112 protein-coding genes and 2 pseudogenes (1 of these 114 only partly in view) are annotated in these 110,955 nt (G+C 69.2%); 59 read left to right on the forward strand and 55 right to left on the reverse strand.

Going from position 1 to position 110,955, the window contains the following annotated elements; genetic code table 11:
- The coding region (locus AC1DG4_RS12285; RefSeq protein ID WP_477380985.1) for a DUF222 domain-containing protein at positions 1 to 608 on the reverse strand (608 nt) is incomplete at its 3' end.
- A 130-nt stretch (positions 609 to 738) separates the two neighbouring features.
- The gene (locus AC1DG4_RS12290; RefSeq protein WP_477421260.1) at positions 739 to 1,971 is read right to left on the reverse strand and encodes an AI-2E family transporter; all 1,233 of its coding nucleotides are present in this window, start codon (positions 1,969 to 1,971) and stop codon (positions 739 to 741) included.
- A gap of 146 nt (positions 1,972 to 2,117) precedes the next feature.
- On the opposite strand from AC1DG4_RS12290, the gene AC1DG4_RS12295 reads away from it, so the two are divergent.
- Positions 2,118 to 2,414 (forward strand): chorismate mutase, encoded by a 297-nt coding sequence (locus AC1DG4_RS12295; RefSeq protein ID WP_045271589.1) that lies wholly within the window; start codon positions 2,118 to 2,120, stop codon positions 2,412 to 2,414.
- 20 nt (positions 2,415 to 2,434) lie between these two features.
- Here the strand turns inward: AC1DG4_RS12295 and AC1DG4_RS12300 are convergent, their stop codons facing one another.
- Positions 2,435 to 3,196: a histidine phosphatase family protein gene (locus AC1DG4_RS12300; protein ID WP_477380989.1), complete on the reverse strand. Its 762-nt coding sequence runs from the start codon at positions 3,194 to 3,196 to the stop codon at positions 2,435 to 2,437.
- Between the two features lie 188 nt (positions 3,197 to 3,384).
- Between AC1DG4_RS12300 and AC1DG4_RS12305 the strand changes: the two genes are divergently transcribed.
- The 12 genes from AC1DG4_RS12305 (at position 3,385) to AC1DG4_RS12360 (ending at position 11,800) form a co-directional block, all read left to right on the forward strand.
- On the forward strand, positions 3,385 to 4,299 hold the full coding sequence (locus tag AC1DG4_RS12305) for an SIS domain-containing protein (protein WP_477380991.1): 915 nt from the start codon (positions 3,385 to 3,387) through the stop codon (positions 4,297 to 4,299).
- A gap of 9 nt (positions 4,300 to 4,308) precedes the next feature.
- Entirely contained in the window at positions 4,309 to 5,361 is a 1,053-nt protein-coding gene (locus tag AC1DG4_RS12310) for an ROK family protein (RefSeq protein ID WP_477380993.1), read from the forward strand.
- The gene (locus AC1DG4_RS12315; RefSeq protein WP_477380995.1) at positions 5,361 to 6,338 is read left to right on the forward strand and encodes a 1-phosphofructokinase family hexose kinase; all 978 of its coding nucleotides are present in this window, start codon (positions 5,361 to 5,363) and stop codon (positions 6,336 to 6,338) included. Before AC1DG4_RS12310 ends, AC1DG4_RS12315 begins: the two co-directional genes overlap by 1 nt.
- A complete protein-coding gene (locus AC1DG4_RS12320) occupies positions 6,335 to 7,207 on the forward strand; it encodes a class II fructose-bisphosphate aldolase (protein WP_477380997.1) in 873 nt (290 codons plus the stop codon). The genes AC1DG4_RS12315 and AC1DG4_RS12320 overlap by 4 nt, the downstream gene beginning before the upstream one ends.
- Positions 7,204 to 7,980: a DeoR/GlpR family DNA-binding transcription regulator gene (locus AC1DG4_RS12325; RefSeq protein WP_477380999.1), complete on the forward strand. Its 777-nt coding sequence runs from the start codon at positions 7,204 to 7,206 to the stop codon at positions 7,978 to 7,980. The genes AC1DG4_RS12320 and AC1DG4_RS12325 overlap by 4 nt, the downstream gene beginning before the upstream one ends.
- 425 nt (positions 7,981 to 8,405) lie before the next feature.
- Positions 8,406 to 8,786 (forward strand): DUF6984 family protein, encoded by a 381-nt coding sequence (locus tag AC1DG4_RS12330; protein ID WP_477381001.1) that lies wholly within the window; start codon positions 8,406 to 8,408, stop codon positions 8,784 to 8,786.
- 141 nt (positions 8,787 to 8,927) lie between these two features.
- Positions 8,928 to 9,368 (forward strand): hypothetical protein, encoded by a 441-nt coding sequence (locus AC1DG4_RS12335; protein WP_477381003.1) that lies wholly within the window; start codon positions 8,928 to 8,930, stop codon positions 9,366 to 9,368.
- Positions 9,369 to 9,537: 169 nt separating this feature from the next.
- The gene (locus AC1DG4_RS12340; RefSeq protein ID WP_477381005.1) at positions 9,538 to 9,966 is read left to right on the forward strand and encodes a hypothetical protein; all 429 of its coding nucleotides are present in this window, start codon (positions 9,538 to 9,540) and stop codon (positions 9,964 to 9,966) included.
- Between the two features lie 187 nt (positions 9,967 to 10,153).
- Entirely contained in the window at positions 10,154 to 10,513 is a 360-nt protein-coding gene (locus AC1DG4_RS12345; RefSeq protein WP_477381007.1) for a hypothetical protein, read from the forward strand.
- Positions 10,514 to 10,618: 105 nt separating this feature from the next.
- Complete coding sequence (locus AC1DG4_RS12350) at positions 10,619 to 11,134, forward strand: hypothetical protein (RefSeq protein ID WP_477381009.1); 516 nt, start codon at positions 10,619 to 10,621, stop codon at positions 11,132 to 11,134.
- Between the two features lie 105 nt (positions 11,135 to 11,239).
- Positions 11,240 to 11,476, forward strand: coding sequence for a hypothetical protein (locus AC1DG4_RS12355; RefSeq protein WP_477381011.1), 237 nt, complete (start codon positions 11,240 to 11,242; stop codon positions 11,474 to 11,476).
- A gap of 69 nt (positions 11,477 to 11,545) precedes the next feature.
- On the forward strand, positions 11,546 to 11,800 hold the full coding sequence (locus tag AC1DG4_RS12360) for a hypothetical protein (RefSeq protein WP_477381013.1): 255 nt from the start codon (positions 11,546 to 11,548) through the stop codon (positions 11,798 to 11,800).
- A gap of 106 nt (positions 11,801 to 11,906) precedes the next feature.
- Here AC1DG4_RS12360 and AC1DG4_RS12365 read toward each other — a convergent pair whose 3' ends face one another.
- Positions 11,907 to 12,938 carry a nuclease-related domain-containing protein gene (locus AC1DG4_RS12365; protein WP_477381015.1) on the reverse strand — a complete coding sequence of 344 codons (1,032 nt, stop codon included), beginning with the start codon at positions 12,936 to 12,938 and terminating at the stop codon, positions 11,907 to 11,909.
- Between the two features lie 648 nt (positions 12,939 to 13,586).
- Here AC1DG4_RS12365 and AC1DG4_RS12370 point away from each other — a divergent pair.
- On the forward strand, positions 13,587 to 13,811 hold the full coding sequence (locus tag AC1DG4_RS12370; protein ID WP_477381017.1) for a hypothetical protein: 225 nt from the start codon (positions 13,587 to 13,589) through the stop codon (positions 13,809 to 13,811).
- Positions 13,812 to 13,854: 43 nt separating this feature from the next.
- Here the strand turns inward: AC1DG4_RS12370 and AC1DG4_RS12375 are convergent, their stop codons facing one another.
- Positions 13,855 to 14,616, reverse strand: coding sequence for an SDR family oxidoreductase (locus tag AC1DG4_RS12375; RefSeq protein ID WP_477381019.1), 762 nt, complete (start codon positions 14,614 to 14,616; stop codon positions 13,855 to 13,857).
- A 101-nt stretch (positions 14,617 to 14,717) separates the two neighbouring features.
- Between AC1DG4_RS12375 and AC1DG4_RS12380 the strand changes: the two genes are divergently transcribed.
- Positions 14,718 to 15,572 carry a helix-turn-helix transcriptional regulator gene (locus tag AC1DG4_RS12380; protein WP_477381021.1) on the forward strand — a complete coding sequence of 285 codons (855 nt, stop codon included), beginning with the start codon at positions 14,718 to 14,720 and terminating at the stop codon, positions 15,570 to 15,572.
- A 29-nt stretch (positions 15,573 to 15,601) separates the two neighbouring features.
- Here AC1DG4_RS12380 and AC1DG4_RS12385 read toward each other — a convergent pair whose 3' ends face one another.
- Both AC1DG4_RS12385 and AC1DG4_RS12390 read right to left on the reverse strand, forming a co-directional pair.
- Entirely contained in the window at positions 15,602 to 16,753 is a 1,152-nt protein-coding gene (locus tag AC1DG4_RS12385) for a sensor histidine kinase (RefSeq protein WP_477381023.1), read from the reverse strand.
- Positions 16,754 to 16,868: 115 nt separating this feature from the next.
- Positions 16,869 to 17,531: pseudogene (locus AC1DG4_RS12390) on the reverse strand (response regulator transcription factor); the annotation flags it as partial.
- A gap of 86 nt (positions 17,532 to 17,617) precedes the next feature.
- Between AC1DG4_RS12390 and AC1DG4_RS12395 the strand changes: the two are divergent.
- The gene (locus AC1DG4_RS12395) at positions 17,618 to 18,403 is read left to right on the forward strand and encodes a M15 family metallopeptidase (protein WP_477421261.1); all 786 of its coding nucleotides are present in this window, start codon (positions 17,618 to 17,620) and stop codon (positions 18,401 to 18,403) included.
- 11 nt (positions 18,404 to 18,414) lie between these two features.
- Here AC1DG4_RS12395 and AC1DG4_RS12400 read toward each other — a convergent pair whose 3' ends face one another.
- Positions 18,415 to 18,909: an SRPBCC domain-containing protein gene (locus AC1DG4_RS12400; protein ID WP_477381027.1), complete on the reverse strand. Its 495-nt coding sequence runs from the start codon at positions 18,907 to 18,909 to the stop codon at positions 18,415 to 18,417.
- 16 nt (positions 18,910 to 18,925) lie between these two features.
- Here AC1DG4_RS12400 and AC1DG4_RS12405 point away from each other — a divergent pair, with 16 nt between their 5' ends.
- Positions 18,926 to 19,249 (forward strand): ArsR/SmtB family transcription factor, encoded by a 324-nt coding sequence (locus AC1DG4_RS12405; RefSeq protein WP_477381029.1) that lies wholly within the window; start codon positions 18,926 to 18,928, stop codon positions 19,247 to 19,249.
- 235 nt (positions 19,250 to 19,484) lie between these two features.
- Here AC1DG4_RS12405 and AC1DG4_RS12410 read toward each other — a convergent pair whose 3' ends face one another.
- Together AC1DG4_RS12410 and AC1DG4_RS12415 are read right to left on the reverse strand one after the other, a co-directional pair.
- Positions 19,485 to 21,497, reverse strand: a complete 2,013-nt coding sequence (locus AC1DG4_RS12410) for a DUF5107 domain-containing protein (protein WP_477381031.1) — start codon at positions 21,495 to 21,497, stop codon at positions 19,485 to 19,487.
- Between the two features lie 310 nt (positions 21,498 to 21,807).
- A complete protein-coding gene (locus AC1DG4_RS12415; protein ID WP_477381033.1) occupies positions 21,808 to 22,605 on the reverse strand; it encodes a MerR family transcriptional regulator in 798 nt (265 codons plus the stop codon).
- 218 nt (positions 22,606 to 22,823) lie between these two features.
- On the opposite strand from AC1DG4_RS12415, the gene AC1DG4_RS12420 reads away from it, so the two are divergent.
- From AC1DG4_RS12420 to AC1DG4_RS12470, 11 genes and pseudogenes are all read left to right on the forward strand, one after another.
- On the forward strand, positions 22,824 to 23,975 hold the full coding sequence (locus AC1DG4_RS12420; RefSeq protein WP_477381035.1) for a class I SAM-dependent methyltransferase: 1,152 nt from the start codon (positions 22,824 to 22,826) through the stop codon (positions 23,973 to 23,975).
- Positions 23,976 to 24,320: 345 nt separating this feature from the next.
- Entirely contained in the window at positions 24,321 to 25,634 is a 1,314-nt protein-coding gene (locus AC1DG4_RS12425) for a quaternary amine ABC transporter ATP-binding protein (protein WP_477381037.1), read from the forward strand.
- A complete protein-coding gene (locus AC1DG4_RS12430) occupies positions 25,631 to 26,578 on the forward strand; it encodes an ABC transporter permease (protein WP_477381039.1) in 948 nt (315 codons plus the stop codon). Before AC1DG4_RS12425 ends, AC1DG4_RS12430 begins: the two co-directional genes overlap by 4 nt.
- Positions 26,571 to 27,500, forward strand: a complete 930-nt coding sequence (locus AC1DG4_RS12435; RefSeq protein WP_477381041.1) for a glycine betaine ABC transporter substrate-binding protein — start codon at positions 26,571 to 26,573, stop codon at positions 27,498 to 27,500. The genes AC1DG4_RS12430 and AC1DG4_RS12435 overlap by 8 nt, the downstream gene beginning before the upstream one ends.
- A gap of 188 nt (positions 27,501 to 27,688) precedes the next feature.
- Positions 27,689 to 28,201 carry a hypothetical protein gene (locus tag AC1DG4_RS12440; protein WP_477381042.1) on the forward strand — a complete coding sequence of 171 codons (513 nt, stop codon included), beginning with the start codon at positions 27,689 to 27,691 and terminating at the stop codon, positions 28,199 to 28,201.
- Between the two features lie 113 nt (positions 28,202 to 28,314).
- Entirely contained in the window at positions 28,315 to 28,923 is a 609-nt protein-coding gene (locus AC1DG4_RS12445) for a DUF305 domain-containing protein (protein ID WP_477381044.1), read from the forward strand.
- Positions 28,924 to 29,354: 431 nt separating this feature from the next.
- Positions 29,355 to 30,869 (forward strand): lipase maturation factor family protein, encoded by a 1,515-nt coding sequence (locus AC1DG4_RS12450; RefSeq protein ID WP_477381045.1) that lies wholly within the window; start codon positions 29,355 to 29,357, stop codon positions 30,867 to 30,869.
- A gap of 157 nt (positions 30,870 to 31,026) precedes the next feature.
- The gene (gene alr / locus AC1DG4_RS12455; RefSeq protein WP_477381047.1) at positions 31,027 to 32,286 is read left to right on the forward strand and encodes an alanine racemase; all 1,260 of its coding nucleotides are present in this window, start codon (positions 31,027 to 31,029) and stop codon (positions 32,284 to 32,286) included.
- A complete protein-coding gene (locus AC1DG4_RS12460) occupies positions 32,175 to 33,176 on the forward strand; it encodes a D-alanine--D-alanine ligase family protein (protein WP_477381049.1) in 1,002 nt (333 codons plus the stop codon). The genes alr and AC1DG4_RS12460 overlap by 112 nt, the downstream gene beginning before the upstream one ends.
- A pseudogene (locus AC1DG4_RS12465) lies at positions 33,173 to 34,141 on the forward strand (acyltransferase family protein); the annotation flags it as partial. The gene AC1DG4_RS12460 and the pseudogene AC1DG4_RS12465, both read left to right, overlap by 4 nt.
- Before the next feature lie 6 nt (positions 34,142 to 34,147).
- Entirely contained in the window at positions 34,148 to 35,311 is a 1,164-nt protein-coding gene (locus AC1DG4_RS12470; RefSeq protein WP_477421271.1) for a CapA family protein, read from the forward strand.
- A gap of 15 nt (positions 35,312 to 35,326) precedes the next feature.
- Here AC1DG4_RS12470 and AC1DG4_RS12475 read toward each other — a convergent pair whose 3' ends face one another.
- Together AC1DG4_RS12475 and AC1DG4_RS12480 are read right to left on the reverse strand one after the other, a co-directional pair.
- Positions 35,327 to 36,304 (reverse strand): Gfo/Idh/MocA family protein, encoded by a 978-nt coding sequence (locus AC1DG4_RS12475; RefSeq protein ID WP_477381051.1) that lies wholly within the window; start codon positions 36,302 to 36,304, stop codon positions 35,327 to 35,329.
- 2 nt (positions 36,305 to 36,306) lie between these two features.
- Positions 36,307 to 37,569 (reverse strand): ROK family transcriptional regulator, encoded by a 1,263-nt coding sequence (locus AC1DG4_RS12480; RefSeq protein ID WP_477381053.1) that lies wholly within the window; start codon positions 37,567 to 37,569, stop codon positions 36,307 to 36,309.
- Between the two features lie 168 nt (positions 37,570 to 37,737).
- On the opposite strand from AC1DG4_RS12480, the gene AC1DG4_RS12485 reads away from it, so the two are divergent.
- The 5 genes from AC1DG4_RS12485 to AC1DG4_RS12505 all read left to right on the forward strand — a co-directional run bounded on the left by AC1DG4_RS12485 (position 37,738) and on the right by AC1DG4_RS12505 (position 47,727).
- On the forward strand, positions 37,738 to 41,049 hold the full coding sequence (locus AC1DG4_RS12485; RefSeq protein ID WP_477421262.1) for a hypothetical protein: 3,312 nt from the start codon (positions 37,738 to 37,740) through the stop codon (positions 41,047 to 41,049).
- A 175-nt stretch (positions 41,050 to 41,224) separates the two neighbouring features.
- Positions 41,225 to 44,299 (forward strand): alpha-mannosidase, encoded by a 3,075-nt coding sequence (locus tag AC1DG4_RS12490; RefSeq protein WP_477381056.1) that lies wholly within the window; start codon positions 41,225 to 41,227, stop codon positions 44,297 to 44,299.
- 72 nt (positions 44,300 to 44,371) lie between these two features.
- Entirely contained in the window at positions 44,372 to 45,745 is a 1,374-nt protein-coding gene (locus AC1DG4_RS12495) for an ABC transporter substrate-binding protein (RefSeq protein ID WP_477381058.1), read from the forward strand.
- 66 nt (positions 45,746 to 45,811) lie between these two features.
- On the forward strand, positions 45,812 to 46,744 hold the full coding sequence (locus tag AC1DG4_RS12500) for a carbohydrate ABC transporter permease (protein WP_477381060.1): 933 nt from the start codon (positions 45,812 to 45,814) through the stop codon (positions 46,742 to 46,744).
- On the forward strand, positions 46,741 to 47,727 hold the full coding sequence (locus tag AC1DG4_RS12505; RefSeq protein WP_477381062.1) for a carbohydrate ABC transporter permease: 987 nt from the start codon (positions 46,741 to 46,743) through the stop codon (positions 47,725 to 47,727). Before AC1DG4_RS12500 ends, AC1DG4_RS12505 begins: the two co-directional genes overlap by 4 nt.
- Before the next feature lie 39 nt (positions 47,728 to 47,766).
- Here the strand turns inward: AC1DG4_RS12505 and AC1DG4_RS12510 are convergent, their stop codons facing one another.
- From AC1DG4_RS12510 to AC1DG4_RS12540, 7 genes are read right to left on the reverse strand one after another with little or no spacing between them, the layout of a single operon-like run.
- A complete protein-coding gene (locus AC1DG4_RS12510; protein ID WP_477381064.1) occupies positions 47,767 to 48,465 on the reverse strand; it encodes a cupin domain-containing protein in 699 nt (232 codons plus the stop codon).
- Positions 48,462 to 49,334 carry a DUF6807 domain-containing protein gene (locus AC1DG4_RS12515; RefSeq protein ID WP_477381066.1) on the reverse strand — a complete coding sequence of 291 codons (873 nt, stop codon included), beginning with the start codon at positions 49,332 to 49,334 and terminating at the stop codon, positions 48,462 to 48,464. Before AC1DG4_RS12515 ends, AC1DG4_RS12510 begins: the two co-directional genes overlap by 4 nt.
- Positions 49,331 to 50,428 (reverse strand): Gfo/Idh/MocA family protein, encoded by a 1,098-nt coding sequence (locus AC1DG4_RS12520; RefSeq protein WP_477381068.1) that lies wholly within the window; start codon positions 50,426 to 50,428, stop codon positions 49,331 to 49,333. The genes AC1DG4_RS12515 and AC1DG4_RS12520 overlap by 4 nt, the downstream gene beginning before the upstream one ends.
- A gap of 1 nt (position 50,429) precedes the next feature.
- Positions 50,430 to 52,502, reverse strand: coding sequence for an alpha-galactosidase (locus AC1DG4_RS12525; RefSeq protein WP_477381070.1), 2,073 nt, complete (start codon positions 52,500 to 52,502; stop codon positions 50,430 to 50,432).
- A 7-nt stretch (positions 52,503 to 52,509) separates the two neighbouring features.
- The gene (locus AC1DG4_RS12530; protein WP_477381071.1) at positions 52,510 to 53,472 is read right to left on the reverse strand and encodes an acetylxylan esterase; all 963 of its coding nucleotides are present in this window, start codon (positions 53,470 to 53,472) and stop codon (positions 52,510 to 52,512) included.
- Positions 53,473 to 53,510: 38 nt separating this feature from the next.
- The gene (locus AC1DG4_RS12535) at positions 53,511 to 55,376 is read right to left on the reverse strand and encodes a hypothetical protein (protein ID WP_477381073.1); all 1,866 of its coding nucleotides are present in this window, start codon (positions 55,374 to 55,376) and stop codon (positions 53,511 to 53,513) included.
- A complete protein-coding gene (locus AC1DG4_RS12540) occupies positions 55,373 to 56,080 on the reverse strand; it encodes a polysaccharide deacetylase family protein (RefSeq protein WP_477381075.1) in 708 nt (235 codons plus the stop codon). Before AC1DG4_RS12540 ends, AC1DG4_RS12535 begins: the two co-directional genes overlap by 4 nt.
- Positions 56,081 to 56,230: 150 nt before the next feature.
- Between AC1DG4_RS12540 and AC1DG4_RS12545 the strand changes: the two genes are divergently transcribed.
- Positions 56,231 to 57,853 (forward strand): FAD-dependent oxidoreductase, encoded by a 1,623-nt coding sequence (locus AC1DG4_RS12545; protein WP_477381076.1) that lies wholly within the window; start codon positions 56,231 to 56,233, stop codon positions 57,851 to 57,853.
- A gap of 45 nt (positions 57,854 to 57,898) precedes the next feature.
- Complete coding sequence (locus AC1DG4_RS12550; protein ID WP_477381078.1) at positions 57,899 to 59,005, forward strand: TolB-like translocation protein; 1,107 nt, start codon at positions 57,899 to 57,901, stop codon at positions 59,003 to 59,005.
- Positions 59,006 to 59,035: 30 nt separating this feature from the next.
- Here the strand turns inward: AC1DG4_RS12550 and AC1DG4_RS12555 are convergent, their stop codons facing one another.
- On the reverse strand, positions 59,036 to 59,725 hold the full coding sequence (locus tag AC1DG4_RS12555) for a FadR/GntR family transcriptional regulator (RefSeq protein ID WP_477421263.1): 690 nt from the start codon (positions 59,723 to 59,725) through the stop codon (positions 59,036 to 59,038).
- The gene (locus AC1DG4_RS12560) at positions 59,722 to 60,663 is read right to left on the reverse strand and encodes a dihydrodipicolinate synthase family protein (protein ID WP_477381082.1); all 942 of its coding nucleotides are present in this window, start codon (positions 60,661 to 60,663) and stop codon (positions 59,722 to 59,724) included. The genes AC1DG4_RS12555 and AC1DG4_RS12560 overlap by 4 nt, the downstream gene beginning before the upstream one ends.
- A gap of 149 nt (positions 60,664 to 60,812) precedes the next feature.
- Here AC1DG4_RS12560 and AC1DG4_RS12565 point away from each other — a divergent pair, with 149 nt between their 5' ends.
- Together AC1DG4_RS12565 and AC1DG4_RS12570 are read left to right on the forward strand one after the other, a co-directional pair.
- Positions 60,813 to 61,763 carry a D-2-hydroxyacid dehydrogenase gene (locus AC1DG4_RS12565; protein ID WP_477381084.1) on the forward strand — a complete coding sequence of 317 codons (951 nt, stop codon included), beginning with the start codon at positions 60,813 to 60,815 and terminating at the stop codon, positions 61,761 to 61,763.
- A gap of 51 nt (positions 61,764 to 61,814) precedes the next feature.
- Positions 61,815 to 63,011: a mandelate racemase/muconate lactonizing enzyme family protein gene (locus AC1DG4_RS12570; protein WP_477381086.1), complete on the forward strand. Its 1,197-nt coding sequence runs from the start codon at positions 61,815 to 61,817 to the stop codon at positions 63,009 to 63,011.
- A gap of 11 nt (positions 63,012 to 63,022) precedes the next feature.
- Here the strand turns inward: AC1DG4_RS12570 and AC1DG4_RS12575 are convergent, their stop codons facing one another.
- The 5 genes from AC1DG4_RS12575 to AC1DG4_RS12595 form a co-directional block, all read right to left on the reverse strand.
- Entirely contained in the window at positions 63,023 to 63,913 is an 891-nt protein-coding gene (locus AC1DG4_RS12575; RefSeq protein ID WP_477381088.1) for a hypothetical protein, read from the reverse strand.
- A gap of 67 nt (positions 63,914 to 63,980) precedes the next feature.
- Positions 63,981 to 64,676, reverse strand: a complete 696-nt coding sequence (locus tag AC1DG4_RS12580) for an SGNH/GDSL hydrolase family protein (RefSeq protein ID WP_477381089.1) — start codon at positions 64,674 to 64,676, stop codon at positions 63,981 to 63,983.
- Between the two features lie 347 nt (positions 64,677 to 65,023).
- Entirely contained in the window at positions 65,024 to 66,289 is a 1,266-nt protein-coding gene (locus AC1DG4_RS12585; RefSeq protein WP_477381091.1) for a hypothetical protein, read from the reverse strand.
- A 195-nt stretch (positions 66,290 to 66,484) separates the two neighbouring features.
- On the reverse strand, positions 66,485 to 67,729 hold the full coding sequence (locus tag AC1DG4_RS12590; protein WP_477381093.1) for a hypothetical protein: 1,245 nt from the start codon (positions 67,727 to 67,729) through the stop codon (positions 66,485 to 66,487).
- Positions 67,730 to 68,153: 424 nt separating this feature from the next.
- Complete coding sequence (locus tag AC1DG4_RS12595) at positions 68,154 to 69,422, reverse strand: hypothetical protein (RefSeq protein WP_477381095.1); 1,269 nt, start codon at positions 69,420 to 69,422, stop codon at positions 68,154 to 68,156.
- A 123-nt stretch (positions 69,423 to 69,545) separates the two neighbouring features.
- Between AC1DG4_RS12595 and AC1DG4_RS12600 the strand changes: the two genes are divergently transcribed.
- Positions 69,546 to 71,186, forward strand: coding sequence for a LuxR C-terminal-related transcriptional regulator (locus tag AC1DG4_RS12600; protein ID WP_477381096.1), 1,641 nt, complete (start codon positions 69,546 to 69,548; stop codon positions 71,184 to 71,186).
- A gap of 36 nt (positions 71,187 to 71,222) precedes the next feature.
- Here the strand turns inward: AC1DG4_RS12600 and AC1DG4_RS12605 are convergent, their stop codons facing one another.
- The 17 genes from AC1DG4_RS12605 to purL form a co-directional block, all read right to left on the reverse strand.
- Complete coding sequence (locus tag AC1DG4_RS12605) at positions 71,223 to 71,558, reverse strand: hypothetical protein (RefSeq protein WP_477381098.1); 336 nt, start codon at positions 71,556 to 71,558, stop codon at positions 71,223 to 71,225.
- Entirely contained in the window at positions 71,558 to 72,175 is a 618-nt protein-coding gene (locus AC1DG4_RS12610; RefSeq protein ID WP_477381100.1) for an Asp23/Gls24 family envelope stress response protein, read from the reverse strand. Before AC1DG4_RS12610 ends, AC1DG4_RS12605 begins: the two co-directional genes overlap by 1 nt.
- Positions 72,172 to 72,300: an RNA polymerase sigma factor gene (locus AC1DG4_RS12615; RefSeq protein ID WP_477421272.1), complete on the reverse strand. Its 129-nt coding sequence runs from the start codon at positions 72,298 to 72,300 to the stop codon at positions 72,172 to 72,174. The genes AC1DG4_RS12610 and AC1DG4_RS12615 overlap by 4 nt, the downstream gene beginning before the upstream one ends.
- Complete coding sequence (locus AC1DG4_RS12620) at positions 72,240 to 72,746, reverse strand: RNA polymerase sigma factor (protein WP_477420420.1); 507 nt, start codon at positions 72,744 to 72,746, stop codon at positions 72,240 to 72,242. Before AC1DG4_RS12620 ends, AC1DG4_RS12615 begins: the two co-directional genes overlap by 61 nt.
- Positions 72,747 to 72,857: 111 nt before the next feature.
- Positions 72,858 to 73,124 carry a GlsB/YeaQ/YmgE family stress response membrane protein gene (locus tag AC1DG4_RS12625; protein ID WP_477381104.1) on the reverse strand — a complete coding sequence of 89 codons (267 nt, stop codon included), beginning with the start codon at positions 73,122 to 73,124 and terminating at the stop codon, positions 72,858 to 72,860.
- 43 nt (positions 73,125 to 73,167) lie between these two features.
- Positions 73,168 to 73,407 (reverse strand): hypothetical protein, encoded by a 240-nt coding sequence (locus AC1DG4_RS12630; protein WP_477381105.1) that lies wholly within the window; start codon positions 73,405 to 73,407, stop codon positions 73,168 to 73,170.
- Between the two features lie 73 nt (positions 73,408 to 73,480).
- Complete coding sequence (locus tag AC1DG4_RS12635; RefSeq protein WP_477381107.1) at positions 73,481 to 74,086, reverse strand: hypothetical protein; 606 nt, start codon at positions 74,084 to 74,086, stop codon at positions 73,481 to 73,483.
- Positions 74,083 to 74,649, reverse strand: coding sequence for a hypothetical protein (locus AC1DG4_RS12640; RefSeq protein ID WP_477381109.1), 567 nt, complete (start codon positions 74,647 to 74,649; stop codon positions 74,083 to 74,085). The genes AC1DG4_RS12635 and AC1DG4_RS12640 overlap by 4 nt, the downstream gene beginning before the upstream one ends.
- Positions 74,646 to 74,990 (reverse strand): hypothetical protein, encoded by a 345-nt coding sequence (locus AC1DG4_RS12645; protein WP_477381111.1) that lies wholly within the window; start codon positions 74,988 to 74,990, stop codon positions 74,646 to 74,648. Before AC1DG4_RS12645 ends, AC1DG4_RS12640 begins: the two co-directional genes overlap by 4 nt.
- A complete protein-coding gene (locus AC1DG4_RS12650; RefSeq protein WP_477381112.1) occupies positions 74,987 to 75,178 on the reverse strand; it encodes a hypothetical protein in 192 nt (63 codons plus the stop codon). Before AC1DG4_RS12650 ends, AC1DG4_RS12645 begins: the two co-directional genes overlap by 4 nt.
- Entirely contained in the window at positions 75,175 to 75,603 is a 429-nt protein-coding gene (locus AC1DG4_RS12655; RefSeq protein ID WP_477381114.1) for an Asp23/Gls24 family envelope stress response protein, read from the reverse strand. The genes AC1DG4_RS12650 and AC1DG4_RS12655 overlap by 4 nt, the downstream gene beginning before the upstream one ends.
- Positions 75,604 to 75,745: 142 nt before the next feature.
- Entirely contained in the window at positions 75,746 to 76,096 is a 351-nt protein-coding gene (locus AC1DG4_RS12660; protein ID WP_477381116.1) for a TraR/DksA family transcriptional regulator, read from the reverse strand.
- Between the two features lie 32 nt (positions 76,097 to 76,128).
- Positions 76,129 to 77,730: an amidohydrolase gene (locus AC1DG4_RS12665; protein ID WP_477421264.1), complete on the reverse strand. Its 1,602-nt coding sequence runs from the start codon at positions 77,728 to 77,730 to the stop codon at positions 76,129 to 76,131.
- 2 nt (positions 77,731 to 77,732) lie between these two features.
- Positions 77,733 to 79,106 (reverse strand): APC family permease, encoded by a 1,374-nt coding sequence (locus AC1DG4_RS12670; RefSeq protein ID WP_477381120.1) that lies wholly within the window; start codon positions 79,104 to 79,106, stop codon positions 77,733 to 77,735.
- Positions 79,107 to 79,237: 131 nt separating this feature from the next.
- Entirely contained in the window at positions 79,238 to 80,257 is a 1,020-nt protein-coding gene (locus AC1DG4_RS12675) for a LacI family DNA-binding transcriptional regulator (protein WP_477381122.1), read from the reverse strand.
- 69 nt (positions 80,258 to 80,326) lie between these two features.
- Positions 80,327 to 80,491, reverse strand: a complete 165-nt coding sequence (locus tag AC1DG4_RS12680) for a hypothetical protein (protein WP_477381124.1) — start codon at positions 80,489 to 80,491, stop codon at positions 80,327 to 80,329.
- Between the two features lie 16 nt (positions 80,492 to 80,507).
- Complete coding sequence (gene purL, locus AC1DG4_RS12685; protein ID WP_477381126.1) at positions 80,508 to 82,850, reverse strand: phosphoribosylformylglycinamidine synthase subunit PurL; 2,343 nt, start codon at positions 82,848 to 82,850, stop codon at positions 80,508 to 80,510.
- Positions 82,851 to 83,085: 235 nt separating this feature from the next.
- On the opposite strand from purL, the gene AC1DG4_RS12690 reads away from it, so the two are divergent.
- From AC1DG4_RS12690 to AC1DG4_RS12705, 4 genes are read left to right on the forward strand one after another with little or no spacing between them, the layout of a single operon-like run.
- Positions 83,086 to 83,265 carry a hypothetical protein gene (locus AC1DG4_RS12690; RefSeq protein ID WP_477381127.1) on the forward strand — a complete coding sequence of 60 codons (180 nt, stop codon included), beginning with the start codon at positions 83,086 to 83,088 and terminating at the stop codon, positions 83,263 to 83,265.
- A gap of 40 nt (positions 83,266 to 83,305) precedes the next feature.
- The gene (locus AC1DG4_RS12695) at positions 83,306 to 84,364 is read left to right on the forward strand and encodes an iron-containing redox enzyme family protein (RefSeq protein WP_477381129.1); all 1,059 of its coding nucleotides are present in this window, start codon (positions 83,306 to 83,308) and stop codon (positions 84,362 to 84,364) included.
- Positions 84,361 to 84,558, forward strand: coding sequence for a CDGSH iron-sulfur domain-containing protein (locus AC1DG4_RS12700; RefSeq protein WP_477381131.1), 198 nt, complete (start codon positions 84,361 to 84,363; stop codon positions 84,556 to 84,558). Before AC1DG4_RS12695 ends, AC1DG4_RS12700 begins: the two co-directional genes overlap by 4 nt.
- 16 nt (positions 84,559 to 84,574) lie before the next feature.
- Positions 84,575 to 85,636 (forward strand): carboxylate-amine ligase, encoded by a 1,062-nt coding sequence (locus tag AC1DG4_RS12705; RefSeq protein ID WP_477381133.1) that lies wholly within the window; start codon positions 84,575 to 84,577, stop codon positions 85,634 to 85,636.
- Positions 85,637 to 85,687: 51 nt separating this feature from the next.
- Here the strand turns inward: AC1DG4_RS12705 and AC1DG4_RS12710 are convergent, their stop codons facing one another.
- Together AC1DG4_RS12710 and AC1DG4_RS12715 are read right to left on the reverse strand one after the other, a co-directional pair.
- On the reverse strand, positions 85,688 to 85,996 hold the full coding sequence (locus AC1DG4_RS12710) for a DUF7882 family protein (RefSeq protein WP_477381135.1): 309 nt from the start codon (positions 85,994 to 85,996) through the stop codon (positions 85,688 to 85,690).
- A 681-nt stretch (positions 85,997 to 86,677) separates the two neighbouring features.
- Positions 86,678 to 87,673, reverse strand: a complete 996-nt coding sequence (locus AC1DG4_RS12715; protein WP_477381137.1) for an SDR family NAD(P)-dependent oxidoreductase — start codon at positions 87,671 to 87,673, stop codon at positions 86,678 to 86,680.
- 106 nt (positions 87,674 to 87,779) lie between these two features.
- Here AC1DG4_RS12715 and AC1DG4_RS12720 point away from each other — a divergent pair, with 106 nt between their 5' ends.
- The 4 genes from AC1DG4_RS12720 (at position 87,780) to AC1DG4_RS12735 (ending at position 91,553) form a co-directional block, all read left to right on the forward strand.
- Positions 87,780 to 88,352 (forward strand): TetR/AcrR family transcriptional regulator, encoded by a 573-nt coding sequence (locus AC1DG4_RS12720; protein WP_477381139.1) that lies wholly within the window; start codon positions 87,780 to 87,782, stop codon positions 88,350 to 88,352.
- Positions 88,353 to 88,432: 80 nt separating this feature from the next.
- Positions 88,433 to 88,972 carry a hypothetical protein gene (locus AC1DG4_RS12725; RefSeq protein WP_477381141.1) on the forward strand — a complete coding sequence of 180 codons (540 nt, stop codon included), beginning with the start codon at positions 88,433 to 88,435 and terminating at the stop codon, positions 88,970 to 88,972.
- Positions 88,973 to 89,331: 359 nt separating this feature from the next.
- A complete protein-coding gene (locus AC1DG4_RS12730) occupies positions 89,332 to 89,835 on the forward strand; it encodes a PKD domain-containing protein (protein ID WP_477381143.1) in 504 nt (167 codons plus the stop codon).
- Between the two features lie 122 nt (positions 89,836 to 89,957).
- On the forward strand, positions 89,958 to 91,553 hold the full coding sequence (locus AC1DG4_RS12735) for an APC family permease (protein WP_477381145.1): 1,596 nt from the start codon (positions 89,958 to 89,960) through the stop codon (positions 91,551 to 91,553).
- Positions 91,554 to 91,566: 13 nt separating this feature from the next.
- Here AC1DG4_RS12735 and AC1DG4_RS12740 read toward each other — a convergent pair whose 3' ends face one another.
- The 6 genes from AC1DG4_RS12740 to AC1DG4_RS12765 form a co-directional block, all read right to left on the reverse strand.
- Complete coding sequence (locus AC1DG4_RS12740; protein ID WP_477421265.1) at positions 91,567 to 92,694, reverse strand: nuclease-related domain-containing protein; 1,128 nt, start codon at positions 92,692 to 92,694, stop codon at positions 91,567 to 91,569.
- A 75-nt stretch (positions 92,695 to 92,769) separates the two neighbouring features.
- Entirely contained in the window at positions 92,770 to 93,015 is a 246-nt protein-coding gene (locus AC1DG4_RS12745; RefSeq protein WP_477381149.1) for a hypothetical protein, read from the reverse strand.
- On the reverse strand, positions 93,012 to 93,413 hold the full coding sequence (locus tag AC1DG4_RS12750) for a nucleotide pyrophosphohydrolase (protein ID WP_477381151.1): 402 nt from the start codon (positions 93,411 to 93,413) through the stop codon (positions 93,012 to 93,014). Before AC1DG4_RS12750 ends, AC1DG4_RS12745 begins: the two co-directional genes overlap by 4 nt.
- A gap of 89 nt (positions 93,414 to 93,502) precedes the next feature.
- Positions 93,503 to 93,895, reverse strand: coding sequence for a type II toxin-antitoxin system VapC family toxin (locus AC1DG4_RS12755; RefSeq protein WP_477381153.1), 393 nt, complete (start codon positions 93,893 to 93,895; stop codon positions 93,503 to 93,505).
- Entirely contained in the window at positions 93,892 to 94,122 is a 231-nt protein-coding gene (locus tag AC1DG4_RS12760) for a FitA-like ribbon-helix-helix domain-containing protein (protein WP_477420422.1), read from the reverse strand. Before AC1DG4_RS12760 ends, AC1DG4_RS12755 begins: the two co-directional genes overlap by 4 nt.
- Before the next feature lie 20 nt (positions 94,123 to 94,142).
- A complete protein-coding gene (locus AC1DG4_RS12765; protein ID WP_477381156.1) occupies positions 94,143 to 94,589 on the reverse strand; it encodes a hypothetical protein in 447 nt (148 codons plus the stop codon).
- Positions 94,590 to 94,864: 275 nt separating this feature from the next.
- Between AC1DG4_RS12765 and AC1DG4_RS12770 the strand changes: the two genes are divergently transcribed.
- The 4 genes from AC1DG4_RS12770 to panB are packed head-to-tail and all read left to right on the forward strand — an operon-like array spanning position 94,865 to position 97,978.
- A complete protein-coding gene (locus AC1DG4_RS12770) occupies positions 94,865 to 95,872 on the forward strand; it encodes a DUF2520 domain-containing protein (protein ID WP_477381158.1) in 1,008 nt (335 codons plus the stop codon).
- Positions 95,869 to 96,720, forward strand: coding sequence for a pantoate--beta-alanine ligase (gene panC / locus AC1DG4_RS12775; RefSeq protein ID WP_477381160.1), 852 nt, complete (start codon positions 95,869 to 95,871; stop codon positions 96,718 to 96,720). Before AC1DG4_RS12770 ends, panC begins: the two co-directional genes overlap by 4 nt.
- Positions 96,720 to 97,112: an aspartate 1-decarboxylase gene (gene panD, locus AC1DG4_RS12780; protein ID WP_477381162.1), complete on the forward strand. Its 393-nt coding sequence runs from the start codon at positions 96,720 to 96,722 to the stop codon at positions 97,110 to 97,112. Before panC ends, panD begins: the two co-directional genes overlap by 1 nt.
- On the forward strand, positions 97,109 to 97,978 hold the full coding sequence (gene panB / locus AC1DG4_RS12785) for a 3-methyl-2-oxobutanoate hydroxymethyltransferase (RefSeq protein ID WP_477381164.1): 870 nt from the start codon (positions 97,109 to 97,111) through the stop codon (positions 97,976 to 97,978). Before panD ends, panB begins: the two co-directional genes overlap by 4 nt.
- A 72-nt stretch (positions 97,979 to 98,050) precedes the next feature.
- Here panB and AC1DG4_RS12790 read toward each other — a convergent pair whose 3' ends face one another.
- Positions 98,051 to 98,824, reverse strand: coding sequence for a ribonuclease H family protein (locus tag AC1DG4_RS12790; protein WP_477381166.1), 774 nt, complete (start codon positions 98,822 to 98,824; stop codon positions 98,051 to 98,053).
- 91 nt (positions 98,825 to 98,915) lie between these two features.
- Here AC1DG4_RS12790 and AC1DG4_RS12795 point away from each other — a divergent pair, with 91 nt between their 5' ends.
- The 5 genes from AC1DG4_RS12795 to AC1DG4_RS12815 all read left to right on the forward strand — a co-directional run bounded on the left by AC1DG4_RS12795 (position 98,916) and on the right by AC1DG4_RS12815 (position 103,103).
- Positions 98,916 to 99,596 (forward strand): DUF433 domain-containing protein, encoded by a 681-nt coding sequence (locus AC1DG4_RS12795; RefSeq protein ID WP_477381168.1) that lies wholly within the window; start codon positions 98,916 to 98,918, stop codon positions 99,594 to 99,596.
- Entirely contained in the window at positions 99,596 to 100,027 is a 432-nt protein-coding gene (locus AC1DG4_RS12800) for a PIN-like domain-containing protein (protein ID WP_477381170.1), read from the forward strand. The genes AC1DG4_RS12795 and AC1DG4_RS12800 overlap by 1 nt, the downstream gene beginning before the upstream one ends.
- An 84-nt stretch (positions 100,028 to 100,111) precedes the next feature.
- Positions 100,112 to 100,705 carry a PadR family transcriptional regulator gene (locus tag AC1DG4_RS12805; protein WP_477381172.1) on the forward strand — a complete coding sequence of 198 codons (594 nt, stop codon included), beginning with the start codon at positions 100,112 to 100,114 and terminating at the stop codon, positions 100,703 to 100,705.
- A gap of 80 nt (positions 100,706 to 100,785) precedes the next feature.
- Positions 100,786 to 101,241 carry a DUF3995 domain-containing protein gene (locus tag AC1DG4_RS12810; RefSeq protein ID WP_477381174.1) on the forward strand — a complete coding sequence of 152 codons (456 nt, stop codon included), beginning with the start codon at positions 100,786 to 100,788 and terminating at the stop codon, positions 101,239 to 101,241.
- A 47-nt stretch (positions 101,242 to 101,288) separates the two neighbouring features.
- Positions 101,289 to 103,103, forward strand: coding sequence for an ABC1 kinase family protein (locus AC1DG4_RS12815; protein WP_477381478.1), 1,815 nt, complete (start codon positions 101,289 to 101,291; stop codon positions 103,101 to 103,103).
- A gap of 215 nt (positions 103,104 to 103,318) precedes the next feature.
- Here the strand turns inward: AC1DG4_RS12815 and AC1DG4_RS12820 are convergent, their stop codons facing one another.
- Both AC1DG4_RS12820 and AC1DG4_RS12825 read right to left on the reverse strand, forming a co-directional pair.
- Complete coding sequence (locus AC1DG4_RS12820; RefSeq protein WP_477381177.1) at positions 103,319 to 105,166, reverse strand: ParB-like protein; 1,848 nt, start codon at positions 105,164 to 105,166, stop codon at positions 103,319 to 103,321.
- Positions 105,167 to 105,292: 126 nt separating this feature from the next.
- Positions 105,293 to 106,522, reverse strand: coding sequence for an MFS transporter (locus AC1DG4_RS12825; protein WP_477381178.1), 1,230 nt, complete (start codon positions 106,520 to 106,522; stop codon positions 105,293 to 105,295).
- Positions 106,523 to 106,604: 82 nt separating this feature from the next.
- Between AC1DG4_RS12825 and AC1DG4_RS12830 the strand changes: the two genes are divergently transcribed.
- Positions 106,605 to 106,925, forward strand: a complete 321-nt coding sequence (locus tag AC1DG4_RS12830; protein WP_477381180.1) for an ArsR/SmtB family transcription factor — start codon at positions 106,605 to 106,607, stop codon at positions 106,923 to 106,925.
- Between the two features lie 28 nt (positions 106,926 to 106,953).
- Here AC1DG4_RS12830 and AC1DG4_RS12835 read toward each other — a convergent pair whose 3' ends face one another.
- A complete protein-coding gene (locus AC1DG4_RS12835) occupies positions 106,954 to 107,424 on the reverse strand; it encodes a hypothetical protein (protein WP_477381182.1) in 471 nt (156 codons plus the stop codon).
- 160 nt (positions 107,425 to 107,584) lie between these two features.
- Here AC1DG4_RS12835 and AC1DG4_RS12840 point away from each other — a divergent pair, with 160 nt between their 5' ends.
- From AC1DG4_RS12840 to AC1DG4_RS12850, 3 genes are all read left to right on the forward strand, one after another.
- Positions 107,585 to 108,598: a LacI family DNA-binding transcriptional regulator gene (locus tag AC1DG4_RS12840; protein ID WP_477381184.1), complete on the forward strand. Its 1,014-nt coding sequence runs from the start codon at positions 107,585 to 107,587 to the stop codon at positions 108,596 to 108,598.
- A 127-nt stretch (positions 108,599 to 108,725) separates the two neighbouring features.
- Positions 108,726 to 110,024, forward strand: a complete 1,299-nt coding sequence (locus tag AC1DG4_RS12845) for an ABC transporter substrate-binding protein (RefSeq protein ID WP_477381186.1) — start codon at positions 108,726 to 108,728, stop codon at positions 110,022 to 110,024.
- Positions 110,025 to 110,095: 71 nt separating this feature from the next.
- Positions 110,096 to 110,955, forward strand: partial view of a carbohydrate ABC transporter permease gene (locus AC1DG4_RS12850; protein ID WP_477381187.1) — the 5' portion only. The gene runs 64 nt beyond the window's last position; 860 of the gene's 924 nt are visible here — the first part of the coding sequence; its start codon is at positions 110,096 to 110,098; its stop codon lies off the right edge, out of view.

The raw sequence follows: 110,955 nt of genomic DNA on the forward strand, positions 1-110,955 counted from the left end.
ATCAGCCCGAGCGCTTTCTGCCCGTCGCCGAGGTCTTCCCGCCACACCCGCCGGTGCTCCTGCGCGTCCCGGTGCCGGTCGGTGAGGCTGCGCGGGGCGAGGCGTTCCGCGACGCGTTCCACGACCCGTTTCGCCCGATGCGGAGTCTCGCCCTCCGAAGCGGCGACCGCGACCTGCTCGAACTCCGCCCGCACGTCGTCGTCGAGGCGGGCACCCGCGTCCTGGATGACCCGCACATGCGCGGCGTTGATCCGCGCGTTCCCGAACGCCCCCATCGTGGCCGGGAACCGGGTCATCAGGTCCGCGGCGCGTGACATCCGGGCCTGCACGACCCGGTCCGACATGTGCAGCACCCCGGCCAGCTCCGCCGCGACCGACCGTGTCGCGAGATCCACCGCCTCACCCCGCACCGCCCCGGCACCGGAGTCTCTGGCGGCCAGCTCCTCGGCGAGCCGTTGCGCGGCCCCGAGCTGCGCGTCCCGCAACGCCTGAAACCGGATGATCGTCGCCTCGGCCGCCGCCAGCCCCTCCCTCAACAGACGCAGCACCATGACCGGATCCACCGGGTCAACCCCAGGATCCACCACCGCACCAGTCGAGTTCGTCATGACCCCAGTCAACCCCGAACCACCGACATTCCCACCCCGAATTCACCAGATCAGCGGGATAAACCTCCTCAACCAGAGTCGTCCCTGTCAGCGCACGCCATAGCAGCACGGTCGTGTGACGGGGCGCCGATCAGACGCGGGCGTTCTGCCGGGGGATCCAGACCTGCTTGATGATGATCAGGATCGACGCGGTCACCGGGACGGCGATGAGCGCGCCGAGGAGGCCGAGCAGCGTGCCGCCGACGAGCGCGCCGATCACGACCAGGGATCCCGGGATCGCGATCGCCCGGTTCATCACACGCGGGGTGATGACATACGCCTCCACCTGCATGTAGACGAGGTAGATGACCGCGAAGATCAGCGCCATCAGCGGTGAGCTGAACAGGGCGATGCCGGTGCCGATGATCCAGAACAGGATCGGGCCGACCAGCGGGATCAGCGTGATGAGGAAGGCCACGGTGGCCATCAGCGGCGGGAACGGCAGCCCGAGCACGAGGTAGAGGACGAAGACGAGGGCCGCGTTGATGAGCGCGAGCACCACCATGCCCATCACATAGCCGCCGACCGAATCGGTGATCTKGGTCGTGATCCGCGAGACGTTCTTGCGGTCGCGTGCGGGAGCCAGCTGCAGCAGGCCGCTCTTCATCGACGGCAGCGTGGCGAGGAAGTACAGCGTGAGGACGATGACGATCAGGCCGCCGGAGATGCCGGTCGCGATCGCCGTGCCGACCTGCAGCGCCGCGTTGCCGACCTGCAGGGCGCCGCCGCCGAGCTGCATGAGCTTGTTCGGGTCGCTGAGGAACTTCTGCACCTCGCCCATGAGGTCGCTCACCCCGCCGCCGAACTGGCCCTGGATCCAGTGGTACAGATCGCTGTGCAGGAACTCCTGGATCGTCGCCGGGATGGACTTGACGAACTCCGCGATCTGCGTGACCACCACGGGGACGATCGCGAGGATGACGAGCACGAGCGCGAGCGCGAAACCGACGATCACGATCACGACCGACCACGCGCGCGAGGCGCCGCGCCGTTCCAGCCAGCGGACGGCCGGATCGAGGCCGAGCGCGGCGAACAGCGCGAACGCGATGTAGATGAGCACGGTGGACAGATTCGTCAGAGCGAGCCCGAGCAGGATCGCGACGAGGCCGCCGAGCGTGACGAGGAAGCCGAACGCGAACGGGCGGTCGATCCGGGTCCAGAACGAGGCACGAGGCGTCCCCGCCTCCGCGACAGGTCGGGGCGTGTAGTCGTCGGAGTCGTCGTCGGCCACGATGGTGTCGGCCTGAGCCGCCGTGGCAGCGTGTTCGCTGGCCTCAGCCTCTGCGACAGTGCTGTTGTCGAGCCCGGAGTCGTCGCTGGTCATGGCTTCACTTTAGGGGAGGGGTGCGACGTCCCGAGGGCGGTGGTGCGCGCTTCCGGGTTCTTTGACGCGTCACGGCGGGGGCGACTCAGGGCGGGACGGGTTATCGTCGGAGGGTTCGCACATCCGCCGCCCGGTGAGGAGCCCCGATGTCCGCCCCCGATCCCCGCACCGAACTGCTGCGACTGCGCGCCAGCATCGACAACATCGACGCCGCGCTCATCTTCATGCTGGCCGAGCGATTCCGCTGCACGCAGCAGGTCGGCGTGCTCAAGGCCGAGCACGACATGCCCGCCTCGGATCCGGGCCGTGAGGAGCAGCAGGTCGCGCGTCTTCGCGCCCTCGCGGAGGAGGCCCACCTGGATCCGGAGTTCGCCGAGAAGTGGTTCAACTTCGTCGTCGCCGAGGTCATCCGCCACCACACCGAGGCCGCCGAGTCCCGCTGACCCGACGGCCCGAGGGCGGATCAGCCCGCGTAGCTGGTGTCGTTGACCGACTGCACGGTCCAGGACCCGCGGGCGTAGCGGAGCTTGTTGACGGCGCCGTTCTCCATGGCGCCGTCGACCGTCGCACCGAGGGATTCCAGCAGGCAGGTGATCGACATCCCGCTCGAGACGGCGAGGATGCTGCCGCCGTGCCGCATCGGAAGGGTGCGATCGGTCGCGGCCGTGGTGAGCGCCAGGTTCATGCGCGCGGCGACCTGTGCCCAGGTCTCGGCCGGAAGGGTCTTGTCGGGGTTGCTGGCGACGAACGCGTCGATGATGTGCGCGAGTGTGTCCAGGGGGCCCGCGGCGGCGAGCTGCGGGAACGCGGTCGACTGCTTCTCGCCCTCCCAGCCGCCGTAGGCGACCTCGCGCAGGCCGGCGATCCGCGTCGGCGTGAGCTTTGAGCCCGCTGCCGAGAGGATGCCGCTCGCGGTCTGGAAGTGGCGCATCATGTCGGCGGAGTAGGCGGCGTCGAACCCGCCGATCTCCGCGGCGAGATTGCGGCCGACCGCCTCGGCGGTCGCGACGCCCGCGTCGGTGAGCGGCGAATCGGACCAGCCCTGGATCCGGCCGGCCTGGTTCAGCCAGGTCCTGCCATGGCGCACGAGGTACACCGTGACGGTGCGGTTGGGCTGTGCAGTCGGTGCGGCGATGGCGGGGGTGGCTCCGGCCAGGGCGAGCGTGCCGGTCAGGGCGGCGCCGCCGAGTGAGAGCAGGGCGGTGCGACGGGACAGATCGGGCATGTCATCTCCTTTGATGGATGGATCTCGAAACCCTTACAACGTTAAGGTTTCGGATGGCGAAAGCCTAGTGCTGTTCGAGTTTTGCCCGAGCACGGGTTTCCGGATTCAGTGACGGAAAATGCTTGTTTTGACGTAAGATCGAGCAAGGTCACGCATTGGACGGGGCCGGAGCCCGCCGAGGAGGACCCATGACCCACCCGAACGAGAATCTCGCCCCCGGCGCTCACATGCGCGCCGAGCTCGACTCGCAGCCCGAGATGTGGGAGCGCGCGGCCGGCATGACGGCGGAGCAGGCGCTGCTCCCGGCGAAGGGCCAGCGCGTCGCCGTGATCGGCTGCGGCACCTCGTGGTTCATGGCCCAGTCTTACGCCGCGCTGCGCGAGCGCGCGGGCTTCGGCATCACCGACGCCTACGCCGCGAGCGAGGCGTTCATGGATCGTGGCTACGACGCCGTCGTCGCCCTGACGCGCTCCGGAACGACCACCGAGGTGCTCGAGCTCGTCGACGAGCTCAAGGGATCCGGATCCGCGCCGCGCGTCGTCGGGGTCATCGGCGACGTGACCTCGCCGCTCGTGGGCATGGTCGACGACGCGATCCTGCTGCCGTTCGCCGACGAGCAGTCCGTCGTGCAGACCCGCTTCGCGACCACCGCGCTCGCGCTGTTCCGCGCCTCGCTCGGCGAAGACCTCACCGCCGCCATCGCCGACGCCCGCACCGCGCTCGCCGACGTGGATCCGACCCTCGCGGGCGCCGATCAGTACACGTTCCTCGGCCGCGGCTGGACGATCGGGCTCGCGCACGAGGCAGCCCTGAAGATGCGCGAGTCGTCGCAGTCGTGGACCGAGTCGTACCCCTCCATGGACTACCGCCACGGTCCGATCGCCATCGCCGCCCCCGGCCGCATCACCTGGCAGTTCGGCGCCGCGCCCGAGGGCCTGGACGCCCAGGTCGCCGCGACCGGCGGACGCTGGGTGCAGCACGCGATCGACCCGATGGCCGATCTCGTGCGCCTGCACCGTGTGGCGCTCGACCGCGCGCTGGCGAAGGGCCTCAACCCCGATGAGCCGCGCAACCTCACCCGTTCGGTCATCCTCGAGGACTGAGAGCCGGCGATGACGATCCCCTCCGGCGACGCTGCCGCGGACGACGCCCGCGCGCACGAGGCGGCCGAAGCGGCCCGCGCCGTGCCCGACGTGATCTTGGATGCCTCCGGGGACCCCCTCATCCCCCGTCAGGCTCCGGGATCGGCGGCCGAGCTCGGCGCGGGTGCCTCCGTGCTCGCGTTCGACGTGGGCGGCACCGACATCAAGTCGGCCCTGTTCGATGCCTCCGGCGTCATGCTCGGGCTGCGCCGCACGTCGACGCCGGATCCGGGGCCCGACCTCCCCGAGCGGCTGATCGCCCGGCTGGTGGAGCTCGGCGCGCAGCTGCGCGAGGAGCACCCCGGGGTGGATCCGGTCGCGGTGGGGCTGGTCGTGCCCGGCATCGTCGACGAGGTCGCCGGCATCGGCGTGTTCGCCAGCAACATGGGCTGGCGGGATGCACCGATCCGCGCGCTCGCGGAGGAGGCTTTCGGGCTGCCGGTCGCGTTCGACCACGACGTGCGCACGGGCGGCTGGGCCGAGCACGTGCTCGGCGGTGCGCGCCCCTATCCGAACTCGATCGTGCTGATCATCGGCACCGGGATCGCCGGGGCGCTGCTGCTGGGCGGTGTGCCCTTCACGTCCGGCGGCTACGCCGGTGAGGTCGGGCACTCCCCGGTCGCCGATGAACCGCTGTGCCCGTGCGGAGCGCGCGGCTGCCTCGAGGCGATCGCCTCCGCAGGGGCGATCGCCCGCCGCTACACCGAGCGCAGCGGGATCGCCGTGGAGGGCGCGAAGGAGGTCATCGCACTCGCCGCCGAGGGCGATGAGGCCGCCGCCGAGGTCTGGAACGAGGCGCTCGACGCGCTCGCGCTGTCGCTCGCGCAGCTCACCGCGGTCGTCGCACCGCAGGCCATCGTGATCGGCGGCGGGTTGTCGCGTGCCGGCGGGGCGCTGTTCGACGAGCTGCGCGCGCGCCTGAGAGCGCGCCTCAGCTTCCATCGCATCCCGGACCTGGTGCCCGCGCAGTTGCTCGGAAACGCCGGGATCCTGGGCGCAGCGCTCCGCGCGAGGAGTCTCTGATGATCGTCACCGTCACGCCGAATCCGGCGCTGGATCTGACCTGGCACGTCGATCGGATCACGCCGGGCGGCACGCACCGCGCCGATGCCGGCGTGGCCAGGGCAGGCGGCAAGGGCCTGAACGTCGCCCGGGTGGCGCAGGCGCAGGGGGCTTCCGTCTTCGCGCTCGCGACCTCGGGAGGGGCGACCGGCGCCGAGTTCGCCGCCGAACTGGCCTCCTCGCCGGTCCCGCATGAGCTCGTCCCCGTGCAGGGAGCGACCCGCCGCAGCGTGGCGCTGGTCGACGAGCAGCTCGGCGACACCACGATCGTGAACGAGCGGGGCGTCAACCCGACGACGAAGGAGTGGGAGGCGCTGAAGGCCGCCGTCCTCCGCGCCCTGCAGGCCTCGACCGCCGAGAGCACGAAGCCCGTCCTCGTCCTGTCCGGATCGCTCCCGCCCGGCGCTCCAGAAGACCTGCTGTCGGCGCTCATCCGGATCGGCCGCAACGCGGGCGCGATCGTGATCGCCGACACGTCGGGACCGGCGTTGCTGGCCGCTGCCGATGCCGGAGCGACCGTGCTCAAGCCCAATGCGGCTGAGCTGGCGGAGGCCACCGGCATCGCGGATCCCATCGCGGGGGCGTGCGAACTGCTGCACCGCGGAGCATCGCTGATCCTGCTCTCCCGTGGGGCGGGGGGGATGCTCGCGGTCACCGCCGACGAGGTCGTGCGCGCCCGGCTGGCGCACCCCCTCGCCGGCAACCCGACCGGCGCGGGGGACGCCGCGGTCGCCGCCTGTGCCGTGCTGATGGCGCAGGGTGAGAAGGATCCGACCGCCCTGCTGCGCCGGGCGACCGCGTGGTCGGCCGCCGCCGTGCTGATGCCCCTCGCGGGCGAGATCCATGCGTCCTGGCGGGACCTCGAGTCCTCCCTGATCATCGACAGCCCGCCCCTGACGGCGCTGAGTCGACCGTCCACCGAAAGGACATTCCGATGACCCTCGTCTCCGCCCGCGACCTCGTGCACGACGCGGCCCGCCGTGGAAGCGGCGTCGGGGCCTTCAACGTGATCCATCTGGAGACGGCCGAGGCGCTGGTCGCCGCGTCCGCGCAGGCCGAGCTGCCCGTGATCCTGCAGATCTCGCAGAACTGCGCGGACTACCACGGCGGGCTCGAGCCGATCGCGCTCGCGACCCTCGCGGTCGCCCGGCGCGCGGCCACCCCCGTCGCCGTGCACCTCGATCACGCCGAGCGTCCCGAACTCGTGGACGAGGCCATCGCCCTGGGCTTCGGCTCCGTGATGTTCGACGGGGGCGCGCTCGACTACGCCGAGAACGTCGCGCTCACCGCGCAGGTCGTCGAACGCGCCCACGCCGCTGAGGTGTACGTGGAAGGGGAGCTCGGCGAGGTCGGCGGCAAGGACGGTGCGCACGCGCCGGGCGTCCGCACGGATCCGCAGGAGGCTCGGGCGTTCGTCGCGGAGACGGGCGTCGACGCCCTCGCCGTGGCCGTCGGTTCCTCGCACGCGATGACCGACCGCACCGCGGCGCTCGACCTCGACCTCATCGCGCGCCTGCGCGAGGCCCTGCGCGGCGCGGGGGAGGACGGTGTCGACGTGCCGCTCGTGCTGCACGGATCCAGCGGCGTGCCGGACGACGCGATCGCGGCGGCGGTGCGCGCGGGCATGACGAAGATCAACGTCTCCACGCATCTGAACGGCTTCTTCACGCGCGCGATCCGGGAGAAGCTCGAGGAGGATCCGCGTCTCGTCGACTCCCGGAAGTACCTCGCGCCGGCCCGCGACGCCGTAGCCGGCGAGGCCGCGCGCCTGCTGCGCCTGTTCGCCGGATCCGAGGTCGGTCGATGAACAGGGCGAACCGGTTGACGGCCATCCTCGACCTCCTCGCCGCGCGAGGGGATGTGTCGGTCGAGGAACTCGCGGAGCGCTTGGACGCCTCCGCCGCCACGATCCGACGCGACCTGGACAGCCTGTCGGAGCGGCGGTTGCTGACCCGCACGCATGGTGGGGCGGTGGCGCAGTCCGTCGCGTACGAGCTGCCGATCCGCTACAAGAGCCACCAGCGCACCTCGCAGAAGGAGCGCATCGCGCAGGCCGCGTCGGCGCTGGTGGCGCCCGGATCCGTGGTGGGCCTCTCGGGCGGCACCACCACGACCGCGATCGCGACCGCGCTCGCGGCCAGGGAGGACCTCGCCGACCAGGGACTCACGGTGGTCACGAACGCGGTGAACATCGCCGCCCAGCTCGCCACCCGCCCCGACATCAAGGTCGTGGTGACCGGCGGGGTGATCCACTCCCGCAGCTACGAGCTCGTGGGTCCGTTCGTGGAGCAGCTGCTGGCGGGCATCGCGCTCGACATCGCGTTCATCGGCGTGAACGCCATGTCGGTCGAGGGCATGGCGAGCACGCACGACGAGCGCGAGGCGGCCGTGAACCGCATGATGGCGAGCCGCGCCCGGCGCGCGGTGATCGTCGCCGACTCGTCGAAGGTCGGCGCCTCGGCCTTCGCCGCGGTCGGTGGCCCGGACCTCTTCCCCACGCTGCTGACCGATGACGGCCTCGCCCCCGCGGACCGGCGCTCCCTCACCGAGGCCGGCTTCGACGTGGTCTTGGCGGACTGAGTCCTCGCTCGCCTCGCGGCAGGTGAGGCTGCCGTTGCAGCCCAAGGCGACGAACCCGCAGGCGCCATCGACGAATACGACGGTGACACTGGCATGGGCGTTACAGGCTGGCTGTTCGGGAGGATTCTCGGCGTCTTCAGTAGCGTCGGCACGGTTCTCGCGATCCCCGGCGACTCGTCCACTGCCGGAACTTACGCCCTGTCGGCGGCAAAGGAGGCTGAGCGAACAGCTCCCGCTATTCCTGATTGCAAACCGGGGAGCTTCTTCTCGATCTGCGATGACAAGAATCCTGTCGAGCCCCAACTCAAGAAGCAGGGTGACCCTCAGGTGAAGACGTGACGGTACAGTTTGGCCATGGCGCGAGAGACCTCAAGGGGACTGGGCTCGAGCAGGCGGAGCCCATACCCTGCTCGACGAAACGATCAATGTGGGAACTTACCATGTGCCCAAATGAGGCAAATTCAACTCAAGATCTGATCCACGGGTTGAGCCTTCTTGGAAGGCTTCTAGAGCGCCGGTTCCAGGGCGCAGCTGAACTGCGCCAACAGATGAATCTTATCAATGCAGAGGTGATCGATGAGAATGGAAGTCTTGGCCTTCATCCAACGGTCGAGGTTTTCGCCGACGTGGCGCGCCGAATTCCTGTCGAAGCATCGTATGACGATATAGATGGTATAACCGTTCACGTACTGGTTCACGTCATTGCCGGTCTTCTCAACGAGTTGGAAATATATCGAGAAGACTTGGCTTTGGTGATGCTGCCAGCCGCTAACGCGCCTGATCTGCGAATCGAGGACTGGACTTAGGCCGGCGGCGCCCACGGATCTATGTGGAGCTTTGGATATCAGTTCCTGTATGCTTCCCAAATTCCAGTTCGTCAGAGTTGATACGGACACAACAAGGTGCCAATCTGTAATACGTTCTTTCGCCACAGATAAGGGGGCGCGGTGCGATTCTTCTTGGCCGGGCTGGCGTATGCCTTCACCGCCTGTATCTGCACACTTGCAATCTATGTCATAAACTTGACAGGACTGTGGTCCGGTATCCCAACGGGCGACTCTGCCGGCCAGATAATCAAGCGGCTCATGCTCGCACTCATCCTGTTTCTCAGTGTTTCGCTTGTCGTGGCATTCCCGGCCGTGGCAATGTGGCGCAGCCGAACGTCGCGTGCGGCACGCCTGCTGACGATTCTAGTTGCGGCGGCAATTCAGGTCCTGTCCTATTCCGTCGCGTTCTGGTTTGCGATAGACCCTCGAATCTTGGCTCAATACGGCCTGCTCTGGGTCATTCTTGGCGCTTGCGCATACGCCGTGCTTTCCGCACTCTATCCTTTCCGCCCGCGGGTATGGACCGGGATCCCAAGTCATGTTCCCGAAAAGACAAGATGATGACTGGATGGTTGCTTTCAGTCAGCCCGGAAAAGTTTCAACATGCAATGGTAGTGTCCGAGATCATGATAGATCGGGCGCATGCTTTTTAGTGCCCGTGGCGGAGGCGACTGAAGAATCTGCAATACATCGTCGGAATCTTGACCCACTGCTCTGAAGGGTAACATCGATGACAAATTTCCCTCAAGCCCAAAGATGGCAATTCCTGTCGGCTTTGGTGCGCACATGTTCTGGAATGATCATCGCGGGAGTCGCCTGGAGCGTCGGGTATCAGATCCTCTACATCAATTCCTTCCCGATCCTGAACCCGCCTTCGGTTTCGGAATCGGTTCAGAATGCCGCAAAGATATCTCTGATTGTTTGCGTACTCGGCTTGATTCCGGCGACCATTATTGCCGCGATCTTGACTGGCGCCTCGCGAACGAATATGGCGCGTATTCTGGTCGCAGTTGTTCTGGTGAACCTTGGTGCGGGTGTCCCGCTGTTCTTCATCGCTGGCTTGGTGCCGTCAGTGCTACTCCTGATTCCGCTCGGCGTCGCTGGCATGGTATTGGCCTTGATGGTAGGGGGTAAGAAATCACAAACGATCCAAGGCTGAATGAATCAATGCGACGAACAGCGGTCCGTCAGTGCACGATCTAGTCGTGCTCCGCTCGGCCGTGCTCCCAGTACCTCAAAGCCAGTTGGTGAAAACCTCGTTCCGCAAGGCTCTAATCGCTATATTGTCGCTCGTGGTCTGTGGATCTGTCTTGCTAGGTTGCAGTAGTCTCGAAGGCTCGAAGAGGGTGCGCGATCGGGACCTCGTCGGTCAATGGGTCCTTGACGGAGGCAGCGAGCATGCCCAGTTTTCCCTGCTCGGCGACGGGGGAGTGAGGGCGCAAGACTGGCCCTCGGCGGTGCTTTGTGATCCAGCTGCACCCGGGGAGATCATTCCCGCAACGGAAGGTGAATGGCACAGCGCGGAAACGGGCGACGGCACGGGCGTCTATCTGATTCTTGGTGCTGCTTGTGGCGCGGGGAGGCAGGGATTTGTCTATGAGCGTGATGGGATAGTGGAGATCAAATTCTTCCCCTTGACCGCGGATCTTGATGATTATCCCTCGGCTGAATGGGTATTCCATCGCATCGTCGGTGTGCATGAATGAAGCGAGTTCCCTTATGGCCCGCGAGTGCGGATTGGAGTTGGGCCGGCACTCCGCCGGCGACAATCTTTGGGAGGCTGATGCGTCATACACGGAAAGGATCCACGAATGCTGAGAAGCGGAGTTCGTTTGATTTGTGGTATCGGCTTGCTGTCCGCCAGCGCCTTCGCTCTCAGTGCCTGCTTTGCTCTACCGCAGGTTCCTCGTGATGTTCCGATGTCCATGACGCTCGACGCGACAGATCCAATGCTCTATTGGTGCGGAGAAGACGTCGTCGTGCTTGACCTCAAGATATATGTGGGCGTCAAGGTTCGAGATGACTCGCGCCTGGTTCTCGAGGATACAAGCGCTCTGACGATGGAATCTGGGTCCTCTCTTGACCTGAATGAACGCGTCCGGGCGAGTGCGAATGCCAATCTGCATAGCATCAACCTCGACGGCGAAAATGACCTGATCGGCGTCATACTGACGTATCGTTCAGTTTCTGGTAGACCTGATGGCACGGTCATGGCCGAGTTTCATATTCCGCGGAGTTCTCCATTGAGAAAGGGCGACGCGATGACATGGCTTTGGGCAAACAGCGACCTGTCGAGTGCCCCTTGCGGGATGCCAAGTGCGAAGTAGAGGGAACGCGACCCATCGCAGAGTCAGGACTAGATCTGTCGGCGTCGGCGTCGGCGTCGGCGTCGGCGTCGGCGACGGGTGTCCTTTGCACCCTACACATAGTTGGTGGATATGAGTTCGAATGCGATCTGCGGTCTTATCGTAGTTTTGGCCGGAGCTCTTGCTATTGTATTTCGCCGCCAACTGACAACGTCACTTTCTCGCATGGCGCGCAAGTATATGAAGGATGAAGCTGACTACTTCTTCGATCCGCGTGCGCAGAAGTACGGCGTGATTATTGCCGGTTCCATGTCGGTTCTTCTTGGAGCCGGTTTGATTCTCTCAGCTTTTCATGGATACTGAGCGGGGCGTGAGTTGCGCTGCGATCGGAGGAAGCGATGGAGGCGAGGTCATATTTGACATGGGGCGCACATGGACATGGAACTGAGATACTTCTGGCACGATCTGCTGCCGGGAATCTGTCTTGTCGTGTTTGGTGCCATTGTCATGATCTTCTGCCGACAGATATTCGAGGGTATGAGCAAACTGGCGCACAAGATCTTCGGAAACGAAGCCGACGGATATTTTGGCGGTCATTCAAACCCCAGGTCGTTCTTTATCGTTGGCTTGTCGGCGACGATATTCGGGCTGGCTCTCCCATTGATTCCTCTGTTCTCGAGGCATTGAACAGGTCATCATGGCGCGTGTCCTGTGCGCCTTCGACCAGCGTTGGCGGCTGTCGGGGCGAGTGAAGCTGTCGCCGTCGTGTGGTCGGTATCGGTAGATGCTGCGATCAGCGGGTCAGCAGGAGCACTCCAGGCGTCATGAGCGCGGCCATGACCGCGAGGATCCCGCCTGCAGCCCACGCCCGCCGCCGCCGGAACGCCGCCACGACCTCGGCGCGTAGCGCCGCGAAGGCGGTGAGGTCAGCTTCTGGAAGCGGGGTGGCGCTCCAGGTCGCGGGGAGGACGGCCACCCGGACCAGCGCGGTGACGTTCTCCGGCGTGAGGATCCGCGGGGCTCGCTCCAGCCGGCGCACCACTGCATCGGCGCGCAGCACCTCGACCCGCGGCGGCTTCTCCCGGATCTGAATGCTCTTCGCGCCGACGATCGCGAGGATCGGCGTGACCTCGACCGTCTGGTGCGTCGCTCCGCTCAGCACCCTCGCGGCGCGCGTCGCCTCGAAGTCCGCGTTGCGCAGATGGTCGGTGCGCTGTCCGTTCACGAGGATGCGATGGCCGCCGACCCAGACCTTAGCGCCGTCGTGGTGCTTGGTGTTGATCGTGAAGACGCCGCCGGGGCCGATCACCACGTGGTCGATGTCGCTGCCCCGCTTCCCGATCGGCACGGCATGCAGAGCGTGCCATTCGGCGCCGAGCCGGTCGAGGATCCTGCCGACCTCGAGTTCACCGATCGCGCCGAGGTACCAGCTCTGCGCATCCGGTGAGAGCGGTGTCCTCCCGAACAGCCGCTGCGTCCTGGTCCTCGGTGGCGTCGCCGACTGCACGCGCAGGGTCTCCGCGATCACGGCGGTGCCAGGGGTGCGGAACCGCAGCGCGTCGGGGAGCACGGCGGCGGCGCCGATCGGCGGGTCGCGGGGAACTTCGGGGCCTGCGGCGAGCGGCTGTGTGTTCGCGCGTTCGTCGTCGACGACGGTGGGCCCCTCCGGTGCTCCCACCGACTCCTCACACGCGAGGCAGCACACGGTCTTGGCATGAGGCTCGTACACGGCCTCGGTGCCAGCCGGCAGGTCCGTGCCGCAGACCCGGCACCGGCCCGCGTAACGCAGCCGCATCCGCTTCGCGGACGGATCCTGAGTCGTCATGCCTGGAGCGTAACGACGCGGGACCGCGGGCGGCAGGGGGTTCGCGAGAAGGTGGGGTGTGGAGCGAGGACGGTGATGCGTCCGCCTGCCCCACACCCCTCGCTCACGGCGTCGCGCGGCGCAGGACGAGGTACGAGATCCCGGCAACCGTCGTGTTGCGACATCGCGACTGGCGATTCGCGACCGATCGGCCATCTGAGGCGCGGGCGGCGTAATCGGAGGAGGGCTTTGTGGTCTCTCATGTGCACGGCGTCCGCAGGCTGAGACCCCTGATCTCGGTCTGCGGATTCCCATCGCCGTGCTCGCTCGCTGCTGTTCGTGGACCCGAATCCCGTAGATGCGGAGCTTGGGACTCGTTGGATGAGGCGATACGCGCGGTATCAAGATGAAGGAGAACCCCTCGTGAGCGGGAAACGAAGCAATAATCGTGGCGGGAGCAGGGGGAGCGTCCCGTACCGCCGCCATTGGCTCTTCGACGAATCCGCTGGAGCGCCTGTCTGGAGCATGTTCCTCTTCGTCCTGATCCTCATCGGACTGGGGATTCTCGTACTCGCTGTGGCGCGACTTTGGTAGCGCGAATCGGCGACGGACCCGATGAACCAGATCTCGACCAAGCACAGATCTTGACCAAGCATTCACCGGGGCGGAATGACCATGCACGAGGGCACTGATCTTCTAGGGCTCGAAGACGAAAAGGAATGGACGGAGGGCGGCACGCTCCGCGGGGCGGCCACCTGGCTCGCCGCGATGATCGGCGTTCATCTGATCGGCGCCGTCATCGTTGTAATCGGCATCGTCGGGGCTTGGGCCCTCGTTGCAAGCGCTTTCGGGCCGTCGGCTGCAGCGCTCGGGCATTCCCTCGGATTGGGCTGATCCGGCGCCTGCGTGCTCGCCCCGCCCTCAGCGCGCAGGATGCTCAGACGTCTCCGTGCGGATCCAGGCGGTTCAGGGTCGCGACGGTTTGCGCGTAGTCGCCGCGCACCTCGCCGAAGCGGAGCAGCTTCACGTTCTCGACGAGGATCTCGTGCGCGTCGGGCTGCGCTGCGATGAGGGCCATCGTCTCATCGACGAAGTCGTCGAGCGGCATCGCGAACGGGCTCTCGCTCTGGCCCGGCATGAGCTCGGTGGCGACGGCGGGAGGGACGAGCTCGAGCACCGAGACGCTCGTACCGTCGAGCTGCAGCCGGATCGACTCCGACAGCATGTGGATCGCGGCCTTGGTCGCGTTGTAGGTCGGCGTGACCCGCAGCGGAGTGTGCGCGAGCCCGCTCGAGACCGTGACGATCGTCGCGTCGGGGCGGCTCTGCAGATGCTCGATGAGCGCCGCGATGAGCCGGATCGGACCGAGCAGGTTGGTCGTGACGATCTCCTCGGCATCGGCGAGGAAGCCGTCGCCGCGCCAGTCCTCGACGCGCATGATCCCGGCCATCGCGATGAGCACATCGAGCTCGGGGTGCGTCGAGACGACCTCGGCGGCAGCCGCGCGGATGCTCGCAGGATCGGCGGTATCGATGCGCACGGTGCCGAAGCCGTGCTCGGCCGCGAGCGCCGCGAGCAGCTCGGTGCGGCGCCCTCCGATGATCACGGTGTTGCCCGCGGACTGCAGGCGCAGCGCCAGGGCGAGGCCGATGCCGCTCGTCGCGCCAGGGATGAAGACGGTGTTTCCGGAGATGTTCATGACCCCAGGCTCGACGGGATCCGATCCGACGATAAGAGACCGGGTCATCGGGGGATCCGCGATCCCTGGTTGCGGATCCGCCGGCGTCGGACAATGGACCCATGGACCGCATCGCCCTCGCCGACTTCCTGCGCCGCCGCCGTGAGGCGCTGCGCCCGGAGGACGTCGGCCTGCACGCAGGTGCCCGCCGTCGTGCTCCAGGCCTCCGTCGGGAGGAGGTCGCTCAGCTGACCGGCATGTCCGTCGATTACTACACGCGGCTGGAGCAGCGACGCGGGCCGCAGCCGAGCGAGCAGATGCTCGCCGCCCTCGCCCGCGCCCTGCGGCTCACCGCCGACGAGCGCGACTACCTGTTCCGCACCGCAGGGCACTCGGCGCCCGACCGGCACAGTACGCTGCCGCACGTCGCGCCGGCTCTGCTCAGGGTGCTCGATCGCCTCGACGACACCCCGGCCCTCATCCTCTCCAGCCTGGGCGAGACCCTCGTTGCCAACCGGATGGCACAGGCGCTGCTCGGCGATCCGTCCGAGCGCACGGGCCTCGCGCGCAGCGACATCTACCGCTGGTTCACGGATCCCGCCGCCCGGGCGGTGTACCCGGAGGCGGACCACGCGCGGCAGCCCCGCGCCCAGGTCGCGGGGCTGCGCGCGGCGTACGGGGCGATGGGGGCACGGTCGCGAGCCGGCGAGCTCGTGCGCGCGTTGCAGGCGGAGAGTGCGGAGTTCGCCGAGCTCTGGACGCGGCACGAGGTCGCCGTCCGCTTCGAGGATCACAAGACCCTGGTGCACCCGGAACTCGGGCCGATCGAGCTCGACTGCCAGGCGCTCTTCACCGAGGACCAATCGCAGGCACTCCTCGTGCTCACCGCGCCGCCGCGCACGGACGCCTGGCAGAAGCTGCAGCTGCTGTCCGTGATCGGCGCGCAGCGGTTCGAGAGCGCGGCCGAACAACACTGACCTTTCGGCCCATCGACCGACCTGTCGGCTCAGGCCAGCGGGAAGGTGGCCTCGACGCGCAGGCCGCCCTCTGGCCTGGCGGTCAGGACGAGGGTGCCGCCCAGCACCTCGACGATCGAGCCCGCGATGGCAAGACCCAGGCCGGATCCGCCGTGCGCGCCGTCACGCGTGCGGCCGGCGCCGCGCTGGAACGGCTCGACCAGGGTGGCGACCACCGCGGGGTCGAGCCTGTCTCCGGAGTTCTCCACGATGAGCGCCCCCTGGCCGCCGAGTCTGACCGCGCGTACGGTCGCGGATCCGCCGGAGTGCAGGTTGTGCACGAGCGCGTTCTGCACGAGGTTCAGGGCGAGCTGATCGAGCAGCGCGGCGTCCCCGTGCACGATGACCGGGTCGCCGACCACGTCGAGCCGCACACCATGGCTCGCTGCGACCTCGTGCAGTAATTCGACCGCGCCCTCCGCGGCGAGCGAGAGATCGACCGGAGTGCGAGCCGGCGGGCGCGCGTCCAGCCGTGCGAGCAGCAGCAGCGCCTCGGTGAGAGCGATGGCCCGTTCGTTCGCGGCGCGGAGCCGGACGAGCAGCTGCCGGACGTCGGGATCCGGATCCGCCTCGGCGACGTCGAGCAGCGCGCGGGTGATCGCGAGCGGGGTGCGCAGCTCGTGCGACGCGTTGGCTGCGAATCGGCGCTCGCGCTCCAGGTCGTGCTGGATCCGGTCCAGCATGCCGTCGAAGACGTCGGCCAGGCGGCGGAACTCGTCGTCGCGGCCCGGCAGTGCGATCCGCGCGTTGAGGTCGCCGTCGCTGACCGCCTGCGCGGTTTCGCCGATCACCGTGAGCGGCCGGAGCACCCGGCCGGCGAGGAGCCAGCCGCCGAGCACTCCGAGCATGATGAGTCCGAGGAGGGCCCAAGTGGCCGGCGGCACGAAGGCGCGGATGATGTCCGTGCGGTTGGGCGCCCAGCTCGTGCCGTTGATCGGGTCCGAGTTGTAGACGGTGCCGTCGGGCACATAGCGCAGCAGCCACAGCGCGACGACGCCGAGCAGCACGGCCCCGGCCACCGCAACGAGGGCGACATAGCTGAGCGTGAGACGCCAGCGCACCGACAGCCCGATGGCGCGCGCAGGGCGCGGAGGGAGCGCAGGGCTCGGCGGGAGCGCGGGGCTCGGCGGGGCGTCAGGCATTCCCCGTCCGTCCCGGCATCGTCGCGTCCTGGTCCTGGTCCTGGTCCTGGTCCTGGTCCTGGTCCTGGATCTGGTCCTCGTCCGCCGTCTCGGTGCGGTCGCCGTCGGCGCCGATGCTCTCGGTGCCGATCCGATAGCCGACGCCCGGCACCGTGAGGATCACCCAGGGCTCGCCGAGACGCTTGCGCAGGGAAGACACCGTGATGCGCACCGCGTTCGTGAACGGATCCGCGTTCTCGTCCCAGGCGCGTTCGAGCAGCTCCTCCGCGCTGATCACTCCGCCGCCGGCCTCGACGAGCACCTGCAGCACCGCGAACTGCTTCCGCGTGAGGGCGACGTAGCGCCCGTCCCGGTAGACCTCGCGGCGGAAGGGGTCGAGCCGGATCCCGGCCAGCTCGTGCACCGGCGGCGTCGACCGCGGGGCGCGCCGCGCGAGCGCCCTGATCCGCAGGATCAGCTCGCGCATCTCGAACGGCTTGGTCAGATAGTCGTCGGCGCCGAGCTCGAAGCCGCTCGCCTTGTCGTCGAGGCGATCGGCGGCCGTGAGCATGAGGATCGGCAGGCCGGATCCGGAGGCGACGATCGCCTGCGCAATGGCATCGCCGCTCGGCCCCGGGATATCTCGGTCGAGCACCGCCACGTCGTAGGCGTTGATGTCCAGCATCTCCAGGGCGACGTGCCCGTCGGCGGCGGTGTCCGCGGCGATCGCCGCGAGACGCAGCCCATCACGGACCGCTCCGGCCAGGGCGGGTTCGTCCTCCACGATCAGCACGCGCATGCCAGAAGCCTAAGCACACCGGCATATCGCGGGCGTATGCGAAATCGCGTACGGCGGGGCAACGTCGGTCTCGGTGGGGTGGAGGCATGGACACGAACACCTCTGCTCCGCGGCGACCGGGATCCGCGCCGGACGGGATCCTGCATCGGGATCCGGACGGCGATCCGGCGCGCACGGCGGTGCGGGATCCCGGCCCGCAGCGCGCGAAGACGGTGAACCCCCGGTGGCGCCGGCGGCTGTTCCGGATCGTCGTGACGCTGACGGTGCTCGCTACGCTGGGCGCGGGCACCGCGGCTGCGGTGATCACGGCCGCCGTCACGGCGCGGCCGGACTATCCGGGCGCGGGCACGGGAACGGGCGCGGTGACAGCAGGCGGGGGCGACGGGTCCGCCTCTGCCCGCAGCGGCGGCATGCCGACGACCGAAGACGGCTTCATCGCCGACGGCGACTCGGTGTCGCTCTCGGACTCGGCGCCGGCGGTGGCCAAGCTGGAACCCGGCCTGCGCGAGGCCCTCGGGCAGGCGCTCGCCGCGGCCGAGGAGGACGGGCTCGAGCTGCGCGTGGCGAGCGGCTGGCGCTCGAAGGCGTACCAGGCGTGGCTGCTGCGCGACGCCGTGCGCACATACGGATCCGAGGCGGAGGCGGCGCGCTGGGTGGGCACGCCGGACACGTCGCTGCACGTCAAGGGTCAGGCGGTCGACATCGCCCCGTACGACGCCGCGGACTGGCTGAACCGCCACGGTGCGCAGTTCGGGCTCTGCCGCACGTATGACAACGAGGYCTGGCACTTCGAGCTGAGTCCCTCTGCGATCGACGAGGGATGCCCGCCGATGTACCGCGATCCAACCGAGGATCCCCGCATGCGAGGCTGAGCAGGACCGCTCTACTTGTAGAAGCCGTCGCGCAGGTTGATACCGTGCTCGACCCAGGCCTTGAGGGCTGCGAGCATGCCGGTCCACCCCTCGCAGTTGCCGAACGCGCTCTTCGCGCCGCCCGCGGTCGCCCGCCAGGTCGACTCGGTGATCGTGACGAGCGTGCGCGCACCGTCGTCGATCGGGGCGAACTCGAACACCGTGCGCGTGGTGCCGGTGTCGTTGCTGCCGGGGACGGCCGCCCACTCGATCACGATGCGCTCCGGCGCCTTCGCTTCGACGACGACGACCGGGAAGCGTCCGGGGAAGTCGGCGAAGTCCCAGCTGACGTCGGCACCGGACTCGAGACGGCCCTGAGCACCGCCGGTGGTGAAGTAGCGGGAGAGCTGCGCCGGATCGGCGACGGCTTCGTAGACCTCCGCGGGCGGGCGGGAGACGCGGCCGGAGACCGAGAAGGACAATTCGCTGAGCGGAGCCATGTCCGCAGTGATTTCGATCTGAGACATGTTGTAAGATTACAACATGAATGCGGAGAGGGGAACCGACGGCGACGATCTCGTCTTCAAGGCCCTCGCCGCCCCCATCCGGCGGAGGATGCTCGACGCCCTGCGCGAGGCGCCGCGCACCACGGGCGAGCTGTGCGCATGCTTCCCCGAACTCGACCGCACCACGGTCCTGCAGCACCTGAAGGTGCTCGAGCGGGCCGAGCTCGTGATCGGTCGCCGCGAGGGCAGGGAGCGGCACCTCACTCTCGCTCCGCTGCCCATCAAGCGGATCCACGATCGCTGGATCGGCGCCTACGCGGCGGCCGCCGTCCAGCTGCTGGACGACCTCGACCGGGGCTGATCGGCGGCCGGAGGGACGTTGAGTCCGCCTGTCGGGGGGCGTTGAGTCCGCCTGTCGGGGGGCGTTGAGTCCGCGTCGCCGGCTTCGGGGCCGCTCAACGTGGTGCTTCTGCAGCGCACCACGTTCCGAACTCAGTCGATACGGTGCCCGAGCATCGAATTCTCCACGAGATGGCCCGAATCGACTGAGTTTCGCACCCGTGCGCACCGCGGCCTTTGCCCCGTAGCTCGGATCCTCAGCCCTCCGGCGCCATCTCGAAGTCGTACCAGGCCGGCACCGGTCGATCGGGGAAGGCTTCGTGCCACAGCGCGGACATGCTCAGCTCGCCCTCACGGAGGTTGGGCACCTCGAAGCGGCCTTCGAGGATCCGTCCCGCCGTCTCCCGGTCGCCGGTGGCGAGGGCGGCGCGGATCTCCACCACGCGGAACCGGCCGCGCTCGCGGATCTCCGCGGGCAGCGTTCCGAGTAGGGTGCGCACCTCCTCCGCGCGTCCGTCGGCGAGCAGCGCCTCGGCGAGCTCGAGGGTGAGCGGCACCAGGTCGGGGGCCAGCTCGCACGCCTCGGCGAGCCGGCCGATGCTCTGCTCCCGGGCCGCGGTCCCGCCGCCGTCGGACTCGCGCAGCGCCAGCGCGAGTCCGCGCAGGGCCCACGCGTTGCGCCGATGCCGCAGCGACGCCTCGTAGTGCGAGATCGCGGTGCCGTGCTCGCCCCGGGTGTGCGCGGCGACGGCGCGGTGGTAGTGCGTCAGCCAGGTGGCGGGTGCCTCGGCGAGCAGGTGATCCCACTCATCGCCGATGACGTAGGAGGCAGGGGCCTCGGACGGATCCGGTTCCACGACGCCCGCGGCTGCCTCGGGCACGCCGGGCGCGCCGTCGAGAAGCCCTGCCCAGTACGCGCCCTCCTCGCCGTCGCGAGCGAACCGCACGCCGGGGAGAGGGGCGAACGCCGAGCCTGTCCGCGCGGCGAGCTGCTGTTCGAGCGCACCCCAGGGCGAACCGACCGACAGCAGGGCGTCCGGAGCGATGTCGGCGGCGTCCTCGAGTCGCACGGTGCCGGCGGAGCCCGCCGCATCCGCCGTCCGCAGCACCTGGGCGCCGACCGTAGCGACGTCCTCGCTCCAGGTGCTGTCGAGGCGCGGATCCGCGAGCTGCAGCGGCAGAAAGGTCTCGGTCCACTCCCACGTCGCGCCGCCGGGCATGCGCAGGTGCTCGTACTGCGTCGCGGCGAGCCCCGCCTGGATCTCGAAGTAGGCGCCGGTCTCGCCGCCGAGCCAGTCGCACCAGTTCCGTCCGCCCGGGGTGTCGCCCCAGACGAAGAGCTTGCGACCGAGCAGGCGCGCGGTCGAGACGTGCGCGAGGCCGGATCCGTCCGCGTCGACCGCGGCGATCCAGGGGCGGGGTGACGGTGCGTCCGGAGTCGTGGCGTCCTCTGCGGCGGCCTTGGTGGCGGCCGCGAGGCCGGGGGCCAGGTCGAAGAAGTAGTCCGCGGCGGCGGGTGCGGACGCGGGGAAGCGGGGATCCGTCTCGGTCAGGTCCGCCCGGCCCAATGTGCCGTCGTAGCCGGTCAGGTACGCGTGCGTCGCCGGGGCGAACACCCGGCTGCCCTCGGTCTGCGCGACGGCGATGTTGGTCCACCAGTACATCCCGGTTTCGCGCTCGCGGGGGTTGCGCACCCGCACCCGCACGTGCAGGGCGGCGCCGTCGAGCGTCGCGTCGAGCTGCAGGATCAGTCCGCGCACGCGCTCGTACTCCCACATCCGCAGGATCGGCTCTCCGTCGGCGCCGGCGATCTCGGCGGCGTACAGCGGGGAGCAGGTCAGCGGCCAGTGTCCGCGCATGCCGATGTTCCACTCCGCCCCGCCGGAGAACCACGCGTCGCGCAGGGCGAGGTTCGCCGGCTGCAGGATCGCGTTGCGGTAAACGAGGTCGCGCCCGGCGGTCTTGTCGAAGAGGCGCACGAGCCGGCCGCCGAGGTCGAGGGCGAACTCGGCGCGCAGCTGATCGTTCTCCAGCACCGCGACGCGCATCGGCGCGGGCGTGCGCTCGCGGTCATAGCCGTCCTGGATCAGATACGGATGGATCGAGGTGACCCGCCCGTACCGGATGTTCGCCGCGATGTCGGCGGGGAGGTGCTCGGTCGAGGCCTCGTACGGCGCCTCCGGCATCGCCGCGATCGCGGGGAGGGGGTTCGAGGATCCGACGGGGGCGGTGGGGAGGACGACCTGGGTGACGGTCAACGTTGCGCTCATCGAGGACCAGTATCCCCGCTCCGCCTGCGCCCCGGGAAGAGCCCCGCCCCGGATTCCCCTCCCGGTTCCCCCGTTCCCGTTCCCCCGGTTCCCCATCTTCGGGTCGTCCCCACCAGCGGACGTCCCCCCATCTTCGAGTCGTCCCCACTAGCGGACTCCAGGGCGTGCGTTTACGGGGACGACTCGGATCCGGTTCCTGCTTGTCTTTGTCTCGGCCCTCGCTCGTAGCTCGGAGACCGGCACGGCACGTCCTTGCCCACTGGACCGGCGGAGGGGAAGGACGCACGGGCGGACGACCCGGGTGGCGGGATCAGGCCGCTTCGACGGGCTGCTGCAGCTCGGTCACCCAGTCCGTCTGGTCCTCGCCCTCGGCGCGCACGTAGAGTTCGCGACATGGTCCGGACGGGACAAGACCACGCGCGACGATCTCCTCGTGCAGCGCGCCCCAGGTGAGCGCGATCCGGTCCATCGATCCGAGATGCACGGCGGCCTGCGGTGCCGCCGGCAATTCGACGATCTCGATGCCGTTCGGCGCCGGATCCGTGCTGACATAGCCGACGGTGACCCGAATGCCGTCTTCGCCCGAGCTGTACTCGGCGATCGGCGTCGCGAGCGAGGCGCCGAGCGGCTCGAGGATCTCCTCGACCTCGGCGAACAGCGGACCGACGAGTTCACCGACCTCGGGCTGCTCGGCGGCGATCGCGGTGCGAGCGGCGAAGCGCAGCGCCGGCAGCGGCTTCTCGATGACTTCGATGTGGGACATGTGGTGCTCCTTTTCGATGAGTTGAAGCCGCCGTTCCACGTCGACGAGTCTCGCGGCCGCAAGGCGATGCTCGCGCTCGACCTCCGCGCGCCTGATCCGCAGCAGATCGGTCAGCCGCATCACGTCGACGCCGTCCTCGAGAACCGAGGCGATGTCGTCGAGACCGAACCCGAGCTGGCGCAGGGCGACGATCCGATGCAGCAGGGCGAGCTGCGCGGGGTCGTACGAGCGGTATCCGCTGAACTCGTCCACGTGGGCCGGTACGAGCAGACCGCAGGTGTCCCAGTGCCGCAGCATGGGGTGGGTCACCTGGCCGATCTGCGCGAACGCTCCGATGGACAACATGGATCCGTTCTCCCGTCTTCCACTGTGTCAGTGTCAAGTATCTCGGCCCTCATCCCCGAGTCGTCCCCACCACCGGACCCCCTGGCGTCCCCTCCCGGGGACGACCCGGATCCGTCATTCCCCATTCCCGAGTCGTCCCCACCAGCGGACCCCCTGGCGTGCGCTCGTGGGGACGACTCGAAGATGGGGGGAGGGGAGTGCCCGCGTACGCTGAGCGGGTGCCCGAGTTCCCGTACGCCCGCCTGCGTCGGTTCCCCGACGTGGAGGCGCCGAATCTCCAGGCGTGGGACGCGACGGACGAGCTGCTCGTCGCACGGGCGCTGGCCGTCGCGGCTCAGCGCGAGATCGACGGATCCGCGATCGCGGTGGTCGGCGACGGCTACGGCGCGCTCACACTGCCTCTGGTGGCCGCCGGGTTCACCGGAGTGCGCGTGCACCAGGACCTGGTGACCGGGCGCCGGGCACTCGCTCGCAACGCGGTCGAGCTCGGGGCGGAGGGCTTCTCCGCGCACGAACTCGACGCCGAGCTGTTGCGCGGGGCGCGGCTCGTGCTGCTGCAGTTGCCGAAGGGGCTCGCGGAGCTCGAAGAGATCGCGGATGCGGTCTCTCGCTGGGCAGCGCCCGACGCCGTGCTGCTCGCCGGCGGACGCGTCAAGCACATGACTCTGGCGCAGAACGAGGTGCTGACTCGCTTCTTCGGCCGGGTGCAGCCGCAGCGCGCCGAGCGGAAGTCGCGTCTGATCGTCGCGACGGATCCGCTGCCCGTGCCGCCGGATCCGCCGTTCCCGGTGTCGACGACGCATCCCGACTACGGCCTCATCCTGTGTGCGCACGGCGGCGCCTTCGCCGGCGACCGCATCGACATCGGCACGCGCGTGCTGCTCGACGTGATGCGCGACCGCGCCCCGGGTCTCGCCGCCCTCGCCGGACGGGAGGGGTTCGCCGCCCTCGACCTCGGCTGCGGCACCGGCGCGCTCGCCACGTCCCTCGCGCTCGCGGTTCCCGCTGCCCGTATCGTCGCCACCGACCGCTCCGCCGCAGCCGTGCGCTCGGCCCGTGCCACGATGCTCGCGAACGGCGTCGCCGATCAGGTGGCTGTGACCCTCGACGATGCCGGATCCGACATCCCGGACGGATCCGTCGACCTCGTGCTGCTGAACCCGCCGTTCCATCTCGGTGCGAGCGTGCACGAGGGGGCTGGGCGTCGTCTCATCGACGCGGCCGCGCGAGTGCTCCGCCCCGGCGGCGAGGTCTGGACCGTGTTCAACTCACACCTCGACCACCGGCGCGCGCTCGCTGCCGCGGTCGGGGAGACGGAGCAGCTCGTGCGCACGCCGAAGTTCACGGTGACGCGGTCCGTGCGGCGCTGACCACACCGCGGCCGCCAGGCCTACCGCGGCCGCCAGGCGAACGCCCGGCCGAAGGCCCCCGCGCGAGCACGCATACCCTAGGTCATCGACCTCGGATTTGCCACGGGATCAGGTTCTCGTTACGTTGGAATGCGGGCCTGATGGCCCCAAGACCAGTCCGCGGCCGCGTCCTTCTTTCGATTCTGCTGTGCACGAAGAGGCGTGGGCGTACGGTCGATGATCTCTGTTGAGGATCCGAAATCCTCCTCCTGCGCCGCCAGCATGGTTCTGTCGAAACGGCCCTGTGATCATCACCCGGGCGAGACCGATGCAGGCCTCCCTGATAGGTGAGGCCGCGGGGGAAACGTGTCCGAAACCGCTCTGGAAGCGCGTCATCTGTTCAAGGTGTTCGGGAAGAATCCGAACCAGGCCGTCCGCCGGCTGAAGGCCGGCGAGAGCCGATCCGAGGTCGCCGACGTCGGCACCGCCGCCGTCATCGACGCGAGCTTCACCGTCAATCGCGGCGAGATCTTCGTCATCATGGGACTGTCCGGATCGGGCAAGTCCACGATCATCCGAATGCTCAACGGCTTGCACGAGGCGACGGACGGCTCCGTCCTCGTCGCGGGGGATCCGATCACCGGCATTCCGGCCTCGCGTCTTCGCGAGATCCGCCGCGACCGCGTCTCGATGGTGTTCCAGCACTTCGCCCTGCTGCCGCACCGCACCGTCGCCGCGAACGTGGCGTACCCGCTCGAGCTGAAGGGCGTCGGCAAGGCCGAGCGCCTGGCCAAGGCGGAGGAGATCCTGGGCCTCGTCGGCCTGGAGGGGCAGGGCGAGAAGCTTCCGTCCGAACTCTCCGGCGGCATGCAGCAGCGCGTCGGCATCGCCCGCGCGCTCGCCGCAGACAGCGACATCCTGCTGATGGACGAGGCGTTCAGCGCGCTGGATCCGCTCATCCGCCGGGAGATGCAGGAGCAGCTGCTCGAACTGCAGCAGAAGCTGCAGAAGACCATCGTGTTCATCACCCACGATCTGAACGAGGCCATGTTCCTCGGCGATCGCATCGCCGTGATGCGGGACGGCCGCATCGTGCAGATCGGCACGCCGGAGGACATCCTCACCGATCCGGCCAACAGCTACGTCGAGCAGTTCGTGCAGGACGTGGACCGCGCCCGCGTGCTCACCGCAGCGAACGTCATGGAGCGCCCGCGCCCCGTCGTGTCTGAGAACGCCGGCCCTCGTACCGCGCTCAAGCAGATGCGCGACGCGTTCATGTCGGCGACGTACGTCGTGGGCCGTGACCGCAAGCTCATCGGTATCGTCACCGACCGCGACGTCGTCAAGCTGATCCGCCGCGGCGAGAGCACCCTGACCTCGGTGCTCAAGCCCGCAGCCCAGGTGGTCGACGAGGACGAGATCCTGATGAACCTGTTCATCCCGGCGGTCGAGTCGCCGCTGCCGCTCGCCGTGGCGGATGCGGAGGGGCGCCTCGTGGGCGTCATCCCGCGCATCACCCTGCTCGCGGCGCTCGGCCCCGGTTCGGGCGCCACGGGTGAGATCAACCTGCCGGTGCTGCCGCTGCCGCAGGCGGAGGTCGACGCCGTCCTGGACGACGGCTGGACCGCCGAGCTCTCGCCGAACACGCCGGACGCGCCGACCGAGGAGGTCACCCGATGAACATCCTTCCCATCGGATCCTGGGTCGCTGTCGCGGTCGACTGGATCAAGGCCAACCTCGACGGACTGCTGCACGTCATCTCGACCGTGGTGTCGTTCCTCGTCGACGGCCTGAGCTTCGTGCTGCTGATGCCGTGGTTCTACGTCGTCATCATCATCGCCGCGCTCATCGCCTGGCTCGTGCGCTCGTGGCGCCTCGCGATCGGCACGGTGATCTCCTTCGGGCTGATCGTCGCGATGGGCCTGTGGGTCCCGGCGATGCAGACGCTCGCCCTGGTGCTCGTCGCCGGTGCGGTCGCCGTGCTGATCGCGATCCCGCTCGGCATCTGGTCGGCTCGCAACGCGACCGTGCGCGCCGTGCTCAAACCCGCGCTCGACTTCATGCAGACGATGCCCGCCTTCGTCTACCTCATCCCCGCGATCGTGTTCTTCAGCATCGGCGTGGTGCCGGGCCTCGTGGCCACGGTCATCTTCGCCCTGCCTCCCGGGGTGCGCTTCACCGAGCTCGGTATCCGCGGCGTGGATTCCGAGACCGTCGAGGCCGGGCAGTCGTTCGGTGCGACGCCCGGTCAGATCCTGCGCGGGATCCAGCTGCCGCTCGCCATGCCGACCATCCTCGCCGGCGTCAACCAGGTGATCATGCTCGCGCTGTCGATGGCGGTCATCGCCGGTATGGCGGGCGCCGACGGGCTCGGCAAGCTCGTGGTCGAGGCGATCTCGACCGTCAACATCGCCAAGGGCGTCGAAGCCGGTCTCGGCGTCGTGCTGATCGCGGTCTTCCTCGACCGGGTCACCGCGTCGCTGGGTTCCCTGGGGGAGCACCCCCGCTCGCTGCTCGGGATGATGGCGCGCCGTCGCACCGCGCGGCGCCTGGCGGCTGCCTCCGCCGTGGCCGACAAGATCCCGGAGCCGACCGTCGAAGAGAAGGAGCTGCAGAATGCGTAAGAGCAGGATCACCACCCTCGCGGCGCTCGGCGTCGCGGCCATCCTCACCCTGGCCGGATGCGCGAGCGACGGCGCGGGGGGCACGCTCGAAATGGCGGGCAAGGCCCCGTCGAACGCCGCGGGCTCCGGCGACAAGGGGACCATCACGATCGGCTTCCTGCCCAGCTGGACCGACGGGCTGAGCACCGCGTACCTGCTGCAGGATCAGCTCGGCAAGATGGGCTACGACGTGAAGATGCAGACGCTGTCCGACGCGGGCCCGCTGTATGCGGGGCTCTCGCAGGGCGACGTGGACATCTTCCCGTCGGCGTGGCCCGAGGTGACGCAGAAGGCGTACATGGACAAGTACAAGGGGTCGATCGACGACCTCGGGACGTACTACGGCAACGCCCGCCTCACGATCGCGGTGCCGACCTACTCCGACATCGACTCGATCGACCAGCTCAAGGGCAAGGCCTCGACCTTCGGCGGCAAGATCATCGGCATCGAGCCGGGCGCCGGCCTCACCGCGCAGACCCAGAAGATGATGCCTGAGTACGGCCTGGACGGCGAGTACCAGCTGGTGACCTCGTCCACCGCCGCGATGCTCACGGAACTGAAGTCGGCCACCGAGAAGAAGCAGGACATCGCGGTCACGCTGTGGCGTCCGTTCTGGGCCAACAGCGCCTACCCCGTGAAGGATCTGAAGGATCCGAAGGGCGCGATGGGCAAGCCGGAGGGGCTGCACTTCCTCGGCGCGAAGGGCTTCGCCGAGAAGCATCCCGACGTCGCCGCGCTGGTCGGGAAGATCAAGCTCGACGACGCGCAGTACGGCTCGCTCGAGGACACGGTCGTGAACCAGTTCGGCGAGGGCAAGGAGCCCCAGGCGATCGACAAATGGATCCAGGAGCACGGCAGCGACTTCGACTGGGTGCAGAAGTAGCCCGCCTGCTCTGAGGCGCGCTACCTGCTCTGAAGCGCGAGACTGGCTGTGAAGCGCGCGACGCCTGCACGATCCCGACACGGATGCACGACCGGATCCGCGATCGGATCGTGCAGGCGTCGCGTTGTCGTGCGGGCGTCGCGGGGGCGTCGGGCCCTCTCTCGAGCCAGATGGGTATGCTGTACCCCGTGGGGTATCGGATCCGAGTCGGGAGCACGTCGTCGACGTGGTCGCCGTCGATCCTGCTCCTCGTCGCGGCGCTGATCGCGGGGCTGCTCGGGATGCACGTGCTCGACGGGCACGGCTCCCCGACGGCGGGTGCGGATCCTTCCTCGCACGACGCGATGTCCGCCGTGTCGATGTCCGCGGCGCCGATGCCGGCGACGGTCGGGAAGCCGCTGTCAGTGCCGGCGATGGTCGGGAAGCCGCTGTCGGCGCCGGCCACGGCTATTGGCGCGACCGCGCTCTCGATCACGGCGAGCCACGCCGTCCCGGTCGGTCACGGCTGTGCGGACTGCGCGGAGCACGCCGCCATGTCGGAGTCCTGCGTGCTGGCGCCGGTCGCCCCGGCCGCGTTGCCCGGGCCGCCCGCCGAGGATCTCCGGCCCGCGATCGTCGCATCCCTCGTCGCCTCCCCGGCGAACGACCCGGCGGATCCCCGCCCTCCGAGCATCTCCGCGCTCTGCATCAGTCGCAGATGAGCCGACGCGCGGTGCGTCCCGTAGTCCCCTGGTTTCGGGGGCGGATGCACCGGAACGGCTTCGCGCCCGCCATCCGGCGAGGCGCGACAACGACGACGAAAGCAGAGAACGACATGACCATCCATACCCTCCACCGCGCGCTCGCGATCGGAGCGATCGCCCTCACCGGGGCCGTGCTCACCGCCTGCGCGCCCACGACCGACCACTCCGGAATGCCGGGGATGTCGCCCGGCGCGTCCACCTCCACGACCGGAGACCCCCAGGGATCCGCCAACGACGCGGACGCGATGTTCGCGACGATGATGATCGACCACCATCAGCAGGCGATAGACATGAGCGACACGCTCCTCGCCAAGGCCGGCGTCGATGCGCGCGTCATCGACCTCGCGACCAGGATCAAGGGGGCCCAGACGCCCGAGATCACGACCATGCGCGGCTGGCTCGCCGATTGGGGCGCGCCCTCGGCCTCGGCCGGATCCATGGGTCATGGCGACGGCATGATGAGCGAGGCCGACATGGCGGCGCTCGAGGCGGCGCCGGGCGCCGAGGCCGGCAAGCTGTTCCTGCAGCAGATGATCGTGCATCACGAGGGCGCGATCGCGATGGCCCGCACGGAGAAGGCGAACGGCGCGGATCCCCTGGCCCTCGCTCTCGCCAGCACGATCATCGACGCGCAGACCGCCGAGATCGCCGAGATGAAGAGCCTGCTCGCCGCGCTCTGAGGCGACCCCGGCCCTGCCCCGGCCCCTGCTGGGCCGGGGTCGCGGCCAGGCCCGGCGCCCGGCGCGGCGCGCGGCCTGGCCCCGGTTCGCGACGCGCGACACCTGCACGACGCCGACACGGATGCACGACCGGATCCGCGATCGGATCGTGCAGGTGTCGCATCGTCGTGCAGGTGTCCCGCGCGGAGCGCAACGGGAGGCCGCCCGTCCCGGTCCCCGCCTCCCCCCACCTTCGAGTCGTCCCCGCCAGCGGAGCCCCTGGCGTGCGCTCACGGGGACGACTCGAAAGTAGAGGCCGCCCTGTCCCGGTCTCCACCTCCACCCACCTTCGAGTCGTCCCCGCCAGCGGAGCCCCTGGGGTGCGCTCATGGGGACGACTCGAAGTGGGGGAGCACCTGTCCGGATCGGGGAGCCGCGCGTAGCCTTCCGGTATGGACGGCTTCGCGGCGGTCGACTTCGGCTTCGCGCGTGAGGTGCTCCAGCGGGGCATCGCGGCGCTGTATCTGGTCGCCTTCGTCAGCACGCTGAACCAGTTCCGCGCGCTGCTGGGCGAGCACGGTCTGCTGCCGGCGCCGGAGCTCCTCGCCTGGGCCGGATCCTCCCCCCGCGCGCGCCGGCTCCTGCGGCCGACGCTGTTCCTGCGCGTCCGGTACACGGATCGACGGCTCGTGGCCCTGTGCGTCGCGGGGATCGCCGTGTCGGCCGCGCTCGTGACCGGCCTGCCACAGCTCGCGCCGCCGTGGGCGCCGATGGCCTGCTTCCTGCTGCTGTGGCTCGGATACATGTCGATCTCGTCGATCGGGCAGACGTTCTACGGCTTCGGCTGGGAGATGCTGCTGCTCGAAGCCGGGTTCCTCGCCGCATTCCTGGGATCCGCGTCGCAGCCGCCGCCCACCGCGGTCATCGTGCTGTTCTGGTGGCTCGTGATCCGGCTCGAGTTCGGCGCCGGCATGATCAAGATCCGCGGCGGGCGCGAATGGCGCGACCTCACGGCGCTCATGTACCACCACGAGACGCAGCCGATGCCGGGGCCGCTCAGTCGGCAGGCCCACCTGCTGCCGCGCTGGTTCCACCGTCTCGAGGTGATCGGCAACCACGTCGCGCAGCTCGGAGCGCCCTGGCTCCTGCTCGCGCCGATCCTCGGGTTGTGGATCCCGGGCGCTTCGACAGGCTCGGCGACCTGGCCCGCCATCGTGGGGGCGGTGGGCGCCGGGGTCGTCATCGTCACCCAGCTCTGGCTCGTCCTCACCGGCAACTTCGCATGGCTGAACTGGGCGACGATCGTGATCGCGTTCTCCGCGGTCGGGATCCCGAGGGGTGCGCCGCGCCACTCGGCGACGGTCCTGCCCTGGTCGATCGACGGCTTGTCGCTGCCCTGGTTCGCCGTCACCTCGGCGGTGGCGGTGCTGTACGTGTGGCTCTCGGTGCCGGCGGTGAGGAACCTGTTCTCGCGCACTCAGGCGATGAACGCGTCGTTCAATCGCTGGCAGCTCGCGAACGCGTACGGCGCCTTCGGAACCGTCACGAAGGAGCGGATCGAGATTGTCGTGGAGGGCACGATGCAGCAAGACGCGGATCCGGATCCGCTCGCGGGCGAGTGGCGCGAGTACGGCTTCCGCGGCAAGCCCGGCGAGCTGCACCGCGTTCCGGGGCTGTTCGCGCCGTACCACCTGCGCCTGGACTGGCTGATGTGGTTCCTGCCGTTGGGGCGGATGTACGAGGACTGGTTCGGGATGCTCCTCGTGCGGCTGCTCGAGGCGGATGCACCCACGCTGCGGCTGCTGGGGCACGACCCCTTCGCAGGGGAGCGCCCGCGCCAGGTGCGCGCCGTCGCCTACCGCTATCGGTTCACGACCCGCGCCCAGCATCGCGAGAGCGGGCGGGTGTGGATCCGCGACCGCCGCCGGGTGGTGGTGCGCCCGCTGTCGCGGGGCGACGGCGACTAGCGGGGGCGGCGGGGCTGACGGGGCCGGCGGGGCCGGTAGAGCCGGCGGGCCCCGCGGGCAGGCGGGCCCCGCGGGCCCGGCGCCGTCTGGCCGCATATCGTGCCCGTATCGAAATCCGGATACGCCCCGGCAACCCACTGCTCGCTTGACTCGATCCATGCGATCACCCGCCACGGAACTCGTCGTCCATGAGGACGCGCTCCGCGAGAACACCGCTCGCCTGCGGGCGCTGTCCGGGGGAGGGCTCATGGCCGTCCTCAAGGCAGACGCGTTCGGCCATGGGGACGTCGCCTCCGCGGTGCTGGAAGCGGGTGCGGACTCGATCGGGGTGACGAGCATCGACGAGGCGCTCGCCCTCCGGCAGGCGGATGTCGGCGCGCCGATCCTGAGCTGGCTCAACGCGCCGGGCGCCGACTTCGAGACGGCGGTGCGCGAACGCATCGACCTCGCCGTCCCGAATCTCGAGCTGCTCTTCGAGATCGCACGCGCTGCGCGGGCCGTGGGCACGGCGGCCCGCGTGCATCTGCACATCGACGTCGGCACCGGCCGCGACGGCTGCCCGTCGCGCGACTGGGCCACCCTGTGCGCCCTCGCCCGCGAGCAGGAGGAGGCGGGCGCCGTCCGGGTGGTCGGAGTGATGGGGCACATGTCGTGCGCCGACGACCCGGGGAACGGGGAGAACGTGCGCGAGCGCCTGGTGTTCGAGAACGCGATCCGCGCCGCGCGTCGTCGCGCTCTGCGCCCGCACCTCCTGCACCTCGCGGCCACGGCGGCGACGATCACAGGCGTGGGGGCGGGGTACGGCCTGCATCGCATCGGCGCCGGACTGTTCGGCATCGACCCTTCGCGTACGACCGACGTCCTCCGCCCCGCCCTGACCCTGACCTCGACCGTCGTGTCGTCCCGGGAGGTGCCGGCGGGCACGGGCGTCGGATACGGTCACGACTTCGTCACCCCGGAACGCACCCGCCTCGCGCTGCTGCCGCTCGGCTATGCCGATGGACTGCCCCGCGCGGCGTCCGCGCGGGCCGAGGTGCTCGTGCGCGGCGAGCGTCGCCCACTCGTGGGCAGGTTCTCGATGGACATGGTCGTCGTCGACACCGGTGACATGCTGCTGCGGCCGGGGGAGCGCGTCACGATCTTCGGACCCGGCCGGGACGGCGAGCCGACGGTCGCCGAATGGGCCGCCTGGTCGCACACGATCGAGCACGAGATCGTCACCGCGGTGGGATCCCGGACATCGCGGATCCACCGCACCCTCGACGCCTCGAACCGCCGCACACCCGCGCTCTCTGGAGAAACCGCATGCCTCAGCACACCCGCCGCCGGATCGCCGTCATCGGAGGCGGCGCGAACGACGAGCACCCGGTCTCCCTCGCCTCTGCGGCCGCCGTCGCGCGCGCTCTCCGCGCGCTGAGGCACACCGCGGTCCCGCTCACGATCGGCGAGGACGGCGCGTGGCGGGACGAGCAGGACACGATGCTGCCCGCCCACCGCGCGATCGAGCTGCTCACCGGCTGCGATGCGGCGATCCCCATGCTGCACGGCGTCCGGGGCGAGGACGGCGCGATCGCGGGCCTGCTGGAGCTCTGCGGCGTGCCCTCCGCGGGATCCCCGGTCCGCGCGGGGGCGCTGGGAATGGACAAGCAGGCCACGAAGCTGGTCGCGGCGTCGCTGGGCATCGCGACGGCGAACGCGCGTCTCGTCGGGCCCGGATCCGTGGCGGTCACCGAGGGCCTGACACCGCCCTTCGTCGTGAAGCCCGCGAGCGGCGGGTCCAGCAACGGGGTCTTCGTCGTCGCAGATCCCGACGGCGTCGCCGACGCCGTCGACCGGGCGAGGACGTTCGGGGATCCGGTCCTGATCGAGGAGTATGTTGCAGGGCGGGAGGTGGATGTCGCGGTCTTCCGCGACCGGCACGGCGCACTGCGCCTCGGCGCCGCGCTCGAGATCGGGGTGTCATCGGGCGGCGTGTTCGGCGCGGCGGAGAAGTACGACGGCAGCGCCCGGTTCACGGTGCCGGCCGCGATCAGCGATGCCGAGGAAGCGGCCGTCCGTTCGGCGGCGACTCGGCTCTACGACGCGCTGGGGTGCGCCGGAGTCGCCCGCTTCGACTTCTTCGTGACCGCCGACGGTCCGGTGCTGAACGAGGTGAACACGACGCCGGGGATGACCGAGCGCTCTCAGGTGCCGCTGATGTACGCGGCGACCGGTCTCGACTACACCGGATTGATCGCCGAGCTCCTCGACGCCGTGCTGTCGCCGAATCGGGGGGAGGCGCCGCGGCGGGCCGAGGCATCGGCATGACGGCCGCCGGGACGGCTCAGGGCTCGCGGCTGGCCTGGGCGGACACCGCCAAGGGGCTGCTGATCATCCTCGTGGTGTTCTGGCACGTCGTGCTGAAGAGCTACCTCACGATCGACTGGAGGATCGGCCTGCCGATACCCGGCGCCTGGGGGCTGATCTCCGACCTCGCCTACCCGGTGCGGATGCCCCTGTTCTTCCTCATCTCCGGCTGCTTCGCCGCGAACGCGGTCGCGCGGCCGTGGGCCGCCGTGCTCCGCGGCCGCGTCCTGCGCTTCCTGTACCTGTATCTGCTCTGGACGCTCATCCACATGGCGACGATGTAGGCGTTCCCCGACTTCCCGACCCTGGTGCCGAGATCCGTCGCGGAGTTCATCGAAGCGATCACGATCAGCCCGCCGAACGCCTGGTACCTCTATGCCCTCGCGCTCTACTTCCTCGTCGCCAAGGGGCTGCGCCGGCTACCCGTCTGGATCCCGCTGGCCGCGGCCGCGGTGCTGACGATCGCCGTGGGGGCGGGGTTCATCGACGTCGTCAGCAACCGGGGATCGCTGCTCGCCAACCTGCTCTACTTCCTCATCGGCACCTCCTTCTCCCGGCAGATCATCCGATTCGCCGCCCGCCCGCGCCCTGTGCTCGCGGCCGGCGCCGTCGTGCTGTACCTGGCTGTGTTCGCCGCCGTGAGGATCACCGGGGCGGAGAAGATCCCGGGGGTGTGGCCTGCCGTCGCTCTGATCGGGCTCGGCGCGGGGATGGCCGTGGCGCCGCTGCTGGCGAGGACGCCACGGCTCGGCGCGGGACTGAGCCGGCTCGGCGCGCGCACGCTGCAGATCTACGTGATCCACATGCCGGTGCTCGCGCTCGCCGACGCCCTCGTGGCCGGGTGGGTGTCGGATGCCGGGAAAGCCGTGCAACTGGTCGCGGCCGTGGTGCTCCCCGTCGTCCTCACGGCCGTCGTGATCGCCGTCAGCCTGGTGATCGGCGACCTCATCACCCGCGACCGGCTGTCCTGGCTGTTCGACCTGCCACGCAGGCGCGCGCGCGAAGACGCCGGCCGCCGCCGCCGTCTTCCATGGCGCACCCCCGTCGCGCTGGTCGCACTCGCGTCCGTCGGCATCGTCGCGACCGGGGCRGCGGCACTCCCTCCGGTTCCGGCGGGGATCCCGCAGCAGTCTGCGCAGCGCGCCGGGGAGATCAGCATCGGTGCGACCGGCGACATCCTGCTCTATGACGCGAGCCGCACCGTGCCCGCGGATCACGGTGCCGGTCACTTCGACCAGGTGCGCCCCTGGTTCACGCAGGATCTCATCACGGGCAACCTCGAGCAGGCGATCTCCCGCGACACGGGGGAGGACAAGTGCGGCAGGGACGCCGACTGCCTCGCCTTCCGCAGCGATCCAGACTCCGTCGCGGGCCTCGCCGGCTTCGACATCCTCAACCTCGCGAACAACCACAGCCGCGACTTCGGGCAGGCCGGGTATGACGACACCAGGGCCGCCCTCGCGGGCGCGGGCATCCGCGCGGTGGGCGGACGTGACGAGATCGCCTACACGCGCATCGGCGAGGTCACCGTGGCGATGATCGGCTTCGCGCCCTACGGCGAGTTCAACCGGGTGACCGACCTACGGCGCGTGCGCTCCATCGTCCGCACCGCCGCAGCGCACGCCGACGTCGTGATCGTGCAGGCGCACATGGGCGCCGAGGGGCCGAACGCGGATGCGGTCACCCCGGGGACCGAGACCATGTACGGAGAGGACCGCGGGGATCCGGTCGCCTTCTCCCATGCCGCGATCGATRCCGGAGCGGACCTGGTCCTCGGCCATGGGCCGCATGTGCTGCGCGGGATGGAGTGGTACCGGGGCCGGCTCATCGCATACAGCCTCGGCAACTTCGGCGGCGGGGGCGTCTTCGGCAAGGATCCGGCCACGCGCTACGGCGCGTATCTGTCCGTGCGGCTGCGCGCCGATGGAAGCGTGATCGCGGGCCGGGTGCAGTCCGTGCGGTTCGACTATCCCGAGGGCATCCCGGTGCCGGATCCCGACGGCGGGGCCGCACGCCTCATGGATCAGCGCGGACATCGCGACTTCCGCGGTGCCGCGGTGCGCCTCGGCCCCGACGGCGTGATCGCCGTGCCCTAGGCGGAGGCGCGGGTCCTAGACGGAGACCCTGTCCCCGCCCGCCGCGATCGACGCATAGGCCGCGTCCACGATCGCGACCGCTGCGACGCCGTCGGAAGCCGTCACCCTGGCATCGCGGCCGGTGCGGATCGCCTCCGCGAAGTCGGCGATCTGGGTGCGGTAGGGGTGGTCCTCGGTCTGCGGCGGCAGGTGTCCGGCGTCGGCGGGAGCGATATCGCCCGCCACGGCGCCCGACGCGCCCGCCGACTCCGCAGCGCTGTCGTGCGCGAGCACTCCGGTGGTGCCCACGGCCTCGATCGTGGTGCGGAAGGGCGCGCCCTCGCCCAGCCAGCCGCCGTCGATGCGTGTGGTCGCGCCGCTCGCGTGGGTCAGCTCGACCGTCGCGGTCACAGGGACCGAGAGGCGTCCGGCGACGCTCGGCGGATCCTGTCGTGCGGCGACCTCCGTCACGCGGCCCGCGAGCCACAGCGCCTGGTCGATGTCGTGCACGAGCAGGTCGCGGATCAGCCCGCCACCGGCGCCCTCGTCGTAGAACCAGGCCGTGGTGGGGCCCGCTCCCGCACGGCTCAGCCGCAGGGCCTGCAGGGCGCCGATCTCGCTGGCGACGACCGCCTGCTGGATCCGCCGATAGGCCGTGAAGTACCGCACCACGTGCGCGGGGAACAACCGCACGCCTGCTGCGTCCGCGGCATCGGCGATGCGCCGCGCCTCCGCGGCGGTGACCCCGAGGGGCTTCTCGCACACGACGTGCCGCCCGCGGGCGATCGCGCGCAGAGCCAGGTCGAGATGAGTCGGCGTCGGGGAGAGGATGCCCACGATGTCGACCAGGTCGATGAGCGCATCCGCGTCGTCCGCGATCTGCACGCCGAACCGCTCCGCGAGCCCGGTCGGCCGTGTGCGCGACGAGATCACGCACTCCGCGCCGAGCGCCTGCCAGGCGTCGAGGTGCGCGGCGGCGATCCCGCCGGCGCCGATCAGTCCGACACGCAGCATGGTCAGCGGGTGACCTGCAGGGTGGACGGGCGCGGCGAGAAGCGATCGTCCAGCACGAGGCAGGCCGCGCCGATCGCCGCCACGTCGGATCCCAGGGCCGTGCCCGCGATCGTGATCCCATGAAGCTGGTGCGAGATCGACCCTCCGGAGACGATCGGCGGGATCACGCGCAGGAAATGCGGTGCGATCGCCTCCCAGGTCGCGCCGCCGATGACGACGCTGCCGACGTCCAGCAGATTCGTCAGGGTGAGGATCGCGGATGCCGTGAAACGCGCGGCCCGTTCGACGATGGCCACGGCACCGTCGTCGCCGTCGTCGGCGAGCCGGCTCAGCCGCGCGAACGCCTCGACGACCACTGCGGGCGTGCCGAGGTCGGTGTCGGCCGAGAGCACCCCCGCCGACACCGCCTCTTCGGCGAGCATGTGCGGAGATCCCGTCTCCCAGAACGCCCGGAACGGATGCCGGTAGTGGTCGTCGAACTCCGTGGCGGTGACCGGGAGCAGGCCGACGTCGCCGGCGTTGCTCGAGATCCCGCGGACCACGACATCGTCCAGCACGACCGCAGCGCCGACGCCGGTGCCGAAGTAGAGGAACAGGAAGTCGCTCGGCCCTTCGCCGCCGCCGGCCCACCGCTCTGCGACGGCCCCGGCGATCACGTCCTTGTCGAGCAGCACGGGGAGCCCGGTGGCCTCCCGCAGGTGGTCGCACAGCGGGACGCGGTGCCAGTTGGGTAGGTGCGGCGGGTCGAGGACGAGGCCGCGCTCGACGTCGACGGGTCCGGGCGAGGCGATCCCGACGCCGAGGATCCGGTCGCGGTCGACGGGCGCTCGGGCGATCAGCGCCTCGATCTGCTCGCTCATCAGGGCCAGCACCGAATCGGGATCCTGCGCGGCCGGGGTCGGGTGGGACGCGTCGACCACCACGGCCCCGGTGAAGTCGAGGAGCACGTACGTGATCGCGGCGGGATCGATGTGGACTCCGACGGCGTAACTGCCCGCGGGGTTGAGCTCGAGCATGGTCCGGGGCTTGCCGAACGACACTGCCTGCTTGCCGGTCTCCAGGATCAGGCCCTGGTCGAGCAGGCGACGGCAGATGTTGGAGACCGTCTGCGCGGAGAGCCCGGTCTCCGTCGTCAGCTCGACGCGGCTGCGGCCGCCGATGGAGCGGCGGATCGAGTTGAGCACGACCCCCTCATTGAAGTCGGCGACGCGGGGCATGTTGGTGCCGCGATGCTGGCCCGGATGTTCGGGCGGCGTCTGTGCCACGCGTTCCCCTCGCTCTGATTTTTCGACCCTGAGTGGATACTTTATCCCGCGTCTTGAAGAAGCGGGGGACAACCGATCCTTCTCCGGGGCTTGCGCGGGATTCACTTTACTTCATACATTTGAGTTAGTAAGTCTGACGATGATGTCCACTGAACCGGAGCAGGAGTCATGCCTTCCACATCCCCCCGTAGATCACGAACGCTCGGCGCCGTCACGGCGATCGGGCTGATCGCCACCGCCCTCGTCTCAGGAGGGGCGGTCGCCGCTGCTGCCGCCGTCCCCACGGTGACCGCGATCCTCTCCGCCACGCCGCAGCTCGACGGGGTCGTCAAGGTGCGACCAGGCGATGCGGGCAAGGATCCCGCTTCCGTGTCGACCACCGTCGACGGCGTCGAGTGCTGGCAGATGAAGAACGATCCCTACGTGCGCTATCTGTACGTCGACGTCGATCAGAGCCGCATCCCGCAGGGCGCCACGCGCGCCCTCGTCACGGTGGATTACTACGACGCGGGAGACAAGGGCTTCGACATCCACTACGACGCGAAGGCCGGCCCGTGGACCGGGTCCCGCAATCAGCAGCTGACCGGCACCGACAGCTGGAAGCACACCACCTTCGAGCTCACCGACATCAACTTCGCCAATCGCGAGAACGGCTACGACTTCCGTCTGAACGTCAAGGCCAACCAGGGCGATATGCCGCCGGTGTGCTTCTCGAAGATCTCGGTGGCGTTCACGGATGAGCCGGTGGCCGCGCGCGACTCGCTCGCGATCATGAGCCCGTCGCTGATCTTCAAGAAGGGCGAGACCTCGGTCAAGATCGCGACGCCGGCCGACCAGATGTCCTGGCGCCTGGGAGACGCCGACGACGTGCAGCTGCGCACCGGCACGACCACGGTGAACGGAGGGGAGGGGGCGATCGATCTGAAGGATCTGCCGTTCGGCTACTACACGCTGAATGTCACCGCGAACGTCCCGGATCCGGTCACGCGGACGACATCGCTCGCGGTGCTGGACGACCCGCCCGCCGGCTGGAACGATGCGAAGGCGTTCTGGGGCACCCAGATCCACCGGGGCCATCAGCCGTTGCAGAGCACCGAGGCGCTGATGGATGCGATGACGCTCGCCGGCTACGGCAAGAGCCGCATCGAGACGACCTGGGGCGAGGTGGAGAAGGTGAAGGGCGAGTACGACTTCTCCGGCGAGGGCGTGCGCGTGGTCAAGGAGCTCGCGAGCCGGGGGCAGCAGGTGATGTGGAATGCCGGGCTCACCAGCCCGCTGTACGACGGCAACCACACTCCGGCAAGCGCCGAGGCGATCGCGGGCTTCGCCGCCTATGTCGGCGCCACCGCGGGCTACTACAGCAGCCAGGGCGCCTCGCACGACATCGGCGTGCTCAACGAGTACAACTCCACGGGCTTCAACAACGGCTCCTGCGGTCTGACGGCGGCGTGCTATCTCGACATCCTCCGCCCGACCTTCACGGCCGCCCACGACGCGGATCCGCACGCGAACGTGATCGGGCCGATCACCGCGGGGACCCAGCTGGATTGGGCGAAGGACTTCATCGCCCAAGGCGGGCTTGACCACCTCGACACCTACGCGACCAATTACTACGGCTACGCGCAGAACGGCGCCGGCACACCACCGGAGGCCACGACGGAGCTGGCGAACCTGAAGCAGCTCACCACGCTGATCCATCAGTCGGAGGGCAACCGCGACATCCCCGTGCGCATCACCGAGAACGGCTGGCCGACTCACAACGCGGGGTCGACTCAGGCGCAGCAGGCCGACTACGCCATCCGCGGTCCGCTGCTCGCGCRGCTCGCCGGCGCCGACGAGTACCTCTGGTACGACCTGTACGACGACGGATTCAACGGCGGAGAGCGCGAGGACCGGTTCGGGCTCATCAACCGTGCGGACGACACCGCGTGCTTTGCATGGAAGTGCCCCGGTGACAACTACACCTATGGCGCGGTGCACGGAATCTCGCCGAAGCCGGGCTTCGTGACGCAGGCCGTGGCGATCCGGCAGACGACAGGCAAGACGCTGAGCGGGCGGGAGAGCATCGGCGGCGACTCGCTGTACAGCCTGAAGTACACCGGCGCCACGGCGAAGGACACCACTCGTGCGCTGTGGAGCACCGGATCCGACACCGTCACCGTCACCTCGACCCAGGGCTTCACGCTGATCGACGAGTTCGGCCGGGAACGTCAGGTGGCCAAGGGAAGCTCGACCATCGCGCTGACCGGATCCCCGGTGTTCGTGAAGGGCGATGTGACCGTGCAGGCGGTGTCCCCTCAGCTCGTGCTGGACGTGCCGACGAGCTCGGTGCTGATGCGCGACCTACCCGTCACCGTGACGCTGGCCTCGGGCGCCGACATCACCGGCGGTGAGCTCACCGTGTCCGCGGACGGAGTCGAGCAGAAGGCCAAGGTCGTCCAGGGCGCCCCGGTGTCGCTCGTCCTTCCCGGTGTCACCCGGCTCGGCGCCCGTGAGGTGACCGTCGACGTCACCGACAAGAAAGGCCGGCTGGTCTCCCAGGTGCGCGGATCGAGCACAGTGGTAGACCCGTACGTCGTCTCCGCGCGGCCACGCATCGCCGGTGCTGCGGGGGCCTACTCCTACTCGCTCGACGTGACCGTGCAGAACAACGCTCCCGATCTGGCCGTCCCCATCGAACGGGTGGACTGGAAGCTGGGCACGGCAGCGGGGTCGCTGACCGATGCCTTCACGGTCGCCGGGGGCGGCGCGGAGACGGTGTCGGTGCCGATCGCCGATCCGAAGGTCTACGCGACGCAAAGCTACGCGGTGACCGCGCGCTCCGGGGACCTGGCGCGGTCATCGACCGGGCCGCTGTCCTTCTCGCCGATCGAGCAGGACGGCCAGAGCACGCTGCCGCCGATCGATCTCAACGCGCTCGGCAAGTGGGTGGCGATCCGTGGCGGAACGCGCACCGGCCCCGCGGACCTGGGCGGCACGCTGCAGTACACCGCGACCGCCGATGCGCTGAAGCTCAAGGCCGTCATCACCGATGACGTCCATCTGGCGGACCGCACCGATCCTGCGCTGAGCTGGCAGGCCGACTCGATCCAGTTCAACACCTACGATCTGTTCCCGACCGTGCTCGGAGGCGAGCGTGTGGAGATCGCAGCCGCACTGCTGCCGTCGGGTCCGGTGGTCTACACCTTCGCGCCGCCGGCCGGCCAGCAGACCGGACTCACGCCGGGGGCGGACGCCACGATCGTGCGGGACGAGAACGCCAAGACGACCACCTACGAGGTGTCCGTGCCGTGGACGTCCCTCGGCCATGAGACGGCGCCGAGCGGCGTGTGGGGGCTGTCCTTCCTGGTGAACGACGCCGACGGCGACGTCACCGGCGCGGACGCGCGTTCGGGGTACGTGGAGTGGGGCTCCGGCGTGGGAGCGGCGCCGAAGAACCCGGCCTTGTTCAAGTCCGTGCAGCTGGTCGGCACCGAATAGGCGACGCATCCGCGGCCACGATCGAGTATGCGCGCCCCGCTCCGAGCCTGACGGGCTCAGGGTGGGGCGCCTCTCGTTGACAAAATCCATCAAGTTGAATTAGAGTGCGAAGAGCAAGAGGCGACCGGTCRATGCCGTTCCGGAAGCCATCGCAGGTTTGGCGAAGAGGACATCCGTGCACGACAACAGACTCATCACCGAGGCGCGTCTCGACCGGTTCGTGGCGGAGTTCCTCACGCCCGCGCTGTATCGTCGGGCGGCTGACCTCGATGTGTCTGCGTTCGAGGTCGACGGAGAGCCGATCCCCGCGCTCGAGGCGATCGCGGCCGACTACCGGCCGATCGCGCTGCCGCACCGCTGGGGTCGCCCGTGGTCCACGGTGTGGTTCCGGGCGGCGGGATCCGTGCCGGACGAGTGGTTCGACGCTTCCGGCCGCCTGCCGGAAGGAACCCGCGTGGAGCTCGTCGTCGACCTCGGCTTCTTCGGCGACCGGCCGGGGTTCCAGGCCGAAGGGCTGGGCTACCTGCCAGACGGCACCATCCTCAAGGCGGTCTCCCCTAGGGCGTCCTATCTGCCCTGGGAGGGCGAAGCGGGAAGTGCGATCGATGTCTACGTCGAGGCGGCGGCGAACCCCGATGTCGCCGGTGACTACGACTTCCTGCCCACCCCGCTCGGTGCCAAGGAGACCGCAGGGGACGAGCTGCTCTACACCGCGAGGCAGTTCGCCGTCGCGCTGCTCGACGAGACCGTGTGGGCATTGGCCCGCGACGTCTGGACCTTGAACGGCCTGATGCGCGAGCTCGGCGAGGACAACCCGCGACGACACCACATCCTGCGCGCGCTGGAGCGCATGATGGATGTCTCCGACCCGCGCGACATCGCGGGCACGGCGGCGCCCGCTCGCGCCGAGCTCACCGACGTGCTGGCCAGCCCGGCACATCCCTCGAGCCACGAGATCGTCGCGATCGGCCACGCGCACATCGACTCGGCGTGGCTGTGGCCGTTCCGCGAGACGATCCGCAAGTGCGCGCGCACCTTCTCCAACGTCGTCGCCCTGATGGATGAGCACCCCGAGTTCCGGTTCGCCTGCTCGTCCGCGCAGCAGTTGAAGTGGATCAAGGACTCCTATCCCGCGCTGTTCGACCGCATCAAGGACAAGGTGGCGTCAGGGCAGTTCATCCCGGTCGGCGGCATGTGGGTCGAGCCCGACATCAACATGCCGGGCGGCGAAGCCATGGCGCGTCAGTTCGTCGCAGGGAAGCGGTTCTTCCTCGAGGAGTTCGGCGTCGATACGCAGGAGGTGTGGGTGCCCGACACGTTCGGGTACTCGGCCGCGCTGCCCCAGATCATCGCTGCGAGCGGATCCCGATGGTTCGTGACGCAGAAGATCTCCTGGAACCAGACGAATCAGATGCCGCATCACACCTTCCTCTGGGAGGGCATCGACGGCACCCGCATCCTCACGCATTTCCCTTCGGCGGACACCTACATCTCCGAGCTGTCCGGAGCGGAGGTCGCGCACGCAGAGCGCAGCTTCCGCGAAGTCGGGCAGTCGACCGTGTCGCTCATCCCCTTCGGCTGGGGCGACGGCGGCGGCGGGCCGACCCGCGAGATGATCGCCGCCGCGGCGCGRCTCCGCTCGCTGGAGGGGTCGCCCAAGGTGCAGATCGACTCGCCCAGGGCCTTCTTCGAAAGGGTGGAACAGGAGTATCCGAACCCCCCGGTCTGGTCAGGAGAGCTGTACCTGGAACTGCACCGCGGCTCGCTGACCTCGCAGCATCACACCAAGCAGGGCAATCGTCGCAGCGAGAGCCTGTTGCGCGAGGCAGAGCTGTGGGCCGCGACCGCCGCCTGGCGCGAGGGGGCCGAGTATCCGTACGACGCCCTCGAACGCAGCTGGCATGACGTTCTGCTCAACCAGTTCCACGACGTGCTCCCCGGATGCTCGATCGCCTGGGTCTACCAGGACGTCGCGCGGATGTACGCGGAGGTCGAAGAGTCCACGGAGAGCATCATCGCCGCCTCCCTCGCCGCGCTCGTCGGCGACGGCGGCCAGGTGCTGCAGGTCAACGCCCGTCCGCAGGCCGCCGACGGCGTGCCGGCGCTCGGGGTGTCGATCCGATCCGGCGATCGCACGGTTCCGAGCGTGTCGGTGGCGGGCGACGACCTGGTCCTGGACAACGGCCTGGTGCGAGCGGTGATCGACGCGAACGGGCTCGTCACCTCGCTGATCGACAGCGCCAGCGGTCGGGACGCGATCGCCCCCGGGACATCGGGCAACCTCCTGCAGCTGTTCCGCGACATCCCCAACAAGTGGGACGCGTGGGACGTGGACGAGCACTATCGGCGCGTCAAGGAAGACCTCGTCGAGGTCGTCTCGGTGCGTCCGCTCGTCGACGACGAGGGCGCGGCCGTGATCGTGGAGCGTGCCTTCGGCGCCTCCCGCCTCGTCGAGACGGTGCGGCTGCGCCCCGGATCCGCTTCGCTCGACCTCGACTTCGACATCGATTGGCAGGAGACCCGGCATCTGCTGAAGCTCGCCTTCCCGCTCGATGTGCACGCCGACCGCTCCGCCGCTGAGACGCAGTTCGGTCACGTGTTCCGGCCCACGCACACCAACACCTCATGGGACGCCGCACGATTCGAGATCTGCGCCCATCGCTGGATCCATGTCGCAGAGCCCGGATACGGCGTGGCGATCGCCAACGAGTCGACCTACGGGCACGACGTGTCCCGCCGCACCCGAGACGACGGCGGAACCACGACGACGGTCAGGCTGTCGCTGCTGCGCGCTCCCGTCTTCCCCGACCCCGAGGCCGACCTTGGGCCGCAGCACCTGCGGGTGTCGATCCGGCCAGGGGCCGGGATCCGCGACGCGGTCGACGAGGGGTATCGGATGAACCTGCCGATGCGCACGGTCTCGGGCGCGCACGAAGTGGCACCTCTCGTGCGGGTCTCGCACCCCGCGGTGCGCATCGAGTCGGTCAAGCTGGCGGAGGATCGCAGCGGCGACCTGATCGTGCGGCTGTACGAGTCGGAGGGCGCACGCGCCACCGCCGACATCTCGATCGAGGCGGACGGCGTCGCCGATGTCCGCTTCGTCGACCTGCTGGAACGGGAGATCGACCCGCCGGCCTGGGCGGCCACCGCGTCCTCCGGAGCGCGGATCACGCTCCGCCCCTTCCAGCTCCTCACTCTGCGTGTCCGGCAGCATCAGCGCGTCTCGAATGAGGCGCCGCAGGACACGTGACGTCGTGATGCGCCCTGAGCGGCGCGTCACGGCACCCACCCGAAAGCACCACACTACGAAGGAGTAGCAGCAATGAACGTACGTTCCCCCCGTGCGCTCGGCTTCGCCGCCGCAGCAGCGATCGCGGGACTCACCCTCGCGGGATGCTCGAGCACCGCCCCCGATGCAGGCCCGACCGCCGACCCGAATGCCAAGGTGACCATCACTGTGGGCGAGATGCCCACCGCAGATCAAGCGGCGTCGCTCAAGACGTTCAACGACAGGGTGGCAGCGTTCGAGAAGAAGTACCCGAACATCACGGTCAAGGGCGAAGAGACGCGCTACGACGCGTCGAGCTTCAACGCGCTCCTCGTCGGCGGCACCGCGCCCACGACTCTGGCCATCCCGTTCACGGACATGCAGTCGCTCATCCAGCGCGGACAGGCCGCCGACATCACCGCACTCGCGAAACAGAGCAAGGTGCTGTCCGGCGTGAACCCCGACCTCGACAAGGCCGTCACGGCCGACGGCAAGAAGTACGGCGTGGTCCGGCAGGCCTATGAGATGGCGTTGATGTACAACAGGGCGCTCTACACGGAGGCGGGTCTGGACCCGAACAAGCCGCCGACCGACTGGGAAGGCGTTCTGAAGAACGCCAAGACCATCACCGAGAAGACCGGTAAGACGGGCTTCATCATCCCCACGACGAGCAATCAGGGCGGGTGGCTGCTCACGACCATGTCGTACTCCAACGGATCCCTCGTGCAGGAGGTGGACAAGGGCAAGGTCAAAGTCACCGTCGACACCGACGGCATGAAGAAGTCCCTCCAGTTCCTTCACGACGTGCGATGGGAGGCCGGCGCGGCGGGTGCGAACTTCCTGCTCAACGGCGACGACATCCGCAACCAGTACGCGAGCGGCGCCGTGGCGCAGACCATCAACGGTCCGATCTACGCCGACGTGGTCGTGAACCGCGGTATGAAGGGCAGCGACATCGGCATCGCCCCGCTTCCGCAGGGCAAGGGCAGCAAGGGCACCCTCGGCGGCGGCGCGATCCAGTGGTTCAACCCCAAGGCGGACGTGAACGAACTGGACGCCGCGCTGAAGTGGACCGAGTACTACTGGCTCGACAAGTACTTCACCGAGGACACCGCTGTCGCCCTCGCCTCCGCGCAGGCCGCGGACAAGAAGCCGGTCGGCATCCCTGAGCTTCCGCTTGTGAGCGACAAGCAGTACGACACCTACCTGGGATGGATCAAGGACTCGATCAACGTCGACCGTTCGCTCTACACCGACTATCTCAGCTCGAAGCTGCAGGTCAACGCGGAGCCGTCCATCAAGGCGCAGGAGCTCTATGCGGCGCTGGATCCGATCGTCCAGGCAGTCCTGACCGACAAGAACGCCGACATCAGCAAGCTGCTGGCCGACGCGCAGAAGTCGGTGCAGGGCATCGTCGACGCAGGCTGACGCTCCCCGGGTGCGGGCGCGCCGTCGTGCCCGCACCCGTCCATGTTCTTCAGARAGGATCGATCGATGGTTGAGGTCACCGCGGCGCAGCGCAGACGCGCGAAGCCCTTCGGCGAGCGCGTCAGCACTTGGGTACGCGGGGGCGGGATCAGTACATTCCTGTTCTTCGTGCCGCTGCTGTTCACCTTCGGCTACTTCGCGTGGTGGCCGATCCTGCGCAGCCTCGTGCTGTCTCTGCAGAAGACGAATCTGGTCACCGAGCCGGCCTGGGTCGGCCTGAACAACTTCGAGCGCGTGCTGGCGGATCCGCTGCTGGGCACCGCGGCCGGGAACACCCTGCTCTTCGCGGCTCTGGCCCTCGTGATCGGCTTCCCGGTGCCGATCCTGTTCGCGACCTTCATGGCCGAGTTGCGCCGCACCCGTCAGATCGCGAGCGTGCTGGTGTACCTGCCGGTGATCATCCCGCCGGTCGTGTCGGTGCTGCTCTGGAAGCAGTTCTACGACCCTTCGGCGAACGGCCTGTTCAACACCCTCCTCGGCACGATCGGCATCGGCCCGCTGCCCTGGCTGCAGGACGGCAACATGGCGATGCCCGCCATCGTCGTTCAGGCCACCTGGGCCGGCTTCGGCCAGTCGACGATCATCTATCTCGCGGCCCTCATGTCGATCCAGTCCGAGCTCTATGAGGCTGCCGAGATGGACGGCGCAAAGGTCGTGCGACGGTTCTGGCACATCACCCTGCCGCAGTTGCGCAGCATCATGCTGCTCATGCTGCTGCTCCAGGTCATCGGCACCATGCAGGTGTTCACCGAGCCGTTCGTGATGACCGGCGGTGGGCCCGTCAACCGCACCACCACGGTGCTCATGCTGATCTACAACTACGCGTTCCTCCAAGGCGATTACGGCAAGGCGACGGCGCTCAGCCTGCTGCTCGCCGTCGTCCTCACCCTCGTCTCGGCGGTCTATCTGCGCCTCACCCGGAGTTGGAGCAAGTCATGACCACCGCCCCCGTCGCCCCCACCACCGAGGCGGTCGTCACCGGCCGCGCCACGGACTCTGGAACGATCCCGCAGCCGCCGCGCCGCCGCAGAAGGACGCCCGAACCGCAGGACCGCAGCAACATCTCCGACCTGGACCGCCGCACCGGTCGCGTGCGCATCGGCCTCGGGGTGCTCAACGTCGTCCTGATCCTGCTCCTGGTGATCATCTCGGCCGGCCCGCTGCTCTGGCTGGCGAAGGCGGCGCTCTCGACCACCCAGGACATTCTTCGCGAGCCCTTCGCCTGGTGGCCGAGCGGCATCCAGTGGCACAACCTGATCGATGCCTGGTTCAAGATCGACATCGGCCGGTATCTGATCAACACCGTGCTCCTCGCGGCCGGCGTGTGGTTCTTCGGGATGCTGGTCGCTCTGACGGGCGCCTACGGGCTGTCGATCCTCAAGCCGAGGTACGCGAAGGCGATCAACGGCGCGGTGCTCGCGACCCTGTTCATCCCCGGCATCGTGTCGCTGATCGCCCAGTACGTCACGGTGCTGGACATGCCGTTGCTGCACTGGAACCTGATCAACACGTTCTGGGCCGTGTGGTTGCCCGGCGCGGCGAACGCCTTCAACGTGCTGCTGGTCTCGCGGTTCTTCGACAGCCTGCCCAAGGACGTGTTCGAGGCCGCGAAGATCGATGGCGCAGGCCCGTTCCAGATCTTCTGGCGCATCGTGCTGCCGATGTCGAAGCCGATCATCGGCGTCACATCCCTGATCACGATCATCGGGGCGTGGAAGGAATTCCTCTGGCCGCTGCTCGTGCTGCCCAAGCCGGATCTGCAGCCGTTGTCCGTGGGTCTGTACAAGGTGACCGCGAGCGCCGAGATGAGCCTGCTGATGGCGGGCATGTTCATCTCGGTGGTGCTGCCCATCGCACTGTTCCTCATCTTCCAGAAGCAGTTCCTGAAAAGCGCAGGGCAGGCCGGAGCCATCAAGGGCTGAGGTGCTCCGGCCCGCCGGCGCCGTGCCGGCGGGCGTGACTCAGTACGCGCGCAACCAGCCGCACATGCCCAGCCGTTCGACGGGTTCGGCCGCGTGCACGGCGGCATCCGCGAAGTGGACGGTCTCGGCGGCCGCGATCGCGTCCAGGTGACGGGAGGTCGCCATCGCGGATGTCCAGGCACCGGCGGTCCATCGTGCGCGCCAGGTGCCGGTCTGGCCCGCGACGAGGGCGGCAGCGTGCGCGTGGAAGCGACGGAGAGGGCCGAGATCACCGGATGCTGCGGCATCCCGCATCAGGGTGAAGCCCTCGACGGCGAGGTCCCGGCGCGCCATCGACGCCGCGAGACGGGATGCGGCGTCCGATCCGACGACTCTCGCTGCGGCCGCGTAGCGCGCGGCGGTCGACAAGTGCTCCTCCGGGAAGGTGAGCACGGCGTCTCCCGCCTCCGGCAGGCCGGAGTTCTGCATGATCACCACGAGTTCCAGATCCCCGTCGTTCACGAGGCGGTGAATGGTGCCGGGGTCGAACCAGAGGAGCGCGCCCGGCGTGAGCGGCGTCTCCCGGAAGCCCTCGCCGAGGGTGAGCGTCTGCACCCGGCCGGATCCGCTCGTGACGAGGTACCCCTCCGCGCAGACGGTGTGCAGGTGCGGGCTGCCGCCCGGCACGCCGTCGATCGCGCGATCGGTGTACACCCGCAGGCGACTGACGCCGACGCCGCCGGGGAAGACGCTGCTCATCGGGCGCGCCGTAGACGTTCGACGTCGGTGACGGAAAGTGCGCCGCTGGCGATCGTCACCCGGTAGCCGATGCGCACGGTCTCTTCGGCCTCGAGCGGGAAAGTGCGTTCGAACGCCCACGACGGATTGACCGCGGCGAACTCCTCCGAGCGCACGAACCACTGCGTCCGGAATCTCTCGCCGGGCACGATCTGCTCGAACAGGAGGGTGGAGGAGCGATCGACGCCGTCGTGCGCGCCGACGAAGGCAAGCCATTCCGCATCCGATCCCCTGGCGTCCGCTGCCGATGCCGCTCCCGAAGGCAGCAGTACTCGACCGCCGGTGAAGCTCCGCGGACCCCGCCACCACAGTCCGCTGTACCCCGACCCGGCGAGTCCACGAGTGGCGGGACTGCCGAAGGAGAGCTGCTCGCCCGTGAGGTTGCGCAGCTCTCCTGTCCACTCCAGCGCCCAGGTCCGCTCGTCGATGAGCTGAAACCGCAGCGATCGGTGCTCGCCGATGAGATCGTCGCCGCGGGCGGATCGCCAGACCAGGTCGTGCGCGATCTCGTCGGAGGACACCGTGACCGGCCCCGCCGGATCCATCCGCCCGAGATTGTCCAGAGCGGTGTAGCCGACACCATCGACCCAGGTGTGCCCGCCCCAGAAGTTGTGACCCGACAGGTCGGTGCAGGTCAACTGCAGGCCCTTGTGCCAGCGGTGGTCGTGCGGCCGGAAGTTCGTGACCGTGTCGCCTGCGAGCGTGCGCAGCGGATGCAGATACGGTTTCGGAGCCTCGAAGGCAGGGGCGTCGGATGCCACGACGTAGCGCGCCACCTCCACCCCGCCATGCTCGACGACGAGGTCGTCACCGTGGCCCGCGATGTTCATGTCCGCTCCGATCGGATGCCGATGCCGCCGTTCAGGGCGGAGTAGAAGGGGTCGCCGGGGCGAATGCTTCCGCGGGTGATCGCCTGACCGGTGAGCGCCGACTTGTACAGTGCGGTGACGAGCTCGAGCGCACGGCGGCCGTCCTCGCCGCTGGCCTCCGGGCGCCGTCCTGCGCGCAGGTCGGCCACGAGGCGTCTGAGCTGCGGGGTGTGCGTGCTGCGCTCGTTCGGCAGCTCGTTCGCCCACGAGGCGACCAGGTCCTCGCTCGTGCCGGGTGCCGGGGTGAAGATCCAGTCGTCGTTGTCGTAGCCGTAGAGATGACTGAGCTCGACAGTGGCCTTCTCGGTGTCGAGGCGGATCCGGCTGGTCTGCGCGGGCGAGATCGCGCTGTTGGCGATCGTCGCGAGCGTTCCGTCGGCGAACCGTATCCACGCGGTCGCGATGTCGTCGGTCTCGATGTCTCGCGCGCGCCGGGCGACCTGCGCGGAGATCTCGTCCCAGTCCCCCAGGAGCATGAGCATCAGGTCGATCTGATGGATGCCGAGCGCCATGATCGGTCCGCCGTCGCCCGAGAAACTGCCGCGCCAGGGCAGTGCGAAGTAGTCATCGCCGCGGAACCACGTGGTCTGGCAGTGGGCGATCAGCGGGCGTCCGAGCGCGCCGGACGTGAGCAGCCGTCGCGCGTGCTGCGCACCGGAGCCGTAGCGCTGCTGGAAGACGATCGGAGCCCAGGGACCGCCCTCGCGTTCTCCGGCCGTCATCTCGTCGTACTCGGCGAGGCTCAGCGCCGGCGGCTTCTCGCACCAGACCGTCACCCCGGCTTCGAGGCAGGCGATCACCTGCTCACGATGCAAGGACGGCGGCGTGCACAGGATCACGAGATCGGGATGTGCCCCGAGGGCCTCGGCGAGCGACGCGGTGTGGTGCGGGATGCTCCACCGCGCGGCGAACGCGGCACGACGCTCGTCGTCGATCTCGACGACGGTGTCCACCGTCAGCTCCGCGGATCCGATCTCCTGGATCGACGGCATGTGCACGGCGTCGGCGATGCCGCCGGCGCCGACCAGCACGGTGCGCAAGGGGGAGGGGGACATGTCAGCCTCTGCTCTCAGGGATGGAGTGAACGACGAATGCACGACCGGCGTATCCGGCGGGGACGTCGATTACCAGGTCCTCGCCGACGCTCGCGACGGGCCAGACGTCGGATGCGGCGGGGAACACGCCGGTGACGGAGGCGGGTGCCAGCCCGGGCAGGACGATGCGGCGGGCCGTGCCGCGCGACCAGACCGCCAGCATCATCTCCGTCTCGTCGCCAGCCTCGCCCTCGGGGCACAGGGCCAGCGCGATCACCTCGTCGTCCCAGCCGGGCAAGCCGAGCGGCCATCGGGGCACGGCCGTCGCCAGCCGTGTCCGCCACCGCTTCTGCATCACGATCGCCTCGCGCACCAGATCTCGCTGCCGCGGGCGCAGGTCGGGGAGGAACCCGGACAGCATCATGCGCCCGGCCAGACCGCCGAGCAGCGCGAACGCCGTCTCCTCATCGGTCATCGACGCGGCCGGGTACGCCCAGTTCGCCGCCTGCTCGGGGAGGACTCCGGCGGGGCCAGCCGCGGCGATGACGGGATAGAGCCGGAAGTCCTGCTGATCGCTGGTGGACTGCAGATGCGCGACGGACAGCAGGGCATAGTCCATCCGCATCGCCCCGGACGCGCAGTTCTCGAACAGCACCTCGGGATGCCGCGCCTGGGCGGCGAGGAGCCACTCCCGCAGGGCGCGGGTGTGGCCGAGGAGGCCGGCGCCCGCGCCTGCGGCGTCACGGTCGGTGCCGACCCCGGGGTTGATGTTGTAGTCGAGCTTGAAGTAGGAGATCCCGAACTCTCGGACGAGCCGATCGATGGCCTCGTCGAGGTGCGCCCTGGCGGCCGGATGCCGCAGATCGAGGTGGTACCTCTGCGCCTCGATCACGCGCTCGCCGAAGCGCTGGAAGAAGGCCTCGTCCGGAAGGGTGAGCGCCGCGGGGGAGTCGACGCCGACGATCTCGGGTTCGAGCCAGAGACCGGGGCGCATCCCCTGAGCGCGGATGGCGTTGATCACTTCGCCGAGGCCTCCCGCGAACCGGCTCGGCGCCTCCTCCCAGACGCCGATCGCCGGCCAGTAGTCGGTGGCATCCGTGAACCAGCCGGCGTCGATGCAGAAGTACTCCGCCCCGGCGTCGGCCGCCGCGGCGATCAGGGGCAGCAGCGCGGCCGTCGACGGCTGGCCGTCGAGCGTGTTCATGTAGTCGTTGTAGATCACCGGGAGTGCGTCGTCGATCGGGCGGAGCACGCGCAGCGCACGTCGGTACCGGGTGAGGGCCGCGAAGGCATCGTCGCGCCCGCCCGCCGCGATGGCCAGGCCGGCCGGTACGGAATGGAACTCCGCCCCCGGTTCCAGGCGCTCGGCGAACTGGTGCTCGAGATCCCCCGGTCCGCTCGCGACGAGCACCACCGATTCCTGGGTCTGGCCGAGTTCCCAGCTCCATCCGGCACTCGTCTCGATCTGCCAGGCCAGCGAAGGACCGCCTTCATGCGCGAGCACGCCGACGGGGAGGTGCTCGCCGGTCGACCAGGATCCATGACTGGAGCGCGCGAAGCGTCCGCGCCCGTCCTGACCGTGGTTGCCGAGCCGGAGTTCGGGCAACGCCTCCCTGAGGGCCTGCTCATGCCAGCGGTTCTCTGCGAGCCATTCGCTTTCGGCCCACAGCAGCGCGACGTCATCGCGGTCGGCGAGCTCGACGACGATCGAACTCACCGCGGTGACGGTGACGGTGCGCTCGCCGCCGTTGCGCACCGTGTGCGACCACTGCACGGCATCCGCTCCGCGGGGCGCTCGGAGCTCGCTGAGGACCTCGAGGCCGGTCACCGCGTCGCGCTGGCGGATCCGCAGGGTCTCCGCTTCCATCGTGTGGTCGACGTAGCGCAGGCGCTGTCCGACCGCGGAGAGGACGAACGCCTGACTGGTGCGCCCGTGCTGCTCGCCCGCCGTGAACACGTCGACGAACGGGTGGTCGCGCACGGCGGAGGGTGCGTCGCCGAGAGCGAGTCTCGAGAGCCCGACCGGCGCATCGTGCTGCGGCGAGGCTCCGGAGAACTCGAGCGCGAGCCGGCCGGGGTTCCAGGTCAGCGTCATGGCGTGCTCAGGAGAAGACGTTCTCGAGGAATGCGAGATGACGCCGCGTCTGGGCCCACTGGCCGCCCTCGTGGCCGTTGTAGGGGTACACCGCCATCTCCTTGTCGTCGCCCGCATACGTGTTGAAGGCGGCGTAGACGGTCGACGGCGGGCAGACGATGTCGCACAACGCGACCGAGAACAGGGCAGTGGCCGTCGCCCGCGCCGCGAAGTTCACGCCGTCGAAGTAGGAGAGCACACGGAAGACGTCGTCCTCCTCGCCCCGGCGGGTCTGCATGTAGCGGGTGAGCTCGTTGTACGGCTGCGCGTCGGTGATCCGCAGAGCGCGACGGAAGTGGCTGAGGAAGGGGACATCGATCATCGCGCCCGCGAGACCGTCGCTGAGCCCGGCGGAAGCGAGAGCGATACCGCCGCCTTGGCTTCCGCCGGCGACGACCACCCGGTCCGGGTCGACGGACGGGTGGCTGCGGGCCGCATCCACGGCGCACGCGGCATCCGTGAAGAGCCGCCGATAGTAGTAGTCGTGCTGGTCTTCGATGCCGGCGCTGAGGCGGCCGGCGATCTGGGGGCCGCTGCCGACGGGGTCCGCCGTGTCGCCGGGCCCTCCGCCGTTGCCCTGCCCGCGGCTGTCCATCACGAACACCGCATAGCCGGCGCTCGGCAGCAGTGTCCACTGCTCCGGCACGCCGCGTCCTCCGCTGTAGCCGATGTACTGCACGACGGTCCCGCGGATCCGCCCGTCGGCCGGACGCAGCATCCAGCCCTTGACCGGCTGACCAGCGAAACCCGGAAAGGTGACGTCCTCGACGTGGATGCTGTGCAGCGCCGTCTCCACGACGGTGTACTGCGCGTCACCGTGTCCGCGCGACGTACGCAGCGTCTCCGCCCAGAAGGCGTCGAAATCGTCGGGTTCCTCGCGCGCGGGGAGGTACGCCTCGAGCTGATCGAGGGGAAGGTCGAACTGTGCCATTGCTGTCCTCGGGGTTCGGATGTCCGGATCGGTAGCGGTCAGGGGAGGTTGCGGTCCGCGACGAGGGCGTGATCGAGTCGCGAGCCCGGAACAGTGGGGGCGAGAAGGGCGAGTTCGCCACCGTCCGCGCTCTGGCGGCGGATCAGGATCGTCCCGTCGCCGTGCTCGACCTCGACCTCGGCGTCGCTCAGCCCGCCGGCGCGCAGCCGGACGAGCCCGGCCGCGAAGACGTCGGCGAGGTCGGAGAAGACCACGTCGAGAGGCTCTGCGCCGTCGACCCAGGCGATCTCGATGTCGATGCCGCCGTCCGTCCGCGAGACACGGGCGGTTCGGTCCGCGCCGTCGAATCGCGCCGTCGCCAGGATCCACTCGAGGCGCACGGAAGCCGTCTGCACCTCCACGCGGCGGATGCCGTCGCGTGCTCCCTCTTCCAGGGCGACGCCGTCGGCGAGAACCGCGGCGCCTTCGAGCCCCCGGATCGTGAAGCGGACCGCGAGCGACTCCGTCGGCGCCACTTCGCCCCGGGGGATGGTGTCGAGGTGGATGTGCGCATCGCCGGAGGGCGTGACGCAGCTGAACGCCCAGAGCACATCGCTGCCCTCCTGCGCAGAGCTGAAGGAACCACCGGCGAAGCCGTGTCCGTTGCGCTGGACCTCGACCGACACGAAGCGGGCGATCGCATCGACGTCGACGGGATCGTCACCCGGCTCTGCCCAGTAGCCCAGCAGGGGGCGGCGTTGCACCCAGGTGTCTCCGAAGTTGACGCTGCCGAGAGTGACGCCGCCCTCGTGCCAGCTCGTGCCGACGGTCGGCACCACGACCGGGGGGTGGCCGTTCGCCGCGGCAGAGGAGATCCCGGCGACCTGTCCCGGGATGTAGTGCGTCTCGGCGAAGGTCTCGCGGACCGTGTGCTCACCGACCGGATGATCGAGACGCGCGCGCAGGTCCGCAGGGATGCGGTAGTCGAGCACGGCGTCGTGGGCCGCCTGGACGTCGGCGGGCACGGCGCCATCGTCGAAGAAGCGCCAACTGTCCGAGGCCACGCGCTGCACGACGAGGAGAGGGCCGGGGCGGCGGTGCAGATCGGTGGCATAGCAGCGCGCCATGGGGCCCGCGAGCTGACCCGTCGGGGGATGCCAGCGGGCGAGGAAGTGCTCCCACGCGACGCGCTCGAGGTCCTCGGCGAGATCGATGTGCTCCGGGTCGGCGATGTACTGGCGGATGCCGGTGAACGCGGCCATCACGACGTGCCAGTAGGTGGGGGAGTTGTACTCGGCGAAGCTCCGGCTCTTGGTGAGCGACGAATGCAGTCTGCGCAGCCGGTCTCGTCCGTATGCGCTCAAGCCCTCGTCGCCGAGGATGCTTCCGGCGGCGAGCGTGACGAAGGCGCCCTTCACGGCGATGTTCGTGTAGTCGAGGTCGACGTCGCGGCGGATGATCGAGGCCGCGGCATGACCCAGCGCCGCGCGGGCGCGTTCGGCGAGGGCGGGATCCAGATCGGCGCCATGCCGGAGGAGGATCAGCGCGAGGAACTCGCCGAGGAAGTCCGCCCAGTTCCAGTCAGGGGGTGACATCTCAGCCAGCGGCTCCTCGGCCCAGTACGACCAGAGCCCGTACGTCGTGCTGTCGGGATCCGTGTCCTGCAGCGCGAGCACCTCGTCGAGCACGCGCTCCGCACGCACGATGCGCTGCTCGCCGTCGACGACGGCATCGCCTGCGCGGTGGAGCTCCCAGAGGGCCAGCACGTACGCGAGGCTGTCGCGAATGCGGTGCGCGCGTCCGCTCACGATCTTGGTGTGGATCGGGTTCGGCGTCGCGTCGGCGAGGATCAGGCCGCGATCCGGGTCGTAGCCGGCGTCGCCTCCGCGTCTGGCGGCGTCGAGGGAGAGGAGGTCAGCGTTCACGATTTCCTTCGGTGTTCGGGGAGGGCGTCCATGCCGACGAGGTCCAGGCCGAGCCCGGACGCCTCGATGAGGATGCGACGGAGTCGATCGGGATGGATGTGATTCGCCGGAGACGACGCGGCGATGTCGTGCGCATAGAGCACCAGGGTCCCGCCGCGGTCGGCGAGGTGACGCATCATCCCGCTCAAGACGTCGGCGTCGGCAGGGTGCGCGTGTTCGCCGCGCGCGGTATCGATACCGCGGCCGGGATGCACGCGCACCGATGAACCGGGCGCGCTGATCGCGCGGGCTGCCACGGCGGGGTCGTCGGTACGCGGGCCACCGGTGCGCAAGTGGTCGAATCGTGCGAGCAGGATGTCGTCGCTCGCCTCGTCGCGGCGCGAGTTCGGGTAGGCGAACGTCTGGACGGATGCGCCGAGGGCGCACAGCGCCTGCACGCTCGGATCGATCTCGTCGGCGAGGTAGGAGGCCGCGCCTGCGTGGGCGATCGTCTCATCGGCGTTGCGGTGGCGAGCCCCATGGGATCCGATCGAGTGTCCGTCGGCGAGAAGGGTGCGGATGCCGGACTGCTCGCGATCGTCGAGAAGATCGGCCTCGACGAGGAAGAACGTCACTCGTGCGCCGACCGCGTCGAGCAGCGGACGCGCCGACACCCAGTCGTCGACATGGCGGTCGTCGAAGGTCAGGGCCAGCCGGCCGGTCATGCCCGGATCCTTCCGTCATCGAAGAGGGCTGTGGGTGCCACGGCCTCGCCCTTTCTGTGGTCGGCAGGTGTTGAAATCACCCTATTTCAATTTATTGGAATTAGTCTAGTGTTGTGTCCCACCGGCGTTTCCACCAATGAAAGGGACTTCATGACCACTCCAGATCTGGATGCGGATGTCCTCGTCGTCGGGGCGGGCCTCGGCGGCGTCGCCGCTGCGCTCGCCGCGGCCGGACGCGGAGCGATGGTCATCCTCACCGAGGAGTATCCGTGGATCGGCGGCCAGCTGACCTCGCAGGCCGTGCCTCCCGACGAACACCCCTGGGTGGAGTCCTTCGGCGTCACCGCCCGGTATCGCGCGCTGCGCTCCGGCATCCGTGATGTCTACCGCCGCCGGTACCCGCTGGTCCGAGCCGCACGGGACCGCGCCGATCTGAACCCGGGGGCCGGATGGGTGTCGAAGCTGTGCGCCGAACCGAGAGTCGCGCACGGCGTGCTCGAGGAGATGCTCGCGCCCTACCGGTCGACCGGGCGGATCAGGGTGCTGGAGCGGGTGCGGCCGGTGGCGGCATCCGTCGACGGGGATCGGATCTCCTCCGTGACGGTCGCCTCGGAGATCGACGGGGCGCAGAGCGTCATCACGGCACGAATCGTGATCGATGCCACCGAGACCGGAGAGATCCTGCCGCTGACCGGCGCCGAGTACGTCACCGGGTTCGAGTCTCGCGCTGACACCGACGAGCCGAGCGCGCCCGACGAGGCGCAGCCGGAGAACGTGCAGGCGCTCAGCGTGTGCTTCGCGATGGAGCACGTCGAGGGGGATCACACGATCGAACGCCCCGCGCGGTACGACTTCTGGCGCTCCTTCGCCCCGCCGGCGTGGCAGGGGGAGCGGATGCTGTCGTGGTCGGCCCCCAACCCTCGGACGCTGCGGATGGGCACCCGCGACTTCGGCCCCAACCCCGGTGACGACGCGCTCGCCGTCGATGCCGATCAATCGCGCAACGCCGGCGACGACAACCTCTGGACCTTCCGGCGCATCGCGGCGCGTGACCTCTTGGCGCCCGGCTTCTCCGCCAGCGACCTCTGCCTCGTGAACTGGCCGAGCATCGACTACTTTCTGGCGCCGGTGCTCGACGTCCCGCGCGAGCAGGAACTGCAGCGCTACGCCGATGCCCGGCAGCTCAGTCTCTCGATGCTGTACTGGATGCAGACGGAAGCGCCGCGGGCCGACGGCGGCACCGGCTATCCCGGGCTGCGACTCCGCCCCGACGTGATGGGATCCGCCGACGGACTGGCACAGGCGCCCTATCACCGCGAATCACGCCGTATCCGTGCGCTGACCCGCATCACCGAGAACGATGTCTCGTATGCGGTACGCGGCGACCGAGGCGCCACCCGGTACGAGGAGTCGGTGGGCGTTGGCATGTACCGGATCGACCTGCACCCGTCGACCGGCGGAGACACGTACATCGATGTCGCCTCGACCCCGTTCGAGATCCCGCTGGGGGCGCTGATCCCCCAGCGCATGGCCAACCTGCTCGCCGCGAACAAGAACATCGGCACGACGCATCTGACCAATGGCTGCTACCGGCTGCATCCGGTGGAGTGGAACATCGGCGAAGCCGCCGGGCACCTGGCCGCGTTCTGCCTCGCCGAGGGGGCGTCCCCGCATGCCGTGCACGACGGTGGAGCCCTGCGGACCGACTACCTCCGGGAGCTGGAGGCCGCAGGGGTCGAACGGCACTGGCAGGACGGCGCGCACCCCTACTAGGGCGCCGACCGCTGAGCGCGTGACACTGCGACAGAAGGAGAACCGATGAACACCCCGCGCATGCTGCTCGAGGACACCTACGCCACGTATCCGCACAGCAATGGCTTCTACGACGAGGGGCGCCGCGTCGCGCTCGGAAGGGCGGATGGCAACGAAGAGATCATCGGGGTCAGGCTGGATGGCGAAGGCGACCCCGAGGTGCTGCTGTCCGCAGAATTCATCGCGTCCGAGTCCGGGCAGGCCGTAGAGCCCTGGACCGTTGCCTCGCCCCATCGATCCGTCCCCTGGTTCGACATCGCCCTCGACGCGCAGACTCTGGTGTGCGCGCGCGGGAGCGCGCTCTTCCAGGTGGAGCTCGCTCATGAGGCGCCGGAGCCGCGCGTGGCGTACCGATCCGCAGACGGATGGAGACTCGACGGCCTGACGAGTGTCAGCGCCGACGGCCGGACGGCGCTGATCAGCGAGTCCCGTGAGGGCGAGTACCGCGCACTCGTGATCGATCTCGCTCTAGGAGGCGCGCGAGAGGTCGTGCGGCATCCGTGGCACGCGAACCACTTCCACTTCGTGCCCGCGGACGAGTCGTGGATCGCCTACTCGCACGAAGGGGAATCCACCTCCGTCGAGGATCGGATGTGGGCCTGGCATGCGCGGAAAGATCCGAAAGGTCGTCCGGTCGTCGATCAGAGGCAGTTGTCAGAGACTCCTGAGGCCGTGCTGGCGATCGGCCACGAGCGCGGGAAGTTCCACGATCCCGGTGCCGTCGTGATCGCCTATGGCGAGTCGCCGGCCGGCCCGCGCGGGGTATACGAGACCTACCTCGATGGTCGGGCGCCTCGCCTCTTGTCTCCCGGCGAGCGGGACTGGCACTGCGGCATCTCCCGGGACGGCAGCGCGCTCATCGTCGACACCACCGGATCCGCCGCGTCCCCCGGGCGAGGCTGGGCGGATGCAGGCAGGGCGAGTTCGCTCGTGCTGATCGATGCGTCCACCGGGCGACGACGGGTGCTGGCCGAGACGGGATTCATCGCGCACCCCTACCACCCGCATCCGTCCTTCACCCCCGACGGCTCGGCCATCGTGTTCAACCACGTCGAGTTCGGCGGCGATGGCGAGGTGCGGCGTCGAGGCGCCGCGGTGCTGCAGCTGGACTGAGGTCGGGGCGACCCGCTGCCGATCCGCGACTCAGCGAGTGCCGAGCTCCGCGACCCGTCGGCGGAGGTCCTCGAAGTGCTCGCTCATCCGCTGCACGGCGAGGCCCTCATCGCGCGCGATCAGCGCTTCGATGATGCGTGCGTGCACCGCACCGCGCCCCGCCGACGGTGCCGGCATCCGATCGCCCATCTCTCGGCTGAGCTCGCCGAAGAGATGCCAGAACATGTCGATGAGGTTGTCCACGAGGGAGTTCCCCAGCCCTGAATAGAGCGTTCGGTGGAATTCCTCATCGAGGTCGCGGAAGTCCTGGCCCCGCTCGTCGCGCTCGACCATCTCCTTCGCGATGGCCGCACAGCGTTCGAGCTCTTCCCCCAGGTCGGCGCGCACGACGGCCGGCATCAGGCCGACCTCCATCGACTCGCGCGCGACGAGCACCTCGTGGATGKCCGGGCCCAGACCCGCCAGCCCGTAGGGGAGCTGGTCGATGATGGGGCGGAACGAGAACTCGGATACGAACAGGCCGTTCCCGTGCTGCGCTTCGATGACGCCCAGGGTCTGCAGGCTGCGTGTAGCCTCCCGCAGCGTGAGCCGGCTGACCCCCAGCTCCGCGGCGAGATCGGCCTCGCTGGGAAGGCGGTCCCCCGGGGCGAGATCATGTTCACGGATGTAATCGCGCAGCCTGCGTTGTGCGACGAGATAGATCGGGCCGCCTGGTCTCATGCTCTGACGGTACTGCCCAGATGACGTTCGCGGTGCCCCGGGAACTCGTGCACCTCCGCGATCGCCGCGCGCAATGCGGGCACGAGCCGGTTGATCGCCGCACGGTCGGCAGTGCTCACCGGCCCCCAGGATCCCCGCGCGGGGCCGACGTCGGGGCCGAGCTCGTTCATGAGCTCCTTCACGAAGCCGGGGCCGGTGGCGGCGCGCGCGACGTCGCGGAAGGGCTTGTGCAGCGCGTACGCGCGTTGCGTGTCCCCTCGGTCGAACGCCTCGACGGTCGCGTGCGCGAGCGGGGCCAGCGCGTTGTACAGGCTTCCGATCGCCGACTCCGCGCCGGTGGCGAGGGCCGCCGGGAGAAGCTCGTCGCGTCCGAAGTAGATGCGCACGTCGGGGCGGGTCTGCTGGATCGCGTCCAGCTCCATGAGGTCCTCGTCCGTGAACTTCACGGCGGTGAGCGTGGGGATCTCCGCTTTCGCTGCGCGCAGGATCTCGCTGGGGCGCTGCGTGGAACCTGTCATGGAAGGGATCTGATAGAAGCAGAAGGGCGTTGTGGGAGCGGCATCCGCCACGTCGGCGAACCAGCGGACCGTGTGCTCGACGGTCGGCGCCTGCCCATAGTGCGGTGCGACGCTCGAGATCAGATCGACGCCGAGCCCTGCCGCATGAGCCGCCAGCTCCCTCGTCGGCTCGATCGGCAGGCCGCCGACCTGGACGCCGATCGAGAGGTCGTCGGAGGCGGCCTCCACCCAGGCCTCGAGAATCTCCACGCGCTCCTCGATGGTGAGAAACGGGAACTCGCCTGTCGTGCCGTTGACGAACACGCCGCTGACGCCGATCGAGCGCAGGTGCTCCGCTTGCTCGCGGACCCGCGAGGTGTCGACCCGCCCTGCGCCGTCATAGGGGGCGAGGGCGGCAGCCCAGAGTTCGAACCGGCTCATGAGCCAACCTTTCCTTCGGTGAGAGCAGTAGATCAGATATCTGATATCTAGTCAAAGCGGATCCTCGCGAGCGACGCCACGGCTTGACGCGCCGACGGTCACTCCCCTAGCCTCCTTGTCAGATATCTGATCTCTCTCGGAGGAGCTTCATGGACGTCGCAGTACTCGCCCATCTCGACGACCGCGCGCGCTGGCTCTGTCGCGATGGGCTGGCAGGCGACATCGTCCATTGGCGGGCGCCTGGACCGGACGCACCGGAGTGGGACGACGCCTACCGCGACTGCGAGATCGTCTTCGGCACGATCCCTTCATCGTGGATTCCGCGCCTCACCGCGCTGCGATGGCTGCAGCTGGAATCGACCGGCTTCGAGTACTACCGGGACGTCGCCGCGGAGATCTCACGCCGCGGCATCGTCGTCACCAACCTTCGCGGCCAGTTCGCCGAACCCGCGGCGGAGACCGCTCTCGCCGGCGCACTGAGTCTGATCCGCGGAGCGGGCGTCCTCGCCCTTGCCCAGCAGGAGCGACGGTGGCGGAGCCTGGAAGTGAGGCCGCGGACGACGCTTCTCGCGCGCAGCAACGTGCTCGTGCTCGGCGCGGGCGCGATCGGAGGGCATGTCCGGCGAGTGCTCGAGGCCTTCGGCAGCCGCGTGCAGAGCTTCGCCCGCAGCTCGCCGCAGGCCGAGCTGCACGATCTGACGTCGCTCGACGCCGCTCTCCCGGGTGCCGATCTCGTCATCAGCTGCTTGCCGAGCACGCCGGACACGCGGTTGCTGTTCGATCGGGACAGGCTCGCGAGACTCTCCCGCTCGGCGATTCTGGTGAACATCGGACGAGGGGACCTGATCGACGAGGACGCCCTTGCCGATGCGCTCGAAGCCGGTGCGATCGGAGGGTGCGTGCTGGACGTGACGTCGGAAGAACCGCTTCCTCCGACGAGCCGGCTCTGGGCCGCGCCGAGTGTCATCCTGACCCAGCACACTGCCGGAGGGCACCGCGACGAGCTCGCGGACAAGGCCGTCTACTTCTTGGCGAACCTGGCGCGATGGAAGACGGGTGCCGCGCTCGACGGCGAGATCGACGTGCGGCTCGGCTACTGACGCCGGCACCCGAGGCATCCGAATGTCCGCCACGAAGATGAAGAGGGACCGATGGCCATCATCCGAAGAGTCCGACCGATCCTGTTGAGCGCCCCCTACGGCGACCCGGAGAACAGCATGGAGAACATCCTGCATCTTCCGGGCGGGTTGCGGACGGCGGGGTTCGTCGAAGTCACCCTGAGCGACGGCGCCGTGGGAATCGGCGAAGGCTACCTCGCCGTCTTCGCCCCCCAGGTCTTCCGCAGCATCGTGGAACTCCTCGAGCCGGTCCTCGTCGGCGCGGACGCCGAGGATCTCGGAGGCCGCATCCGAGATCTCATCAGCGCTACGGGATACTGGAGCCTCCAAGGAGCAGCGCGGCATGTCATCAGCGCGATCGAGATCGCTCTGCAGGACTGCGCGGCCCGCTCCGTGAACGAGCCGCTCTGGCGGTACCTCGGCGGTACGCGGGATCGTCCTCTCCGCGCGTATGCCAGCGGCGGCGACTCGCGGACACCGCAGGCCATGCTCGCCGAGATCGAGCAGGTCTCGGATCTCGGGATCGACGTGTTCAAGATCCGGGCCAGGGCCGATCAGATCGAGAAGGCGCGATGGACGCAGCGCGCCGCCGCCGGGAAAGGTGTCGGCGTCGCGATCGACATGACACAGAACCTCGCCGTGCCTTCGCAGACCGTTGAGGATGTTCTCCGCTTCGTGACGCGGATCACGAGCGAGAGCGGCACGCCTCCGGTGTTCCTCGAGGAGGTGCTGGGGCCCGATCAGATCCATCGCCTGCCGGAGCTCAGAGCGAGCACTGACGTCCCGATCGCCGGCGGCGAGATCGTCACCACGGAAGCCGAGCTCTGCGACAGGGTGCGTGCCGGGTCGTATGACATCGTCCAGCCCGATGCCACGGTGATCGGGGGGATCCGACCCGTCCTCGACGTCTTCACCGTCGCTCGGACGATGGCCGCCGATGTGTACGTGCACTGCTGGGGCGCCGGAGTGGGAGTCCTGGCCAACTACCACGCGGCCTCGGCCGGCGGGGGCGAGGTCGTCGAGTGGCCGCTGCCTCCCTATGCGTTGCGCGCGGAGCTGCTGCGCGACGTCGTGTCCATCGCGGACGGCCGGGTCACGCTCGGTGAGAAGCCGGGCCTCGGCATCGAGCTGACGGCCGACATCGAGCAGGAGTTCCCGTTTCGTGAGGACGCGGTCTATTCCTGCCTGGTCGACAGCGCCCTTGCGGCGAAGGGCTGGCAGGCGGCCTGAGATCGACCGGCTCAGCGCTCCGGGTGCTGCAACGGCGCGGCCTGACGCAGCGGCTCTCCTGCGGCGAGCGGATCGCGCACCGGGAGGGGATCCGCGACCGGCTGCGGGACCGGATCCGGATCCGCCGACTCGACCTGATCTGCGGCTGAGGGTGCGGGCGCCGCGGCAGGGTGGGACTCGAGCTGCAGTGCGACCTTCTTCTCGAGGTTCTCCACGGCGGCGTCCGAGAGGTCGATGAGGCCGTCCAGTTCCTCCCGCACGCGACGGTAGGCGGTCTGGCGTTCGGCAGGTGTGGCGGACTGGTCGACGGCGACCTTGAGCATGTGCTGCGCGCGCTCGAGGCGCTTGCGCTCGATGTCGGTGAAGGTCGAGTCGCGCAGGCGACGGGCGTCCTTCTCCGCAATCTCGAAGGCGACGGCGTAGTTGCCGACCGCGTCGAGGTATTCGGTGACCTGCTGCTCTGTGACCTTCGCGTCGGACGTGCTCGGCCGCAGCGCGTCGGCGATCTTCTTCGCACGCAGGAAGGCGGCGGTCAGCGGCTGACGCCCGTCGCTCATCGCGGGGAACGCGATCATCTTGGCGACATCGAGCTCATAGTCCAGCCAGCGGGCGGTGATCCCGTCATGCTCGGCGAACAGGCGCTCGAGCAGTTCCTTCGAGGAGTTCGCCTGCTGCTGAGCGACGGCTCGCGGCGACAGTTGCGGCGCGGCCTGGCCGCGGGCGGCGAGCTGGGCGGCCTTGATCTCGCCCTTCAGCCTCAGCGTCTCCAGCCGCTGCAGGTGGTGCTGTCGGGACAGCATCTGCCACCTCCGCGCAAGACCGCCGGCCACGCCCATGAGAGGGAACACCAGCCACCAGTAGTGTTGCGCGAACGCCCAGAACCCGTTCAAGAACTCCTGCATGATGCCCTCAGCATAAGCCGCGTGCACCTGAACCGGCATTGGTTCTGCGGCGCCTACGCGCCTGTGGTCAGTCCAGTCGCGCGGCGGCGACGTCGGCGCGGAGTTTCGGGAGCACGCGGGACCCGGCCGGGTCCAGCCCGAGCGCCGTGGCGAGTTCGAGCGCGAGGGCCTCGTGCCCGGCGGCGTTGGGGTGGAACGGGTCGTTCATGAGGCCCCAGGGCACCCCGCCGCCGCCGAGCTCGGCGTAGCGGGCGAACTGGTCCACGAGGATCGCGTCCTCGGCCGCCGCGACATCGCGGACAGCCTGGGCGAACGCGCCGATGCGGGCGCGCTCCGGAGCGTTCGGCACGTCCACCGCGGGCGGCGTCTGCAGCACGGGGATCGCGCCGAGCGCACGCACGCGCTGCACGAACTCGGTGAGCGACAGGGCGAAGTCCGCCGGAGTGATCACGGGGAACACGCCCGCGTCCGAGCAGTCGTTCGTGCCGATCATGAGCGTGACCACCTGCGGTCGCCACGTGGCGACCCGCCGGTCGAAGTCCTCCAGGATCTGCACGATCCGCCAGCCGCTGATCGCCGTGTCGATGACGGCGTCGTGCACTCGCCCGAGCTCGCCTCGGACGATCTCGTGCAGGTGCTCCGCGTAGGTGCGTCCGCCCTGCGTGTGCACGAGCCCGTGCGTGATCGAGTCTCCCGTGAGCACCCAGGTGAGCGGGGTATCGGCGGAGAGGGCGCGGGCGAGGACGTCGGCGTCGGCGGTCATGGATCCCTTTCTACGGCACCGACCGTTGTGAAACAGGGGTTGCCATGCTGGTATATCGGTTGGATCATCAACGGACGGGGTTGTGCACGACTCCGATCGGCCCTGCGGGACTGAGGGCCGGGTGGGGCGCCTCGACCATTCTGTGGCCGTTCCCCAGACGGCTGGCCGTTCCCCAGACGGTCGGCGAGGCGCTCCGCCGTTCCGACGCGGCGCCGCCGGAACTCAGAGGGTGGGCAGGAAGAGGCGATCCAGGTGCGCGTCGATCGCGGGTTCTGGCCTCACCCCGACGTTGTCCGGATCGCAGCCGGAATGGCGGCGGACGCGCGTGCCGCCATTCCGTTGCCGCGTCAGCAGGCGAGCGTGTGCGTGTAGGTCGCGATCGGGTCGGTGCCGCCGTAGAGGTGCACGACGGCGCTCGTCACCGCGGTGTCGAGGACGATCGGAGCGTTGGCTCCCGCGTTGTAGTAGACCAGCCGGCCGTCCGGCGCGAGGTAGGTCGCGTGCCCCACGACGACGGAGTTCGCCGGAACGCCCGTCGCCGTCTGGTAGGTGCCGTTGGTGACGCTGTAGACCGCGGGGATCCCGGTGGTCACATACGTCACATAGGGGTCGGTGCCGCCGTAGAGCGCCGTGGTCGCGCTCGAGACGCCGGAGCTGACCACGATCGCCGTGCCGGTGGCGGCCCGGTAGTAGTACAGAAGCCCGTCGGCGGCGAGGAAGGTGGAGTGGCCGACGGCGGTGGTGCCGGCCGGGACGCCGGTCGCGGTGATGTAGCTCCCGGTCGTGGCGTTGTACGCCCGCGCGGCGCCACCGGCGACGAACGTCAGCACGGGCTGCGTGCCGGCCAAGAGTGACACCTTCGCGCTCGACACCCCGGAGGCGACCAGGACAGCCGTGTTCGTGGCCGAGTTGAAGTAGTACAGGTCCCCGTTGGCGGCGAGGAACGTCGCGTGCCCGACCGCCGTGGACCCGTTCGGTATGCCGGCTGCGGTGATCGTGGTGCCCGTGGCCACATCCTGCACCATCGCGACCCCGCCCGACACGTACGTGGAGTAGGACTGGGTGCCGCCGATGAGGACGGTCGTGCCGCTGGTGACGTTCGTCGCGAGTGGCATCGCTTTGCCTGCGACCGTGTTGAAGTACACGAGGCTGCCGTCAGGGTTGAGGTAGGTTCCGTGGCCGACAGCGACCGAGCCGAGCGGGATTCCGGTCGCGGGCGGGTTCCCGCTCGAGACGACGTCGTAGATCTTCGCCCCGACCTGAGCCGTCACCGTCACCGGCGCGGTCGCGTTCGCCCCGGTCATCGACGCACCCATGGACGGCACGGAGGCCGCGTTGGGCTTCGCGGTGATCGCGGGCAGGACCACTTTGCCGTTCGGGTCCGTGGTGAAGCTGCGGGGACCGGTGAACCCGTCCGCCCAGGTGAGACCGTTCGGCAGGACGACACTCACCGTCGTGCTCGCCGCGGGCGTCGTTCCGTTCGTCGTCGCCGCGAGAGTCACATCGGTCAGGTTGCTGCACCCGCCTACGGCGTAGGGGCCGTTGACGAACTTCAGCGTCGGTGCGCCCACCGACGCCGCAGCCAGCGGCATCGCAGCAGCCGTCGCGATCACCGGGACGCTCCACGCTGCGCCGCGAACGAGCGTGCGCCGACTGATCCGTCCCGCTGTGGCAGCCGACGACGGCCCACCCTCAGGAGCGTTCGGCTCCTGAGTCTTTCCCGCTGCGCGTCCTTGCAACACCTTGATGCTTCCCTTCGCTGTTGAACTCATGGCTTCGTCGCTACTGCTGTCACCGTGTCGCGGACATCAGCACGCAACCGACTCGACGTAGGTGACGCCGTCGACGCCCGCGGTGAACTCGCCCCCGACCGCGCTGACCACGTTCGATGCCGCGAGATCGTTGCCGTGGTAGAGACGACCGTCGGCGGCGAGGAAGAAGCTCCACCCGACCGGAGTCGCGCCGGCCGGCACCGTGGCGAAAGTGGTGGTGATGGGCGTCGACCCATCGGGGAACCACTGGTAGGACTTGGCGACGCCGCCCTCGACGAAGGAGACCCCGTCGGTGGCTCCGGTCGTCAGGTCGCCCAGCTGATCTCCGACCGCGGCGCTGACACCGGTCCCCACGAGCTCGCCCGAGCTGTGGTACAGGTCGCCGCCGGCGGTGAGGACGAAGTTGTGGCCCACCGCCTTCGCGCCGGCGCCGCGGGGAACGGCCGGGAAGTCGCGCTGGATGGCGCTGGAAGGATCTGTGGGGTTGATGAGGTAGATACGTGCCTGCCCGTTCGTCACGTACGTCACGGACTCGGCTCCAACGATCTGCTCGCCCACGGCGCTCGTGACGCCCGTGTCGATGAGATCGTTGCCGTGGTACAGCTCGCCGGCGGGGGTGAGGAAGAAGTTCCAGCCCACGGCCTTCGCCCCGGTCGGAACGCCGGTGAGGGCGGTTGCCGTGATCGCGTCGGTCGCCGGGTCCCACTTCCAGATGTTCGCGACGCCGTTCTCGTCGACGTACGCGACACCGTCCAGCACGCCGTTGGTCGCGTCGCCCTGGGTGTCTCCGACGGCGCTGGAGACATTCGATGCGATCAGTGTGTCGCCGTGATACAGCTTCCCGCCCGGGCCGAAGAAGAAGTTCCACCCGGCCGAGGTCGCGGCGGGGTTCGCGAACGTCACGATCGTCCCGTCACCGGCACGCCAGTCTCGGGCGACGAGGTTCGGGGTCACGGTGACCGGAGCGGTCGCCGTGGCGCCGGTGCTGGACGTCGCGGTGAGCACCGCGTTGGTCGCGGATGCACCGAGGATCTGTCCGGACGGGATGGTGATGCTGCCGGTCGCGTCCGTCGGCGAGAAGGACTTGGGGGCGGTGGAGCCATCGGCCCACCGCAGCCCGGCCGGGAGCGTGACCGTCACGGTCTTTCCGGTGTCGGGTGTCGTGCCGTTCGACGTGAGATTCAGGATCACGTCGCCCACAGGCCCGCACCCGGTCGCCGAGTACGGTCCATTGACGAACTTCAGGGCCGGTGCAGCCACCGATGCCGCGGCCAGCGGCATCGCCGCAGCCGTGGCGATGATGGGGAGACTCCACGCCGCACCTCGAACCACCGTGCGTCGGCTGACCCGGCCGCTCCGAACGCCGCCGCCGCCCTCCGTGGCCTCCGTTGCCTCCAGTGATTCAATTGCCCGACCTTGCAACATCTTCGTATATCTCCTTCGTCATCACGCTCTGGAAATCAGGTTCACGAGGCCGACCGCAGGCGCGAAGATCGCGTCCCGCCAACAGGCGTCAAGGTCTTGCGCTCACGCCGGCGGAGCGCCGCCCCACTCCCCACGCTCGGCCGGTATCGGATACTCAACAGACTGTCCGAGCAGCCCCGACGAAGCGACGGATTCCGGGGTGAAATGGGGGTGAAAACGGCGCACGGCGCCTCTGCGACGGGCTGTGAGCGCGGCTAGACGGTCGGTCGGATCGCGGTGCTCACCGGCGTCGCTGACGGAGCGCCGACGTGAGTGCGACGGCGATCCAACTCAACGGGATGAGGGCGAGCAGCAGGAACAGTGCGGAGTAGTCCGGAACGCCCCTGATCGCGATCACGGCCCCGAGGACGAGCGACGGACCGATGAGCGAGCCGATGCCGGTGACGGCGCTGTACACGCCCAGCCTCCTTCCCGCCCTTTCCGATGTCGCGAGCGCCAACGCCGCTGTGAAGAGCACGGTGGTGCTGACGCCGATGGCGATCCCGCTGAGAAGGCCCGCGATCGCCAGCAGCGCGAGAGAGGTCGACATCGCCCGGAGGATCAACCCCGACGCCAGCAGCACTCCTGCGATGGACAGGAGGGGCAGCGGGCGTCTCAGCACGCCGGGGAGGATCAACATGACCACGGACGCTCCGACGAGACCGAGGAGGGCCACTCCCAGAACAAGGGTTCCCGCCTGCGTCGCCTGATCCCATCCGAGGCCGAGACGTGCCACGACATCCAGCGGGTGGTACGTCAGGTACGCCGACAAGGCGACCTGCGAGCTGAAGCCGAGCACCAGCACCGCGCCCCACGACATCCGCGACGCCTCCGCGGGGTCCGGCCCAGGTGCGGGCGCGGAGCTTCGTGGGCGATCCAGGACAGCTGCCGACGGAGGGGTCCGTACCAGTGCGATCGCGGCCACCGCCACCGCGAACAGCGCGAGGCCGACCGACGTCCACCACGCGGATCCGGGCAGGAGCATCAACAACGCGATGGGGATCAGTATCCCCACGGACGCGACCACGATCATGACCACCGCATTGCGCTCTCGCCGAACGGCCGGGACGTGCGTCAGCAGAGCCCGCGATACCGCGATCGCTCCCGACAGGCCCGCCTGTGCCAGGCCCCAGCCGGCGGCGAGCTCCCATCCGGAATGGGCGAGGCTCATCCACGCGAGCGCGAAGACCCCGAGGACCGTTCCTCCGAAGAGCACCCCCCACCGGCTACGGGCCGACCGCGTCCCGAGATCTGCGGCCCACCCTGCAAGCAGTGCGCCCACGATCGCGCTGCCGGAGCCGACGGCGATGCTGGCCGCTGTCCAGCCCGCAGCAGCGGCGGCTCCCTCGATCTCCGATGCTCGTCGCGCTAGCGCCACGGTCGCCGGAGGAACGAGGGCGGCGAGCAGGAAGAACTTCGTGAGGTTCACCTGCAGGCCGAGCATCCGTGTCTCATCGGCTGGCGCGTCCTGGCCAACACCGGGCAGCGATTCTCCCGCGACGTGGTTCATGGCGGCCTCTCGTCCGGAAAGCCCGTCTCTGTCCTGGGCGGCATGATCGGGCGGGCGCTCGCCGGAGCGGGGCGCCGTGCCCGCGGTCGGTCGGGGTGCGACGACTCCGGCAGAATATCGGATATGGAGAGCACGCCGTCTCTGGCTGACGGACAGACGAGCGACACACCCGGCACAGAAGAACCCGTCCGGCATGACCCCGGGTTGGCCGTGCCGGCGACCGTGCAGGAGATCTCGGACGCCGTCGCGATCGAGGACTACGACGCCGTCATGGATCTGCTCCGGGCCGACTGGTTCGCGCTCATCGCCGCCCATTCGGATGAGCTGCGCGGTCTTTTCCGTGATCTGCCGCAGTCCGACCTCCAGAACCGTCCGCTTCTCGGATTCGCGTACGGCCTGTCGTTCTATGGTCTCCCGCATCATCGTCTCCGGTCCGCTCGCATCCTCGTCTCCGTGCTGCGGGCGGCGCACGGCAAGAAGCGCGAGCTCCCCGCGATCGATCGCGCCCTCATCCGGGCCAGTGAAGCGGTCGCGTATCGCCTCCTCGGCCGTCCCCGTCTGGGGCTGCGCTCTGCGCGGGCGGCGGTGCGCGCGCTCGATGGCCTGAGCGACGACCAGCGTGAGGAGGTCGGTGACATCCCACGGATCTACAGCCAGATCGGGACGTCGTTCTACCGCGCGGGAAACGTCGAGGAGGCGCTCGGGACGCTGGTGAAGGGCTACGCCGAAGCCGCACCGGAGCGCCCGCGCAACGGGTTCGGGAACATCTCGATGCTGGCGGGCATCCACGCCTTTCGCGGTGACATGGGGCTCGCGGCGCAATACACCGGGCTCGCGCGTGAAGATTGCTGGACGGATGTCCAGAGGTCGATGTATCCGGGCACCTTCTACCGCCTGGCCGAGGCGATGATCGCCCTCGAGCGATTCGACACCGCCGCGGCGCGCGAGCATCTGACGAGCATGGTCCACGACCGCGACACGATCGAATTCTGGGCGGAGATCGCGATCGTCGAGGCCTGGACGGAGCTCGTCGACGGGCGACCGGGGGAAGCGATCGCGCGACTCGACGCGTTCGTCGCCAGGCGGGGCGCAGACGGACGGTCCGTCGAGTCGCGGCACCGGCTCGCCGGTGTCCGCGGAGTGATCCATCTCGCGCTCGGTGACCCCCACGCCGCCTCGGTCATCCTCCGCCGTGATCTGGGCTCCGGCGCCGACGCGCATGTCCAGCGGGCGCGTGTCGCTCTGGTCCTCGGTCGCATCGACACGGCTCTCAGCGAATCGCGGCACGCCGTCGTCGCAGAGCTCTCCTCCCGCTCGGAGGCAGAACGGCTGACGATCGAGCTGGCCGCTCTTCTGCGCGCCGCGCCATCGGCTCGGACTGCGAGACTTGCGCTGCAGCTCGCCGCCGTCCTGGAGCACAGCGGGCAACGACTGGCACTCGTGCTGATCCCGCCCACCGACCTCGAGCGGATCAGGAGAGCGCTCGCGGACGTCGGTCGCGCCGACATCGCTCAGAACATTCCGGCGCGGTCGCTCCTGCTGCACGGGGAAGACGAGGCGAGCCTGACCGAGCGCGAAGCCGTCGTGCTCGGCGAACTCGTCCACACCTCATCGATCAAAGCCGTGGCGGCGAACCTCTACGTTTCGTCGAACACTGTCAAGTCCCAGGTCAGAAGCGCCTACCGCAAGCTCGGAGTGACGAATAGGGACGACGCGATCGCTGTTGCCCGCGCTCGCGGCCTCCTGCTCGACGGCGGTCTCTGACAGCTCTGCCCAAATGAGGGCACGACCGTCGTGTCCTCAACCCCCTGTCGAATCCGGCGACGCATCCAGATGGGCGACGGTGATGCGGATCTGCACGGGACCGGACGCCGCCTGCCGGATCATCCGCTGCACGGCGCGCGCGGTCTCCCCGGCCGGTCGGGCGTGGTCGAGACCGAGGGCGACGTCGATCCGCAGAGGATCTCCTGTGCGGATCGCGACGCGCGGTCCTGCATCGCCCGATCCCAGGAGGTTCGCGGCGGCCTCGCGCAGCAGGCCGGCACCGGAGGCGGGGTACACGACGGACACGCCGGGCTCGGCGAGCAGGTCCTTCTCGATGCGCGCCGCCAGTTCGGCGGCTTCTTCCTCGGTCATCACGCGTCGCCTCCGTCCTTCGGAAGATCTCTCACATCGTGCACGACGATATCGATCTCTGTGATGTTCAGCTCGGCATGGGTGCGCAGGCGATCGCCGATCTCGGTGCGCAGCCTTTCCGCGAGCCGGGCGATGGGCAGTCCGTACGGGACGCTGGCCTCCACGTGGATCCGGATCGGGGCGCCAGGGCTGGTCACGTCGCCGTCCAGGCGGCAGCGTCCGATGAGCACCCCGGGGATCCCGTCGCCCGCCGTGCGGATGAGGCCGCGCACGGCGCCCTCCGTGATGCCGAGATCGTCGTCGGGCTCCGGGACCGGGAGCGGGATGCGACGACCGGCCCTCGCATCGCGGGCGATCCCGTCGATGATCGACCTGACCCAGCTCTCGTCCGCCTGAGGCTCGGCCGCAGCGTCCTGGTCGAGCAGAGCGGGGCCGAGCCGGCGCAGGCGCTCGAGCGCGTCGAGGGCGATGCGGCAGCCCGGCGAAGAGTCGATCGAGGGGTCGGCGGGAGTTCTGCCGGCATCGAGATAATCCGCCAGCTCGTCCATGGTGTGGCCGTCGAGGTCCTCGGGCTCGAAGCCGAGGCCACCGGAGCCTGTGCTGTCGTCACGAGTCATCGCCACTCCTCCATTCGCACGATGATGTGCTTGCGGRCGCGGGCGAGCAGGCCGCGCACGGTGCTCACCGGTTGTCCCAGCTGTTCGGCGATCTCGTCGTACGAGCAGCCGCCGATCTCGCGCAGCACCCGGTCTCGCGCTGCCCGTCGGGCAGCTCCCGCAGCGCGTCGGCGAGGGCCGTCAGTTCGGCCCTCCGTTCGGCGCGCTGTTCCGGGCGGTCTTCGGCGCGAGCGGGCAGCTCGAGCCCTTCCGCGCCGTCGACTTCGAGATGCGGGCGCCGTGCGCGCACCTCGTCGATCGACTTCCTGCTCACGATCCGCATGAGCCAGCCGCGCACCCGGCCCATGTCGTCCAGCTCCGGGAGTCGCTGCCACGCCGTGATGAAGCTCTCCTGCACGATGTCGTCCACGCTCGCCGTCCCGCTGAGGATCCGGCGCGCATAGGCCCGCAGCAGAGGCGTATAGCGGCGCACGAGCACCGCGAACGCCTCGACGTCTCCGTCGGCGGCGCGGCCGGCGATCGTGCGGTCGTCCGCGGCCTCGAGGGCCGGTCCGCTGTCCAGGCCTGTCATCGATCACTCTCCCTTCGAGACGGGTGGCTGACGCGACCATGGGGCCGGCGTGCGACGCCGACCCCATCGTCACTCACGTGTGTGCTGCAGCGCGAGAACCGCGACGACGTGTCATGCGTTGCGACGGCGCCCGACGACGAGGCCGTAGATCAGCAGCACGACGAGCGAGCCGCCGATCGCGAGCAGCCAGGTCGCGAGGCTGAAGAACGACTCCAGGCCGACGTGGAAGATCAGTCCGCCCAGCCATCCGCCGAGCATGGCGCCCACGACGCCGAGGAGCAGCGTGACGAACCAGCCGCCGCCCTGCTTGCCGGGGAGGATCAGCTTGGCGATCGCTCCGGCGATGAGACCGAGGAGGAGGAAACCGAAGAATCCCATGAGTTGTTTTCCTTTCGTCGGCTCCGGACCTGCCGGAGCGGATTCACTTCTTGAAGAGTCGGCCGGCTTTGTCGGCGGCGTCCTTCGCCGCGTCCTTGGCCTTCTCGACGGTGTCGGCGACGACCTCCTTGACCTCGGCTGCGGCTTCCTTCAGCCGCCCCTCCGCCTGGTTCTCGCGGCCCTGGGCGGCGAGTCGCTCCTTGCCGGCGGCTTCGCCGATCCGCTCCTGGGCGTCGCCGGCGATCTGCTGAGTCTTCGCCTCGGCCTTGTCCTTCAGAGTCATGTCTTTTCCTTTCTCTGTCCCGGCGCCTTCGGCGCTGGTCGTCTGGGTGCTCGTCCGTGCTCGGACGGATCCGTCATCGTGTTCGTGCAGGGGAGCGGAGCCGGTCGAAGCCGCCGCGGTCGGCGAAGTGCACCACCACGGGCCCGCGTGTGCCGCTGAGCGCGTCCCAACCCTCGACGGCGCGCTCCGTCTCGGCGAGCAGCGCGGCGAGATCCGCACCGGAGCGGGGGACGACCGAGAGACGCAGCGCGGTCCTCCCGGCGAAGCGGTAGCCCTGCATGCGCGAGGAGAGGACGTCCCCCCGGTGCCGGAGCGGCTCCGTGAGCACCGCGTCGGCGATCGTCTCGTCCACGGCCGTGCTGCCGGCGCTGTCGGTGAACCGCAGCACGGTGCGGGTGCGCGGCCGCCTGCGCGTGCCCACAAATACGATGAGGGCGATCGCGAGGATCAGCCCGGCCCCGATGACCGTGATGCGGGCACCCTCGGGGGATCCCCACGGCAGGCTCCAGGAGCTCACGGTGCGCAGCGCGTCATCGATCGTGCGCCGCACGGGCTGCCACCAGGGCGCGACAAGGCGCTCGGGAAGCAGCGGACGCGCGGCGAGCACTGCGCCGACGAGCGCGACCAGCCCCGCCACCAGCAGCAGCGTTCGGTTCAGGATCCTGCTGGAGGAGGTCATGCGACCACTCCTTTCTCCGCGACCGCCACGATCGGGCGGATGTCGAATCCCACGCGCTCGAGTGCTCGCCGCGCGGCGTCCACGGCACCGGCCCTGTCGACCGGCACGCCGCTGAGTGGGCGGATCCGCACCTTCACACGCCGTGCGGTCACGGTCGCGGAGACCTGCGACGTCGGCAGCATGCAGTGCCCTGCGACGGCCTGCGCCGCCGTGTCGGCGAGTAGACCGTCGTCGACGACGAGGTCCACCCGCGCGCTGGTGCGTCCGTGTCGGGGGCGACGGCCGGGCGCGAGCGCGAGCACGATGAGCGCGATGCCCACGATGCCCGCGACCACGGCGGCCGCCGCCCGCCAGGACGGCTCCTCCCAGGCCGTCCCCACGGCCGCCGCGGCCCCCTGGACCACGGACGCTCCCGACGCGTCCGTGGTCCAGATCGCGGCGGCCGCGGCGCCGAACGCCGCAAGCAGGAGCACAGCCGCGACGACGACGGCGGGACCCGTACGAGCGGTGCGGAGCTCACGGCGCAGCAGGCGCCGGTCCACGACCCGATCCCTCTCGTTCATCGCACCCTCCTCGTGTCTTCGCGGCGCACGCCGCTGAAACGCAGATCCACACTGTCCACGCGCCGTCCCGCCTGATCCGCCATGCCCGTCACCAGGGATGCCCGCACGTCGGCGCCCTGCTCCTCGAGCGTCCGCTCCACCGCGTCTCCCATCCGCAGCGGCAGCGTCACCGTGGCGTGCAGGCCTCCGCGCGCATCGTCCCAGTGCAGGGCGACCTCACGCGGGTGGGCCCCGGAGGCGCTCGCGACGAGGCCCACGGCGAGGCGGCGCAGCGCCCGCGCCGTGATGGTCGTCCGCCCCCGCAGCGCCGGCTCCGTCATGAGCGCGGACTCCGCGCTCATGACGAGCTGCGCCGCCCCCGCAGCGCCTGGGCCAGCCCGTGCAGGTCGATGTCGCCGCGCACGAGGCGGGCGACCCCCACCCCGACCAGCATGGCGAGACCCACGAACAGGAAGGCCCAGAAGCCGAAGGCGACCCAGGTCAGGGCGAGCACCGCACCGACGGCGGCGCCGATGGTGCTCGCGTTCACTGGACTCGCGCCTCCTGGCCGTCGTCATCCTCGTCCTGGGACGGGATGTGCACGTCGTTGATGGTGACGTTGACCTCGGTGACCTCCAGGCCCACGAGCTCCTGCATCGCCGTGTACACGGCCGCGCGGACGGCGGATGCCAGACCCTGCAGCGAGACCGGGTATTCCGCGACGAGTGTCACGTCGACGGCCACCTGGCGCTCGCCGACCTCGACGCCGATGCCCTGGGCGAGGTCGGTCGAGTTCAGTGCGTCGCGGATGGCGCCGACGACGCGGGCGGCTCCACCCCCGAGCGCGTGCACGCCCGGAACGTCGCGCGCGGCGATGCCGGCGATCTTCGCGACGACCGCATCCTCGATCGTGGTCTTCCCGCCCTGGCCTGCCGCGCTCTCTGCGGCCTGCTTCCCGGTGATGTCGTTAGCCATGTCCGTTCCCCCTCGGTGGTGCGCACTCCCCGTGCGTGTCGCTGTCTGCGACGTCACCTCAATGACGGAGCCGGATGCCGATTCGTCACAAAAAAGTTCGGGGGAGGTTCGGATCCCTGTCAGACGACCGCCCTCGTCACCTTCAGCGCCCCAGTCGCTCGGCGCAGGCGACGCAGTGCTCGGCGAAAGGGCGCACCTCGAGCCGTGCAGGCGGAATCGGTCGACCGCATGAGGCGCACGCCCCGTAGGCGCCCGCGTCGAGGCGGGCGAGGGCGTCGTCGACCTGCTGCAACTGAGCGGCGGCATCCTCCGCGAGCGCCGAGAGCCGTGACCACTCGGACGACAGCGTCACGCCCTCCGGATCGTGCTCGTCGTCGTCGTTCGAGCCCGCTCTGTCGTGCACGAGCGCGTCGAGCGCGTGCGATGCCGACGCGGCCCGCGCCGCAGCGCGCAGGCGGAGCTCGTCGAGCAGCACGCGGGCGTCGGCGGTCATGCGGCTCACTCTAGATGTCCCGGAGCTGCGGCTCAGCTCCCCGCGGTGGGTGCTCCGTCGACGAGGGTGAGCAGCACGCGCGCTCCGATGAGCTCCTCGGGCGAGGCGTCCCACGGGTCGCGGTCGACCACGACCAGGTCCGCCGGTGCACCGGGGACGAGGCGTCCGCCGTCCGAGCCGACCGCGCGATGCGCATGCGTCGTATACCCCTCGAGCGCTTCGACGGGGGTGAGTGCCTGGTCCGGCGCGACCGCCGAGGAGCCGGGGGTCGCGACGGACCGGCGTCCCTGCGCGTCCGCCATGATCTCCCATGGGTCGAAGGCCGCGACTGGCCAGTCCGAGCCCAGCGCGAGCACCGCTCCGCTGTGGCGCACGTCGGCCGTGCGCCAGGCGCGCGCGGCCCGCTCGGCGCCGAGGCGTCGCGACCAGTCGTCCGAGCCGTCGGTGCGCACGTGGTGCGTGCAGTGCGTGGGCTGCATGCTCGCGACGATCCCGCTCGAGCCGATCAGGGCGATGACGTCGTCCTCCACCGACTCGATGTGCTCGATGCGGTGGGGCGGGCCACCCGTCGGCAGAGCCGCGAGCGTCTCCGCGACGAAGCGGATCCCCTGCTCGCCGATCGCGTGCGTCGCGGTCGGAACCCCGGCGCCGTGGAACTCCCGCACCCGCTCGGCGTAGGCTTCGGCGGGCGTCCACGCGGAGGCCAGGCCCTCGCCCTCGGCGTCGGGGCGCGACAGCCAGGCGGTGCCCCCCTCGACCGTGCCGTCGATGAAGAACTTCACCCCTTCGATCCGGTAGCGTCGCCCGCCGCGGCCCTGGAGCGCGATGAGTTCGGCGACGTCTTCGTCCGTCGTCTCCGGCGTGACCCAGGGGGAGATCCGCAGGCGCACGGGCAGGTCACCGGTGGCTTCGATCGCGGCCAGGAGGTCGAGGGCGTCGTCGTCCTGCAAGTCCATGACGTGCGCCGCCGTGATGCCGACGGAGGCCATGTCGGACAGGAGATCGCGCAGCTGGGTGACCCGGTCGGCGAACCCCAGGGAGGGAAGCGCCCGCTCGACGATCTCCATGGTCGGGAACTCGATCAGGTGCCCGGTGAGCTTCCCCTCCTCATCGCCCACGGCTCCGGATCCGTCCGGATGCGTGACAGGGGCGTCGATGCCCGCGAGCGCGAGGGCGGACGCCGAAGCGATGCCCGAATGCGCGTCGAACATCTTGACGTAGGCCGGGCGGGCGTCTCCCAGGACCTCGTGCAGGACCGCGTTGCCGATCGCACGTCCTTCGAACGCGCTCGGGTCCAGGCCCCAGGCGAGGAACCACTCGTCGCCGGCCTGTTCGTCGCGACCCCGCTCGAGTGCGGCGATGAGCTCGTCATAGGTGTGCACGCCCGTCAGCGAGAGTCCTCGGACGATGCCGAGGCTGTAGATCGGATGGCTGTGCGCGTCGACGAGGCCCGGGATGATCGTCGCAGTCGGGTGCGTGATGAGCCTGGTGGCGGGACCGGCGAGGGCGAGCACCTCGGATCGGGGTCCGACGGCGGAGATCCGTCCGTCGGCGATCGCGACGGCATCCGCCCCGTCCACGGTCTSGGGCGCGAGCGAGCGCACCCGGGCTCCGACGATGATCGTGTCGGTCACCATCACTCCTTCAGATCGAGGGTCGGGGTGGGGCGGCGGAAGAACCGCGTGACGATGAGCAGCAGCACGAAGCCGATCGCCAGCCAGGAGAGGCCCACCAGGAAGGTCATGCCGGTGAGGTTGGTCCACAGCCACACCGTGAGCGCGAACCCGACCCCGGGCAGGACCAGATTGTTCAGCGCATGCCGTCCGCCGCGCTCGCCGCGGTCGACGAAGTAGTGCTTGATCGTCGACAGGTTCACGCAGGAGAACGCGATGAGCGCCCCGAAGCTGATCATGTTCGACACGGTGAGGAGATCCGCGAACAGGGCGTAGAGCGAGACGGCCGAGACGATGAGGATCGGGGCGACCGGAGTTCCGAAGCGCGCGCTCAGGCGACCGAAGACGGCGCGCGGCAGCACGCCGTCGCGTCCCATCGCGAACAGGATGCGCGCGACGGAGGCCTGCGACGTGAGCGCGGATCCGATGCTGCCCGCGATGAAGCCCGCGATGAACAGGACGGACAGCCACTGCTGGCCGAGCGAGGCGACGACCTCGATGCTGGCGGTGTCGGCGGACGTGAAGCGGTTCGACGGGTAGGCGATCTGCGCGACATAGGTGAGCAGGATGAACAGCAGCCCCGCGACCACGGTGACGATCATGATCGCCCGGGGCACGGTTCGGCGGGAATCCTTCGCCTCCTCGGCGAGGGTCGAGACCGAGTCGAAGCCCAGGAACGACAGGCAGAGGATCGCCGCGCCCTGGAACAGGGGGAAGACGCTGCCGACCGTGCCGTCGCCGGTGAACGGCACGAGCGGATCGACAGCCTGGCCGGCCGCCGCACCCAGGGAGAGGGCGACGAACGCGACGATGAAGACGGCCTGCACGGCGATGATGACGAAGTTCGCGCGGGCGACGGAGACGATGCCGACCACGTTGAGCACGGTGACCACGGCGATGGCGGCGACGATCCAGACCCAGGTGGGGACGCCGGGGAAGCTGCTGCCCATGTACAGGCCGATGATGAGGTAGTTGATCATCGGCAGGAACAGATAGTCCAGCAGCAGCGCCCAGCCGGCGAGGAATCCGATGGCGCCGCCGAACGACTGCTGCGTGTACACGTAGGCGGAGCCGGAATACGGGTAGGCGACCGACATCCGCGCATAGGAGCGCGCCGTGAACACCATCGCGACGAGCGTTATGACGTAGGTCGCGGCGACGCGTCCTCCGGTGAGCTGAGTGACGATGCCGTACGTCGTGAACGCGGTCAGCGGCACCATGTAGACGAGGCCGAACAGCACGAGCGACGGCACGCCGAGCACACGTTTGAAACGCCCCTCCGTGACCTGGGCGGTGAGCTCGGTCGGTGCGACCAGGGATTCGTCGGGCGTGGACATAAGGGGCTCCTGGGGAGCGACGCGACATCGCCGTCGGTCGCAGAGGTCTGCGGGTCAAGGTGCTGAAAGCGTAGCAATATCGATAAAGCAATACAACCGGTTCTGCAGGGAACGGTTCGCGATCCTTGGCGTCAGGCGTGACCGAGCGTGGACGCGCGATGGTGGACGGTGATCGGCACGACCTCGCGGAGCGGCGCTGCCGCGGGGTCGCCGTCGGAGTCGAGCACGGCGAGAGCGGCGAGGACGCAGCGTCGCCCGAACTCGCGGGGCTGCAGGTCGATCGCCGTGATCGAGGGCCGGGTGAGCGAGAGCACGTCCGTGTCGACGAGGGCGGCGACGAGCAGATCCTCTCCGACACGGCGGCCGAGCTGCTGCGCACTGGTCACGACGCTGAGCACGGTGCCGTCGGAGACGGACACGATCGCGTCGACCGGATCCTCGTCGTCGGTCGCGATCAGCGCCGAGACCGCCGCGTGGATGACCTCGGGCGGTGCGGGATGCTCCACCTCGGAGATGCGGGGCACGATGCCGTGCTCGGCGCACCACCCCTCGAACGCGTCCCGCACGGTGAGCGCCCAGTATCCGCGCAGCTCGGGGAACAGCATCGCCGGGCGGCGGACGCCGCGGTCGAGGAGATGGTCCATGAGCGCGCGCACCGCGGGCCCGTGCTCACTCGTGACCCACGCGCGGGGTTCCGGGAGGCCTGCGGGCACCGGCTCTCCGGTGATCACGGGCAGGCGTCCGGCCAGCAGCGTGTGCACGACCGGATCATTGAGATCGGGGTCGAGCAGGATCACGGCGTCGGCGGGCAGCTGGTCGGCGCGGTCGGCGGACTGCTCGGTCGGCAGCATGATCACGGTCATGCCCGCACGGTTCGCCTCCTCGACGATGCCGAAGGTCGCCTCCATGTAGTACGACATCGTGGTGCTGTCCGGCGGCAGGCGCAGGGCGAGCATCCCGGTGCGCGAGCCCTTGAGATGGCGGGCGACGGTGTTGGGCCGGTACCCCAGCTCATCGGCGACCTCGCGCACGCGGCGGCGCATCTCCTCCGATACGCGACCGCGTCCGGTGATCGCGAACGATGCGGTCGAACGGGACACGCCGAGCCTGTCGGCGATGTCCTGCAGGGTCACCGCACGTTCGGATCGCATGCTGTCGAACCTACTCCGTGCGCATCGCGCCGGCCGTCCCGGGGCCCTCGGGGTCCGCTGGCGCCGGGGTCAGCCGAGCAGCACCGTGAGCACCGTGGATCCGCCGCCCACCAGGATGAGCGCGACGATCACGACCCACGCGGTGACGCGGATCCGGCGCTGCCGCCGGGTGCTGTAGATCGAGAGGTCCTCGGCGTTCTCCGAGTCCGTCGAAGCGTCGGGTGTGCTGTTCACGTCGTCCTCCGCGACCTCAGGCGCCGACCGCTGAGCCTGTCGACGGGTCCGCGACGGTCGGGCCGAACGCGGCCGGCAGGGTCGCCTGAGAGGTCGCTCGAAGGTCGTCGACGGAGACGGTGAAGACATCCTGAACCTCGAGCTGCGGCGCACTGTCGGTCACGCCGATGCGCAGCACCGGGTAGCCCCGGCCCTCGCACAGCCCCTGGAACTTCACGTCGTCCTCGCGCGGCACGGTCACGATCACGCGGCCGGCCGACTCGGAGAACAGAGCGGTCGCGGCGTCCACGGCATCGCGCTCCATGAGCTCGGTCAGCCACACGCGGGCGCCGACGCCGAAGCGCATCACGCCTTCGGCGAGGGCCTGGCCGAGGCCGCCCTCGCTGAGGTCGTGCGCCGAGGAGATCAGCCACTCGTCGCGCGCCGCACCGATCAGGCCCGCCAGGCGCTTCTCGCCGGCCAGGTCGACCTTGGGCGGCAGGCCGCCGAGGTGGTCGTGGATGACGTCGGCCCAGGCGGATCCGCTCAACTCGGTCGAGGTGGTGCCGAGCAGGTAGATGTTCTGACCCTCGTCCTGCCAACCGGAGGGGATCCGGCGCGAGACGTCGTCGATGATGCCGAGCACGCCGACCAGCGGGGTCGGGTGGATCGGCACGTCGCCGGTCTGGTTGTAGAACGAGACGTTTCCGCCCGTGACCGGGGTGCCGAGCTCGAAGCAGCCGTCGGCGAGGCCGTCGACGGTCTGGCCGAACTGCCACATGACCTCGGGGTTCTCGGGGGATCCGAAGTTCAGGCAGTCGGTGATCGCGGTGGGCGCAGCTCCCGTGACGGCGACGTTGCGGTACGCCTCGGCGAGCGCCAGCTGCGCGCCGGCGTACGGGTCGAGCTGGCTGTAGCGGCCGTTCGCGTCGGTGGAGATCGAGAAGCCGAGGCCCGACTCCTCGTCGACGCGGATCATGCCGGCGTCGTCGGGGAAGGCGAGGGCGGTGTTGCCGAGCACGTAGTAGTCGTACTGGTTGGTGATCCAGCGGGTGTCGGCGAGGTTCGGGCTCTCCAGCAGCGCGAGGAACTGCTGCTTGAGGGCCTCGGGGTCGTTGTCCCGGGGGAGCAGCTCTGCGGCGTCGGCCTGCAGCGCGTCGATCCAGGTGGGGTAGGCGACCGGACGATCGTAGACCGGGCCGTCGACGGCGACCGTGGAGGGGTCCACATCGACGATGCGCTCGCCCTGCCAGTCGATGATGAGACGGCCGTCGCCGGTGACCTCGCCGAGAACCGAGGTCTCCACGTCCCACTTGTTCACGACGGCGAGGAACGCGTCGAGCTTCTCGGGGGCGACGATCGCCATCATGCGCTCCTGCGACTCCGACATGAGGATCTCCTCAGCGGTCAGGGTGGGGTCGCGCAGCAGCACGTTGTCGAGCGACACCTTCATGCCGCTGTTGCCGTTGGCGGCCAGCTCGCTCGTGGCGCAGGAGATCCCGGCAGCGCCGAGATCCTGGATCGCCTCGACGAGCTCGTCGCGGTACAGCTCGAGGCAGCACTCGATGAGCACCTTCTCGGCGAACGGGTCGCCGACCTGCACCGCGGGGCGCTTGGTCGGGCCGGTCTCATCGAATGAGTCGGAGGCGAGGATCGACGCGCCGCCGATGCCGTCGCCACCGGTGCGGGCGCCGAAGAGCACGACCTTGTTGCCGACGCCGGTCGCGTTAGCGAGCTTGAGGTCCTCGTGGCGGAGCACGCCGACCGCGAGGGCGTTCACCAGCGGGTTGGCCTGGTAGACGGCGTCGAAGACCGTCTCGCCACCGATGTTCGGCAGGCCGAGGCAGTTGCCGTAGAAGCTGATGCCGGCGGTGACGCCGTGCACGACGCGGGCCGTGTCGGGGTCGTCGATCGCGCCGAAGCGCAGCGCGTCCATGACAGCGACCGGGCGGGCGCCCATCGAGATGATGTCGCGGACGATGCCGCCGACGCCGGTCGCGGCGCCCTGGAACGGCTCGATGAACGAGGGGTGATTGTGCGACTCGGCCTTGAACGTGACGGCCCAGCCCTCACCGACGTCGATCACTCCCGCGTTCTGCCCCATGCCGACCATGAGGCGCTTCTTCATCTCGTCCGAGACCTTCTGCCCGAACCGGCGAAGGTAGTTCTTCGACGACTTGTAGGAGCAGTGCTCGCTCCACATCACCGAGTACATCGCCAGCTCGCCCGACGTGGGGCGGCGGCCCAGGATCTCGCGGATCCGCGCGTACTCATCGTCCTTGAGGCCGAGCGCCGCGTACGGCTGCTCCTTCTCCGGGGTCGCTTCTGCGTTGGCGACCGAGTCGGGGACGTGGTCGATGGGGGTGTTCGGAGAGGTCACGCGGGCTCCTGGAGCGAGGGGAGGCGGGGCGGGATCCAGTCTACGTGCGGTGGCGCGGGCAGGCGTCCCCGGTGTGCGGCGGCTGGTCAGGAGCGTCGCTAGCACGCCGGCGCCGCGGGGACAAGACGGAAGACGGCCGCCGGTGAGCGGCATAGCGTGTGCCCTGAAACCGGCGCCCTGTCGATCGCTCAGGCGGCGATTCCGAACCGGAAGCCCGAATGCGAAGGAGACGATGATGACGAACAACCCGCAGATGCCGCTGAGACCGGAAGATCCGGACGAGGTGAACCCCGATATGCCCCTCATGAAGGATGCGGACGGTGACGAGAAGCTCGACCCGGATGCCGCCGACGAGCTGATCGACAGCGCGGAAGCCGACCGGATCGCCGCCGAGACCGAGTCCCGAGAGGAATGACATCGGCACCGGAACCACGGCTCTGGCAGGAAGGCACGCGATGAGTTCGTGGGCAACCGCCGCACCGGCCGTCGCACCGGCCGCCACACCGCTGACGGCGCGAGGTCCTCTGAGCAGCGCGCTGGTGCAGGCGCTTGGCGAGGGAGACATGCGAGAGGGCATCTCCGCGCTCGCCGAGCACGCGGTGGCGGGCGCGGCGGACATCATCCATGACGACGATGTTCAGCTCTCGCTGTTCGTCCTGTATGCGTCGGCCTACGGATCCGTTCCCGCGTTCGATGCGCGCCATGAGTGGGATCCGCGGCTGATCGAGGTGCGACGCGTCTTGGAGGAGGCGTTCGAGGCCGCGCTCCGCGAGGTCGTCCCGGTGGGCCCGTCGCCCGAGCCGGCACAGGCATCTGTCGCGTCGGCGCTGTTCACGCTGACTGCGGAGGACGCGGGGCCGAGCCTGGCCCGCTATGTCGCGAAGAAGGCCACCCGGGAGCAGGCCCTGGAGTTCCTCATCCACCGTTCGATCTACACCCTGCGGGAAGCCGATCCGCACTCGTGGGCGATTCCGCGCCTGCATGGGCGAGCCAAGGCCGCGCTCGTGGAGATCCAGTCCGATGAATACGGAGGGGGACGCGCGGATCGCGTGCACGCGGAGATCTTCGCGAAGGCGATGCGGGGTGCGGCGCTCGACGACCGTTACGCCGGCTACGTGGACGCGGTGCCGGCGGTCACCCTCTGTTCGCTGAACATGATGTCGATGTTCGGGATGAACCGGCGGTTGCTGGGCTCGATCGTGGGTCATCTCGCGGCGTTCGAGATGACGTCGTCGATTCCGAACCGGCTCTATGGCGATGGACTTCGTCGACTGGGCTTCGGCGAGGAGGTGACCGACTACTTCGACGAGCACGTCGAGGCGGATGCGGTGCACGAGCAGATAGCCGGACGTGATCTCGCAGGCGCCCTTGCCGAGGACCAGCCCGAACTGCTCGGGGACATCATGTTCGGCGCGGCCGCATGCCTGACGGTGGACGGGCTTGTCGCTGCTCACATGCTCGAGAGCTGGACGCGCGGCGAGTCCTCGCTGCGCACGTCGAAGGGCGCGGAATGAAAGCCGTGCCCGCGACGGTCACCCCGTACCCCGACGGTCCGTTGATCGTGCGCGGCGACGTCGAGCTGCTGGCCGGCGATGGGACGCCGATCCCGAGGCGGAGGCGCACGGTGGCCCTGTGCCGTTGCGGGTTGTCCACGATCAAGCCCTTCTGCGACGGGACGCACAAAGCGGCAGGGTTCAGGGCGGACTGAGGTCAAGGCGGACTGAATGGACACCACCTTCGGGATCGAAGAGGAGTTCATGCTCCTCGATCCCCGCACGCTGAGGCCGGTCGACTGCGCGGTCGGGGCGATCGAGGCCCTCGACGATGGCGGGCAGAGGGGCGCCGTGAGCCTGGAGTTCCTGTCGTGCCAGGTCGAATACGCGACACCCGTATGCACGACCATGGCCGAAGCCCAGGACGCTCTTCTGGGCTTCCGCCGCCGGCTCGGGCGATGGGCCGCGGACGCCGGGGTGGTGGCCGCAGGGACGGGGACGCCGTTCGGTCGCTCCGCGTCTGCGGGGATCAGTCCCGGTGCGCGGTACTCGCACATCTCCTCCGATGTCGCAGCGCTCGCCGGCGAGCACCAGATCAACGGCCTGCACATCCATGTCGGAGTGGACCGCGATGCGGGCGTCAGAGCCTCCAACGCGCTGCGTCCTTGGCTGCCCGTCCTGCTCGCGCTGTCGGCGAATTCGCCGTTCTGGGATGCCCGCGATACGGGTTACGACAGCTGGCGGGCCATCCATTCCCGCCGGTGGACGACGTACGGGATCCCGCCCGCCTTTCGCCACACGGACGACTATGACGCCACGGTCGCCGCCCTGGTCGGAATCGGTGCCACCTCGGATGTTCGGGGGCTCAACTGGAACATGCGCCTCTCGACCAGGTTCCCCACCCTCGAGGTACGCGTGTGCGACGCGCAACTCGACGCGGAGTCATCGGTCTCGTTGGCGATCGCCGTGCGGGCGCTCGTCGACGCCGCACGCGACTCGCCGATCGTCTCGGACGAGGACCGGGGACCCTGGGACGCCGCCCTCTGGCATGCGGCCCGGCACGGCACGAAGGATACGCTGGTCCATCCCGACACCGGGCGCCTGGCCCCCGCGGCGGACGCGCTGAATGCGCTCCGCGCCCGCATCATCCCGCACCTTCGCGATCGTGATGAGACGCGCGCGGTGGAAGCGCTGCTGGCACGGCGCGAGACCGGCGCGTCACTGCAGCGCCAGGCCTACCGGGCAGGGCTCCCGGCCCTGGCGCAGCTCTATCGGGATCGACTCGTTGGCTGAGCCGATCCGCGGCGGGAGCTGCGTGGATCCGCGGCCCGAGCCGCGTGCGCGTCAGAGTTCCAGGGTGGCCTCGTCGGGGAGCAGGATCCCGCCGGACGTGTTGGCGGAGTTCGCGTAGGCCTGGATGCGCCGCGGGTCGATCTCCGGCGGGGTCGGATCCGTGAACTCGAACCGCAGCGGGATGGACGGGTGCAGCCAGATCGTGGAGCGTCCGAGGGGCTGCTCGCCGTCGTGGCGCCAGGACAGCGTGAAACTCTCGTTGCGCCGGAGCTTCGTCGCGATCACGACCTTCAGATGAGCAAGAGCGATGTCGTCGATCTCGATCGGATGCTCAGAGCCGCCGTAATAGAGGATTGCCATGGTCCGGACGCTACGCCCCTCGGTCGGATCCGGCGAGGATCAGCGCGCATGCCGGTGCGGTCCTGTCGATGCGGTCCGCGCCGTCCCCGGGGGATAGGGACCGGGTCGGTGGCGATCCGACCCGGTCCCTGGGAGTTCCGCGGCTTGGCGGGGCCTTGAAGCCTGGGGAGGCTCCGCATGCGCCGGGATCTTCTCCTGTACCCATTCCCGGTGACAAGGATGACGGTAGCCAGGATCCCCCGCCGCGCGTAGGGGGTTGACCGGTCGCGGTTCAGCGGCTATGCGGCCTCGCGCGGCTCCTGACTCTCGCGCACGACGCGGGACCCGCTGAAGTCCGTGTGCGACAATCCAAGCCCGCCACCCATGTCAGGGGGCGTCGTTGGGGAGGAACCGTGGGAATCACCGCCGGAGCGCTCGTCGCCGTCTTCGTCGCGCTGTTCATCGTGCTGGTGGTGCGGCGCCGGAAGTAGCGCACGGCCGAGGCGCTGCGCCCCGCGCTCGCTCCCTCGCGCGACGCCTGCACGACCGTGCGACGCCTGCACGACCGTGCGTGCGACGCCTGCACGACCGTGCGTGCGACGCCTGCACGACCGTGCGACGCCTGCACGACGGATCCGGTGGTCGGATCCTGCAGGCGTCGCATGATCGTGCAGGCGTCACGGCGCTGGCGCGCGGCGCGGGTTACTGCACCGACCACCCGCCGTCCGAGGCGAGGATCGCGCCGTTGATGTTCACGGCGTCGTCCGAGAGTAGGAACGTGATCGATGCGGCAAGCTGCTCGGCGGTGGCGACGGTGGGGATCGCCTGCTGGAACGGCGCGAGGCGGCCGGATCCGTACTCGGACATGTGCGGCGGCATCGGGATCCCGGTCGCGACGCCGCCCGGGGCGACGGAGTTCACGCGGATGCCCTTCGGTCCGTACATGAAGGCCGCGGACTTCGTGACCCCGATGATGCCGTGCTTGCTTGCCGTGTAGGCGTTGCCGGATGCGTTGCCGCGCAGACCGGCCTCGCTCGAGACGTTGAGGACGGATCCGCGTCCCGCCGCCTCCATGAGCGGCAGCACAGCGCGCATGAGCTTGAACGGAGCGGTGAGGTTGATCGCGATCACGCGATCCCACACGGCGTCGGGCGTCTCGCCGGCGGGGGAGAAGTCGTCGTTGATGCCGGCGACGTTCGCGAGGCCGTCGATGCGGTCATCTGCCGCGGCGACGACGCGGTCGATCGCGTCCTGCTGGGTGAGGTCGCCGGCGACGGTCACGATGCCGGGCAGCTCCGCGCTCAGAGCCTCGAGCTTGTCCGCGGCGATGTCGCAGGCGATGACACGACCGCCCTCGCGGGCGATGCGGGAGGCGGTGGCCTTGCCGATCCCCGACGCGGCCCCCGTGACGATTACGGTCTTCCCGTCGAAGCGTCCGGGTGTGAACTTCTCCGCCCATCCCTGCGGGGCGGAGTCTTCGGGGATCTCTCCGCCGTTCGCGGCGCGCACGAGGTCGTCGACGACGGACTGCGGCATGGCGCCCTGGCTCATCACGACGAGCTGCTGCAGCGGCAGTCCGAGGACGGGGGTGAGCGAGTCGGCGCTCGCGCCCGACTGCGCCAGCAGCCCGCGGATCAGTTCGCCGCCGGTCGGATCGGCCAGCCAGTCGCCGATGGAGGAATTCGCGGTCAGGGCCATGGGTGTCTCCTTCGTTGGCTCGTGGATCCGGCCGCCTCGGCTGCGATCGAGTTTCGCAACGGCGCGTCCACTTATTCCTGAGCGTACACCTCGCTACCCTCGGAGGGTGCCCCGTCCGCGCAGTGAGAACGCCCGTCAGTCCGTGCTGGCGGCGATGCGTCGTGCGCTCGCGGCAGACGGCTATGACGCCGTGACGATCGAGGGCCTCGCCGCCGAGGCGGAGGTCTCGAAGCAGACGATCTACCGCTGGTGGGGGTCGAAGGCGGCGATCCTCGGTGAGGCGCTGCTCGAGGGCTCGCTCCCGGGCGCGGACGTCGCGCTGCCGTTCTCGACGGACCTGGCGGCCGACCTGCGGTCGTGGTTCGCGACGGCGGGCTCGCATCTGTCGCGCCCGGAGAACGTCGCGCTCGCTCGGGCGCTCATCGCGGTGACGGCGACGGATCCGGAGCTGGGCGAGGCGTTGAACCACCGGTTCGCGGATCCGATCGTGTCGTGGATCGTCGCCCGGATCCTCCGCGCCCAACAAGAAGGTGCGGTGCGGGCCGATGCCGACCCGGCCGCCGCGGCCGACCAGTTCGTCGCGGCGACGTCATACGCGGCGCTGCTCGGGAGGCCGCTCACAGCCGATCGCGTGGATGCGCTCGTGGACCTTGTGATGCACGGGCTCGCGGTGCGCTGAGGTTCGCCCGTCGAGCCGTCCGTTCGTGGGCCTGTGGATAACTTCCGCGGCGGTCCGGCGGATCTGGCTACGGTGTCGGGATGAATCCTCGGCTCAGTGCTCTTCTTGCCTCGGTCCTTGTCGCCGCCACGACGGCGATCGCCGGCTGCGCACCCGGCCCGGCGCCTAAACCKACGCACACCCCTCTGTTTACGAGCGAGGCGGAGGCGTTCAAGGCGGCGGAGCAGGTGTATCGGGACTACACCGAGGAGGCGAACGCTAGCCGGAATGGCGACTCCAAAGCGGATCCAGAGAAGTACCTGGCTGGGACCGCGCTCGAGGATGTCATCAAGTCGCGCAGAGAGATCAAAGCTGCAGGTCTGACGGCAAGCGGCAGCCTCACGGTGCAATCGTTCGCTGGAACCAGCTTCAACTCCGCAGTGAACTCGGTCTTGGGGGTCGTCTGCATTGGTATCGGCGATACCCGCGTCACGAACGACAAGGGGCAGGATGTAACGCCGACGGATCGCCCGAGCGTTTCAGCTCTCAGTATTGAGTTCGCATCGCTAGGTAGTCGTTCGAATTTGGTCATCACGAAGTCAGAGAGTTCGAGCGCACCATGCTTAGCACTAAGTCGGTAGTTGGTTGCCTACTGATCGGCGGTGTGCTGACTACGAGCGCTATCGCTCCTCCGTCAGCGCTGGTCGCCCGCGGCGCCGCGTGTAGCCAGGAGATACTGCTTGTTCTCGGCGAGTGCCCGCAATCCGATGGTGACTCGGTGACGATCACGGGGTCACAGAGTCAGCTCGAGAGCGGTATCGAGCCATGGCCAGGCGTTCCGGAGCCATTCACCGGTGACGCTCCGGGTGAGCTCGAACCATCGAGCCCACAACAACGGCCCAGGTCAATCTCGATGACCTGCCGCGATGACACACACGAAGACCAGAGTTGCCTGGGCGGTATCCGCGTCGATGTCCCAACCACCCAGATGCCAGCCCCGATGCCTCCTGACGCCTCCGGCTGGAGCGTCACCATCACCGACCTCGCCCGCTTCGTCCCCTCCGCGGCGACGGTCGCAGGCGAACCTGCCAACGTCGCCGTCGTCGGCCTGCCCGCGAACCTCCTCAGCAGCGCGAAGACCGAAACGATCCCGGGCACGATCCTCGGCCGGCAGCTGAGTATCCGCTTCACTCCCGTGAACTTCGCCTTCGACTACGGCGACGGAGAGCGCCGCGACAGCGCCGGGCCCGGCACCGCGTGGGACGCGAACGGCCAGGCGCAGTTCACGCCCACCAACACGAGCCACGTCTACAAGGAGGCCGGCCGCTACACCGTCACGGTGACCGTCACCTACGCCGCCGATATCGACCTCGGCGGCGGTTGGATCCCGGTTCGCGGCACCGTGAACGGTCCACCCGCCGGACAGGAGATCCGCGTTGTGAAGGCGCACACGGCGCTCGTTCTCGGCACCTGTCAGGAGCGGCCGTCGGCTCCGGGCTGCTGAAGATCGTTTCCACAACCGTTCAGCCAACCCATAAGGTCGTAGCATCGCGGCACACGATCACGAGATCCCGATTCGCTCGCAGCCGCCGCACACGCGCGACCCACGCAGGAAGCAGGACTCTCATGGCAGAGAAGTATGACCAGGCCACGTCGGATCCGGCGACGCGAACCCTCGACTCGGTCACGGGGATCAGCAAGAAGGGCCTTCCGACGGGGACCGTCGGAGTTCTCGGCGCCCTCGTGATCGGTATCTCGACGTGCGCGCCCGCCTACACGCTGACGGCCGCGGTCGGCCCGGCAGCGAGCGAGGTCGGCTACCAGACGCCCGCCATCTTCCTGATGGGCTTCATCCCGATGCTGCTCGTCGCGCTCGGCTATCGCGCACTCAACTCGGCGATGCCCGACTCCGGCACGTCGTTCACGTGGGCGACGCGCGCGTTCGGACCGTGGATCGGATGGATGGCGGGATGGGGCCTCGTCGCGGCCACGGTTCTCGTGCTCTCGAACCTCGCCGGCATCGCGGTGGAGTTCCTGTTCCAATCGATCAGCATTCTCGTCGGAGATCCGTCGATCGCCGATCTCGCGGCGAACAAGTTCATCAACATCCTCGTCTGCCTCGCCTTCATGGCGCTCGCGACCTACATCTCGTACCGCGGTATGACCTCGACGAAGATCTTCCAGTACATCACCGTCGTCTTCCAGATGGCCGTCATGGTCTGGTTCGTCGTCGCGATGTTCGTGGGTGCGGGCGACCCCGCCAACGTGCAGGGGAAGATGCCCGAGCTGAGCTGGTTCAACCCGTTCGAGGTGTCGAGCTTCAGCGCCTTCGCGGCGGGCATCGCAGTCTCGATCTTCGTCTACTGGGGCTGGGACACCGTGCTGACCATGGGCGAGGAGACGAAGCCGTCGAAGGGGCGGCTGTCGACCGAGAGCAAGGCCGCCATGATCCTGGTCGGGATCCTGGTCGTCCTCTACGTCGGCACGGCGACGGCGACCGTCGCCTTTGCAGGGCTCGGCGATGGACCCACGGGGCTCGGCAACCCCGAGATCATCGAGAACGTCTTCGCGGCGCTCGCGCACCCGGTCATGGGACCGGCGGCGATCCTGCTCTCGCTCGCGATCCTGGTGAGCGCCATGGCATCGATCAACTCCACGGCGATCTCGCCCGCGCGCACGCTGCTCGCCATGTCGCACTACGGTGCGCTGCCGGCGGCGATCAAGAAGGTGCACCCGAAGTACAAGTCGCCGCACGTGGCACTGCTGCTGTCTTCGATCGTCGCGTCGGTGTTCTACGCGGTGATGCGCTTCATCAGTGAGGACGTGCTGTGGGACACGATCACCGCGCTCGGCATGATGGTCTGCTTCTACTACGGCATCACGGCGCTCGCGAGTCCCTGGTACTTCCGCAAGTCCGCGTTCCGCGAGGGCGTCGGATCCGTCATCTCCAAGGTCGTGCTCCCGGGCATCGGCGGGATCCTGCTGCTCATCGTCTTCGTGAAGACGACGATCGACGCGATGGACCCGTCCGCGGGTTCCGGCAGCAACATCGCCGGAGTGGGGCTGGTCGGCATCATTGGTGTGACCGTGCTCGGAATCGGTGTGGTCCTGATGTTCGTGCAGGCCAAGGCCGACCCGGCGTTCTTCCGTGGCGAGCGTCTTACGAAGACCGACGCCACCAAGGACACGTCGGCGCTGCAGGTCTTCGACGACGGGCTGTAAGCCGGACCCCGGGTCAGGCTACCGCGCGCCGACGGGCTGCCATTCGCGGCCCGTCGTKCGTTGCCACAGGTGCGGTCACGGCCGTCCGTGCCGCACGCGCGGGCACTCGGAAGGTGAGCGGCACCGGGCTGGCGAACTCGGAGGCGAACCGGCCCGTACCGTGCACGTCGGCGCCCAGCTCGCGGACGGTCGCGACCAGCTGGGTCAGCTGATGCGACGTCAGCGCTCCGGATCCGCTGGACTGCACGTCGATGAGCGCCTTCTGGATCGTGCGGGCTGAGGCGATCCGGGTCGACCGGCCCTTCTCGCCCTCGTCCAGCCCGTCGGTCCAGACCCGCGCGTCCGGATGCGAGTAGAAGACGCACGTCTGCACATAGGGCGCGGATCCGTGCCGGGCAGCGAGATGACCATGGAACCGTCGAGCCTGCCGCCGCACCTGGAAGGCCGGTGACTCGTGGTCGAGCTTCGAACGCACCGAGACCGAACCGTCGCTGTCGCGCTTGAGCGAGATGGCGTACGACGTCGGCAGGGCCGTCTCGTCGAACAGGATGGAAAGCGAGCCGGCCATCGATGAGGGCTTCTTGCCGTCGAAGATGAGCCCCTTCCAGTTCTTGTTGTCGACGAGCACCACGGCCTTCTCCGTGATCACCAGGTGATCGAGCTGCACGCAGTACGGCGCGGTGGCCTCGTCGTCGTGCGGGGGGAAAACGATGTTCGTGGCGATGATCGCGTCGAGCCCTGCCGCGGTGCACGCGTCGACGAGCAGCTCGCGCGAGGCGAGCTCCCACCGCATACCCTGCCCTGCGAGTTGCTGCGACGCGGTCCCGGCCCTGACCGCCGCATCGCGCTCCGCCTGCAGACGGGAGATCTCGGTCTCATGCTCGGTCAGGCGCTGCTGCGTCTGCGAGTCGTTCCGGACGGCCAACTCGGCGAGAGTCGTGTCGTGCTGCTGCAGGAGTTCCCGCTTCTCGCTGGCGTGCCGAGCGGCAAGCGCGCTCTCCTCCGACGAATGCTCCTGCTGCGCTGCAGCGAGTTCCTCCTTGGCGCGCCGGGTGCGCCCGTTCATCACCCACGCGATCACGACGAGGGCGATGAAGAGGACCGCGGCGGTGACGATCAGGGCGAGCGTGGATGTCTCCATCCGTCCAGCCAATCAGGCGCGGCGGACATTTCCCGGCAACCGCCTGCGTGCCGGACGGATCCGATATTCCGATCGTCAGCGCTGATCGGCGATGGCGTTCTGGGTGTCCTCGTGCATGAGGGCGGCGTTGACCGCTCCGCCCACGGCGGATCCGGCGCCCATGGACATCGGGACGTTGGCGGCGAGGTTGGTGATGTTGCCCGCAGCCCAGATCCGCGGGTGGCTGGTGCGCCCCGACGGTTTGGTGCGGAGCCGCGGATCGGAGAGAGCGTGCGCATCGATGGCGTCTCTCCGAAACGGAACATGCTCGATGCGGGTCATGCGCGGTCCGCGCCCGGGGTCTCGGTCCCTGAGCCCGTCGATGGGGCCGATTCTGCGGCCGCCGCCTTGCGCTCCGACGCGAGCTCGGTGTATTTCGCCATCCGTCCTCGCGCCTGGTCGGCGGGGTACTTCGCGCGGGTCGACTCGAGTTTGCGCAGCACGATGTCGTCCAGGTCGACGCCGATCTGATTTGCGAGGTGGATGCAGTATGTGACGACGTCGGCGAGTTCCTCTTCTACGCGCGTCTGATCGAACTCGCCGCCCCACTGGAAGCACTCGAGCAGTTCGCCGGACTCGATTGCGATGCTCTTCGCGAGGTTCTCGGGAGAGTGGAACTGGTCCCAGTCGCGCTCCTCGACGAAGGCGCGGAGGGCGGCGAGAGTTGCTGGAGACGGCATGGGGGCGAGGGTAGCAGGCGGAGGGGTCAAGACAGACGGCGGTCAACGGCGTTCAATGATGAGACGTCGCCGCCGACAGATTGAGCTCTTCACCACTCCACCACTTCGACATCACAATGCATCCGAGCGGCCTTCGCCAGCCGCCGGTCGAGCGTTAGCAGCGGGCATCGGAACGCCTCCGCGAGCGCGACATAGCTGGCGTCGTAGGTGGAGAAGTTGCTTCGAAGTGCCAGCACTCGCGGGATCAACGGCAGCGTGGGATGAAGGTCGACGGGGAAGCGCTGAAGATCGTTGCAGGCGACCTCAAGATCGTGACTGTCGAGATGCCCTCCGAGGTTCAACCCGCGGAGCGCCGAGGCAGTCTCGACGGGCAAGACATCGGGAGCGATGATCGTCTCGCCACGGAGGCGGTCGACCCATCGCGGAGCCGATCCATGATCAACGAGCAACTCGACGAACGCCGAGGCGTCGACGACGATCATCGACCCCGCCGGCCGTCTCGAATCGCCTTGAGGATCGCTTCGCGAGGGATGTGCCGTGGCGGTCGCTGCTCCAGTTCCACGAGCATCTCCATGAGGGTCGGTCGTGCGGCCAGCTGCGTGAGTTCCGCAGTCAGATACTGCTGAAGAGACTGTCCGCGCGCTTCCGCTCTCGCTGACAGGACGGAGTGCACTGCCGGGTCGAGGTCGCGTATGAGCACGTTCGGCATGCTTACAGTATGCATGCAGCTCATCCGATCTGATAGTGAATGCCGAACCCAGCGTCAGCCACCGTTCGGGTGAAGTCTCTGGCGAGGACGAGCCTGTCGTGCGCACAGTTGCCGCAATCGCCGAACCGGCACCCGACCTCGCCGAAGCCCGCGGGGTCGGAGAGCAGGTCTTCCAGGTCGTCGGCGATCGCGCGAACCGCCGTATTGTCGAGGAGCTTTGTGTACGGTAGCCAGCCGTACCAATGATCCGTGACGCTGCCTTCGACAAGCGCGAAGGCAGCACGAGGCGTGGGCCCTCCCAGAAGACGTTGAAGCTCGGGGTAGCACTTGTCGAGGTCGAGGGTCGGACTCTTGCCCGCGCCCCAATGATCCCAGGCATCGTTTCCGTCGAAGCATCCCCGCGGACACTCTTGTGACTGAGCGATTTGCTGAGCCGAAACCGCGAAGGCGAAGTATCTGATTCCCATCCGCTCAGCTTGGGCTGCCCTGGCAACGACTGTTGGCGCCAGGGGCGGAGCAGGGGAAGAACTCGCGGGAGAATCGGAATGTGTGGAACGAACTCGCGAAGAGCCGTCCGCAAACAGCGCGCGGATCGATGTGACAAGCAAGGATTATGAATCTAGGACATTAAGATCGGTTAATGACCTCGAACGCATGACTGTTCGCTCTCCGATTTGGCTCGGATCCGTCCGTGGGCGGATACTCGACCCGTCCCGGACGCCGATCCCGACCGGGTCCAACAATGGATGCGACCACCTCTTTCCTGCCTGCTGCGCCGGTCCGCAGTATCGCCGTCGTCGGTGCCGGACGGCTCGGCGGCGCGCTCGCGCGAGCTCTGAACGAAGCGGGATTCGACGTGAGGGGGCCGCTCGGTCGTGGTGACGAGATCCCCTCCGCCGACATTGCAATACTGTGCGTGCCCGATGCCGCGATCACGCCGGTCGCGGAGGCGGTTCGCCCCCACGCGCACCTGATCGGCCACGTCTCCGGCGCCACGGGTCTCGACGACGTCGACTTCAGCATCCACCCCCTGCAGACCTTCACCGGATCCGAGCCGCCGAGCGTCTTCCGCGGCATCGGCGCGGCGATCGACGGGCGCACGGAGGAGGCGCACGCGACCGCAGAGCAGCTGGCGCGGGCGCTCGGCGCGCACCCGTTCCAGGTCGATGACGCGCATCGCGCCGGATACCACGCGGCCGCCTCGATCGCCTCGAACCTGCTGCTCGCGGTGCTCGACGCCGCCGAGCAGGTCGCCGGATCGGCGGGGATCGACCGGGCCGAAGCGCGCACGGTCCTTACCCCGCTCGTGCGACAGACCGTCGCGAACTGGGCCGACCGCGGAGCGGCGGAGGCACTCACCGGCCCGATCGCCCGCGGCGACGAGGCCACCGTCGCCCGGCAGCGGGCCGCTGTCGCTGCAGCCGCCCCCGAGCTGCTCCCGCTCGTCGATGCGCTGCGCGACAGCACCCGGGCCCTTGCTGCGCGCCGGGTCGAGAATTCCGGTGACCGCGTTTCGTCTCACTCCGCGGTTGCCGAGCGTCCTTCGTCTCGCTTCGCTCGCTCAGGAACCGAGGGTGCTCGCTCAGGCGGCGAGGGTGCTCGCTCAGGCGGCGAGGGTGCTCGCTCAGGAACCGAGGGTGCTCGCTCAGGAACCGAGGGTGCTCGCTCAGGCGGCGAGGGTGCTCGCTCAGGCGGCGAGGGTGCTCGCTCAGGAACCGAGCGGCCGGATACCGGGAGGACCCGCGCATGAGGATCATCCGTACGATCGCCGAGGTGCGCGAGGCGGTGCGCGACGCGAAGCAACGGGGTCAGACCGTGGGACTCGTTCCGACCATGGGCGCCTTCCACGCCGGCCACCTGTCGCTCATGAAGCGGGCCAGGGCGAACAACGGCCTCGTCGTGGTCTCGCTCTTCGTCAATCCCACCCAGTTCGGCGCGAACGAGGATCTCAGCCGCTATCCGCGCGACGAGGAGCGGGACGCGGCCCTGGCCGCGGCAGAACAGGCCGACATCCTCTTCGCTCCGGAGCCGGCCGAGATCTATCCCGAGGGCTTCGCGACCACGATCCACATCTCCGGCGTCACCGACGTGCTCGACGGCGCCAGCCGCGGTGCGCACCACTTCGACGGCGTGGCCACGGTCGTCGCCAAGCTGTTCGGCATCGTCGCCCCCGACGTCGCCTACTTCGGGCAGAAGGACGCGCAGCAGGTGCTCGTGGTCCGCCGGCTCGTACGCGACCTGAACCTCGACGTGCGGATCGAGGCCTGCCCGATCGTTCGCGAGGCCGACGGGCTCGCCATGAGCTCGCGCAACGTCTACCTCGACCCGGCCGCCCGGCAGCAGGCCACCGCGCTGAACCGGGCGCTCGACGCCGCGCAGGCGCTCGCTGAGATGGGGGAGCACGACACCGACGCTCTCATCGCCACGGCCCGAACCGTCCTCGCCGACGCCGGCCTCGCGCCTGAGTATCTCGAACTCCGCGACGCCGAGACCCTGCAGCCCGTCACCCGTCTCGACGGCGAAGGGCTGCTCGCGGTCGCTGCTCGCGTGGGTGCTGCACGCCTCATCGACAACCACATCCTGAGAGGCGACGCCTGATGCGACGCACCATGCTGAAGTCGAAGATCCACCGCGCGACGATCACCGGATCCGACCTGCACTACGTCGGATCCATCACGATCGACCTCGACCTGCTCGAGGCGGCCGATATCCTCCCGCACGAGCAGGTGCACGTGGTCGACGTCGACAACGGATCCCGCTTCGAGACCTACACGATCGCGGGACAGCGCGGATCCGGGCTGATCCAGATCAACGGCGCCGCCGCCCGTCTCGTGCACACCGGCGACACGGTGATCGTCATCTCCTACGCCGACTATTCGCCCGAGGACCTCGTGGACTACGCGCCGACTGTGGTGCACGTCGACCGGGCGAACGCGATCATCCAGGTCGACGACGCGGTCGACACGTTGCTGACGGAGGCCCTCCTATGAGCACCCACGCTGCTCCCACGCGCCGGCTCACACTCGTCGACCTCGCTGCGAAGAAGGCCGCGGGCGAGCCGATCGTCATGGTCACCGCGTACGACCACCCCGGCGCGCAGATCGTCGAGGCGGCCGGTGTCGACATCGTGCTCGTCGGCGATTCCGCGGCAATGACCGTGCTCGGCTACGACAGCACGGTGCCGGTGTCGGTCGACGAGATGATCATGCTCACGAAGGCGGTGCGCCGCGGTCTCACGAAGCCGCTGCTCGTGGCGGATCTGCCGTTCGGGTCCTACGAGACCTCGGACGCGCAGGCTCTCGCCACGGCCCAGCGCTTCATCAAGGAGACCGGCTGCGACCTCGTCAAGATCGAGCGCGGCGGCACCTCGGTCGACCGGGCACGGGCGCTCGTCTCCGCCGGCATCCCGGTCGTCGGTCACGTCGGCCTCACCCCGCAGACGGCGACGTCGCTCGGCGGCTACCGCTCCCAGGGGCGCACCGCCGAGGCCGCCCTCGCCGTGATCGACAGTGCCATCGCGTTGCAGGATGCGGGATGCTCACTGCTTGTGGTCGAGGCCGTGCCGAGCGAGGTCACGGCGGCGCTCATGCCGCTGCTGGACATTCCGGTGATCGGCATCGGCGCCGGATCCGCCACGGACGGTCAGGTGCTCGTGTTCCACGACCTGCTCGGGATCTACGACGGGGGCGCGGCCAAGTTCGTGAAGCGCTACGCGGACCTGCGATCCGCGGCGATCGAGGGTGTCACCGCCTACGCCGACGAGGTGCGCGAGCACGTCTATCCGGCGCCGGAGCACGCGTATTCGATGCCCGCGGACGAGGCCGCACGGCTGCAGGAGCTGCTCGCAGCGCGGTGAGCCGGAGCCACGGTCTCGCCGGACCTCCGCGGATCCGTTTCCGGCCCGTTCGCGGATCGGTATCCCGCCGGGTCAGATCAGTCGGCGCAGCGCTTCGTCCAACGTCACGCCCTGGGCGTCGGCGCGGTCGCGGAGACGGGCGTGCTCCTCGGCGCTGAGCGTCACGCGAAGCTCGATCGGAGTCGCGTCGGAGGCGAGGTCAAGACCGTCGAGAAGGTCGGAGGCCTCGGCCCACAGCGCGGGCGCGGGCGCCGCGGAGGAAGCGACGACCGGGAGCGCGATGGATCCGGCGGCGTGGGGGCTTTCGGCAGCGGCCGGGACCGGCGCCGGGGCCGCGCTCGTCGCAGATGCGGGCGCGGACGGCTCAACGACGGCGGGACCGCGGGAGAACCCGGGGCCCCGGTCCGGATCCCGCTTCTTCTGATACGCCGTCGCAGCGGCGTTCGCACGCTGATCGGCCGCCTCGTTCAGGGGATGGCCGGCGTGGCCCTTGACCCAGGTGAACGACACATCGCGCCCGCGCAGCGCCTCGTCGATGCCCTCGAGCAGATCGCGGTTCAGCACGGGGCCGCCGTCGGACTTGCGCCACCCCTTGCGCTTCCACCCCGGCATCCACTTGGTCACCGAGTCGATCACGTAGCGACTGTCGCACTCGATCACGAGCTTCTCGTTCGGGACGCCCGCGGTCGCACGCAGCAGCTCGAGGACAGCGCGCAGCTCACCCTGGTTGTTCGTGCCGTGCGGGGATCCGCCCGCGGCCCAGTTGCCGTCGTCGATGTACCAGGCCCAGCCGTTGGGTCCGGGGTTGCCCAGGGCGGAACCGTCTGCCGCGGCGGTGATCGTCATACTTCCACCGTAGGGCGTGGCGGGACGTGGGCCGGGCGTGGCGTTATCCACAGCCCGGTTATCGTAAGCGCCCGGATGGGATGATGGGCTCATGCTCACCTCCATGCTGGATCGGGCGATCTACTCCTACGCGGATGTGGATCGCCTCGTCGGGCTGCACGCAGGCACCTCACGGCGATGGCTGGAAGGGTATGCGCGTGCCGGAAAGCTATACGAACCGGTGCTCCGCGAGGAGCGGACCGGCTCCGAAGCGGTGACGTGGGGCGAGATGGTCGAGGCCCGTCTCCTCGCGGAGTTCCGCAGCCACGATGTCCCGGTGCAGCGACTGCGCCCGGCGATCGTTCGACTCCGCCAGGAGTTCGGGCGGTATCCGCTGGCATTGGCGCGACCTTTGCTCGATGTCGAGGGCCGCGAGCTGGTGCGTGTCGTGCAGGAAGAGGTCGGCCTCGAGCGCCCGCTTCAATTGGTGGTCGTGCGCAGCGGTCAGGTGATGCTGACGGCGGCGACGAAGCGATTCCACGCAGCGGTCGAGTACGAGAGCGGAATCGCCTCGCGGCTCCGTCCGGACACCCGGACCCCCGCTGTGCTCATGGACCCACTCCGCGCTTTCGGTCAGCCGGCGGTGCGAAGCGTGCGCACGGATGCCCTTGCCGAGGACTACCGTGCCGGCGCCACCAGGGATGAGCTCGCCGACCTGTACGACCTCACTTCCTCTCAGGTGGATGAGGCGATCCGATACGAGCTCATTGTCGGAAGCAACCGAGCGGCGTGATGTCGGCGGGCGCATCGACGGCCTACTTCGCCGACGAGAACGCGCTCGGGTTGGGCAAGCTTCTGCACCGAGCGGGGCGACAGGACATCCTCTACCCGGGGCACACCGATCTGCCTGCGGTTCCGCTGGGAACCGCGGATGTGGATTGGATGCCCGTTATCGGCCGCAACGGGTTCGTTGTGATCACACGAGACCGTCGGATCCGCTCCCGACCGGCGGAGCTCGAGGCGTACTACGCGCACGGAATCCGCTCGATCTGGATCGGTACGAAGCAGGATCTGGGCCCGCAGCAGCAGGTGGAGCTGTTTCTGCGTCATGAGCGGCGCGTCCAACGCTTCATCGTGAAACTCGGGGGAGGCCCGTGGGCGCTCGCGATGAGCATGAACGGAGTCAGGCCTCTGACGCTGGCCACTCCGCCGTCGTTTCTCTGACCGTCGGATCCGCCCTTCCCTTCCGATACATAGCGACATATCGTTAACTATCGCTCGGGACGAGCAGGAATCGAGGAGGTCGTCATGGACAACACATTTGGACCACGTGGATTCGGCGGGGCGGGGTTCGGCCCCGGCAACGGACGCGGCTTCGGCGGACGCCCGGGGATGAACCCGACCGCCGGACTCTGGGAGGCGATGGAGCACCTGCGCTCCGCCTTCGATCAGCGTCCTCAGGCTCCGCGCATGGCCCGCGGAGACGTGCGCGCCGCCGTGCTCGCGCTGCTGGCCGAGCAGCCCATGCACGGGTACCAGATCATCCAGGAGATCGAAGAGCGCAGCGGCGGCTCGTGGAAGCCGAGCGCGGGATCTGTGTATCCGACGCTGCAGCTGCTCGCAGACGAGGGGCTGATCGAAGCTGCCGAGCAGGGCGGACGCAAGACGTACTCGCTCACCGAGGCCGGCCGTGCGGTCGCCGATGAGGCCGGCACGCCGCCGTGGGAGAGCTCCGGCGCTCGCGCGGGCTCGGCATCGTTCGGGGCGCTGCCCAAGGCGGGGGTCGACCTCGCGGGCGCCGCGGCGCAGGTCGCGCGCACCGGCACTCCGGAGCAGGTGCAGCAGGCGATCGACGTGCTCGACGAGGCGCGTCGCCGTCTGTACGCGATCCTCGCCGACTGATGGCGGGTGGTGCAGCGGAGCGAGGAGAGTTCGGGCTTCGGGTCGTGGCGAGTCCCGAACCGTCAGGGGCGGGACAACCGATGAACGCGATCGGCGTGGCAGGGATCGCGGGCAGGACCGTCGGAGTGCTCGGGCTCGCCGCCGTCGGCATCCTTCATCTCGTGTGGGCGGCAGGCAGCCCTTGGCCGGCGCGGGATTCGGCCGACCTGGCCGACGCAGTCGTCGGATCGGCGCACGCACCCAGCGCCGGTCCCACGGTGGGAGTTGCCGTGCTGGCGCTCGGCGGCGCCGCCGCCGTCGGCGGGGCAGGCGGTGCCGGCCCGATCGCGCGGCTGGTCCGCCTGGGGGCCGCCGCTGCGCTGATCGCTCGAGGACTCGTCGGCGGTGTCGTGGCGACGAGGGCTTTGCGACTCCCCGACCCGAGTGCGCGGTTCCGCAGGCTCGACCGTGTCGTCTACCGACCTGTGTGCCTCACGCTCGGCGCGGCGGTCGCGATGGGGTCGCTCGGGCGGATCCGGCGCAGGAAGATGGGATAGGGAGGCACATCGGCATGGTCAACGATCGGAGTCCGGCGTCGCCGGCGATGCGCCAGAGTGCGACGGAGGATCAGGGCCCTCCGCTGCGGGCGCGCTACCGGCGGATCCTCGGGTTCGCCGCGCGGGTGCTCGCGCAGACCTGGTGGTTCGAGCTCGTTCTGCCACGGATCGGCTTCACACGCGTGGCGGAGAGCTCCCGTGAGCGTCGGATGCGCGTGCTCGCGCAGCGCTTCCACGTGCTCGCCGTCGAGCTCGGCGGCCTGATGATCAAAGTCGGTCAGTTCATGTCGTCGCGCCTGGACGTACTGCCGCCGGAGATCACGACCGAGCTCGCGGGCCTTCAGGACGAAGTGCCGCCCGTGCCGATCGCCGAGATCCGCGCGCTCGCCGAGGCCGAACTGGGCGTGCCGCTCTCGCGCGCGTTCGCGTCGTTCGACGACACCCCGCTCGCGGCGGCCTCGCTCGGGCAGGCGCATCGCGCGCGGCTGTCCGCGCTGGACGCCGCCGACGCGGGATTCGACGAGGTCGTGGTCAAGGTGCAGCGGCCCGGGATCGACCTGGTCGTCGCGACGGACCTCGCGGCTCTCCGCCGGGTCGCGGGGTGGCTGCGGCGTATCAGGTTCATCGCCGATCGGGTGGACGCACCCGCTCTCGTCGAGGAGTTCGCGCAGACCAGCCTCGAGGAGATCGACTACCTGCACGAGGCCGCCGCCGCCGAGCGGTTCGCCGAGAACTTCGCTCACGACCCGAGGGTCGACGCTCCCCTCGTCGCATGGGAGCGCACCACGCGCCGCGTGCTCACGCTCTCCGACGTCACTGCGATCAAGATCAACGACGTCGACGCCCTGCGCGCCGCCGGTATCGACCCCGCCGACGTCGCCCGCGTGTTCGCCGAGGTCATGTTCGACCAGCTCTTCACGCACGGGTACGTGCACGCGGATCCCCATCCGGGCAACATCTTCGTGACGCCGCACCGCGCGGGCGGCGCCGGGATGCCCGGCGCGGACCTCACGGTTCCTGGGCGCCCTTCGTCTCGCTTCGCTCGCTCAGGAACCGCGGAGCGAGACGAGGGGCTCCCCGCGAGCGACCCCGGCGTGCATCCGGCCTGGCGGCTCACGTTCATCGACTTCGGGATGATGGCGGAGGTTCCCGAGGGGATCCGGCGCGGGCTGCGCACGCTGTTCATCGCGGCCGCGTCTCGTGATGGGAAGGGCATGGTCGCCGCGGCTCAGGAGATCGGCGTGCTCATGCCCTCCGCCGAGAACCGCGAACTGGAGCGCGCTCTCTCCGCACTGTTCGCGCGCTTCGGCGGCATGGGCTTCGCCGAGCTGCGCGACGTGGATCCGCGGGAGTTCCAGGGCTTCGCCGTCGAGTTCGGCGACACGATGCGCTCGCTGCCGGTGCAACTCCCAGAAGGGCTGCTGCTGCTCATCCGCGCCGTCTCGCTCACCTCCGGCATGTGCAGCGGGCTGGATCCGCAGTTCAACATCTGGGAATCGATCGAGCCCTACGCGACCCGGCTGCTCGCGGACGAGAGCGGCAACCTGGTGCGGGACTTCGCGCAGCAGGCGGTCTCGAACGCGGGCGTCCTGTGGCGGCTGCCGAAGCGGATCGACGATCTCGTCACGCGCGTCGACGAGGGGTCCGTCACGTTCGACACCTCTCGTGTCGAGCGGCGGCTGGACCGCATCGACGGCCTCATCCGTCGCGGGGTCTCGGGCCTGCTCTTCGCTGCGCTGCTCATCGGCGGGGCGCTCGTGCTCGCAGTGAACCCGGTGCTGGGCACGGTCTTGATGAGTGTCTCGGTGCTCCCACTGCTGCACACGCTGTTCGCCGGGCTGTTCCGCCGCGGGTCGCGCTGATCGTTGTGTGCTTGCTCGATCATGCCGGGTTTGGGGCGTGTCCGGGCGGTTTGGGGCGTGTCTCGTCCGTAGATCGTGTGGTGGGGCGCCCCGAAACGGGAGAGTGCGCCCCGAAACGGCGGGCGACGGGAACCACAAGGATGCACGACCGGATCCGGCCGTGCATCCTTGGCAGCGCAGCGCAGCGCAGCGCAGCGCAGCGCAGCAATGCGGCGTCAGTCCTGCTCGACACCGGCCCGGCGACGAGCGAGCAGCAGCACGCCCGCGGCGATCACGACCACGCCGGCCAGGCCGAGGCCGATCGGTGCTGCGGATCCGGTCGTCGCGAGCGAGCCGGTGGAGCCGGCGCCAGCGCTAGAGCCCGAACCGGAGCCGGCCGAACCCGAGCCCGAACCGGAACCGGTGCCACCGGTGCCGCCGCCCGGGGCCGCGACCGTGAAGGCGGCCGCGGCGACCGTGGTGCCGTTGAACGACACGGTGACCGTGTGCGCTCCCGCGGGCAGCGTCGTGGGCAGCGTGGTCTGCAGCGTGAACGTGCCGGACGCGTCTGTGGATCCGGTGCCGAGCACGACCGGATCCGAGTGCACCTCGACGGCGAAGCCGGACACGTCGGCGGCGAGGCCCTTCGCGGTGACGGTGATGGATCCGCCAGGGTGCAGATCGCCCGAGATGATGACGGAGCCCTGCGTGGCGGCGGGGTCGGCGACCGTCACGGGCACAGCAGTGGAGGTGGTGGATCCGATCGCGTTGTGCGCGGTGACGGTGAGCGAGTACGCCCCGGGCGCCACGCGGTCGAAGGTGAACGACGTGCTGCGGGCATCGACGTCGGATGACAGGCCCGCGCCGAGCGACACGGTGTAGCCGGTGATCGCCGAGCCGCCGTCGGCGGGCGCGGACCAGGTGGCGGCGACGTGGGAGCCCGCGAGCGAGGCGCCGGAGACGACGGCGACGGGCGCGGCCGGCGCCGCAGGCGCGGTCGGGGTGGGGGTCACGTGCCGCAGGCGGTACTCGGTCATGTACGCGAGCTTGCCGGGCTTGGCGTCCGAGTACGGCTTGGCGAGTTTGGCCCACTCGCCCTTGGATTCGGACTTGCCGTCGTTCCACGCGCTCAGCACGCTGAGGTCGCCCGCGGTGTAGCCCGACTGCGGGTCGACCACGGTGCCGGCCCCGAGCGCGACCTGCGCCTGGCTAAGCTGCTTCACGAGCGCCAGGGATCCGGCCCAGTCGTCCTGATTCCAGTCCGCCACCGGGACGTCGGCGCGGGTGCGCAGCCAGGTGCCCCAGTAGAACTCCTGGAACGGCACCGCACCGTCGGACGAGTAGCCGATGTCGCGGGCGAAGTAGAGGATGCTGCGGAAGCGGTCGTCCTCGAAGTTCGACAGCCCCACATTCGACGGCAGCTGGGCGGGCGTGATCGCGTCGCCGTTCACGTCGCGCAGCCAGGTCCACTTGTTGGCCTGCATCGCTGTCCAGAAGTCCGCGTCCGACAGGCCCGACAGGTTGCCGAGCACCCGCAGCCGCACGTGCACTTCGGGTCCGCTGTTCTCCTGGAACGAGGTGAGGGTGTGGTGCCCGTCGGTGAGGTAGAGCACGCCCTGCGGTCCGATCACCACTGTCTTCATGGGGGCGATCGTGTCGGCCGTCTCGCTGCCGACCGGCACGGTGCAGGTGAAGGTGGACGGATCCAGCAGGGTCGCGTCCGGCTGGGCGCTCGCGGCGTCCTGCTGGCCGTTGGCCTCGCACCAGTCCGCGAACTTCTTGTTGATCGCGTCCTTCGACAGCTCGGAGTCGTAGCGGCCGAGCTTGTAGTAGACCTCGTCGTAGCCGAGCGAGGGCTGCGTCGGGTGCACGTCGCCGACGCGCACGTCGAGCAGATCGCCCACGGGCGCGCACAGCGCGCGGGCGTCGCCCGCGACGCAGGAGGCGTCCTTGACGTCGGACGCTGAGGTGGTCGACACGGCGTCGGCGGCCGCAGCGGGAAGGGCCGCGACGACGGATCCGCCGAGGGTGAGGAACGAGGCGAGCGCGACGGCGAGCGTGCGACGCGAGCGGAGCAGGGGCACGGGAGTCTCCAGGGAGCCGGGGGACGGGAGTCGCCTCCGAGCCTGGCCAGCTCAGGCGGACGTCGGGTTGCGGCCGGGTGAACAGGGGGTGACGGGGAGTCCTGCGCCCTGGGCCGGTGACGCCGCTCAGGCCCGTCGGCGGGCGCGCAGCATGAGCGCGATCAGCGACAGCACGATGACGACGACGCCGTAGCCCAGGCAGACCGTGCCGAGCCCGAGCGGGGCGACCAGCACCCCGGCGATGACCGCGGGCACGCCGAAGGCGAGGTAGGCGAGCAGATACAGCGCCGCGAAGGCGTCGGCGCGCTGGGTCGCGGGGATCCGGGGCGCGAGGGATCCGACGACGCCGAAGAACGCCGTGCCGAAGCCCATCCCCGTCACCGAGGCGGCCACCAGGTATGCGGGCAGTGATCCGAGCCCGAGTGCGAGCAACGAGAGTGTGGTGCCGACCGCGAGCGCGGCGGTGCCGAAGATCACGATCGTCCGGGCGGTGCGGCGCCGGATTGCGAACGCCGTGACGGCGCCGACCCCGGCCAGGAGAGCGACGGCGAGGCCCTGCCAGAGGTGAGCGGTGCCGCCGAGCTCGCTGCGGACGATCGTCGCGCCGAGCGAGAGGAACAGCCCGCCCGTCGCCCAGCCGGCGATGACCGCCGGTGCGGCGCGCCAGAACTCGGCGCGGATCTCCGCCGGAACCGATAGGCGCAAGCGCAGCGACGCCCAGGCGCCGGGCAGACGCGGCGCCGTCTCAGGCGCGATGACCACGAGCGCCGCGATCGCGACGTAGATCACGGCCAGGGGCATGAAGACGTCGCGCAGCGCGTCCGGAGTCGTGTCCAGAGCGAGGGCGGCGAGCAGGGCTCCGGACGCCAGGCCGATCCCGGGGCTCAGCGCGTTCCAGAGCGCCGCCGTCCCGGGGCGTGCCGGCGGTGCGAGGTCGAGGACGGTCGCGGAGAGTGAGGCGATGAGCAGTCCGCTCGCGACCCCCTGCAGAATGCGCGCGAGCACGAGCAGCGTCACGGATCCGGCGTTCCCGAACAGCACCATGCTGGCGGCGAGCAGGACGAGCCCGACGGCGATCACCGGGCGTCGTCCGACGTGATCCGAGAGCGATCCCGCCGTCAGCAGGGTGAGGAGCAGGGCGACCGCGTACACGGCGAACACGGCCGTGATCACGATGGCATCGAAGCCCAGGTGCTGTGCGAGCACGGGGTAGAACGGCGACGGCGCGCTGGCTCCCGCCATCATCAGGATCTGCGCCACGATCCCGAGCACGAACCCGAACCGCGTGCGTGCTGAGCGCGGCGCCAGGGCGCCCGACTCCGAAACCCGAGGCGTGACGATCGGCTGGGTGGTCATGGGTGCTCCTCATCCATTCGAGAATTCTCGAACCTTGAGCAGACTACTCGCCTTCCGGCGAAGGTTCAAGTATTATCGAACCATGCCTGGCGCGACCGACCTTCCGCATCCGGAACGCTCCGAGATCCAGCTCACTGCGGTGCTCTTCGCCCTGAGTGATCCGGAGCGTCTCTCCATCGCGCGCCAGCTCGTCGATGGTCCACTCGACATGGCGGCATGTCACGCGACGGATCCGAACCTGCCGAAGTCGACCAAGTCGCACTTCATGAAGGTGCTGCGTGAGGCCGGGGTGATCCGCAATGACCCCCACGGGCGCCGGCGCCTCCTCACGCTGCGCCGGGACGACCTCGAGGCGAGGTTCCCCGGTCTGCTCGATGCCGTGCTGAGTCAGCCGGGAGGCTGATCCCCTCCCGCTCGTCGACCGCCGGAGGTCAACCCGCCGCGATCTCCCGCACGATGACTCGGGTGGTGCCGGTGGCATTCTTCGTCTCGTATCGCACGGGCATCCCCGGGTGCGCGAGCGCGAACCAGAACACCGCACCTCCCCCGACGTCGCGCACGTCGTAGCGCAGGCAGTCGAGCTGCCCGAGCGGGTGCTCGATCGCCTCCGTGCCGACCGTGGTGCGGTCGGCCGGGAACGCCGCGTGCGACTGCAGCTCGTGCCAGGTGACCCGTCTGCTCGACACCTCGGCCGGGTTCTCGGTGGTCCACCGGTCGAGCGTCGCCCCCTCGTCGTCCCCCTCTCGGAACCGGTTGATCCGCTCCTCGACGGTGCCGTCCGGGTTGTCGGTGCGGATCCGGTAACGGGCCCCGTCGCGCAAAGCCTCGCGGATCTCGTCCGCCGTGAACGGCGTCGGCAGCAGGTCGTCCGCGACGAGGTGCGGATCCGGGATCTCTTTCACGTGGTCAGGATAGGCCTGTCATCCCAACCGACCGAAGAAACCTATTAGTTGTCATTGGGGACAAAAAGATTGCGTCGGCGAGTGTCTTCGCCTAAAGTCTGTCGAAGCGCTTCACCAACGCAGCGCCTGAACCGATCGAAGAAGCCCGGAGAAGCGAGAGATGGCGAAGATCCATGAGGTGGCCGAGGCCGCCGGTGTGTCGATCAGCACCGTCTCCTACGCGCTCAGCGGGAAGAGGTCGATCTCACCCGCGACGCGCGACCGCGTCGAACAGGCGGCGGCCCGCCTCGGTTATCAGCCGAACGCCGGCGCCAGGATGCTCGCAGGGCGAAGGACGAACATCTTCGCCCTCACCGAGCCGTTCCGGGCCGACACGCATGCCCCCACCCACATGAGCTTCGTACTGGCGACCTCGATCGCCGCGCGCCGATTCGACTACGACATCCTGCTGCTGACCGATGCCGAGGCCTCGGCGGGTATGCGGAGGGTGTCGGCGAGCGGGCTCGTCGACGCCATCCTCGTCCTGGATGTGGCACCGCACGACGATCGCGTAGCACTGGCGAGGGCGATCGCGGTGCCCACCGTCTTCATCGGTGTGCCGGAGGACACGGAGGGCCTGGTCTGCGTCGACCTGGACTTCGAAGCGGCATCCGCCCTCGCGATCGACAGGCTGGCCGATGCCGGCCACACTCGTGTCGGGTTCGTCGGTCACTCGGAGGACGCGTACGAGCGCTCCAACTTCCCACTGCGGGTGCGACGCGGGGTCGAGGCCGCGGCCCTGCGGCGCGGGATCGAGGTCTCGGTCGTGTCCCCGCGGGAAGGCGAAGCGGGCCGCGGTGACCTTCGCGACGGCCTGCGCCGCCTCGTGCGCGACTCCGGGGTGACGGCGATCGCGCTGCACCGTGACGACAGCGCTCACAGGCTGGTCCTCGCCGAGCTCGCGGCCTCCGGTCTCTCGGTCCCCGCCGACGTGTCGCTCGTCTCGATCGGGTCGGCCTTCGACACCGGCTCGCTCGAGACGCCGATCGACCGGATCCCCTTGGATCCGCAGGCCTCGTGCGAGCTCGCGGTCGAGCTCGCCGCGCGCATGGCCGACGGCGATGAGGTCGAGCCGGGGGTGCGCCTGCTCCCGCCGCAGTATCGCGACTCCGGCTCGGTGAGCCCGCCTCGATGACGGCGGAGCGAAGCGGTCCCCCTCGGGGCTGAAGCGCCGCCGATCCTGAGCTCTCCCGCACCTGCAGCAGTACCCTTTCCCGTTTCATCACTGTCGAAACGCTTCGACAACGTCCATGGAGGTAGCAATGAAGCACACCAGAATCGTCGCGGCCCTCGCCGCGACCGCGGCCATCGCCGCCGCTCTCACCGGATGCTCCGGGAGTAGCGACAGCGCAGGAGGCGACGGAAAGACCCTGCGCCTGTGGCATTACGAGAACGCCGACGGCGCCATGGGCAAAGCGTGGAACGAAGCCATCAAGATCTTCGAGAAGGAGACCGGGGCGAAGGTCGAGTTCGAGGAGAAGAGCTTCGAGCAGATCCGCTCGACGGCCAGCCAGGTGCTCAACTCGGATCAGGCGCCCGACGTGCTCGAGTACAACAAGGGCAACGCGACGGCCGGCCTGCTCGCCAGCCAGGGACTGCTGGCGCCTCTCGACGACGCCGTGAAGAAGTACGGCTGGGACAAGAAGCTCGCCTCCAGCCTGCAGACCACGGCGAAGTACGACGACCGCGGGATCATGGGATCCGGCAGCTGGTACGGCGTGCCCAACTACGGCGAGTACGTCGAGGTCTACTACAACAAAACCGCCTTCCAGGCCGCGGGCCTGAAGGTGCCGACGACGCTCGCCGAGTTCGAAACGGCGATGAAGACGTTCGCCGACAAGGGGCAGACCCCGTTGTCCGAGTCGGCGGCCGAGTACCCGCTCGGCCAGCTCTGGTATCAGCTCGCGCTGAGCAAGGCCGACCGTTCGTTCATCAACGACTACCAGCTCTACAAGGGCAAGGTCGACTGGAACGGCGAGCCGCTGACCTATGCCACCCAGACGATCGCGGACTGGACGGCCAAGGGTTACATCTCCAAGGACGCGAGCGGCATCAAGGCCGAGGATGCCGGCGTCTCGTTCATCAACGGGCAGTCGCCGATGTTCTACTCCGGCAGCTGGTGGTACGGCCGCTTCATGACCGAGATCAAGGGCTTCGAGTGGGGGACGTTCCTGTTCCCGGGAACGGACCTCACCCCGGGCTCCGCCGGCAACATGTGGGTCGTCCCCGAGCACGCCAAGAACAAGGAGCTCGCCGAGAAGTTCATCGACATCACGATGCGCCCCGAGATCCAGGCGATCCTGGGCAACAACGGCGGAGTGCCGGTCGCGGCGGATGTGTCGGCCATCACCGATGCGAAGTCGAAGGAGCTCATCGAGAACTTCAACACCATCACCAAGAACGACGGCATCGCGTTCTACCCCGACTGGCCCACGCCCACGTTCTACGACCAGCTGAACGCCGGCCTGCAGGAGCTCATCAACGGCACCAAGAGCCCGGCCGACGTGCGCAAGCAGCTCGGCGACCAGTACGCCGCCGGGGTCAAGGACATCGTCGGCTGAGCATCTTCGGGGTCGCGCCACCGCGCGACCCCGGACCGCTCCGATCGACGACTCCGTGAAAGGACGACGGCATGGCCGACTCCCGAAGCCTCATTCCCGGTTCGCGCCCGCGCGCGTTCTGGCCCTATCTGCTGCCGGGCCTGATCCTGCTGATGGTGATCATCGTGCTCCCGCTGGGATGGAACGTCTATCTGACGTTCACGAAGTACCGCGGGATCCGGCCGCCGCAGTGGATCGGACTCGAGAACTGGCAGAAGCTGTTCGGCGATGAGGTGTTCTGGACCTCGTTCGGCAACTCGATCGCGATGATCCTCGCGATGGTGGTGGTGCCGACGCTGCTCGGCCTGCTGCTGGCGGCCATGCTGTTCGACCTCATCGGAAAGAGGTTCGGCGGCAGGGTGGCGAGCTTCCTGCGCGCCACGTACTACCTGCCGCAGATCCTTCCCGCCGTGATCGCGGCGATCGTGATCGGCTGGATCCTCCGCCCGAAGAACGGCGCGCTGAACCAGGTGCTCGCGTCCATCGGACTCGGCGGCTTGCAGCACAACTGGCTGGGCAGCCCCGACACCGCGCTCGCCAGCATCATGGTGATCATGGTCTGGGTGCAGCTGGGCTACCCGGTCGTCATCTTCATGGCGGCGCTGCAGCGGGTGGATCCCGAGCTGTACGAGGCGGCGGAGCTGGACGGCGCCGGCTGGTTCCAGCGCTTCCGGGCGATCACGGTCAGCATCATCCGTCCGGAGATCTTCGTCGTCACCCTGACCTGCACGATCGCGGCGCTCAAGGTGTTCGGACCCGTCTACGCGCTCACGCGCGGCGGGCCAGGCACCGCGACCATTGTTCCCGCCTACTACGCGTACAGCGAGTTCTTCCAGTCGCAGCAGGTCGGCTATGGAGCGACGATCGCGACCGCGCTCACCGTGGTGATCGC

It is taken from the genome of Microbacterium sp. 05N427, assembly GCF_056397105.1.

Bases quoted from the DNA above. Each gene is read 5' to 3' on its own strand.
- panC (WP_477381160.1), top strand. From the start codon at position 95,869: ATGAGGATCATCCGTACGATCGCCGAGGTGCGCGAGGCGGTGCGCGAC.
- AC1DG4_RS12310 (WP_477380993.1), top strand. From the start codon at position 4,309: ATGACGATCCCCTCCGGCGACGCTGCCGCGGACGACGCCCGCGCGCAC.
- AC1DG4_RS12815 (WP_477381478.1), top strand. From the start codon at position 101,289: ATGCGCCAGAGTGCGACGGAGGATCAGGGCCCTCCGCTGCGGGCGCGC.
- panD (WP_477381162.1), top strand. From the start codon at position 96,720: ATGCGACGCACCATGCTGAAGTCGAAGATCCACCGCGCGACGATCACC.
- AC1DG4_RS12475 (WP_477381051.1), bottom strand. From the start codon at position 36,304: ATGCTGCGTGTCGGACTGATCGGCGCCGGCGGGATCGCCGCCGCGCAC.
- AC1DG4_RS12445 (WP_477381044.1), top strand. From the start codon at position 28,315: ATGACCATCCATACCCTCCACCGCGCGCTCGCGATCGGAGCGATCGCC.
- AC1DG4_RS12570 (WP_477381086.1), top strand. From the start codon at position 61,815: ATGGCCATCATCCGAAGAGTCCGACCGATCCTGTTGAGCGCCCCCTAC.
- AC1DG4_RS12460 (WP_477381049.1), top strand. From the start codon at position 32,175: ATGCCTCAGCACACCCGCCGCCGGATCGCCGTCATCGGAGGCGGCGCG.
- AC1DG4_RS12300 (WP_477380989.1), bottom strand. From the start codon at position 3,196: ATGCCCGATCTGTCCCGTCGCACCGCCCTGCTCTCACTCGGCGGCGCC.
- AC1DG4_RS12640 (WP_477381109.1), bottom strand. From the start codon at position 74,649: ATGAACGAGAGGGATCGGGTCGTGGACCGGCGCCTGCTGCGCCGTGAG.
- AC1DG4_RS12405 (WP_477381029.1), top strand. From the start codon at position 18,926: ATGAATGCGGAGAGGGGAACCGACGGCGACGATCTCGTCTTCAAGGCC.
- AC1DG4_RS12500 (WP_477381060.1), top strand. From the start codon at position 45,812: ATGGTTGAGGTCACCGCGGCGCAGCGCAGACGCGCGAAGCCCTTCGGC.
- AC1DG4_RS12620 (WP_477420420.1), bottom strand. From the start codon at position 72,746: ATGACAGGCCTGGACAGCGGACCGGCCCTCGAGGCCGCGGACGACCGC.
- AC1DG4_RS12675 (WP_477381122.1), bottom strand. From the start codon at position 80,257: ATGCGATCCGAACGTGCGGTGACCCTGCAGGACATCGCCGACAGGCTC.
- AC1DG4_RS12565 (WP_477381084.1), top strand. From the start codon at position 60,813: ATGGACGTCGCAGTACTCGCCCATCTCGACGACCGCGCGCGCTGGCTC.
- AC1DG4_RS12410 (WP_477381031.1), bottom strand. From the start codon at position 21,497: ATGAGCGCAACGTTGACCGTCACCCAGGTCGTCCTCCCCACCGCCCCC.
- AC1DG4_RS12795 (WP_477381168.1), top strand. From the start codon at position 98,916: ATGCTCACCTCCATGCTGGATCGGGCGATCTACTCCTACGCGGATGTG.
- AC1DG4_RS12505 (WP_477381062.1), top strand. From the start codon at position 46,741: ATGACCACCGCCCCCGTCGCCCCCACCACCGAGGCGGTCGTCACCGGC.
- AC1DG4_RS12435 (WP_477381041.1), top strand. From the start codon at position 26,571: ATGCGTAAGAGCAGGATCACCACCCTCGCGGCGCTCGGCGTCGCGGCC.
- AC1DG4_RS12520 (WP_477381068.1), bottom strand. From the start codon at position 50,428: ATGTCCCCCTCCCCCTTGCGCACCGTGCTGGTCGGCGCCGGCGGCATC.
- AC1DG4_RS12710 (WP_477381135.1), bottom strand. From the start codon at position 85,996: ATGGCAATCCTCTATTACGGCGGCTCTGAGCATCCGATCGAGATCGAC.
- AC1DG4_RS12690 (WP_477381127.1), top strand. From the start codon at position 83,086: ATGACGAACAACCCGCAGATGCCGCTGAGACCGGAAGATCCGGACGAG.
- AC1DG4_RS12450 (WP_477381045.1), top strand. From the start codon at position 29,355: ATGGACGGCTTCGCGGCGGTCGACTTCGGCTTCGCGCGTGAGGTGCTC.
- AC1DG4_RS12825 (WP_477381178.1), bottom strand. From the start codon at position 106,522: ATGACCACCCAGCCGATCGTCACGCCTCGGGTTTCGGAGTCGGGCGCC.
- AC1DG4_RS12645 (WP_477381111.1), bottom strand. From the start codon at position 74,990: ATGAGCGCGGAGTCCGCGCTCATGACGGAGCCGGCGCTGCGGGGGCGG.
- AC1DG4_RS12735 (WP_477381145.1), top strand. From the start codon at position 89,958: ATGGCAGAGAAGTATGACCAGGCCACGTCGGATCCGGCGACGCGAACC.
- AC1DG4_RS12575 (WP_477381088.1), bottom strand. From the start codon at position 63,913: ATGCAGGAGTTCTTGAACGGGTTCTGGGCGTTCGCGCAACACTACTGG.
- AC1DG4_RS12495 (WP_477381058.1), top strand. From the start codon at position 44,372: ATGAACGTACGTTCCCCCCGTGCGCTCGGCTTCGCCGCCGCAGCAGCG.
- AC1DG4_RS12635 (WP_477381107.1), bottom strand. From the start codon at position 74,086: ATGACCTCCTCCAGCAGGATCCTGAACCGAACGCTGCTGCTGGTGGCG.
- AC1DG4_RS12770 (WP_477381158.1), top strand. From the start codon at position 94,865: ATGGATGCGACCACCTCTTTCCTGCCTGCTGCGCCGGTCCGCAGTATC.
- AC1DG4_RS12605 (WP_477381098.1), bottom strand. From the start codon at position 71,558: ATGACCGAGGAAGAAGCCGCCGAACTGGCGGCGCGCATCGAGAAGGAC.
- AC1DG4_RS12745 (WP_477381149.1), bottom strand. From the start codon at position 93,015: ATGACCCGCATCGAGCATGTTCCGTTTCGGAGAGACGCCATCGATGCG.
- AC1DG4_RS12370 (WP_477381017.1), top strand. From the start codon at position 13,587: ATGACCATGCACGAGGGCACTGATCTTCTAGGGCTCGAAGACGAAAAG.
- AC1DG4_RS12530 (WP_477381071.1), bottom strand. From the start codon at position 53,472: ATGGCACAGTTCGACCTTCCCCTCGATCAGCTCGAGGCGTACCTCCCC.
- AC1DG4_RS12360 (WP_477381013.1), top strand. From the start codon at position 11,546: ATGGACATGGAACTGAGATACTTCTGGCACGATCTGCTGCCGGGAATC.
- AC1DG4_RS12525 (WP_477381070.1), bottom strand. From the start codon at position 52,502: ATGACGCTGACCTGGAACCCCGGCCGGCTCGCGCTCGAGTTCTCCGGA.
- AC1DG4_RS12430 (WP_477381039.1), top strand. From the start codon at position 25,631: ATGAACATCCTTCCCATCGGATCCTGGGTCGCTGTCGCGGTCGACTGG.
- alr (WP_477381047.1), top strand. From the start codon at position 31,027: ATGCGATCACCCGCCACGGAACTCGTCGTCCATGAGGACGCGCTCCGC.
- AC1DG4_RS12790 (WP_477381166.1), bottom strand. From the start codon at position 98,824: ATGACGATCACCGCCGCGGCAGACGGTTCCGCCCTGGGCAACCCCGGA.
- AC1DG4_RS12515 (WP_477381066.1), bottom strand. From the start codon at position 49,334: ATGAACATCGCGGGCCACGGTGACGACCTCGTCGTCGAGCATGGCGGG.
- AC1DG4_RS12560 (WP_477381082.1), bottom strand. From the start codon at position 60,663: ATGAGCCGGTTCGAACTCTGGGCTGCCGCCCTCGCCCCCTATGACGGC.
- AC1DG4_RS12805 (WP_477381172.1), top strand. From the start codon at position 100,112: ATGGACAACACATTTGGACCACGTGGATTCGGCGGGGCGGGGTTCGGC.
- AC1DG4_RS12800 (WP_477381170.1), top strand. From the start codon at position 99,596: ATGTCGGCGGGCGCATCGACGGCCTACTTCGCCGACGAGAACGCGCTC.
- AC1DG4_RS12730 (WP_477381143.1), top strand. From the start codon at position 89,332: ATGCCTCCTGACGCCTCCGGCTGGAGCGTCACCATCACCGACCTCGCC.
- AC1DG4_RS12315 (WP_477380995.1), top strand. From the start codon at position 5,361: ATGATCGTCACCGTCACGCCGAATCCGGCGCTGGATCTGACCTGGCAC.
- AC1DG4_RS12325 (WP_477380999.1), top strand. From the start codon at position 7,204: ATGAACAGGGCGAACCGGTTGACGGCCATCCTCGACCTCCTCGCCGCG.
- AC1DG4_RS12385 (WP_477381023.1), bottom strand. From the start codon at position 16,753: ATGCCTGACGCCCCGCCGAGCCCCGCGCTCCCGCCGAGCCCTGCGCTC.
- AC1DG4_RS12415 (WP_477381033.1), bottom strand. From the start codon at position 22,605: ATGTTGTCCATCGGAGCGTTCGCGCAGATCGGCCAGGTGACCCACCCC.
- AC1DG4_RS12705 (WP_477381133.1), top strand. From the start codon at position 84,575: ATGGACACCACCTTCGGGATCGAAGAGGAGTTCATGCTCCTCGATCCC.
- AC1DG4_RS12510 (WP_477381064.1), bottom strand. From the start codon at position 48,465: ATGAGCAGCGTCTTCCCCGGCGGCGTCGGCGTCAGTCGCCTGCGGGTG.
- panB (WP_477381164.1), top strand. From the start codon at position 97,109: ATGAGCACCCACGCTGCTCCCACGCGCCGGCTCACACTCGTCGACCTC.
- AC1DG4_RS12715 (WP_477381137.1), bottom strand. From the start codon at position 87,673: ATGGCCCTGACCGCGAATTCCTCCATCGGCGACTGGCTGGCCGATCCG.
- AC1DG4_RS12655 (WP_477381114.1), bottom strand. From the start codon at position 75,603: ATGGCTAACGACATCACCGGGAAGCAGGCCGCAGAGAGCGCGGCAGGC.
- AC1DG4_RS12550 (WP_477381078.1), top strand. From the start codon at position 57,899: ATGAACACCCCGCGCATGCTGCTCGAGGACACCTACGCCACGTATCCG.
- AC1DG4_RS12320 (WP_477380997.1), top strand. From the start codon at position 6,335: ATGACCCTCGTCTCCGCCCGCGACCTCGTGCACGACGCGGCCCGCCGT.
- AC1DG4_RS12750 (WP_477381151.1), bottom strand. From the start codon at position 93,413: ATGCCGTCTCCAGCAACTCTCGCCGCCCTCCGCGCCTTCGTCGAGGAG.
- AC1DG4_RS12760 (WP_477420422.1), bottom strand. From the start codon at position 94,122: ATGCCGAACGTGCTCATACGCGACCTCGACCCGGCAGTGCACTCCGTC.
- AC1DG4_RS12365 (WP_477381015.1), bottom strand. From the start codon at position 12,938: ATGACGACTCAGGATCCGTCCGCGAAGCGGATGCGGCTGCGTTACGCG.
- AC1DG4_RS12765 (WP_477381156.1), bottom strand. From the start codon at position 94,589: ATGGGAATCAGATACTTCGCCTTCGCGGTTTCGGCTCAGCAAATCGCT.
- AC1DG4_RS12660 (WP_477381116.1), bottom strand. From the start codon at position 76,096: ATGACCGCCGACGCCCGCGTGCTGCTCGACGAGCTCCGCCTGCGCGCT.
- AC1DG4_RS12840 (WP_477381184.1), top strand. From the start codon at position 107,585: ATGGCGAAGATCCATGAGGTGGCCGAGGCCGCCGGTGTGTCGATCAGC.
- AC1DG4_RS12350 (WP_477381009.1), top strand. From the start codon at position 10,619: ATGCTGAGAAGCGGAGTTCGTTTGATTTGTGGTATCGGCTTGCTGTCC.
- AC1DG4_RS12305 (WP_477380991.1), top strand. From the start codon at position 3,385: ATGACCCACCCGAACGAGAATCTCGCCCCCGGCGCTCACATGCGCGCC.
- AC1DG4_RS12400 (WP_477381027.1), bottom strand. From the start codon at position 18,909: ATGTCTCAGATCGAAATCACTGCGGACATGGCTCCGCTCAGCGAATTG.
- AC1DG4_RS12590 (WP_477381093.1), bottom strand. From the start codon at position 67,729: ATGCCGCTGGCCGCGGCATCGGTGGCTGCACCGGCCCTGAAGTTCGTC.
- AC1DG4_RS12845 (WP_477381186.1), top strand. From the start codon at position 108,726: ATGAAGCACACCAGAATCGTCGCGGCCCTCGCCGCGACCGCGGCCATC.
- AC1DG4_RS12340 (WP_477381005.1), top strand. From the start codon at position 9,538: ATGACAAATTTCCCTCAAGCCCAAAGATGGCAATTCCTGTCGGCTTTG.
- AC1DG4_RS12610 (WP_477381100.1), bottom strand. From the start codon at position 72,175: ATGACTCGTGACGACAGCACAGGCTCCGGTGGCCTCGGCTTCGAGCCC.
- AC1DG4_RS12375 (WP_477381019.1), bottom strand. From the start codon at position 14,616: ATGAACATCTCCGGAAACACCGTCTTCATCCCTGGCGCGACGAGCGGC.
- AC1DG4_RS12810 (WP_477381174.1), top strand. From the start codon at position 100,786: ATGAACGCGATCGGCGTGGCAGGGATCGCGGGCAGGACCGTCGGAGTG.
- AC1DG4_RS12295 (WP_045271589.1), top strand. From the start codon at position 2,118: ATGTCCGCCCCCGATCCCCGCACCGAACTGCTGCGACTGCGCGCCAGC.
- AC1DG4_RS12380 (WP_477381021.1), top strand. From the start codon at position 14,718: ATGGACCGCATCGCCCTCGCCGACTTCCTGCGCCGCCGCCGTGAGGCG.
- AC1DG4_RS12830 (WP_477381180.1), top strand. From the start codon at position 106,605: ATGCCTGGCGCGACCGACCTTCCGCATCCGGAACGCTCCGAGATCCAG.
- AC1DG4_RS12600 (WP_477381096.1), top strand. From the start codon at position 69,546: ATGGAGAGCACGCCGTCTCTGGCTGACGGACAGACGAGCGACACACCC.
- AC1DG4_RS12630 (WP_477381105.1), bottom strand. From the start codon at position 73,407: ATGACTCTGAAGGACAAGGCCGAGGCGAAGACTCAGCAGATCGCCGGC.
- AC1DG4_RS12580 (WP_477381089.1), bottom strand. From the start codon at position 64,676: ATGACCGCCGACGCCGACGTCCTCGCCCGCGCCCTCTCCGCCGATACC.
- AC1DG4_RS12625 (WP_477381104.1), bottom strand. From the start codon at position 73,124: ATGGGATTCTTCGGTTTCCTCCTCCTCGGTCTCATCGCCGGAGCGATC.
- AC1DG4_RS12595 (WP_477381095.1), bottom strand. From the start codon at position 69,422: ATGAACCACGTCGCGGGAGAATCGCTGCCCGGTGTTGGCCAGGACGCG.
- AC1DG4_RS12545 (WP_477381076.1), top strand. From the start codon at position 56,231: ATGACCACTCCAGATCTGGATGCGGATGTCCTCGTCGTCGGGGCGGGC.
- AC1DG4_RS12695 (WP_477381129.1), top strand. From the start codon at position 83,306: ATGAGTTCGTGGGCAACCGCCGCACCGGCCGTCGCACCGGCCGCCACA.
- AC1DG4_RS12540 (WP_477381075.1), bottom strand. From the start codon at position 56,080: ATGACCGGCCGGCTGGCCCTGACCTTCGACGACCGCCATGTCGACGAC.
- AC1DG4_RS12755 (WP_477381153.1), bottom strand. From the start codon at position 93,895: ATGATCGTCGTCGACGCCTCGGCGTTCGTCGAGTTGCTCGTTGATCAT.
- AC1DG4_RS12670 (WP_477381120.1), bottom strand. From the start codon at position 79,106: ATGTCCACGCCCGACGAATCCCTGGTCGCACCGACCGAGCTCACCGCC.
- AC1DG4_RS12700 (WP_477381131.1), top strand. From the start codon at position 84,361: ATGAAAGCCGTGCCCGCGACGGTCACCCCGTACCCCGACGGTCCGTTG.
- AC1DG4_RS12330 (WP_477381001.1), top strand. From the start codon at position 8,406: ATGTGGGAACTTACCATGTGCCCAAATGAGGCAAATTCAACTCAAGAT.